This is a genomic window from Gilliamella sp. BG7 (assembly GCF_046635565.1).
Taxonomy (GTDB): domain Bacteria; phylum Pseudomonadota; class Gammaproteobacteria; order Enterobacterales; family Orbaceae; genus Gilliamella; species Gilliamella apicola_P.
Genome location: NZ_JBIDFB010000011.1, coordinates 1 through 97,178 on the forward strand (window position 1 = coordinate 1; position 97,178 = coordinate 97,178).

A 97,178-nucleotide genomic window follows, 5' to 3' on the forward strand; every position below is an offset into this window, starting at 1 on the left:
TATCATTGGCCATTTTCTGTTCTTTAATCTCTTTTTCTAACGCCATAATCCGCTGTTGCTCAGCGGTTAACTCTCGATGACTAGTTTTATTCGGGGAAAGTTGCCTAATCCATTTATCTAGGGTTGATTTACCCACACCTAGATGGTTGGCAAGTTCGCTGATAGAAAGGTGTGCATTAGATAACGCATAATCCACTGATTGTTGTTTGAATTCAATACTAAATTTTTTGACCAGATATTTGTCTCCTATGATTTTTGTTTATATCATAGAGGCGACTTATGTCCAGTTTTTTTGCGAGGATCAGTGAATTGTGTACTAAGTTTGGGGTATTTACAATGATATTCTTTTATAACATCAATTCCATCCCCCGATACCGCAAATCTGGCTTTTTAATCCACGCTTGAGCATCAATAATTGCCAATTCTCGAGCCTCTTTTTGTTTGGTGACCTCTAGCACGTGATTAGCGGCATTGGCGGCTAATTCAAACGCCATTAATTGGGATTGTCCATTAATTAGATGCGCTGTAAACAAGCTACAAATTAAATCACCCACACCTAATGGACGATGTGGAAAGTCATATAGTGGGCGGGCAAGATGATAGTTTTGGGTTGGCGTAGCTAACACCATTTCAAATAGGTCGGTTGTTTTGCCAGCATGCACCAAATTTTTTACTAATATAGCTTTAATAGACTGTTTTTGTAGTTTTTTTATTGCATTTAGTACATCGTTAAATGTTTTAATTTCGATATCAGAAAGTATTTGTAATTCTAATAAATTTGGTGTGATATAATCGGCTTGTTTAACCGCTTGTTTAGTGAAGAAATCAATAATACCTTGTGGCAGTGAACTACCTTTATTGATATCGCCACCCATAACAGGATCACAAACATAGATAGCATTAGGGTTATAGTATTTAATTTTGTTGACTGCTTCTAAGATTTCTTCGCCTTGTTCAGCAAGACCAATATAGCCCGAAATAATGGCGTCAATAGACTTTAAGATCCCAATTTTTTCTAGACTATTAACTATTCGTGTAATTTGTTTAGCACCAAGCACTATGCCATCATAATGAGGATAAACCGTATTACTGGATAATTGCACGGTATGGATCGGCATAACTTCAACGCCTTGTAGCTGCATGGCTAATGTCGATACCTTGTTACCGGCATAACCATAAACAACATTTGATTGAATTGATAATACTGTTTTCATATGTTTGCCTTATTATTCGTCATAGTAATGATAGCGGTTTAGGAGATAGATACAGATGATAGATATCAATGCTAAACAACAATAAAACAAGGCTAATGGTATCCAAAAAGCTTTGTAAGTATAAATAATATATGCCCCTATCATCGGAATTAGGCTACCAAAAATGGCAGCGCAACCTTGATAGCTGATAGATAACCCTGTGTAACGTATTCTGGTAGGAAAAACTCGACTTAAATAGCCCGCTATTACGCCATAAAAGCCACTGTAGCAAATTACGTTGAGCGAAATACCAATAATAAAGCTATTTTTTGTGCCTAGCTGAATGATTGGGAATAATAAAAATACCGATCCCATTGCTAAGATTGCCGAACAAATTAAAAATCGTGTTGCCGAGTATTTTTCTGAAAAATAGGCAATAAAAGGTTGCACAACAAAATGCACAATCGCAATCCAAAATAGAGCATCAACAATTATCTTGTCTTCAATACCTAGTGCAATAGTGGTATAGCCAATCATTAATGTATTAGAAAATATTCCACTAAATGACAATACATTAGCGCCAATGCTTAAAATTAATAGTGGTGTTGATTTTTTTAAAACTTCAATAATCGGTATTGAGTCTTGCTTTAAGTTTGCTTGCTTTTTGCATGATTCGATAAAGACAGGTGACTCGGTTAAGGTGACTCTAGCAATAATGCCAATAATTAATAAAATAGAACTGGCTAAAAATGGAATACGCCAGTAGCCACTATTAATAAGCTCAGCTATAGGTGAACGGATAATATAAGAAAAGACCAATAATGCTAAAATATTTCCTGCTGGGCTTCCCCACTGTGCAAAGGAAGAAAAGAAGTTTTTTAACCCTTTTGGGGCATGTTCATTGGTCATAAGCACTGCACCGCCCCATTCACCACCAACCGCAATCCCTTGTAATATGCGTAATGTAACTAATAATATTGGTGATAAAATGCCTGCTTGTTGATAAGAGGGTAATAAACCAACACAGGTGGTGGCACACCCCATTAAAACCAACGTAGTAATTAACGATTTTTTACGCCCCAAACGATCACCAATATGACCAAATAGTAACGCTCCTAAAGGACGTGATAAAAATCCCACGGCAAAGGTGGCAAAAGATCCTAAGATTTGCACAAATTGATTATCATCAGGAAAAAAAAGCTGACCAAATATTAATACTGATGCCAAGGCATAGATATAAAAATCATACCATTCAATGGTCGTACCAATAAAGGCGGCAAAAGCGACTTTTTTAGCTGATGAATTGGACATAAGTAATCTTAGGGCTATCGCGGTTGTAAGTTAATAATGAGTACGAAACTAGCACAAAACTATTAATATGACAATTTGTTATCTTCTAAGAAAAGAAAAATGCAATGGATAGATTTAGTATCTAATTTAGTGACAGAATTAACTGTCACCTTTATTATTTTCCTCTATACAGAAACACGCAATTTTATGTTCATTATAATTAATAAGCTGTGGTTGTTCTGTTGTACAACGTGAAAATGCTAAACGGCATCGAGCATTAAACGCACAACCCATAGGTGGATTTAGCGGACTTGGTAATTCACCTTCTAATTTAATTCTATCTCGTCTAAGATCAGGATTTAATCTTGGGGTTGCTGATAATAGTGCCTGAGTATATGGATGTTTAGGGTTACGATAGATTTCATCTTTTCGTCCTTGTTCAACGCAACGACCCAAATACATTACCATTACGTCATCAGCAATGTGTTCAACGACGGAAAGGTCATGAGAAATAAAAATATAAGATAAACCTAGGTCTTGCTGTAGATCCATCATCAAATTTAGCACTTGTGCCCGTACAGAAACGTCTAATGCTGAAACAGGTTCATCAGCAACTACTATTTCGGGATCAAGCATTAAACCTCTTGCGATAGCAATGCGTTGACGTTGTCCTCCTGAAAACATATGGGGATAACGGTTATAAAACTCTTCTTTTAATCCAACTTTTTGCATCATTGATAGTACTTTTGCTTTACGATCATTTGCTGTTAGATCAGTATTAATAATTAGAGGCTCTTCTAATATGGAACCGATTTTTTTGCGGGGGTTCAATGATGAGTATGGATTCTGGAAAACGATTTGAATCTTTTGGCGACGCAATTTTTGAGCTTGTTGATCATTATCCAACAAATTCTGATTTTTAAAATAAATTTCTCCAGATGTGGGTTTTTCAATCATTGTTAGTAATCTTGCTAATGAGGATTTACCACAACCTGATTCACCGACAACCGCAAGTGTTTTAGCTTTGTCTAATGTAAAAGATACACCGTCAACGGCTTTAACTTGCTTGGTTTCAGAAAAAAGTCCCGCTTTAACATGATAATATTTTGTCAAGTTTCGGGCATCAAGCAGTAATTCATTATTTTCCATGTTATTGTTCATATTGTGGTATCCCTTCGCTTGATAGTGGATAATGACATTTTACTTTTCTAGTTTCACCATAGCTAACTAGTGCTGGTTCTTGGGTATAACAATGTTCAGTAGCATAAGGACAACGAGGGTTGAGTAAACAGCCTGTTGGTCGATCATATTTTCCTGGTACAACGCCTGATAATGATGCTAATCGCTCTTTGTCTTGAGTGAACTCAGGCAGTGATCGTAATAGTGCCTGTGTGTAAGGGTGTAATGGTTTTTTAAAGATAATTTCAGCATCGCCTATTTCAACCACCTGTCCAGCATACATTACAATAATTTTTTGTGCAGCCTCAGAAACTAACGCTAAGTCATGAGTAATAAGTATTAATGCCATATTATTTTTGCGTTGTAACTCAAGTAATAACTCAATAATTTGCCCTTGAATTGTGACATCTAGTGCTGTTGTTGGTTCATCAGCAATTAAGAGTTTTGGATTGCATGCAATGGCTATTGCAATCATTACTCGTTGGCTCATTCCGCCAGATAACTGGTGCGGGTAAACCTTTAATCGATTTCCAGCATCAGGAATTCCGACTAATTTAAGCAATTCAATCGCTCTTGCTTTGAGCGCTTTTTTACTGCCACCTTGGTGGATTTTTAATGTTTCAATGATTTGGTAACCTATGGTAAAACATGGGTTTAAGCTAGTCATCGGATCTTGAAAGATCATTGCCACATCTGCACCTACAATTTTACGGCGCATTTTAGTTGAGATTTGTTGAAGATCTTTGCCATCAAAGTGTAATGCATTTGCATTGACCTTACCGGGAAAATCAATTAATCCCATTATGGCGAGTGAACTCACTGATTTTCCTGAACCTGATTCACCAACAATACCAACAACTTGCCCTTGTTCAACGTCATAACTAATGTGATCTACTGCTTTAAATCCACCAAATTGAACAGATAATTCTTTTACTTCTAATAGTGCCATGACTGTATCTCCATTACTGTTTCAATTTAGGATCAAGTGCATCACGCAAACCGTCTCCCATTAAGTTGAAAGCTAACACTGTCATTAAAATTACTAAGCCAGGAAAGGTAACAACCCACCATGCAGATTGTGCAAATTGCAATACGTCAGCAAGCATTGTTCCCCATTCTGGTGTTGGTGGTTGTGCGCCCATGCCTAAAAAACCTAATGCAGCCATGTCTAAAATTGCGTTCGAAAATCCTAATGAAGCTTGAACAATTAATGGTGCTAAACAGTTTGGCAGAATATTTATAAACATCTGCCGTAAGGCTCCCGCTCCAGCAACTCGTGAGGCGATCACATAATCTTTATTAATTTCAGCAATCGTTGCTCCGCGTGTTAAGCGGACATAATGTGGTAATGCAACAAAAGCTAATGCTATTGAAGCGTTAATAATTGATGGACCAAATATTGCAACTAATACAAGTGCAAGTAGTAAACTCGGTAATGCAAGCATGATATCCACTGCACGCATAATTACATTGTCTAAAAAACCACCTGCATAACCAGCAATTAATCCTAATGTAATCCCTAAAATTAATGAGATAATAACTACTAAGCAACCGACTAATAAGGATAAACGGGCACCATAAATGAGTCTGGATAGGATATCTCGTCCTACATCGTCAGTCCCTAAAATAAATTGCCAGCTGCCATCTTTCATCCAAACGGGTGGTGCTAGTAATGCATCTCTAAATTGTTCAGAAGGGGAATGTGGTGCAACAAAATTAGCAAAGATAGCGAGTAATGTAACAATAATAATAAAGACCAGTCCAACGACTGCGCCTTTATTTTTTGAAAAATAGAACCAGAACTCACGCATAGGCGTTAATGGTTTAGGTACGACTAAACTGGTGTCTTGCGTATTGGTTGGTTCAGTAATAACCTGTTTATTCATCTGTAAAAACACTCTTATTTATGTCTAATACGTGGGTTAATAACCCCGTACAACATATCAACTAATAAATTCACTAAAATAATTATGACCGCAACAATTAAAACGCCACTTTGTACAACGGGGTAATCTCGACGCTGTAGCGCTTCAATTAACCAACGACCAATTCCTGGCCATGAAAAGACAGTTTCGGTCAATATGGCGCCGGCAAGCATTGTACCAACTTGTAAACCGATAACGGTAACAACAGGGATCATTGCATTACGCAATGCATGAACAAGGACGATTCGCATTCTACTAACGCCTTTAGCTCGTGCGGTTCGAATATAATCTTCACTCAATACTTCTAACATAGAAGAACGAGTCATGCGGACAATTACTGCTAATGGAATAGTTCCCAACACAATTGCAGGTAAAATTAAGTGAGTAACTGCATCGATAAAATCTTCCGTTTCACCCCATAATAAAGTATCAATTAACATAAATCCGGTTAAAGGATTACTTTCATCTAAGAAAAGCATATCACTAACACGACCAGATACTGGGGTTAAATTTAAGTGTACTGAGACTAACATGATTAGCATCATCCCCCACCAAAAAATTGGCATGGAGTAACCTGTTAAAGATAGTCCTATTGCTGTGTGATCAAATATTGAACCACGTTTCACTGCGGCAAGAACACCGATTGGGATTCCAAAACTAACAGCAAACAACATTGCACAAAATCCAAGTTCAAACGTTGCTTTAAATCGGGGTACAAATTCATCCCATACTGGAATTTGGCTTTTAAAAGAGGTTCCTAAATCGCCATGAAGCATGTTTATAATATATTGAAAATATTGTTGATACAGTGGTTTATCTAAACCCAGTTGAGTCATTAATTCAGCATGGCGTTCTGGGGTTAAACCTCGCTCTCCTGCAAGGACCATAATGGGATCACCCGGAATAAGGTGAACAAAAATAAAAGTAAGCAGTGTGATACAAATAAACGTTGGAATAAGTACACCTAACCGCTTTAGAATAAATTGAAACATGTAGTAGCTCTTAAATATTGCTTTTAAACTATCGTTTATAAAATAGATAAAATTTATTTTGTTATTAAAAATATGTTTATAGTACTAAAGTTAGTAAAACCCAACGTAACGATTAACCACACGTTGGTGGTTAATCGTTAGAAATACTATTTTTCAAGCGTAACTTGGTTAAAGTCATGTAATGATAAAGGTGCCATAATATAGCCTTTAACTTCTTTGCGTAATGGCATATAAACCATTGAATGTGCAATCATCAATGCAGGTGCTTGATTATGCATTTCAACTTGTGCTTGTTTATATAGCTCAACTCTTTTTTCGTGATTTGACTCAATACGGGCTTGTTGTAATAAATCATCAAATGGTTTATAGCACCAGTGTGAATAATTTGGACCACCAGCTTTAACCGCATCACAGCTCATTAAAACAGAATAAAAGTTATCTGGATCGCCATTATCTCCAGTCCAGCCCATTAATACAGCATCATGTTCACCATCACGAATACGAGATAAATACTCTCCCCATTCATAACTCACAATTTTAGCTGTTACACCAATTTTAGCCCAATCCGCTTGAATCATTTCGGCCATACGGCGTGCATTTGGGTTATATGGGCGTTGTACTGGCATTGCCCATAAACTGATAGTAAACCCTTTCTCTAATCCCGCTGATTTTAATAATTCTTTTGCTTGCGCTGGATCATAAGGATAATCTTTTACTTCATCGTTATAACTCCACATAGATGGTGGAATAAAGTTTTTAGCTGGTTCTGCCGCACCTTGAAAAACAGCTTTTATAATCGCATCTTTGTTCACGGCCATATTTAATGCTTGACGAACTTGCAACTTATCAAGTGGTGGCTTATCCATATTGTAGGCTAAATAGCCAATATTAACCCCAGCCATTTCTTTAACAATAATATTATTGTCTGATTTCATTCTCTCAATATCTGCTACATTTGGATATGGCATCGCATGACATTCTCCTTTTTGTAATTTGGCATAACGAATTGTAGGATCTGGTGTAATTGAAAACACTAAACGATCAAGCTGGGCTTTAGGGCCAAAATAATCGGGATTTGCTTTATAAAGAATTCTTGAATCTTTTTGGTATTGAACAAAAGTAAACGGACCAGTACCAACGGGGACTAAATCAACTTTTTCGGGTGTGCCATTTTTAAGCATAGTATCAGCATATTCGGCTGATAAAATAGAAGCAAATGACATTGCTAAATCGGCTAAGAAAGGAGCTTCTGGATGGTTTAATTCAAATACGACAGTATAGTCATCAATCTTTTTAATTTCTTTGATTAAATCTGGAAATCCCATGCTTCCAAAGTATTCATATTGCCCACCAGAAACTTTGTGATAAGGATGATTCTTATCCTTTTGTCGCATAAATGTAAAAATAACATCATCAGCATTTAGGTTTCGTGTTGGTTTGAACTCTTTATTGCTATGCCATTTAACATCATCGCGTAAATGAAAAGTATAGGTTAAACCATCTTGGCCGATATCCCAAGATTTCGCTAAAGCAGGTTCAATTTCGGTAGTACCTAATTTAAATTCTACCAAACGATTATAAACAGGAACTGCACTCGCATCCATTGAAATACCACTTGTTGCTAACTGTGGATTAAATATTTCAGGTGAAGCTTCTGCACAATAAACTAACGTTCCTGCAGCATGAAGTTGTGCACTCGCAAGCATTGTTATTAGTCCTGCGCCCAACAAAAATTTACGTTTATATTTCCTTAGATTACTCATAAAACCACTCCAATTATTTAACTGTAAACCGATTTTGTAACATTTAAACACAGGTAAGAATGTCGTATTTTTAATATTTTTTAAATATAGATTTAGAAAAACACTCTAAATTTGATTTTTATATCAATTAATTTTTACTTTGTTTAAATTAGTACTTTCCTACCACTTGCACATATATGGTGCAAATTGAACCATAATTAAGATTACGACTTTTGATTGAAAATAGCTTTCAACATGAGCATAATGGTAGTTAAGTGCTATGCAACAAATAAAATTTGCAAAGATAATGCCACTTTTTATTCAAAAAAATCTATATTAAAGAAAATAATGAAAAAATACATAAATATTTTTTTGTTTAATAATTGATTTTTTGCAGTCTATTATAATTAGTGTAGATGAAACAAAAAGAAAGGCTTTAGGAGTAAACCTGCTAGAAGCAGGTCTTAGAATTTGGTGATTGGTGCCCGGACGCGGAATCGAAGATGTGGGTTTAAGCCTAGTGGTGACTAGATTTGATAAATTTAGATGAAAAATGTACCCGTATTTGTATCCTTAAATTGATCGGCTTTAAAAATGTACAATTAAGCTCAATTTTATTACCATAAAGAGATTAGCATTGTTCTTGCCTGAATTCCAGAATCAACAAACCCAAATTTAATATAAATGCATTAGCTTCATCTGTTAAGCTATGTACCAATAGCGCTCTAGAACCAACTTGTTTAGAGACTTCTTTCGAGCGTAATATAGCATCTTTTAATAATGCTGCACCTAATCCTTTTGCTTTGTTATTTTTATCAATAGCTAAACGGCCTAAAATAATAACTGGAATAGGATCTGGCATATTGCGCTTAAATCTACTCAATGTTAGTTGTCGATGCTGGATACTACCTGTTGATAAACAATAAAAGCCGATTACTTTGTTATTGTCACAAATTACAAATGTACGTGAAGCACCATTTTTTTGATTTTTTAAGGATTTTTTCTTCAACCATTCATTCAAAGACAACTCTTCACAATCAAATGATGTAAAATCATGATGTTCATTCAATAAGTGCGGAGCTTCTATTTTTCCCATGGTGACTTCTGAGACAATAAAGCTTGAATTTTTTCATTACTATCAAAAGAGGCTTCTATTGCATGATTGAAGGCATTTATCTGTTCATCGTCGATTAAAAAAAGGCGCTGATCAAGCAAAACATCTTCAGCCTTCGAGCAGGCCGCTTATCACTAATGAATTCCCCTTATAAAGCTTTAAATAAGCTTTATAAGGGGAATAACTAATCATTCAATACATTTTGAAATAGTAGAAATACAATACTCTTCAGGAACACTTTTACCATCGTAATCGCAACTAAAAATTTCACCCGTATAATAGATGTAATTACCAGAATAAAATGTACCACTTTGTTCAAGTACAATATCATGGCCATATCGTTCGTAATCAAAGTAATTAGCTAAGTTACCGAGTTCTTTTAAACTATAACAACCACTTTCAGCAATCCAGTAGAAACCTAAATCATATTCATTGCTGATGTTATATAGACATTGAAAACAATCTAGATTATCTGCTAGGTTAATTAAATCAACAATTGAATTAACGTATCCGCCAATATCAATTGCAGCTTCATAAATTTCCATTTCATCATGACTTAATTCATCAAGTTTACAGGCTAAATAATTTAGTTCATTAAGATTGCTATTTTCAGAGATATAATTTGTTATGCCATATACAGACGATTTGTAACCACTTAAAAAGAACTCTTTGTAATTAACACTATCAATGCCAATTTGTTTAAAGCATTGTTTTATTTTTTCTGGTGTTGTTGGTAGCTCTAGCCATTCGCCGATCAATTTTCCTTCGTTATATTTTTCTAAATTGGTGATAAATACTGAGATCGTACCAGAACCCACCGTAGTGGATTTTAGGCATGATGATACACTAGGTAATGTTTGCATAAACAATTCCTTAATTTTTTGATATTAATTGATATTGAGAAATGAATTAAATAGTAAGGTATTTTTTAATTTGTTTTGAACTCATAAGGCATAATAAACTCAGTGCGGATTGAATCTAAGTAATCAGCCCACCATTGAACCATTTTAGTTCGTTCGATAATGTGTTGTGCTTTATGGATATAAGCGGCTCTAACGCCATTACGTTCTTGATGACTCATCTGGCGTTCAACTGCATCTCGTGACCAGAGATTCGATTCAACTAATGCACTACAAGCCATAGTTCTAAAACCATGTCCACAAAGTTCTGTCTTGGTATCATAACCCATTATTCGAAGTGCTTTGTTAATTGTGTTTTCGCTCATTGGTTTTCTTGCAGAATGATCACCAATAAATACCAGTTCATACATTCCACTAATTTCATGTATTTGTTTTAAAACATTAATTGCTTGATCGCTTAATGGAACCAAATGTATCCGGTTTTGTATCCGAAATTGCACTTGATTTGGGGGGATTTCAGTTGAACTCGATTGAGTAGTGAATCTTAGTGAAAGTCTTATCTGAAAATGGTTTAGACATAAAAAAACCTGCTAGAAGCAGGTCTTAGAATTTGGTGATTGGTGCCCGGACGCGGAATCGAACCACGGACACGGGGATTTTCAATCCCCTGCTCTACCGACTGAGCTATCCGGGCAACAATGGATGCACATTAAACACGATTTGCGATTATCAGTCAATCCCTTTTGTAATATTTTTTAAAAATATATATTGTTTGGTTGAAAAATAGCTAATCATCTTCATATTAAAAAATAATTTCTAATAATATGTTTTTATCCTTATAGGAATTATATATGCGATTTGTTGGCTTTATTATCTTTTTTATTTATGTTTATTTTGAACTCACCTTTTTCATAGCTGTTGCCAATTCAATTGGTATTTTTCTTGCTTTAATTTGTATTATTGCAACATCTATTCTTGGTTTCTCGTTAGTTAAAACTCAGGGTTTGAAAAACCTTAGTATTATGCAACAAAAAATAGCTAACAATGAAAGCTATAAAAATGAAGTAATTAGAAGTGTAGCTTTGCTTTTTGCTGGTTTTTTCTTGCTTATTCCAGGTTTTTTAACTGATATTTTAGGTGCAATCTTATTAATACCCCATGTACAAGATCATATCGTGGAATTTATTGTTCGAAAAATACCAATAAGATCAAAATTTTCTTCATCACAAATGCACTATCAAGAGGGTGATATTATTGAAGGTGAATTCAAACAGAAGAATGATGAATAAATAATCAGTTGGACTTTTTTTTAAATTTGTTCTCTTGAAGAATTTAAAATAATCCCCATATATTGTGCACTACATTAAAAAATCATAATTCTATGATTTCTGTTAATAATTATCTTAATTAAAAAATTAGTGCTAGGAGATAACTAATGAAAATTCGTCCATTGCATGATCGTGTGATCATTAAACGTAAAGAAGTAGAATCAAAATCAGCTGGTGGTATTGTTTTAACTGGTTCGGCAGCAGGTAAATCAACTCGCGGAGAAGTTTTAGCTGTTGGTAATGGTCGCATTTTAGAAAATGGTCAAGTACAGCCGCTAGATGTTAAAGTGGGAGATATCGTAATTTTTAATGAAGGATACGGCGTTAAAACAGAAAAAATCGATAATGAAGAAGTGCTTATCTTATCTGAAAGCGATATTTTAGCGATTGTACAAGCATAACTGACAACTAATTTAATTTATATACAGAATTTAGGAGAAATACGAAGATGGCAGCTAAAGATGTGAAATTTGGTAATGACGCTCGCGCCAAAATGCTTAAAGGCGTTAATGTATTAGCCGATGCAGTTAAAGTAACATTAGGTCCAAAAGGACGTAATGTAGTATTAGATAAATCTTTTGGCGCACCAACCATTACTAAAGATGGTGTTTCTGTTGCTCGTGAAATCGAATTAGAAGATAAATTCGAAAATATGGGTGCGCAAATGGTTAAAGAGGTCGCATCTAAAGCAAATGATGCAGCAGGTGATGGTACAACTACTGCAACTGTTCTTGCTCAAGCGATTGTTAATGAAGGTTTAAAAGCTGTTGCTGCTGGTATGAATCCAATGGATTTAAAACGTGGTATTGATAAAGCAGTTGTTGCAGCTGTTGAAGAGCTTAAAAATTTATCTGCACCATGTGCTGATTCTAAAGCCATTGCTCAAGTAGGTACAATTTCAGCTAACTCTGATGAAACTGTTGGTACTTTAATTGCTCAGGCAATGGAAAAAGTAGGTAAAGAAGGTGTTATTACAGTTGAAGATGGTACTGGTTTACAAGATGAGCTTGATGTTGTTGAGGGTATGCAGTTTGATCGTGGTTACCTATCACCATACTTTATCAATAAACCTGAAACTGCAACTGTAGAATTAGATAGCCCATATATTTTATTAGCCGATAAAAAAATCTCTAACATCCGCGAATTATTACCATTGCTTGAAGCTGTAGCTAAAGCAGGTAAATCTTTATTGATTATCGCAGAAGATGTTGAAGGCGAAGCACTTGCAACATTAGTTGTGAATACTATGCGTGGCATTGTTAAAGTTGCAGCTGTTAAAGCTCCTGGCTTTGGCGATCGTCGTAAAGCAATGTTACAAGATATTGCAATCTTAACCGCGGGTACTGTAATTTCAGAAGAAATTGGTTTAGAACTTGAAAAAACAACTCTTGAAGATTTAGGTCAAGCAAAACGTGTTGTAATCAATAAAGACAACACAACTATCATTGATGGTATTGGTGAAGAGTCATTAATCAATGCTCGCGTTGAACAAATTCGTAAACAAATCGAAGAATCAACTTCTGACTATGATAAAGAAAAACTTCAAGAACGCGTTGCGAAACTTGCTGGTGGTGTTGCTGTAATTAAAGTTGGTGCGGCAACTGAAGTTGAAATGAAAGAGAAAAAAGCCCGTGTTGAAGACGCATTACATGCAACTCGTGCAGCTGTTGAAGAAGGTGTTGTAGCCGGTGGTGGTGTTGCTCTTGTTCGTGCCGCAACTACTATTTCAGAACTTAAGGGTGCAAATGAAGATCAAAACGTTGGTATCAAAGTTGCACTTCGTGCGATGGAAGCTCCATTACGTCAAATCGTTACTAACTGCGGTGAAGAAGCATCTGTTGTTGTTAATGCTGTTAAAGGTGGTAAAGGTAACTATGGTTACAATGCCGCAACTGAAGAATATGGCGATATGATTGCAATGGGTATTTTAGACCCAACTAAAGTAACTCGTAGTGCATTACAATATGCTGCATCTGTTGCTGGTCTTATGATTACAACTGAATGTATGGTAACTGATTTACCTAAAGATGATAAGGCTGACTTAGGTGCCGCTGGTGGTATGGGTGGCATGGGTGGTATGGGCGGAATGATGTAATTCTCTTCGTCAGTACGAAATAATCTTATCAATACAGACCACTCGTTTATGCGAGTGGTTTTTTTATGGATTTTTTCTTTAGTTATATTTTCTCTTTATCAAATAACTGCAAAATAAAAATATACAATTGATTAAAAATACCAATAATAATTTAAATCTTTAATCGATTAAATAAAGTATAAATAATAATTTGTTATACCAGCAAAAAGCTTGCTCTATAATCGATGATTATCATTTATTTTTTAATTCTCCAATTTTGGATGACTGTTTTACTTGTCAAAATCAGATGTTAAATAGATAATAACATTATGAAAAGATGAAATTTATCTTTTCTATAAGATCAAATTATTGATCTAAACTTTATTTTTTATTTGAAATAGAATTTAAAGTAATTAAATAATAAGTGAATATATAAATAAGCAATAAGGAAATTGATCGGGAAAAAATTCAAAAATTTGATAGATTTAAAGAATATCTTCAATCAATTTCTAAAGAGATGTCTAAACATCGTATTGAGATGACTGATACCGAAGTATTTGCTGAATTACAACGTGTGTATGCTGACTTTAATAATGACCTTAATGATTTTATCGAAAAAAATAAAACGACTTACCGAACTCACCGATGCTTTATATAACTTACGCCAAAATGGTGAAACCCGAAATGCATTAGCTCAAATTAAAGCCGATCAAGAATGGTACGAAAAAAAGTAACGCAAAAAGCAAATGTGCAAAGTGAAATTGTTAATATTGAAAAAAAATATCTGAATTAAAAAAAGAAATAGAGTTATTACAACAGGATAAAAAGTTTTTTGACCTAGGGAAAATTAAAGCTGCATCAAAAGCTAAAATTGTGACTAAATGAAGAAAAAATAGCTCAATTAAATCAACAAATAAAAAATAAAAATAAAGAATTAGATGATATTCAGATAGAAATTACAAAGCGTCACGAGCAACGCTCTGAATCAATCGATGTTGAGAAATTAAAAGAGTTACTAAATTTAACTTCAGAACAGTATACATTACGTCAAGCTGATATGGTTGAATCGGCATTAAAATTTGTGAATCAAGGTAAAGAGCGTTTTGGTGCAATTCGTAATCATCTTGAAAAAATGGTTAAACAGTTTGAAGGACTTAGTGACGATAATGGCAATATGATACAAATTTATGCCATTATGAACGAAGTGACCAAAAAAGTAGAGAAAGTCCATCGTGAACGTAGACAAGGGCTTGAGTATAAAGATGTTGGTGATAATTTGTTAGAGTCAATGAAGCTTGATGAAACACGCCGTAATTTGGATGAACACATTGATACTGTATCCACAGCAACTGTCGATACTATGCAAACCTATGGTGAATTAACAACTGAAGCTATTAAAATTCGTAATATGCAAGCAGCAACCAAAAAACAAGTTGAAAGTGCAAGAGCAATGCTACAAAATTTAGCGGAATTTGGTGATACCCAAAAAGAAGCGACTGAAATCACCCGTGCGGCACTAAAAACAATGCGAGCAAATTTGGAAGAAATTGAAAAAATGTCCAAAGATGTTCAAAGTGATACACGAGAATTTATTGCGGTGACAGGTGATGTTTTATCAGAAAAATTTGAAACCCCAAAAGGTAGCTCACATACTAGTTCACCCTTTAAACTATAACAAAGGAATGCACAATGTATTTAGTTAGAGGGCGTGAATATTTAGGGCAATACCCTAATTTTACTTTAGTAGGAAGGGAACATGATTTAGAGAGAATATCGTCTATTCTCATACGAAAATCATCAAATTCTCTTTTGTTGACAGGCCCACAGAGGTGTTTCAATGCTTACCCTTGGTTTATAGGCGGCTAAAAATAACCCAGATACACCATTTGATTTGATTGTAAAAAATTATTTTGGTTAAATGGTGATGCTCTTTTTTCTAGCGGCGATAGTACTAAGATAAATAATGAATTTCAAAGTATTTTAAAAAAGCTAATGCAAACTCCTGAGTCAGTGCTGATTATTACTGATACGGCTAATTTTTTAGAAGCAGCACATAATACAGGTAATGCTCATTTTATAAATGCTCTTAACAACGCCGATAAATCAAATAATTTTCAAGTTATCCTCGAAGTTCGTGATGAGAAACTTAGTAGTGCGCTAAAGGCTAGCACGAATATGCCTGAACTTTACACTCTTTACGATGTCAAAGAATCTACTGGGGATAATTTAAATTCCATTGTTACTACTGTTGCAAAGGAGTTATCTGCATACCACAAAATTGAAGTGGATAAAGATGCTATTGATGAAGCGATACATTTAACCTGTAAATATCGTGATAGTTTAGATTTAGGTTGGGCACAGCCTCAACGTGCTATTTCATTACTTGATCGTGCACTTGCTAGTTATCGTCAACTTACACATAAACAGCATCCAAAAATTGCTGAGTTAATGGGTAAGATCGAAAAAATTACTAGTGAAACAGAACAACATGATTTGCGACAGCAGCTTGAACAATGGCAGCAAAATTGGCAGAATTTAAAGTCTGAAATTAGCAAAACATATCAATATCAACGTGATGCTGAAACGTTACGCTTCAAACTGCAAGATGAAATCACCCAGTTACAAGAAGAAGAGGACAATAATAAAAATTCAGAATCAGTTACTATAAAGACATTTGCACAGTTAACAGCTGGAGGTTTTGACTCACTAGCAGTTTCTAAATTAAAGGAAAAAATTCGACAAATTGATGCAGAAATTGTACAAAATAATGAACAACATCAAAAATTGGTGATGCTAGCCAATAAAGATTTGCGACTAAATCGCCAAGAAGTAATTGCTGAATTTAGCAAAGTTTCAGGTATATCAGCAAACAAATTAGATGAGAATGAAATTGAAAACATGATTAATTTGGAGGCAAATTTATTATCGCGAATTTTTGGTCAAGATAACATTGTTAAACATGTCGCCAATTCGGTGAAGGTTGCTAAAGTTGACACGCTTGAAGAATCAGGCCCTGCAATGTCTTACCTATTTTTAGGCCCATCTGGTGTAGGTAGAACTGAAATGGCCAAAGCTTTAGCGGAATATGTTTACGGTGATGAAAAATCGTTGGTTCGCTTTGATATGTCAGAATATATAAAAACATGCTGTTGCAAAATTAATTGGTGCACCTCTAGGATATGAAGGATTTGAAGCAGGGGGAATTTTAACAAACTTAGTTAGAACAAAACCGGTTGGAATCTATTTATTTGATGAGATTGAAAAAGCACATCCTGATGTCTTTAATATCTTTTTACAGATCTTATCGGACCGACGATTAACCGATAATGTCGGTCGAACTGTCGATTTTTTTTGATATCATGATTATTATGACTTCAAATATTGGACAATCTTACTATTTGGATCCTAATCTTTCTGACGATGCTGCATGTGAATTAGCGACAAATGAACTGAATAATACTTATCGTTCAGAAATGCTTAATCGTTTTAATGGACGTGAAAATATTCTTCATTTTAAACGCCTACCAATGGAAGTTATTGAACGGATTATTCGTCGAGAAATTGACAAATTAAATCAATCATATAGTCATCGTGGCTACACTATCGAAATAAAAGATTCTTGTATCAGTACATTCTGTCACGATCATTATGATATCATTCGTGGTGCCCGAGGATTGCCTGGTTATATAAAAACCAATGTTAGACCATTTATTGTTAATCATATTTTGCAGAATCCTCATGATCAAGGAGTGTTTAAAGCAATTTATAATCAGCATACACACAGTTTTGATATGGAATTTTATAAAAATTAAAGAGAGATAAGATAGAGTTAGTTCTCTATAACCTTTATTAAGGAAAGTGATTGGTTTCGGGCGTTATTTAAATTTGGATAAAATATACCAATCAATAAAACGTTCGAAACCTAACAGTACAAAAAGTATTTTTATTTGAAACATTAAATAGAAAGATGTTGATAAAGAGTTATTACTCCAATAGAAATAAGTACTAACCCGCCCAAAAGCTCAGCCCGTTTACCAATTAAACAGCCAATTTTATTACCCAATAATAACCCAATAGTAACCATTAAACAGGTTGCTATCCCAATCATTGTTGCAGCAAAAAAGATATTGACGTTTGCTAATGCTAGTCCAATCCCAACAGCAAATGCATCTATACTGGTTGAAATTGCTGTGAAAATTAACATTAGAAAAGATTTTTTTGATGATGTTAATTCACGGCAATTTCCATCTGACTGTTTCTGGCTGTTATATATCATATTAATGCCTAAAAATAGCATGACAATAAATACAACCCAATGCTCCCATTGTTCAATATATTGCAACGCAATATAACCAACTAACCAACCAAGCAAGGGGGTAATAGTCTCAACAACACCAAATAGAATACCAATTTTTAATGCGCCTAAAATTGGTGTTGATTTAAGTGAAATCCCACGACAAACGGCGACAGCAAAAGCGTCGGTTGACATTGCTAGTGCTAATAATAAAATAGCCCAAAAATTCATGACATATATTCTTGCTTATAATTATTAAAAATTTATTACTATTATAATAATGGCTGATGATTTATTTATTTGTTACTGAAAATAGATAATTTGCTATTTTTTTATCACCTTTGTTTTTATAAAGTTCAGCTGTTTTTATAACGTTGTCTCGACGATTAGCATCATATTGAAAAAGTTGCTTAAACATTAAGTCAGCTGTTTTTTTATCATTATTTTGGATTGCACAATAACCATATTGTTCATAAGCATCAGCTTTCCAACGATGACGATCGAACTCAATACTCTGTTCAAATTGTTTTTTTGCTTCTTGATAACGATCTCGACCACATAAAAAAGAACCATAATGAACATGATATAATCCATTACTTGGTTGTATTAGAGTAATACGTTTGTAAATCATCTCGGCTTCGTTGTATTCACCAACATGTTGATCAAACATTGCCATGGCTAACATAACTTGGGGATTATTTGGAGAGTATTGTGCAGCTAATTTTAGATTATAATGTGCTACTTTAATATTTTCTTCTGACTCATTTGCTTTAGCAAGATATCCTAATCCAAGTCGCATCCTAGCCAAAGCGGCTTTTTCTGGATCAAATTCATTGTTGGTTTTCATTTGGCAACCCGCTAATACTATCATCAAAAAATAGCTAGATATAATTAACAATTTCTTCATCTATCTCTCCTTTTTATAAAGATTTATCCTTATGCTGTTTGCTTAATAAGGTTCTGCTTTTTATAAAGAGTTCTTTTAGTGCGGTCAACAACTTCACCAGCTAACTGGCCACAAGCAGCGTCGATATCATCCCCCCGTGTTTTACGAACTATTACGGTAAATCCATATCTCATTAATGTTTTCATAAAGCGATCAATTCGAGTATTTGAACATCTTGAATAAGGCGCACCAGGAAACGGATTCCAAGGAATTAAATTAATTTTGCTAGGTACATTTTTTAAGAATTGAGCAAGCTCATGGGCATGTTCAATGCCATCGTTAATTTGATTAAGTAATACATATTCAATAGTTACTTTTCCGTGATTTGCGTTTGAAGAAGAAAGATAACGCAAAATTGAATCACGTAGCATAGACATATTGTACTTTTGGTTAATTGGCATAATTTCACTACGAATAGTATCATTAGGGGCATGAAGCGATATCGCTAGCGCCACATCAATCATACCGGCTAGCTTATCTAAAGCGGGAACAACCCCTGATGTCGATAAAGTTACACGCCTTTTTGATAAACCATAGCCAAAATCATCTAACATAATTTCCATAGCTGGTGCAACATTAGATAAATTCAGTAGCGGCTCACCCATACCCATCATAACTACATTAGTAATGGGTCTATCTGCTAATTTTCCTGTGACTCCAATTGCATTTGAAGCACGCCATACTTGGCCAATAATTTCAGAAACGGTTAAATTACGATTAAATCCTTGCTGAGCAGTAGAACAAAATTTACACTCTAATGCGCAACCTACTTGTGATGAAACACATAATGTTGCTCGATCACGTTCAGGAATATAAACAGACTCAATAAGTTGGTTATTACCAACATCAAGTGCCCATTTTATTGTGCCATCAGAAGAACGCTGTTCTATGGCAATCTTAGGAGCTTTAATTTCTGCTAAAGTCTTTAGTTGTTCACGTAGTTTTTTATTGATATCCGTCATTTGATCGAAATTATCTATACCAAAATGATAGATCCATTTCATTACTTGATCAGCTCGAAACGGTTTTTCACCAAGTGATATAAAAAACTCTCTTAATTGTTGGCGTGTGAAGTTTAGTAAATTTATTCTTTCGTTTATAGAATTAGTTTTATTAAGATTCATTGTATTGGCAGCGTCTAAATAATTTTCAGACGCATTAGATGTAGATGTTGTTAACATAAGGCCTCGTTTTTACACATTGTGGCTATTTCATTTTTTAGGAAAAGGATTATACTGTTTTTAACTTAATCTGGCTAATAGAATATTGGCAATGTTTGAAAGATGAAAAAATCAACGATATTAAAAAAAATAGGTGGCTTGACTTTAAACTTATCTTTACTTCTATTTCCTAATTTTACCATGGCACAACAGATCACATTAAATAAATTGATTGGACAGTTTGACGAAAAAAAAGATAATGGTTTCATCGCTTTAGACTCGACTATACTACCTGTTAATAAAAAAGGAATGTATCTACAAAAAGAACCAACCGAACAACTTATAAAAGCCTACAATGACTTTCAAAAAGTTCACCCAGATATTCCTTTTATTATAGTAAGCGCAACGCGAAATTACACTTACCAAAACGGTATTTGGCAACGGAAATGGGATACTTTATCAACTAAAATAAATGATCCAGAAAAAATTGCTGAAGAAATTCTAAAATTTTCGTCAATGCCTGGCACCTCAAGACATCATTGGGGAACAGATATTGATATTACCAGTGTTTCATCAACATATTTTAAAGATGATAAAAAAGGCATCATTCTATATAAATGGCTTCAAAAAAATCTATCTAAATATGGATTTTGCCAAGCTTTTAATGAGGGACGCAAAGGTGGGTATCAACCTGAAGAATGGCACTGGTCATATAAACCTATCGCTAGCCAATATATTGACCAATATAAAACTATATTGAAAAGTGAGCCAGAAGTTATTATAAAAGCTTTAAGTTTTATAGGGCACGATAAAATCAGTCTGGAAAGCCTTGTTAAAGAGTATGTATTAACTGTTAATCCCGATTGTTATTAATATATTTTTATTATTAAAGTTTTCTCCAATAAGGCAAACATATTGTTACAACAAGACCACCACCATCACGATTAGTTGCTTGGATAGTACCGTTATGCATAATGACAGTCTTTCTAGCAATTGCTAGCCCTAGACCATAACCTTTACCTAATTGTGGAGACTGAATTCGGACAAATGGTTCAAAAATACTGGATAACTTATTTTCTTCAACACCAGGACCTCGATCTTTAACCTCAATTTGTAAATACTTACCTGTTTCTTTTAGTGAAACTTCTACGGCTTGCTCAGCTTTTGAAAAACGAATAGCATTGCGGATAATATTTTCAACAGCACGACGTATTTGTTCTGAGTTACCTTTAACAATTGGATGAGAAATAGATGATAAAGTAAAATGTACTTCAATTAACTGGTGATTAGCTTCATAATTAGCATCATTGATTACTACACTTATTAAGTCTTTTAAATCAAAATATTCATCAGTACGATTATTCATTTCAGCACGGGAATAATTTAGAATTTCTCCAATTAACTGATCTAAACGTTCTGACTCTAACTCTATTCTAGCTAAAGATGTATCAATATTTTGTTTATTTTGTTGAGCAAGTCCAATTGCTAACTGCAATCGAGCAAGAGGAGTTCTAAGTTCGTGAGAAACATCATGAAGGAGAGACTGACGATCAGAAAGCAAGATATTAAGTTGCTCAACCATCATATCAAAATCTTTTCCTAATTCACTAAGTTCGTCACGTCTAGGTTTTAGTTTATTGAATAATCTGACAGAAAGATCTCCTTGAGATACCTTGAAAAAGCCTTGCCTTAATAATCTCATTGGTCTAGTTAAATTCCATGCTAGAAAAAGACTAAAAACAAGTCCAACGCATATGCCAACTAATACAATTGGCAATGGCATGTTAAACAATGCCTTTTTAACATGATCCTCTTTATCCTCTTTAAATGAAACAGAATAAAGAGTTCCATCAGGGGCGACTGTCATACGCTGATAAGCATATGTAGGTGTTTCTAATTCATCGGTTAAAATATTAACTTGATCATTCAGAGGGGAAACTAATTTTATTGACAACAAATTTCTCTCTCGTTCGGGTAAATGTGCTATAAAATTAAGTGTTTCATCCTCACCTGCCACATGTAATAGCTGAGCGATCATATCGACTTTTGTGGGTAAATGATTGAGGAATCTTTGATTTTTATTTTCTACATAAATAGAAAACGCAATCCAAGTCAATTCGAAGGTAAGACAAAAAATGACCTCAAACATGATGAGTATTTTCCAAAATAATCGATGATTCATATCAAGCCTATTAATTCATTAACGAATACGATAACCGACAGCTCTAATCGTTTCTATTGTCACATCATTTTGTGCAACTTGATGTAATTTTTGGCGAATATTGCTAATATGAACATCAACACTACGATCGTAAAGTTCTCTTGCTCTCCCAAGCCCAATTTCAGATAATTCTTCTTTAGTTACTACACGCTCGCTATGTTTTACTAATAAAACTAATAAATTAAACTCGGTTGATGTCAGATCAATCACTTGTCCATTCCAAGTACAAAGTCGTTGTGGTAGATCTAACATTAAACCATTAAAATGGTATTTTTTATCATCAACCATTTCGACCGAACGTTCATCAAAACGTCGCAAAACTGCACGTAATCTTGCTAATAACTCACGCGGATAACATGGTTTTGGAATGTAATCATCAGCACCTAATTCCAAACCCAAAACGCGATCAATATTATCACCTTTAGCAGTTAACATAATAACAGGCATATTACATTGTTGACGGATGCTTTTAAGGACATCAATACCATTAATATCTGGTAACATAACGTCTAAAATTGTTGCACGATATTTACCTGATAGCGCTTCATCAATACCATTTTTGCCTAAATAGACACTTTTGATATTAAAACCTTCATTAGTCAAATATTCGCTAAGCATTTGTGATAATTCTATATCATCATCTATTAATAAAATATTTATCATAATCGCCATCGTTATCCAATTATAGTTATTTATATTATTGCAATAATTAAAAAAAAGTCAGGCTATTTTACTAAAATATTACATATTTTGAACTATTCCTGATGCTTTAATTTACTATTTTAATAATGTAGAAAAGAATTATGTTACTTATACTATGTAACATAAATTTTAACCTAAAAATATAAGTAATTGAGCGTTGATCATACAATCACATAATTCAAGTCTCAATAAGATATAATAAAATAATATTTATATGATTTTTAAATTTTTTATTCATATAATTTATACTTTATAAATAAAATATAGAGATAAAAAATGAAACAACAAGTGATCTGGTAAGAATAAATTTTGTGAGTTTCTAAGTTTACTTAATTTAACTTGTACAAAGACAGTATTTATACTGAATATCATCATATTATATAAATGGTTTTATTGAAAATACATTAAATTTATACCATTATCGATTCATATGTGACCAATTGGCGTATTTTTTAAAAATTATACTGGACAATTTTATTTTTTATGCGTAATATTTCGTCCTGCTTATATGGTGGCTATAGCTCAGTTGGTAGAGCCCTGGATTGTGATTCCAGTTGTCGTGGGTTCGAATCCCATTAGCCACCCCATTTTATAGAATGAAAAAATATCTAACGGCGAGTAGCGCAGCTTGGTAGCGCAACTGGTTTGGGACCAGTGGGTCGGAGGTTCGAATCCTCTCTCGCCGACCAATTTTCAATAAAAAGCCTGCTTGTTGAGTGGGCTTTTTTATTATCTTATAAACAGTTAACTGGTGCTTGAAGATTGATACAATTTATAGTGGCATTGTAAAAACCTAATTTTTATTATAAAACTAACGTAGGAAATTATGCTACTTTTTTAGGATGTTATATTCAATGGGCATCATGTTATTTAATGCCTTATGCAGCCTTTCAGTATTATAAATGGTTAGCCATTCTTCAGTTACTCTCCTTGCTTGCTCTAGATTATTAAAAAGATATAAATCTAACACTTCGATTCAATAAGTTCGGTTAAATTTTTCAATATAACCGTTTTAATATGGGCTACCAAGCCCAATATAATCAATGGTGATACCGTGTGATTTTGCCCAATTGATAAACGTTTTCCCCCGTAAATTCTGAACTATTATCGACTCGTATTTTTAACGGATACCCATAACATTCAGCCAACTTGTCCAAATAGAGAACCACTCTATCGTCAGGTAAACTGACCGCAATATTAATATCTAATGCTTCTCGATTCAAGTCATCAATAACGTTGAATCTTTTAAAACGGCGTTGATTTTTGGCTACTGTCACTCATAAAATCCATTGACCAATATTTATCCTATTTATTAGGACGCGATAACTTTTCAGGGGTTCTGAGGGGAATATGTTTTTTAGCTATATCGCTTATATAAAAGTAATCATTGAATCATCGGGTAATTTAGGTTGATAATAGTAGGCACAACTATTTAATCTCACAATAGCACAGCTCTTGTCAACTAAGTTTGATTTAGTGGCTTATAGCTCTTTTGCCCATATTTTTCGTTCCTTGGTGGTTACTACGGCTTTTTTATGATTTCTTCTTGAAGCTGCTAAGTGTTTGATATCTGAACTTTCTATACCGCCGTATTTTTCTCGCCATTTATAAAAAGTGGAGTTGCCCATGCCATATTTACGGCAAAGTTCTTTAATGCGAATAACAAATTCAGCTTCTTTTAATATCGATACGATTTGGTGCTCTGCTATTTTTTCATGTGTCAATCCTCTTTTACTTTTATCATAGAGAATTTTCTACGTCAGTTGTGTACTAAAAATGGGGTATTTACAATAATTATCACAATAATATTTGTTTATAATAATACAAACAACAGAAATAAATATCTACGTTTAGCTTACTTAAACTTTCATTCTAATCAAAAATAATATAAACGCATATAACACCACGTTATCAATTCGTTGCCTACAAAAATAATTCTTATCGGACTTGTTTTATGGCGATATTTTGTTTTAATAGATAAAAATATTTCTTTATATAACCTCTACTTATAGGAAATAAATTATGAAAAATGTTGGTTTTGTCGGATGGCGTGGAATGGTGGGTTCTGTTCTTATGCAACGTATGGTTGAAGAACATGACTTTGATTATATCAATCCTGTATTCTTTTCTACTTCTCAAGCAGGTCAAGCAGCTCCTATCTTCGGTGGTAAAACAGGTACATTACAAAGTGCAGATAATATTGATGCATTAAGAGCATTAGATATTGTTGTGACTTGCCAAGGTGGGGATTATACCTCTGAAATTTACTCTAAACTACGTGCAACTGGCTGGCAAGGTTATTGGATTGATGCAGCATCGACTTTACGTATGGCAGATGACGCAATTATCGTGCTTGATCCAGTGAACAAAGCTAATATTGATACTGCGTTAGATAAAGGCATTAAAACCTTTGTAGGTGGTAATTGTACTGTGAGTTTAATGTTAATGTCTCTTGGTGGTTTATTTGCTGAAAACCTTATTGATTGGATTTCCGTTTCAACTTATCAAGCTGCTTCGGGTGGTGGTGCTCGTCATATGCGTGAACTGCTCACCCAAATGGGGATGCTAAATGCTGAGGTGACAAAAGAGTTACAAGATCCCCATTCTTCTATTTTAGATATTGAGAGAAAAGTGACCCAAAAAATGCGTGATGGTAGTTTACCAACTGATAATTTCGGTGTGCCATTAGCAGGAAGTTTAATTCCTTGGATCGATAAGGCACTTGATAATGGCCAAAGCAAAGAGGAATGGAAAGGGCAGGCAGAAACCAATAAAATTTTAGGTACCAACCAAGTTATTCCAGTTGATGGGCTTTGTGTTCGTATTGGAGCACTACGTTGTCATAGCCAAGCTTTTACTATTAAATTAAAAAAAGATATCAGCGTCCCTGAAATTGAAAAACTGCTTGCAGCTCATAATGATTGGGTGAAAGTCGTGCCGAATGATCGTGATCTTTCGATGCGTGAACTTACCCCAGCAGCAGTAACAGGCACTTTAACAACACCTGTTGGGCGCTTACGTAAATTGAATATGGGAAAAGATTACCTTTCTGCTTTTACTGTTGGTGACCAATTATTATGGGGGGCGACTGAACCATTACGTAGAATGTTACGCATTTTAGCCTAATTAGAAATAAAATAGAAAAACCCGATAAATCGGGTTTTTTATAACAATAGATTATGGCTCTTTATTATTCAACAACGTCACTAATAGTGATCCATTAAATAAAGCTTGTTGCACTAATGCAAATGCGCCAATTGCTGAGCTATCGTTAAGGGAAGAACAAGTGATAGTCAGGTTTTTCCGTAATCCCTCTAAACTTTGAGCGTTTAATGCACTATTAACAGCAGTTAATAGTATTTCGGGCGACTTGGTAAGTTCTCCTGCTAACACAATTCGCTGTGGGTTAAAGATGTTAACCATAATTGCAACTGCTCTACCAAGATTTTCACCTGCATCCTTAACTAACTTAGTAGCTAGTTCATCGCCTTGATTAGCATACTGACAGATATGATATATATCACAGTATTCTAATGTTAACTTCGATACATAACCTTGCTCAATCATCTGTTTAGCTCGGTATTCAATTGCTTTATTTACAACTCGGTTTTCCAAGCAACCGAAGTTACCACAATGGCAACGTTCACCTAATGTATCTACTTGAATGTGCCCAACTTCACAAGCGCTTTGATTGTGGTTTGTAAGCAACTGTTGATTAACGATAACACCAGAGCCTACCCCGCGATGTACACGGATTAAAATAGAATCATCAACATGTTGTGTTGAACCAAAATAACTTTCAGCTAATGCTAGACTTTGGATATCATTTCCTAGAAAAATAGATACATTGAATTCCTTTTGTAGTATCTCGCCTAAAGCCCACTCTTTTACTTGAATATGTGGAGTGTATCGGACAATGCCATTAACTGAGTCAATCAAGCCAGGGAGTACAATAGATATTGCAACTAAATATTTTATTTTTTTGCTGTTTACCTGAATAAATTCTTTAATCAATGCAATTAAATATTCTTGAACTTGTTGTTGAGTAAAATTGATAAGTGAGCATCTTTTTGATGTAAGGCATTTAGCCCCTAAATCAAAAAGCTCTATTGTGACGTGGGATCGACTTAATTGTACGGAAATTGCTTGGTAATGTCCAAACTTAGCTTCGATTGAAACTGCAGGCCGTCCCCCCGTTGATTGTTGTGCATCAACTTCTTTAATTAATTTTTTTTTAAGAAGTTGACGGGTTATTTTGGTAATGCTTGCAGGGGCTAATTGGCTGATTTCGGCCAATTGAATACGAGAAACAGGTGCTTGCTGAACAATCAAACGGTAAATCATTGCATAATTTAGCTGTTTGATTAATTCAGCATTGCCAACTAAGTTCAGATAATTGAATTCCATATATTACTCAATGTTTTTCATTAATTAACTGATATTCTAGCGACTCACTTCTCCATTAACAACAGTTTTAATTATTGTAAAGTCACGATTAAATACAACAAGGTTCGCAATTTTACCCTCACTAATACTACCAAGATTTTTATCCACTCCGATTGCTTTGGCAGGATAAAGTGTTGCCATTCTTAATGCTTCATCTAATGCAATACCTACATATTGAACAGCATTTTTTATTGCATCAATCATAGTTAATGCTGAACCACCAAGTGTGCCATTTTCATCAATACAGCGGCCATCTTTATAATAAATGGTTTTGCCTGCAAATACGCCTGATTCTAAATTAGAACCTACAAGTAACATTGCATCAGTAACTAAAATTAAATGATTTTGTTTTATTTTGTGACTATTGCGAATATTTGCCCAACTGACATGTTGACCATCAGCAATAATGCCTACATAAACTTCAGGTTCATCATAAATTGCGCCAACTACGCCAGGTTCGCGCCCAGAAATATAAGGCATGGCATTAAATAGGTGGGTACCTAAACGAATGCCATCGTTAAATCCACGACGACAATCATCGTAGTGACCATTCGAATGCCCAACAGATACATGAATACCTGCGTTAACCAATTGTTTAATGAAATGACTTTCAACTTTTTCTGGTGCTAAAGTTATAATTTTAATCACATCAGCATTTTCGCATAGAAAATCAATCATTTTTTGCGATGGTTGGCGGATAATATTTTCGTCATGAATGCCTTTCTTTTCAGGATTGATGTAAGGACCTTCAAGGTGTAAACCTAGTGCTTGGTTAGGATGCAAGGTCAAATATTCACGCATCACTTCAACTGCCTTTATCATAAATTCATCAGTTGATGTAATTAATGTAGGCAAATAGCTAGTACAGCCAGAAATAAGATTTGTGGCCTGCATGGCTTCTAATGTTTCAACGCTCAGTGCATCAAGCGTTTCATTAAATTGCACACCACCACAACCATTAACTTGGATATCGATAAATCCAGGTGCAACAAGTGCACCTTGTAAATTTTCAATTTTGAAATCTGTAGGTAATTCGTTTTGTTTACAGACTTTTGTAATTTTATCACCATCAATAATAACAGCGTGGTTATCAAGGATCTCATAACCTGTATAAAAACGGCAATTTGTTAATGCATACATTGAATTATCCTTTATAAAACGGTCACTTTAAGATTATCAGCTTCCATTTGTTTAAAATATTTTAGTGTTTTCACTTTCAGATCATCAGTACTTGGTTCATCACAAACAATAATTGATGCAGGATGCATTTGTAGTGCAGTGACAGTCCAAAGGTGATTAACAGACCCTTCAACACCAGCTTGTAATGCTAAACTTTTATTATGACCACAAACTAATAAAATAACTTCCTGTGCATCCATTAAAGTTGCAACACCAATGGTTAACGCATGTTTTGGTACTTGATTCACATCATTATCAAAAAAGCGAGAATTAGCAATGCGTGTATCTTCAGTTAATGTTTTGATGCGTGTACGTGAACAAAGTGAAGATCCTGGTTCATTAAAAGCGATATGTCCATCTTGACCTACCCCCCCAACAAAGATATTAATTTTACCGTAAGCTTTGATCTTCGCTTCATATTGACGGCACTCTTGCTCAATATCTGGCGCATTACCATTTAATATATGGATATTGTTCTTATCAATATCAATATGATTGAAAAAGTTTTCGTACATAAATGTGTGGTAGCTTTGTGGATGCTCTTCTGGAATACCAACATATTCATCCATATTAAAGGTTACAACATGTTTAAAGCTGACGTTACCTGCTTTATATTGTTTAATTAATTGTTGATACATAACTAATGGTGAACTACCTGTTGGCAGCCCCAATAAAAATGGACGATCTGCGGTAGGCTTAAACTCATTAATTTTATTAACAATACGCTGTGCAACCCAGGCACCGACTTCTTGTGCATTTTCTAAGGGAATAAGTCTCATGTGCTGTTACCTCTTGTGATATAATTAAAAACTTTTTTCTTGAAATAAAATATGTTGTCTTTATTTTACTATATTAAACTAATTAATCAAAAAAAATGGTGATTTGAATCACAAAAAAAGAACAATTAATTTGTGAAGTAAAATAAATAATATAAAGTGGAATAATAATACTTAATTATCATCACTTAAAGATGTAAAATTTTATTACTTTTTATTATATACCCCTAATAACTATATGAGGTTAAACTTATGGGAATTTTAGCTTATATGCAACGTATTGGGCGTTCGCTTATGGTGCCAGTGGCCGTCCTACCTGCTGCTGCAATATTACTAGGGATTGGTCAGTGGATTAGTCATATGGAGTGGGTTAGTCATGTAAACTTGTTTGGACTTATGGAATGGGATGCTAGCATTGTTGCTAAATTTTTAATGACATCTGGTAGTGCGATTCTTAGTAATATGCCAATACTGTTTGCTATTGGTGTGGCTTATGGTATGTCTAAAGATAAAGATGGTGCAGCTGCACTTTCTGGTTTAGTAGGTTTTTTAATTATAACTACCTTATTATCACCGAAATCTATTGCTTTCTTTCAGGGAATAGACACAGAGGTCGTTAAAGATTGGCAAAAACTAGTGCCGCCGGCATTTAATAGCATCAACAACCAATTTATTGGTATTCTTGTTGGTATTATTTCAGCCGAGCTTTACAATCGTTTTAGTCAGGCTGAATTACATAAAGCATTAGCATTTTTTAGCGGTAAAAGGCTAGTACCTATTATCGTATCGATAGTTATGTTATTGGTTTCTGCTGTTTTATATTTTATCTGGCCATCTATTTATGATGCATTAGTCGCTTTTGGTAAATATATTAAAGATTTAGGTTCAGTGGGTGCTGGTATTTATGGGTTCTTCAATCGTCTATTAATTCCTGTTGGTTTACATCATGCTTTAAACTCAGTATTCTGGTTTGACGTGGCTGGTATCAACGATATTCCTTATTTCATAGGTGGACAAACCTCTATTAATGCGGGTAATGCCGTTGTAGGTGTTACTGGACGTTATCAGGCTGGATTTTTCCCTGTTATGATGTTTGGTCTGCCTGGTGCCGCACTAGCTATGTACCATACGGCTAAAAAAAGCAACAAAGATAAAACTGCATCAATCATGTTTGCGGCTTCTATTGCTGCATTTTTTACTGGTATTACTGAACCACTAGAATTTGCCTTTATGTTTGTTGCGCCAGTACTTTATTTTTTACATGCGGTTTTAACGGGTATCTCACTTTATATTGCAGCCGCAATGCAATGGATATGTGGATTTGGTTTTAGTGCAGGTCTGATTGATATGGTACTTCAATCAGTTAATCCCCTTGCTGTCCATTGGTATATGTTAATCTTTCAAGGTTTAGTATTCTTTGCGGTCTACTATTTAGTATTCCGTTTTGTAATTGTAAAATTCAACCTTAAAACACCGGGTCGTGAAGATGAAGTAGAAACAACCCAAAGTGAAGCGGAAAAATCAACGCAAGGAAATACAGATACAACAAAACTTGCAGAGCAATATTTAGCAGTTGTTGGAGGTAAAGAAAACCTAACCAATATTGATTCTTGTATTACACGTTTGCGTTTAGGCGTTAACGATTCGGAGCTTATTGATGAACAAGCTACTAAAGCACTTGGTGCAATGGCAGTAATAAAATTAGGCAAAACAGGGGTACAAATTGTGGTTGGTCAGCAAGCAGAAAAGATTGCAGATCAAATGAAAAAGCTAGTTAATTAAAATAAGAGTTAAATCAAATTAAACCATAATCCACTCCTATTTAAGTATAGTGAAAAAATAGAGTGGATTATTTATTTGATTTAATCATATACAAAATACTATTAGTAGTATTTATAAATAATCAGAAAAATCAAATAAAACAAATAGTCTTATTGAACGATTTTTGTTTAGGTATAATGCCTATTATTGCGGTGTAATATGTTGTATTTTAGTCTAGAATTAGAACCGAAAAATTACATCTTGAAGAGTTAATAATTGAGTTAATAACTGATTATTAATGACTTTACTAGGAATAGTATGAGGTATTTGAATTAGATTTCTCGATTTGAGTGAAGATTCACATACGTACACATCATCAATATCATAAAGCTCAAGCATATTAAAAGTTGCAATATAATCACGCATTAAAATTTTATGGGGTTGTTGTTCTGGTAATAAATGGAATACACCATCATCAATAAAAAAAACAGAAATATGGTTAATAGCTGATGTAGCCAATGCTATATCAAGAGCTTCTCGGCCTTTGGCATTTCCGTGAGGTGGTGAGCTAATAATAATTGCTAATTTTTTCATTTCAGTATCTTAAGTTAAAACTGAATAGTTCGATCTGTTGTTGCAATTGATTCACTTAGTTCTCCAAGGCCAGTTAAATGAAAATAATCCGCGAGATTATTTTTAATAACGCCACGCCTCTGAGCGGCAGCAACACAAACAGTTAAAGTTAAAGGGTATGTTTTTGCTAATTCCTGCCATGCAGAGATTAAATCAAATTCATCATTAGCGGGATCAGTATAACCGTTTCCATTATAAACACCATCAGAATAAAAAAAGACATTTTTTATAGTATGAGGAGTATGCGATAGTAAAACTTGTGCAAATTGATATGCACAATAAGCAGATTGGGTCCCATAAACAGGACCCATAACAACAAGAGTATAACTTAATGAATTAATCAAATTAGTTAGCCGATTGTTCTTGTTCTTGAGTTTGAGCTGGTTCTATCTCTTGAGTTTTATCATTTTTATCGCCATCAATACCAAGCAATTCAACTTCAAAAACTAATGTTGATGCAGGTTCGATTCCCGCTGTATCTTTTTGACCAGGAAGACTTTGGTCACCATAAGCTAAATCGGGTGGTACAACAAGTTTGATTTTACCGCCAACACCAATTAATTGAATCCCTTCAGTCCAACCTTTAATAACACCATTAAGAGGGAATGTAGCTGGTTCACTACGATCATAAGAACTATCGAATTTACGTCCATCAATTAGTGTTCCTGTATAATGAACAATGACCGTATCTTGAGCTGTTGGATGACGGTCTGAACCTTCTTGAATGATTTGATATAGTAATCCTGATTTTGTTTGTTTTACACCATCTTGTTTAGCAAATTCTGTACGGAATTTATCGCCGGATGTTGTATTTTCAGCTTTTTCTTTTTCAAAACGTGCTTTGCTTTCTTCTTGAATTCGTTTACCAAACGCATCTAATATGGTTTTAACTTCATCTTTTGAAAGTTGAGATGCATCAAGGAATGTCTCATTAAAACCACTAATTAAATATTTCTGATCTGGTTTAATTTCATTTTGTTCTAAATTAGACTTCATGTATGTTGCAAATGATGAACCTAATGCATAGGCTTCTTTTTGTGCATCAGTTGAAATTGTTATTTTATTTGATGAATTTTTATCATCACAACCAGCTAATGCTAACACAATTGCACTACTTACCAAGGTCATTTTAATCAATGATTTCATTCTACTTCTCCAATTTATAAAACTTTTTAGGTAATTATTTTAGTTATTATATATGATTTGATATAAAATAGTGTTTACAAATCATTTATTTTATATAATTTATATTAATACATTAATAATACAAGGCAAGCAATATTTCGCATATTTAAATCATTCTTGAGCGAAAGAGGTAACCTCAGTTATAATGTGAAAAATTTATAGTAAATAATGTATAAGGATAACTATTTTGACTACCGAACTTAATACCCTTGATGTTGAAGAAATTATCAGTCTGTTACCTCATCGTTATCCATTTTTAATGGTTGATCGAGTCCTTAGTTACGAAAAAGGTAAAACACTAAAAGCGATAAAAAATGTTACTGTGAATGAACCGTTCTTTCAAGGGCACTTCCCAAATAAACCTATTTTCCCAGGCGTTTTGATTTTAGAGGCAATGGCTCAAGCAACAGGAATATTGGCTTTCAAAAGTATTGAAGAGCTATCACCAGGTCAACTTTATTATTTTGCTTCCATTGATAAAGCACGTTTTAAACGCCCTGTAGTGCCAGGAGACCAACTTATGCTCGATGTTGAATATATTAAAGAGCGTCGTGGTATTGCATTATTCCATGGTGTTGCAACTGTCGATGGTAAGTTAGTTTGCGAAGCTGAAATGATGTGTGCTCGCAAATAATTGCTTGTTTTTTTAGCATTTCCCTAAAAATAGTATTAAGGAATAACTATGGCAATGGAAATACATCCAAGCTCAGTGATTGAAAAAGGAGCAAAAATTGGCGATAACGTCAAAATAGGCCCTTTTTGTTTTATTGGTGAGAATGTAGAAATTGGTGACGGAACTTTTTTAAAATCACACGTTGTCATCAATGGGCATACAAAAATCGGTAAAGATAATCAAATTTATCAATTTGTCTCGATTGGTGAGGTAAACCAAGATTTAAAATACCGTGGAGAGCCAACACGCACTGAAATTGGCGATCGCAATATGATTCGTGAAAGCGTAACTATTCACCGTGGCACTTTTCAAGGTGGTGAATTAACGCATATTGGTAGCGATAATTTATTGATGATTAATGCACATGTTGCACACGATTGTTATATTGGTGATCACTGTATTTTAGCAAATAACGCCACTTTAGGTGGGCATGTTCAATTAGATGATTATGTAATTATTGGTGGAATGACAGCCGTTCATCAATTTTGTGTCATCGGATCACATGTTATGGTCGGTGGTTGTTCAGGTGTTGCTCAGGATGTTCCACCTTATGTTATTGCACAAGGGAATCATGCAATCCCCCATGGGGTAAATTATGAAGGCTTAAAACGTAGAGGCTTTAGCAAAGATGCTTTGCGGGCGATTCGCAGTAGTTATAAAATCCTTTATCGAAATGGCTTAACGTTGGAAGAGGCAAAAGTTGAAATTGAAACCATTGCCAAACAACACCCTGAAATCCAATTATTTATTGACTTTTTTGCCCGTTCAACACGTGGCATCATCCGTTAATGGCCAATAAAACGTTAGTCATTGCATTGGTCGCTGGAGAAGCTTCGGGCGATGTTCTTGGCGCAGGGTTGATTTGCGCGCTAAAAAATTACCATTCTAATATTGAATTTATAGGTATAGCGGGTCCGAAAATGCAAGCCGAAGGCTGTAAAGCTTGGTATGAAATGGATGAGTTATCAGTGATGGGCATTGTTGAAGTCTTGGGGCGATTACGCCGAATTTTAGCAATTCGCAAAGATATTACTAGACGTTTAATTGCACTTAAGCCTGATATATTTATTGGCATTGATGCACCTGACTTTAATCTTTCTTTAGAAGGTAAGTTAAAACAAGCTGGCATTAAAACAATTCATTATGTTAGCCCATCTGTTTGGGCCTGGAAGCAAAAACGCGTTTTCAAAATTAAGCGTAATACTAATCTTATTTTAGCCTTTTTACCTTTTGAAAAAGCCTTTTATGATAAGTTTGATGTTCCTTGTCGCTTTATTGGCCATAAGATGGCAGATGATATACCTTTAACTCCAGATCAAACAGCTATGCGTCAAAAATTAGGTGTACCTCTCAATAGCCTTTGTTTATCACTATTACCGGGTAGCCGTCATGCTGAAGTGACATTATTATCAGCACCTTTTTTAAAAGCAGCAAAGCTATTACGAGAACGTTATCCTAATATACATATTCTAGTGCCTTTAGTTAATATTAAAAGGCAAAAAGAATTTGAACAAATCAAAACTCAAGTCGCACCAGAACTTAAAATACAGTTACTACATGGTCAAGCCCGTGAAGCAATGATTGCGAGTAATGCAGCAATCTTAGCATCGGGGACTGTGGCATTAGAATGTATGTTAGCTAAGTGCCCAATGGTAGTTGGCTACAAAATGAAAGCATTCACTTTTTGGTTAGCTAAAAAATTAATTAAAACACCTTATGTGTCTTTACCTAATATTTTAGCCGGTAAAGATATTGTACCTGAATTGTTGCAACAAGATTGCACACCAGAAAATATCACCAACCGTATTATCCCTTTTTTAGAGGGGGATAATTCAGAACTAAAACAGATATTTTTATCTTTGCATAATCAAATTCGTTGTAATGCTGATGAACAAGCTGCTAAAGCTGTACTAGATGTATTAAAGGAGCCACATTGTTAGAGTTTACCTATCCAGATACCACTTTAATTGCTGGTGTCGACGAAGTTGGACGAGGTCCACTTTGTGGCGATGTTGTTACCGCTGCAGTTATTTTAGATCCTAACAAGCCCATTAAAGGTTTAACTGATTCTAAAAAACTAACCGAAAAAAATCGAGAACATCTATTTGATATTATCAAACAAGATGCTTTAGCTTGGAGTATTGCGAGAGCATCTGTGGACGAAATTGATAAATTAAATATATTACATGCTTCTATGCTTGCTATGCAGCGAGCTGTGTCTAAATTACCTATTAAACCCAATTTTGTATTAGTTGACGGCAATCGTTGCCCCGATTTTGGTATACAAACACAAGCTGTAGTTAAAGGCGATTTATTAGTGTCAGAAATCAGTGCTGCGTCTATTTTAGCCAAAGTTACACGCGATCATGAAATGGTAGAGCTTGATAAATTATATCCACATTATGGGCTTGCTAAACACAAAGGTTATCCAACTAAAGCGCATTTAGCTGCAATAAAAGAACATGGTATTAATCATTTATACCGTAAAAGTTTTGCACCAGTTAAGAGTTTAGCATTATTTTAATTAACTATTGTTTATCAACCGCTGTCAGCAATGGAGAGTTAAAAATAGAAACTGGTAAAATAACCATTTCTTGATAAGGAATTTTGTTTCCATAACGTTCTTTCAATTTTTTCTTCACGGCAGGCGATGAAAAATTAAAATCTTTGATAGTTTGTAATTGACCAATTTTCAATTTAAGTACCTTATCATAAATTTTCTAGATAAACTCAGAACAATAGATATAATTATTGTCCCAACCAAACCAGATATCATAAGGTTTTCTTTCCAAACTACTTGCGACTTACTTTAATTTAGCAATTTCGTTATTGGATAAATTGTAATTTTTTAAATGTCTTATGATGTAGCTTTTTATTTTTTACCACGTGCAATCCAACTATGTAGTAGCGTATAAACTACTTTATTAGTAATTTCAAAAACATATGGATAGTTTGTAGCTTGTTTAACTACTAGACTTTGTTTTGATTGTAAGGATTGAAAATAATATCACCATTTTGATGTTTATAACTAGCAATACGAGTGAAAGCTAACTAAAGACAGCATAGGCATATAATAAAACGCATTAAGTTACCCACAAAAACTCATAACGTTGCGAATTATAAAAAAATAGTTACTTATAGAAATACTTTTATAAGTAACTATCGAAGAAAGAGAAAAATTAATCTTGATGAGTAAAGAGAGATGCAAATTTATTTTTATACATCTCTTTGCTAGTTTTAGCAAAGCAAATTGTTTTAAAAATACCCAATAAACTTGCTTGATGCATACGGTATAACAGGCGATGAATACTTAAAGCAAAAAATCCTTTAACATTCATTTCGCGTTTACCTGCAATTTTAACTACACCTTGTGCTGTATCATGCAGAGAAATAATCGTTCCATTATCAATATAATTAAATGATTTCATTGGTTTATTATTTAACATGTTAATGATATTTTCATAACATATTTTTGCCATTTGATGTGCGGCTTGTGCAGTAGCTGGCGAGGCTCGCCCGCTGTTTTGCATAGCATAAGCACAGTCACCAATAACAAAAATATTATCATCGCGCGTTGTTTGTAATGTTGGTTTAACCACCAGTTGATTCGAACGGCTTGATTCTAAACCCGCAATATCTTTTAAATAATCAGGTGCTTTTACGCCTGCAGTCCAAATCATAATATCTGCGCTAATAATATCGCCTTCCTTTGGATAAAAGCCGTCACTTTCCGCCTTGGTTATCATGGTTTTTGTTAATACATGAATACCACGTTTTTGAAGGGTATCGGTAATATTTAATGCCGTTTTTTCAGGTAAAGCAGGTAAAATACGGTCAGTTGCTTCAATAATAGATACATCAAGCAAATCAGAACACATTTTATTGCGTCCACAGTTACCAAATGTTTCAACCATATGAGGTAACTCAGAAGCTAACTCAACACCTGTTGCGCCACCACCAACAATAGCAATACGAATTTTATCTTCAATCGTCGTTTCATGTTCATCAATAATTGAACAAAAACTAGCAAATTTTGTAATCAGTGTTTCACGTAGACGAATTGCAGCGTTTTGGTCATCTAAAAAGATACAATGTTCTTTAACTCCTGGTGTGCCAAAATCGTTTGAAGTACTTCCTATTGCCACAACTAATGTATCATATGGTACAGAAATAGATTCACTATTTGAATTCTCAATAATAACATGCTTTTCTTCACGATTAAGATTAGTAAACGAGCCTTGAATAAATTGAAAATGGTGTTGTTGTCCTTGTTCAGCATAATCAATTTTATCAGCTTGCTCATTTAGAATACCGGTAGCAACTTCATGTAATAAAGGTTTCCAAATATGATAAGTATTTTTATCTATTAGTGTAACCTCGGCTTGATCATTCTTCCCTAATTTATCGCCAAGATCAGTTGCTAATTCTAATCCTCCTGCGCCACCACCAATAATAATTATTTTAACCATATTAAATACCTTAAATTTTTATTTTTTAATAGTTTACTAAATAAGTAGGTTTTTATCTATTTCTTTTGACTAATATCACTTATAAATAAAACCTATTAAAGTATTATTTTATAATTAATAAAATTTATTTTAAATAAATATAAAAAATCAGTTACCACTATAATAACTTAGTATTGATATTAATTCATTTTTAAATTAAATTGATATGCTCTGTGTAAATAAAGCAATTTTCGTATAATGGGAGAGAGTAAATTTTACATATGCTTATTTTACAAAGTATATAATAATTTTAATTCTCTATTTCTTATCTCTTTAATACCACTCTATACAAAGTTTTATGAACAAAAAAGTTTTTACTATTATTGCGTTAATCGTTATTTTAATATCAATGACGATTTTAATTCGCTCACACAATAGTCAGTTTATCCTACAAGGTGAAGTTGATGCACCGAATGTTAACGTTGCGTCTAAAGCCAAAGGTAGAGTGCAATTTATTCATGTTCATCGAGGTGATGACGTTAAACCTGGTGATATTGTTATTACTCTCGATAGCCCTGAGCTTTTAGCTCAAGTCAAAGCGGCTGAAGCTGCGCGAGACCAAGCAAAAGCTCAATTAGCACTTTCGGAGCATGGAACTCGTGAAGAAAGCATCCGTTATTATGAAGCAATTCTTAAGCAAGCAAAGGTAACATATGATAATGCTTCCAAAGAATATGAGCGTAACAAAACTATTTCGGCCAAAGGTTATGTTTCTCAATCTATCTTAGATAGCGCATTAAAAACACGCGATTCAGCTTTTCAACAAGTTCAATCAGCACAAGCTAATTTAGACCAAGCTAAAAATGGAGATCGTATTGAGCAACGTGAAATTTATGCAGCCAAATTGGAAGAAGCCGAAGAACAACTTAAACAGCTACAAATACAATATGATGATTTACAAGTTAAAGCGCAAGTAGCAGGTGAAATTGGTTCTATTCCTGCTGAAATCGGCGAATTGTTTAATGCTAACAGCCCATTGTTAACAGTGATTCAACTACCTCAAGCTTATTTTGTATTTAACTTGCGTGAAGATATTATGTCTAATATTCGCAAAGGCGATCATATTATACTTGAAGTACCAGCACTCAATCACAAAGAGATTGAAGCCGAAATTCGTTATATAGCACCGATGGGCGATTATGCAACTAAACGTGCAACAAGAGCAACAGGAGATTTTGATTTGAAAACCTTTGAAGTCAGACTCTATCCTATTGCACCTGTTGAAGGTTTACGTGCAGGTATGAGCACATTATGGAAGCTAGACAAATAATGTTAGATTTCTGGCATCGTTTTAAAGAGGCGTTTAACGCCGAAATACCACAAATTTTTAGGCGATTTACCTTTCACTGGTTAATGTGGATTATGCCACTAATTATTTTTGTATTAATTAGTAGTATTTTTTATCGAGGTGTATTATATGATTTACCAGTAGGTTATATTGATCAAGATAAGAGTACTTTATCACGCGAACTCGTGCGTAATCTTAATGCTGCAGCACATGCAGATCTTATCAATTATGATAGCCAACTTTTTGATGCTGAGCGTGATCTGCAAAAAGCAAAAATTTATGCGCTACTTTATATTCCACCTAATTTTGAAACGGATGTATTATCAGGTCGCCAACCTACACCAATGCTTTATTATAATGCGTTATATTATAGTGCTGGCTTATATTCGATCATGGATTATTCTGGGTTGATAGCAACAATCAATACCCAATATCGAACCACCATGGCTACTAGTATTGGTATGCCAGTTCCCCCTTTGGCAAAAGTTAATTTTAATTATGATGGTTTATTTAATGCTAGTGGTAACTCAATGTACTTCCAACAATTTTCCGCAGTAGTGCATTTATTGCAGCTATTTGTTGTAACCACAACAATTCACATTCTAGCACAGTTGCCAAAGCGAACTCGTCCTAGCTACCCTTTTGTTTTAGGGAAATTAGCACCTTATACAATTTGGTTTACTATGCTGCTTATTTTTGAAATTGCTATGCTCGTTTTGTTTTCTAATGCGCGTGTATCGGGTTCTCCTTTTGCCATGATGATAGTGGTATTTTTCTATGTTATTGCTGCACAAAGCATAGGTATTTTGCTATACACTTTTACTAAAACTCCTATTGATGCCTATACTTATATAGGTATTTTAGTTGGACTTGCATTAACTTATTCTGGTGTTGTTGTACCTGAACTATCCATGCCATGGATTGCTAGATTTATCTCTTCGCTTGAACCATTAACTTATGCACTAAATAAACTGTTCGATCTGTTTTTGCGTCATTCTAGTTATTTGTCGGTGTTAAAAACATGCGGAATTTTAATGATCTATCCAATTATTATTACCGTGTTAGTTAGAAAGCGTCTAGTAAGGCGTTTACATTCACAGTAAGAGGATAAATTTAGATGATTAAAATATTTTGGTCTTCATTTATAAGAATATTCTTTTATCTGTTAGGACGACCAATGTGGTTATTGCTACTATTGTCAGTATCATTAATGAGCCTTGTTTATATTAATGGAACTATCACTAATTTACCGATAGCAATTGTTGATCAAGATCATACTCCAACAAGCCGTGGTTTAATTCGCTCATTAGAAACAAGTTCTAAAATTGATACAATTATTTATGAAAGCTCTCTTCAGGCTTATGATGATATCAATAATCGTAAACTTTTTGCTGTGATCACAATTCCAAGAGATTTTGAAAAGCGCCTAATAAATGGTGAAGAAGTTACAATACCTGCATATGGTGATGCTTCAAGTCGTTTAGCTAATGGTTTAATTCAAGTTGATATAAAAGGGATATATCAGCAGATATTGACTGAATATAATATTAAAATAATGCGTAATAACGGATTTTCAGATAAACAGATCAATATTATTTTATCACCTATAAAAGGCCAAACCGAACCACTTTATAATGCAGGAATCAGTTTTGCCGCCATTACCTTTCCAGGTTTGTTAGTCATGTTGTTACAACACTCTTTTTTAATTGCTTCAACTCGTACTAATATCACCCTAAATTCGCTACCCCAAGGCAAACCGCCTAAAATTGTTGTCTTTGGCAGTTTATGTGGGTTATTACCTATCTGGTTATTTTTATCTATTGTATTATTTGGTTTATGGCCTTGGATACTTGGTTATCGGCAATTGGCTAGCATTCCCGAAATATTAATCATGACATTTCCACTATTACTTGGGGCGCTAGGTTTGAGCAAATTACTAACAGAATGTTTACGCCGTACTGAGATGATATATCTTACATTAGCATTTTTAACCACACCTGTTTTCTATCTTTCAGGAACCATTTGGCCTATTGATGCAATGCCATTATGGGTACAATGTGTTTCTTATTCTCTACCTTCAACTTGGGCAACCAATATGATTGCAGGAGTGAATCAAATGGGGTTAAGCTTATCAGATAACTGGCTAAATATATTTATGATACTTTTACTAGGAGTAATATATAGCTCGTTAGGTATTTTTATATCAGCCTTACGAGAAGGAAAAGTTAGACAGGTATTAAAAAAATAAAAAATTTTTGATATAAAAAAACACAACTAAAATTATAAAATTAGATAAAACATTGGTAGTGTAACTACACTCATCCTATTACGATAGCCAAAATTAATCTAAATAACTAGATAATTCAATCATTATTTTGACATTAAGAAATATAACTAAAAGACACTTACGCAAAACCTTTTCCAAATGCTTTCATCTCATAATAGAGCTCGGCTATTAATGAAATAATAAAAGTATATATCTGATATATTATGAGTTAAAGTCAAATATCAAATTAAAACATAAAACAACATATTCCACCACGAAATACTGATAAATTAACCTTTTTAAAAAGTATAATTTTCTTTACTTTTTAGCCGAGGCTCATTAGATCAATCCAAATTTTTGTAATGCTTTAGCAATACCATCATTATTATTAGTATCTGTAACAAATTCAGCTTTTGCTTTTAATTCATCAACTGCATTACCCATAGCAATAGGATGATCAACGGTTAGAAACATTTCAAAATCATTCATACCATCACCAAATGCATAAGTTGGCACATCAGTGAACTCTTTATTTTGTAATAACTGAGTAATACCATAACCTTTAGAGCCACCATGATTAAAAACATCAACACAGTAAGGGGTATTACGAATAAAGGTTAGCTCAGGAAAAATATCTCGATAAAGATCCTCTCCAGTTTCACAAAGTAATAAAAGCATCTGAATAGGTGATTTTAAATAAACCTTATCATCAACGGAAGGAACTGGTTGCTTAAGATAATGATAAAACTTCTCGGCTGGTTGACTATACTCTGATATACACATCATTTCATCATTATAAAAAGATAAAGGAATATTCGTTTCCTGCTTAGAATACTGATATATCCTTGTTATCACATCTTTATCAATATTATTAGTAAAAACCTTTTCGCCTTTGTACAAAACAACTTGCCCATTCATACCAATAATTGAATCAATTTTAGTTTTTTGCATTAAATCAACAACTTCACAAGGTGTTCGACCGGTTGCAATCATTGGAATAATATTATTTTGTTTTAATTTCTCTATAGCTTCAAGGGAGCTAGACAATACATCAATTTGGCTATTAAATAGTGTCCCATCTAAATCAAAAAAAACAATAGCTTCAGGTTTATGACTCATATTACAAATCCAAAATATTTTTAATAAAAGGAATAGTTAACTTTCGTTGTTGTGCTAACGTTGCTACTTCAAACTTTTCTAATAAAGAAAACAATGTACGCATATCACGATTAACACGTTTTAATAAAAATAACCCAACATCTGTTGATAGTTCAAACCCACTTAATTGCGCTCTCAATTGCAGAGCTTTAAGCTTGTCATCATCGCTAAGTTCTTTTAATTGATAAACCTGCCCCCAAGACAACCTAGAAACTAAATCAGGCAATATAAAAGAAATTTGTTTAGGTGGAGCATTTGCAGTTATCAATAACTTACTCACATTTTTTTCTGTCAAACGATTAAATAAATCGAAAATAGCCTCTTCCCAATCTCTATGACCAGCTATTGCATCAATATCATCTAAACAGACTAAATCATAATTTTCTAATCCCTGTAAAATTTCAGGTACCAAATGATAATGCTGTTTTAATGGTATATAACTAGCTAATTTATTTTGGCTTGACGCATGTAAAAGGTGAGTTCGGCCTGCAACGCTAGCCGCCCATATATAAAAGACATTAAAACCCTCTTTACCTAATAAGGTTTGCAACGAATCAAACAATAACCGATTATTACCTACATAAAAACTATCAAAAGTTTCATTATTAGATAACGGAAAAGGCAAAGGTAGCTGTGAAAGAGTAATAAAGTAACCTCACAATACAAATAAAATCATATTAAGTATAAATTTGCTTTTATAAAAATCAATCACTTTTATATAAAAAGACAAATAGATAACTGCTAATTCAAAAATAAAACAAAAAACAACAAAATGATCAAAACATTCTGTTTAAAATAAAAACAATAAAAAGTTAAAATTCAAGCAATCAAACTTAATTTTTGTGGATAAATCTGTTAAAAATTAGGATAACAAGCTGTTATGATCGCATTAACAACTTCAAAATAGAAAACACTTGTGGATAAAAAGAATAGTTAAACACAAGTTTAAACAAAAAAAGATCCGATCAATTAACAGAATAAACCGATCGATAAGATCCTATAAAATAATTATAAAAAAGAGTTATCAACAAAAAAGATCCGATCTAATAATAATAAAAACAAAAAGATCATATAAAAGATCTTATTTTATTTAAATCACGATCGAAATAGATCATTTGACGTAACCGAAAAGATGAGTAAAATCTCCAACCCTAAATAAACCAAATCTCCCGATCTAAATTAGCGATCATCTGTACACAAAATAAATATGAGGTTTTTTATGTTTTATCCAGATCTTTTTGATGTCATCATCGTTGGTGGCGGTCATGCAGGAACAGAAGCAGCAATGGCATCAGCAAGAATGGGGCGAAAAACACTATTTTTAACCCATAATATCAATACATTAGGACAAATGTCTTGTAATCCCGCCATTGGTGGAATAGGTAAAGGCCACTTGGTAAAAGAAATTGATGCAATGGGTGGTTTAATGGCAAGAGCTATTGATCATGCTGGGATCCAATTTAGAATCTTAAATAGTAGTAAAGGACCAGCAGTAAGGGCTACAAGAGCACAAGCAGATAGATCACTATATTGCAAAGTGATACGAAAAACACTTGAAAACCAAGAAAACTTAATGCTATTTCAGCAATCTGTTGAAGATGTGATCATCGAAAACGATCAGATCATAGGTGTAAAAACCCAAATGGGCGTATCCTTTAAAGCTAAAGCTGTTGTGTTAACAACAGGTACCTTTTTAGATGGGAAGATCCATATAGGACTTAATAATTATAGTGGTGGACGAACAGGAGATCCAGCCTCGATCAGTTTATCAAAATCACTTCATCAATATCCATTTAGAATGGGACGATTAAAAACCGGTACCCCACCACGAATTGATGCTAGAACAATTGATTTTTCAAAATTAGGCACACAATATGGCGATGATCCTGTTCCTGTATTCTCATTTTTAGGTAATACAAGCGAACATCCTAAACAAATTCCTTGCTATATAACAAGTACTAACGAAACAACACACGAGATCATTCGAAATAGCTTAGATCGTAGTCCTATGTACACAGGTGTAATAGAAGGAGTTGGCCCAAGATATTGTCCATCAATTGAAGACAAAATTATGCGTTTTGCGGATCGTAATTCTCATCAGATCTATTTAGAGCCTGAAGGATTAGATAGCAACGAAATATATCCAAATGGGATCTCAACAAGTTTACCATTCGATACACAATTAGCATTTGTACGCAGTATGAAAGGATTAGAAAATGCTAATATTGTCAGACCAGGTTATGCGATCGAATATGATTATTTTGATCCAAGGGATCTTAAGCCAACACTTGAAAGTAAAGTTATCAAAGGTCTATTTTTAGCAGGACAGATCAATGGTACAACTGGTTATGAAGAAGCCGCAGCTCAAGGAATGCTTGCCGGTTTAAATGCAGCACGTTTTGTATATGATCAAGATCTATGGTATCCAACCCGTGATCAAGCTTATTTAGGGGTGTTAGTTGATGATCTTTGTACTCTTGGCACTAACGAACCTTATCGCATGTTTACCTCGCGTGCAGAATATCGTTTAATGTTACGTGAAGACAATGCTGATATTCGCTTAACTGAGATTGGTCGCAAGCTAGGCATGGTTGATGATTATCGCTGGCAACGTTTTAACGAAAAATTTGAAGCTATTGAACAAGAAAGAGCAAGATTACGTGATATATGGGTACATCCTCATATTGAAAGCATTGACGAAGTAAATGCCGTGTTAAGTGCTAATTTGACTAAAGAAGCCAATGGAGAAGAGTTACTTAAGCGACCTGAAATGAGTTATAACACATTGAAATCGCTTTCATTATTTGCGCCTGGATTGTCTGACGCACAGGCTGCGGAACAGGTTGAAATTCAGGTTAAATATGATGGATATATAAAACTGCAAATAGAAGAAATTGAACGTCAAAAACGCAATGAAGAAACGCTTATTCCTGAGCATATTGATTATGCTGAAATATCGGGTTTATCGAACGAAGTTGTGGCTAAATTAAAACAACATAAACCTGTTTCAATTGGACAAGCTTCGCGTATATCAGGAATTACTCCTGCTGCGATTTCAATGTTGCTAGTTTATTTAAAAAAGAAAAATTATGTTAAAAAAGAAACTCATTAATCTAATAGATCAAACGGATCTTTTGATCTCAGAATCACAAATAGATCAATTGATCCATTATGTTGAAATGCTCAACAAATGGAATAAGACTTACAACTTAACAGCTGTACGAGATCCTAATGAAATGTTAATCAAACATATCATGGATAGTTTAGTTGTATCGCCCTATTTAACTGGCAAAACTTTTATTGATGTTGGAACCGGTCCTGGTTTACCAGGCGTTCCACTAGCAATTATTAACCCAGATAAACAATTTGATTTGGTGGATAGTTTAGGTAAGCGTATTCGATTTTTAAAACAAGTACAGTTTGAATTAAAGCTAACTAATATAAACCCAATACAAAGCCGAATAGAAGAATATAATGATAAAAAGTTTGATGGGGTTATTAGCCGAGCATTTGCTTCATTGCAAGACATGCTTAGTTGGTGTAAACATCTTCCTAATGAACAAGGAGCTTTTTATGCTCTAAAAGGAAGTGACATAGATCCTATTACAGATGGTTTTACGCTTAAACAAAATATAAAATTGATTATACCTGGGTTAGATGCTGAAAGGTGTTTAATTATTATTCAATAATTTTTGTGCTTAATTAAATGATTTTATTAAACTTTTTGCAAATTTAATTTTTTCGCTTTTTCAAATAATCTTTAATACCATCAATAATTGATTTAGATACTTGATTTTGGAACGAAGCAGTCTTTAATTTTTTTTCTTCGGTAATATTACTAATAAAGGCTGTTTCAACCAAAACCGATGGAATATCGGGTGCTTTTAACACTGCAAAACCAGCTTTTTCAAGTGATTGTTTATGTAACTTATTTATTTTTTTCATTCGATTCAAAATAGCATTACCAAGTAACACACCATTATTTAACGTTGTTTTTTGAACCAAATCTAAAATAGTATTATCTAAATATTTATCGCCACTGCGGCTAACACCGCCTATTTGATCTGCTTCATTTTGAGTTTGAGCTAAATAACTAGCAGCTGAACTACTTGCTCCACGTGTTGATAAAGCAAAAACAGATGACCCACCAACAGAACGGTTAGCAAAGGCATCAGCATGAATAGAAATAAAAAGATCAGCACGCAACGATCGTGCCTTAGCTACGCGGACTTTTAATGGAATAAAGACATCTTCATTACGAGTCATATAAACTTTAATATTTGCCTCTTTCTTAAGTAAATTATAAGTTCGACGCGCTATTTGCAAAACGATATCTTTTTCGCGTGTTCTATTATAGCCAATAGCTCCCGGATCTTCGCCACCGTGACCAGGATCGAGTACGACAATAATTGGTGCATTTTTCTTTTTATTAGTCTGGGTTTTGATCTCTGCTTGTTTTTTACTAAGATCACCGGTTTTATATTCTTCTAATAGTGCAAGTAAAGGATCATCATCACTTGTTGAAGTTGTTCTGTAAGGATAAAGATCCATCACTAAACGATGTTTAAATTCTGCAATTGGTGATAGAGTAAAAGTATTAGGATTAACATTTTGTTTTAATTCAATCATAATTCTTACAATTTTAGAATCTATTTGCAAAACTTGTATCGACTTAATATAAGGATCATGACTTAAAACTTTTGATGATATTGTTTTTAAAGTTGGATTTAAATTGAGATTATCAATGTCAATCACTATTCTATTCGGATTAAATAACGAAGCGCTTTTATAGTTGAGTTTAATATTTGATTCCAAAGTGATTCGTGTATAGGTAGATGAAGGCCAAACTCGTACAGCAACAATTTGTGCTTTGGTTGCTGCAAAACCAACTCGAGTAAAGGATAATAAACATGTAGCAATAATACCTTTAACTAATAGGCGTTTTGTTGGGCTAAATGTTTTTTTCATATATTAAATACTTTATTTATTATCAAAATTAGTCGCAAATAATAGCATAAAAAGAAAGGACTTTAAAAAAGAATGATTATCATAATTGTCTGTTATTATTGATAAATAAATTTTTTTAATTATCCACCAATTTTTATTATAAAAAAGATTGTCTTTAAATGTTAAAAATAAGCTTTGTTTTGATTTTTTTATTTTATTCTAGACCCTACAATCACAAAGGATTACAATATAGTACGCTAAAATCGCGGATTTAAACCCGTTTTCATTTTAACAATTAAATATAACTGAGTTATTGATGAGCAAAAAATTACATATCAAAACTTGGGGCTGCCAAATGAATGAGTATGACTCAACAAAAATGGCAGATCTCCTTGAATCCACCCATGGTTTAACATTAATAGATAATGCTGAAGAAGCTGATATTTTATTACTCAATACTTGCTCTATTCGAGAAAAAGCCCAAGAAAAAGTCTTTCATCAATTAGGGCGTTGGAAGAACCTTAAAAAAAATAATCCAGATATCATTATTGGTGTGGGAGGTTGTGTTGCTTCGCAAGAAGGTGCCCATATTCGTAAACGAGCGCCATTTGTGGATATTATTTTTGGACCTCAAACCTTTCACCGCTTACCAGAAATGATTGAGCAAGTTAAAAGTGGTAAAGGCAATCATGTGGTTGATGTAAGTTTTCCTGAAATTGAAAAATTTGATCGCCTACCAGAGCCTCGTAGCGAAGGCCCAACTGCGTTTGTTTCGATTATGGAAGGATGTAATAAATATTGTACTTATTGTGTAGTTCCTTATACCCGAGGTGAAGAAGTTAGTCGACCTTGTGATGATGTCATCTATGAAATAGCTCAACTTGCCGAGCAAGGTGTACGTGAAGTCAACCTATTAGGTCAAAATGTAAATGCATATCGTGGACCAACATTCGATGGTGATATTTGTTCCTTCGCAGAGTTATTACGTTTAGTTGCAGCCATTGATGGTATAGATCGCATTCGTTTTACAACTAGCCATCCAATAGAATTTACTGATGATATTATTGATGTTTATCGTGACACACCAGAACTAGTAAATTTTTTACATTTGCCAGTACAAAGTGGCTCAGATCGCGTATTAAACTTAATGAAACGTACACATACTGCGCTTGAATATAAATCAATTATTCGAAAACTACGTAAAGTACGCCCAGATATCCAAATTAGCTCTGATTTTATTGTTGGTTTCCCCGGTGAAACTCAAGAAGATTTTGAGCAAACAATGAAGCTAATTGTTGATATCAATTTTGATTTGAGTTACAGCTTTGTTTATTCAGCACGTCCAGGTACTCCTGCTGCTGAAATGGAAGATAATGTTTCTGAAGAAGATAAAAAACAACGACTTTACATACTTCAAGAACGAATTAATCAACAAGCCATGCAATTTAGCCGCCGTATGTTAAATACCGTGCAACGTATTTTGGTTGAAGGTCCATCCAAAAAAGACCTTATGGAATTAACTGGTCGAACTGAAAATAATCGAATTGTTAACTTTGAAGGCCGTCCTGAAATGATTGGTAAATTTGTTGATGTTGAAATTACCGATGTTTATCCAAATTCATTGCGCGGTAAAGTCGTTAGAACCGAAGATGAAATGAAGTTACGTGTGAGTGAATCTCCAATATCCATTATTTCACGTACACGAAAAGAAAATGATTTAGGAGTTGGGATTTATCAACCTTAAAAGAGTTAAAATAATTATTTGAGGGCTTACATTTGAATATTACAACACAAGAAACCATGCTTGAACCAGCCGATAATCAACGGCTTAATAGTCTTTGTGGTCCTTATAATGATAATATAAAAAAGCTAGAGTGTCGACTAGGTATTGAAATTAATCAACGGAGTAATTTATTTTCAATAACCGGAGATGATATTTTTGTTCGATCTGCTATTGATATTTTGCAATCTCTTTATAAACAAACCAAAAATAAAATAATTGATATTGAACCTGAGCAAATTCATTTAGCAATCAAAGAAACAGGTGTACTTGAAAAAGTAAGTGAACACTTACCTGCTTATATCAAGCACCAAGGTGGAAAGTTAGTAGCAATTAAAACTAAACGAGGCATTATCAAACCCCGAACGACGAATCAAGCACAATATATTGCTCATGTTTTGGATTACGATATTTCTTTTGGTATTGGTCCTGCTGGAACAGGTAAAACTTATTTAGCGGTAGCAGCTGCAGTTGATGCGTTGGAAAAGCAACAGATTCGTCGTATTGTACTAACTCGACCAGCAGTCGAAGCTGGTGAAAAACTTGGCTTTTTACCAGGTAATTTAAGCCAAAAAGTGGATCCTTACTTACGTCCACTTTATGATGCTTTATTTGAAATGTTAGGTTTTGAAAAAGTAGAAAAACTGATTGAAAAAAGTGTAATTGAAGTGGCGCCACTTGCCTATATGCGTGGACGAACATTAAATGATGCATTTATTATTCTTGATGAAAGCCAAAATACAACGATTGAACAAATGAAAATGTTTTTAACTCGAATTGGTTTTAATTCAAAAGCGGTAATAACAGGTGATATTACTCAAATTGATTTACCGCGTAATCAAAAATCTGGATTACGTCATGCTATAGAAGTATTAAGCCAAGTTGAAGAAATTAGTTTTAATTTTTTTAATAGTGAAGATGTCGTGCGTCATCCAGTAGTTGCAAGAATTGTTAATGCTTATGAAAAATGGGATGAACAGGAATATAAGTTGCAGCATATAGAAAAAAGTATGTAGAGGAGGAATATTATCTCTATTTCAAGTAAAAGAAAGAAAACTAGAATTCGAGATCATTCTGCAGAAGCAAGCTTGTTTTTGCGCCGAGCGCTGTTTTCTTTTATTGCAATTATTATTTTAATTATCGTGTTGATTGTAAACTTAGCTGGTTTACAGATTTTGAATTATAGTTATTACAGTACGAAATCCAATGATAATCGTATTGAAATTATTCCTATTTCACCAAATCGAGGTATGATTTATGATCGTAATGGTATGCCATTAGCGATTAACAATATTACTTATCAATTAAATATCATTCCAGATAAAACTAAAAATCTTAATAAACAATTTGACGAATTAAAAAAAATTGTTGATTTGACCGATGAAGATATTGAAACTTTTCAAAAAGAGCGACGCAATTATAAAGCCCATCGTCCAGTACCGCTAAAAGATGATTTGACCGAAAAACAAATAGCTCGTTTCGTTGTGGATCAACATCGTTTTCCGTTTGTTTCCATTGTTGGTATACAGCATCGTTATTATCCTTATGGATCATCATTGACGCATATTCTTGGCTACATTTCTAAAATTAATAGTCAAGATAAGCAGCGTTTAGCAGATGAAAATAAAACTAGCGATTATGTGGCAACTTTTAATATTGGAAAAATGGGGATAGAAAAGTATTACGAAGATGTATTACACGGAACTCCAGGTTATGAAAAAGTTGAAGTTAACAGCCGAGGTAGAATTGTACGCCAACTAAATCAACATCCACCTCAAGCGGGTGAGGATATCTATTTATCTATTAATTTAAAATTACAGCTTTATATAGAACAATTACTGGCTGGACGTAAAGCGGCTGTGGTAGCTATTGATCCTAACAATGGTGAAATTTTAGCCTTAGTTTCTAGCCCAAGTTATGATTCTAACTCTTTTGTTGGTGGCATATCGAGTACTAAATATAGCGAATTACTCAAAGATCCTAGTAAGCCACTTTTCAATCGAGCTTTACTAGGAGCTTATCCACCAGCTTCGACTGTTAAGCCTTTTATTTCCATTGCGGCCTTAAGTGAAGGAGTGATCACCCCAAAAAGCGTGGTTAATGATCCTGGTTGGTGGCAATTACCTGGTACTGAACGGCGTTATCGTGATTGGTTAAAATGGGGGCACGGTCGAGTTGATATATTAAGAGCGATTGAAGAATCAGTTGATACCTACTTTTATCAAGTTGCTTATGATATGGGGATTGACCGCTTAAATTCGTGGATGACTAAATTTGGTTATGGTCAACGAACAGGTATAGATATTTCGCCAAACGAAGAAACACGAGCTGTTATGCCTAGTCGTGAATGGAAAATAAAACGCTATAAAAAGTCTTGGTTACAGGGCGATACTATTCCAGTTGGTATCGGTCAAGGATATTGGACTGCAACGCCTATTCAAATGGCAAAAGCATTAACAACTTTGATTAATAATGGTAAAACTTATACTCCACATTTTCTATTATACAAAAAGAGCGATATTTTAAATTCAAATGAACTTCAACCCTTGGTTAAGCCTGAAAAATATTTAGAGGATAATAGTTTAGTTAATGTTAAATCAACTTATTGGAATGTAGCTAAAGAAGGTATGCGCCGTGTTATGTTTGGATCTCGAGGAACAGCACGTAAGCTTTATACTGATGCAAAATATCAAGCTGCTGGCAAATCAGGGACTGCACAAGTTTATGGTTTAAAGCAAGATGAAGTCTATAACGCTCATAAGATCCCTGAGCATTTACGTGATCACGCATTATTTATAGCTTATGCTCCTTACGATAAACCAAAAATTGCTTTAGCCATTGTTTTAGAAAATGGCGGTGGTGGTAGTTCGAACGGTGGTGCAGTCGCTCGTAAAATATTGGATTTTTATCTTCTTGGCAATAACTCAACAGAGCTAGATGAACCATCACCAAATACAGGAGCTGAAGACTAATAATGAATAGTAGTAAAAAATCTTTTTGGCAAAAAATACATATTGATCCTCTGTTTTTTTTATTTATTACTTTATTACTTGGTTATAGTCTTTATATACTGTGGAGTGCAAGTGGACAAAATATTGATATGATGCAAAAGCGAGTAATACAAATTTTACTTGGCTTTGCTGTAATGATTTTACTGGCTCAGTTTTCACCTAGAACCTATGAAAAATTGGCACCATATCTATATATCGCTTGTATTATTATTTTATTATTAGTTGATATTTTTGGTTATACTAGTAAAGGTGCACAGCGCTGGTTAGATTTAGGTATTTTACGATTCCAACCTTCTGAAATAGCCAAAATAGCCGTGCCATTAATGGTTGCAAAATTTATTCATCGTGATGGATGCCCACCGCCATTAAAAACAACATTACAAACACTTGGTATAATTGGAGTACCGACATTACTTGTTGCTATGCAACCGGATCTTGGCACAGCAATATTGATTATTATGTCAGGAATTTTTATTATTTTTTTAGCAGGCATTAATTGGCGCTATATTCTTATTGCATTAATTTTAATTGCTATATTTTTACCAATTATGTGGTTCTTTTTAATGCACGATTATCAGCAAAAAAGAGTATTAATGCTGATCAATCCTGAGCTTGATCCAAGCGGTGCTGGTTATCATATTATTCAATCCAAAACAGCAATTGGATCAGGCGGTATATGGGGTAAAGGCTGGCTTCAAGGCACACAATCGCAACTTGAATTTTTACCTGAGCGGCACACCGATTTTATCTTTTCAGTCATAGCTGAAGAATTTGGTTTTATTGGTTCCATTATTTTATTAATTTTATTTTTATGTTTGATTGTGCGAGGACTTATTATTGCAGCTCAAGCACAAACAACATTTGGACGAATTTTATCGGGTGGACTAATTTTAGTATTTTTTATTTATGCTTTTATTAATATTGGCATGGTTAGTGGAATCTTACCAGTAGTTGGTGTACCATTACCATTAATAAGTTATGGTGGCTCATCTTTAGTCGTATTAATGGCAAGTTTTGGCATTATAATGTCTATCCACACACATCGATATATGTTGTCTAAAAATATTTAACGGAATTGAAATAAATGAAAAAGAAATTTAAATTATCTTTTGCGTTGTTTGCGCTTGCACTTTGTTCATCAGTATCGGCTGAAATGGCTTTTCCTATCCCAGCTATTCCGCAACTAGATGCTGAATCTTATATATTAATCGATGCAAAATCGGGCGAAATTTTAGCGCAATATAACGCTGAACAACAGCGTGATCCAGCTAGTCTAACCAAAATGATGACCAGCTATGTGGTTGGTCAAGCACTACACTCAGGACGCATAAAAAATGATGATATGGTTGTAGTAAGTAAAGATGCATGGGCAACGGGTAACCCTGTTTTAAAAGGGTCATCATTGATGTTTTTAGAAGTGGGTAAAACAGTATCAGTTTCTGATCTTAATAAAGGTATTATCATCCAATCTGGTAATGATGCTTGTATTGCAATGGCAGAACATGTAGCAGGAAGCCAAGGGGCTTTTGTTAACCTAATGAATGATTATGCAAAAAAAATTGGATTAGCGCATACTCATTTTGAAACAGTTCATGGGCTTGATGCACCAGGGCAATACACAACAGCCAAAGATATGGCTTTTTTAGGGCAAGCATTGATTCGAGATTTACCTGAAGAATATTCTATTTATAAACAAAAAGAATTTACCTATACTTTATCAAAACCACAACTTAATCGAAATGGACTACTTTGGGATACCACATTAAACGTTGATGGAATTAAAACAGGGCATACCAATGCTGCTGGTTATAACTTAGTTGCTTCAGCGATTGATGGCAATACCCGATTGATTTCAGCGGTACTAGGTGGACGAACATATAAAGGCCGTGAAGAAGAGAGCAAAAAACTATTAGTATGGGGATTCCGCTTTTTTGAAACCGCAAATCCTGTAAAAGCAGATACGCCATTAGCGACAAAAACGATTTGGTATGGAGATGAAAATAAAATTCAACTAGGTGCAATTAATGGGTCTTACATCACTGTACCAAAAGGACGTTCAGCTGATGTACAAGTTGAATATAAAATTGACGATTATATTTATGCACCAATAACAAAAGGTACTGCCGTAGGTAAAATGCAGTTTCTATTAGATGGTAAAGTAATTAGCGAACAACCTCTTGTCGCTTTACAAAATGTTGAAGAAACAGGATTCTTTGGAAGTATCTGGGATTGGATAAGCTTACAATTCCATAAATTGTTTAGCTAGTTTTTACTATCATTGTTCTGTAAGTATTAGCTTACAGAACAATCTTATCCCCCTTCAAAACTAACTCTACCTATTATGTCAAATTTACAGTAAACAAATAAATTAACTGTAATAGAATAATATAAAAATAAAACTATCCGTTCAAATAAGAGCAGATGAAAAATTCAATGACTAAACTTTTCATAGCTGAAATAATCATCTTATTCATAATAACTAGCAAAAAATATCATGTAACTGTTATTTGTGTTAGATAATAATATATATTCACTCAAGAATGTTTAAAAATGTGGCGTTTAAGCTAAATAGGTATTGCTTTATTATTTTATTGCTATAATATAGCCACTTCTTTGACGCGGGGTGGAGCAGCTTGGTAGCTCGTCGGGCTCATAACCCGAAGGTCGTTGGTTCAAATCCAGCCCCCGCAACCAATTTTAGCTAGTCCGTAACAACGCCACAGTACTCCAAACATTACACTTTATCTTTATACCATCACTATTTTTATACCACCGCTATTGCGATTTTGGTACCGCTAGCAATGTTGATACTGCTTCGCTAATGCGTCTTGCTATGTAGCTATTGTTCATGGTGTATAAGTGAATGCCATCGACATCTTGCGAAACCAAATCAACAATCTGATCGATTGCATAAGCAATACCGGCATCACGAAATGCTTCTGGGTGGTGTTCGTATTTTTCCATCATTTGTTTGAATTTTTTAGGTAAATTCACCCCACACATCGATACCATACGCTCAATTTGGTTTTTATTGGTCACTGGCATGATGCCTGCTTCTATTGGAACATTAATGCCAATATCGCGAGCTTTATCTAAAAATGTATAAAAATAGTCATTATCAAAAAATAGCTGTGAAATAAGTTGATCGGTACCTGCATTGACTTTTTCTTTTAGGTGGATCAGATCTTGTTTTAGTGTTGCTGCTTCAAGGTGTCCTTCTGGGTAACATGCACCAATCACGTTAAAATCACCGTTTTCTTTAATGAATGTCACCAGTTCGCTAGCGTATCGAAAATCATCTTTAGGTTGTACATTCGGGCTGATGTCACCACGCAAAGCGAGCACATTATCAATTCCTGCACATTTAAGATCATGTAGGATTTTTTGCATTTCAGCTTTATCAAAATTGATCCCCGGCAAGTGAGCGACGCTTTCAATGCCATAAGTGTGTTTGACTGAGTGGGCAATATCAATGGTGGTTTGACCATTTAAGCTACCACCTGCACCATAAGTGACACTGATAAAATCAGGTTTAAAATAACCAAGTTCACGCAATGTACTATAAATTGTTTCTAGAGGTGAGGTTTTTTTAGGGGGAAAAACCTCAAAGGAGAATACGGTTTTTTTATTAAATAGTAGATTTGTTTTCATTTGTTTCATCCATTGGTTATGTCACTCATTTCCTTTATTGACACTTCCGCCGCCCAAATAGGCGGCGGAAACGTAAGGCTATGAACAAAGCCTGATTTGTTAATAAAAAACTCAACGACTTTGTAAAAATAGTACTTAGTTCAGTGTTTTTCTTACTTCTAAAGTGGCTTGTACTAAATGTTGTAAGCTTTCAACCACTTCTTTTTCGCCACGAGTTTTTAAACCGCAATCTGGGTTGATCCACAATTTTTGGTTATCAATCTTCGCTAGTAACTTTTCAATCGTTGCTTTGATTTCGGCTACTGGTGGTACACGTGGTGAATGGATGTCGTAAACCCCTGGTCCTACTTCAGTTTTGAAGTTGTTTGCATTAAGTACGTCAATCAACTGCAAATTAGAGCGAGAAGCCTCGAACGAAATAACATCAGCGTCCATTGCATCAATATCTTTAATAATGTCAGCAAATTCGCTATAACACATATGAGTATGAATTTGCGTATCTGCTTGCACTTTGCTATGTACCAATCTAAACGCAGGGATCGCCCAATCAAGGTATTCACTGTTCCAATCGGCTTTACGTAGTGGTAATTTTTCTTTTAATGCCGCTTCGTCAATTTGAATAATCTTAATACCCGCTGCTTCAAGATCTAATACTTCATCACCAATTGCTAATGCTATTTGGAATACCGATTCTTTTTGAGAAATATCTTCTCGTGGGAACGACCAATTTAGAATAGTCACAGGTCCTGTTAACATACCTTTAACTGGTTTGTCTGTCAGGCTTTGTGCATATTTTGAATATGCAACAGTAATCGGTTTTGAGCGTGAAATATCACCCCAAACAATTGGTGGCTTAACGCAACGAGTACCATAAGATTGCACCCATGCTTTTTCAGTAAACACAAAGCCATTTAAGCTTTCACCAAAATATTCGACCATGTCATTACGTTCAAATTCACCATGTACTAACACATCAATGCCAATTTCTTCTTGTAATTTAATACACTGCGCAATTTTTTGTTGATTAAACTCAGTATATTCGTTCAGGCAAATTTCACCTTTTTTGAATTTAGCACGATTTAAACGTACATCAGGTGTTTGTGGGAATGATCCAATAGTGGTTGTTGGTAACAGTGGCAAATTAAAGGCCTTTTTCTGCGCTGCTTCACGCACTGAAAATTCAGGTAAACGAGTAAAGTCCGAATCTTTTAATGCGGCCACTTTTTGGCGTACAGCTTGATTTGCGCCTTCACGCTCACGAGTAAATAATGTTTGGTTAGCTTTATAAGCGGCATTATTTTCAGGATTTGCATCCTTAAATAATTGACCAAGTTCAGCAAGTTCTTGTAGCTTTTCTTGTGCAAAAGCAAAATAAGCACGTTGTTGAATAGTTAATTTGGTCTCATTTTGCAATGTATAAGGAACATGCAGTAATGAACAAGAAGTATTGATTACAATATTTGCGGCTTTTTGTTTGATTTTACCAAGTAATGCTAAGGTTTTTTGGTAATTGTTTTTCCAGATATTTTTTCCATTTACCACACCAGCAAATAAGACTTTATCGGCAGGGAAACCATTGTTTTCAAGTAAAGCTAATGATTGTTTACCTTCAACAAAATCAAGACCAATACCATCAAAAGGTAAAGCGACAAGTTCTTTATAACAATCACGTACATCACCAAAATAAGTTTGTAAAACAATCTTAGTTTGTCCTTTTACCGATAAAATCGCTTGATAAAGTTCGGTAAATAAAGCGATATCGTCTTTATTTAGGTCAGTGACTAAAATAGGTTCATCAATTTGGATCCACTCAGCACCAAGTGTTGTGAATTTTTGGATGATGTCTTGATAAGCTTTAATAATATCAGCTTTAAAATCAACAAGCTGTTTTTTACCTAAATACTGCGCTAATTTAAAAAAGGTTAATGCACCAATCACAACCGGCTTGGTTTGTACACCTAACGCTTTAGCTTCTTGATATTCGTCAAAAGGTTTAGTGCCTGTTAACTTAATTTGTACTGAATCTTCAATTTCAGGTACTAAATAGTGGTAATTGGTGTTAAACCATTTTTTCATAGCGAGTGCTCGCACATCGCCTTTTTCACCCTGATAACCACGTGCCATCGCAAAATAACGGTCAAGTTCAGGTAAACCTAAATCTTGGTAACGTTTTGGAATAACATTAAGTAAACACGCTGTATCTAACACCGCATCATAGAATGAAAAATCATTAGATGAAATAAAGGCAATTTTTTGAGCCGCTTGTTGTTTTAAATGCTCAGCTCGTAGCGCTTTAGCTTCGTTTAATAATTCAGCTTGTGTTTTATTACCTTTAAAATAGGCTTCTGTTGCAAATTTAAGTTCACGAAGCTTACCAACTCGAGGATATCCAATAACAGCAGTATTCATTTTTATTTCCTTTTTATCGACTTTCTTTAGTGATAAAGAAGATAACAAAAAAAACAGATATTGAATAATTCTAGTTTTTTATTGGTTAATATAGTTTTTAACTATAACAGATAAAATAAAAAATCCCACTATAGTTAAATAGTAGGATTTAGTATTAAGTGATTTAACTTAAATTATTGACGCCACTCGCCACGAATAGGTCTTGAAAAATGAGCAAGAACGGCAATCATACAAATTTCAATTGAAACGCCCCAATAGATATGACCCAAAATTTCGCTCCATAGCTCATAGCCATTTAAATTCCATAACCAACCAACAGTACCTTCGGCATCATAAGCAGGATGACGAAAGCCAAGTAATGGAATTAAAAAACCATGCATAGAGATAGTAATAATCGTGCCATAAACTGCGCCATACCATAGTCGGATTTTGTTGCAATAATATGCACCAGCCACATAAACAAAGGCAAAAGCAAAACTGAATAACCAGTGATAAAGCGTTACCGCACCAGAAACAGTTGCTGTTTGATAAATATAATCAAGTGAATGATAATCAATTCCAAGCCAGCCAAGCCATGCATCAATATGTGCCGCTGGAGGCGAAATTTCACCCGGGACACGAGGAGGCATATTAACCTCGGATCCCCACTTAACTAAAGCACTAATAAAACCACCAATGATTGTTGTCCAAATAATGACTTGACGATTTGTTTTATTTCCAAACATACTGGGTTTTCCATAATTATAATAATAGGTGTATAAATTATACTCCTGTGTAATTTGGGATAAAAGAAGAATAAGTTGGGGGAGGTGTAAAAGTTATTGGTGATGAAATGACTTTCTTGCAATTGCACTGCCCAAGTTTTCCGTGCCTTAGTAGACTCTAGAGCTTTTTTATGATTTCCTCCTGAAGCTGAGCTTTTAAACTGAGCTGGGCAAACATCTGTTTAAGTTTACGGTTTTCGGCTTCAAGCTCCTTTAAGCGTTTGATGTCTGAAGTTTCCATTCCGCCGTATTTTTCCCGTCATTTATAGAAAGTTGAATTCTCCATGCCATATTCACGGCAAAGTTCTTTAACGGGAATACCAGCTTCAGCTTCTTTTAAAATAGCTACGATTTGATGTTCAGTCATTTTTCTCATATTTAAATCCTCTTTTACTTTTATCATAGAGAATTTTCTATTTTTTTGCTGTACTATTTTAGGGGATAGTTACAGTTTTATTTAAACGATAGAGAAAAAATGGATAAATTATTTAGATATTGTTTATTGATAGTCACTCAGTTTTTGTTAATATTTTTGCCTGTGCTTGCTGTTTATTCTTTCATTAAGGCTCGTAAACAAAATATTAAAACTAGAGATAATTTACAACATATTAGTCAACATTATTTTCTTACTTCTTTGTTTCATCGATGGAATAAAAAGAATTGTATAATGATTCATGCAATATCTTTAGGAGAAGTTGATGCAGCAATTAATTTAATTAATTCATTTGAACCAGAATCAAATGAAAATATTATATTAACAGTAACATCTATTCAGGCTTATAAAAAACTACATAAGAATAAACTGAATTTGAAAATATTATATTTTCCTTTTGATTCATTAATTCATCAAACTTTGTTTCTTAGTCACTTTCATATCAAAAAAGCAATAATTATTGAGCATGATTTTTGGCCAAACTTTCTTGCAGTAATGAATATGCTAAAGCGAGAGGTGATACTTTTAAATGGTCATATTTCAGATAAAACAATACAACGTCTTAGTAACAGGTATTATAGAGAGTTAATGTTTTCGCCAATTAAAAATGCTTATGTACAAACAGATGACCTTAGAACAAAACTGCTACATATAATGCCAGATATTAATGTGTCGGTTGTGCCTAGCTACAAACTTCCCTTAAATATTCGCGTTAATGGTGTTGAAAATATCACTTCCGAAAGGAAAGTAATAGCAATTTCTAATTTTCATCCCAATGAACTTAATACTGTTAATGTTCTTTTATCTAAATTAATTCATCTTGATTATAAAATAATACTTGTGCCCAGACATATTAATTTTTTTGATGATTTTATTCAGGTGATTAAAAAGCAATATAATAATCAAGTAGAGGTTATATCGGAATGTAACGATATTGAAAATATATTGTCAGATATTGTTTTTGTAAAAAGTTATGGGGTTTTGAATCGCATTTATTCTATGTCACACGCATCGATTGTATTTGGTTCTTTTGACTCCTCTTTAAAAGGACATAGTTTATTTGAACCACTTCTTTATGGTGCTATGGTTTATTACGGCCCCCATTTTTCTTCTCAGAAATATATGGATGAACTATTACATTCTTTTATACCAGATATACAACATGACATAAATAGTATTTTTCAGCAGATAGAAAGTCTGACGACTCAAGATAGACTTCGTATTTATAATAGTTTTGTTAAGACCGTAGAACGAGAGGCAGTTATATTAATTAATCATTTTAGGGAGATAGAAAAATGGATAAGAAGCTAGATAATTTAAGTAGTAGTTTGATTTTTGATGCTCATAAACGTTTAGGACTAAGTGTAAGAGTTCTAAGTTATGCATTGAATCCTATTGTTAAGAAAAAATATTTAGTAATAGATACAATCTGATGTTCAGTCATTTTTTTTATATTTAAATCCTCTGTGGGTTAATAAAGAGAATTTTCTACTCTTTTACTGTACTATTTTAGGGGATAGTTACAATATGATCGTTTAAAAAGAGGAATGTACATAAACCGTGTACAAAAATCGAGATACATTTCTTTGTCCTTAAAGCCCATTTAACTTTAATAATTTATTGACTATTTAAATCAAAATTCAATAAATGATAGTAATTTTGACAAACCAAATAGTAAATAACATCAAAAAGTTGCATACCTCCTAGGTGAAATAGTTTCGATTTCATATAAATAGCGCTTGTAGATATCCCCAAAACATTTCAAAAAACAAAAACACCAATCCTGTATTTATTTACAGTGTTTTTACTGCTATACTGCCAATATTATAATTAGCCTTATGTATTAATTTATTATGATAACTCAACTAACTATTAATAATTTTGCTATTGTAGACCAACTTCTTGTCGACTTTACTATTGGGATGACTGCTATTACGGGTGAAACAGGAGCTGGGAAGTCGATTGCTATTGATGCATTGGGATTATGTTTAGGAAATCGTTCTGATGCTTCATCTATTCGGCATGGGGCTGATCGTGTTGATATTTCGGCTTGTTTTGTGCTTGATGATACGCCAGCGGCTTTTAATTGGTTACGCGAAAACCAACTTGATGAGGGCAATGAGTGCATTTTACGCCGAGTGATTAATCAAGATGGGCGTTCTAAAGCGTTTATTAATGGTCGAGCTGTTCCTATTTCGCAATTAAAAGATTTGGGGCAAATGTTGATTCAAATTCATGGGCAACATGAGCATCAACGCCTGTTACGCAGTGATTATCAGCAGTTGTTGTTAAATCATTATATGAATGAATCAACACTACTTGCTCAAATGCATCAAGCCTATAGGCAATGGAAAGAGGCAACACGGGCTTACCAACAATACGAAACAACAAGGCAAGAGCGTGATGCGCATATGCAGCTTTTGCAATATCAATTAAAAGAACTTAATGAATTTTCGCCCATTGAAGGGGAGTTTCAACAAATTGATGAAGAGTACAAACGGTTATCTAATAGCGAACAGTTAATTAATCTAAGCCAGCAATCTGTCATGTTGTTAGACGAGGCAGACGACTATAACGTTAGTAATTTACTAAGCAGTGTGAAAAATAGTGTTCAAGAACTAACCTCGCTCGATCCTACGTTAAATAATGTTTATAACATGTTGGAAGAGGCATCTATTCAAATTAAAGAAGCAAGCGATGAGCTTCGTCATTATAGTGAACGTTTAGAGCTTGATCCTGCTCGAGTTATGCAACTAGAACAGCGGTTATCTAAACAAATTGCTTTGGCGCGTAAACATCATGTCTCGCCCGAAGAATTGCCAGATTTACATCAAACTTTGTTAGCTGAATTTAAACAAATTAATCTGCAAGATGAACAAAGTGAACAACTTAAAAATGATATTATTAAATACCATCAAATCGCCGTTGAAATTGCTACAAAATTGCATCAAAAAAGGTTAACGATAAGCAAAACATTAGCTAAAAAAGTGACCACTATCATGCATGACTTATCAATGCCAAATGGTCAATTTAGTATTGATGTTGCTTTTGATGAAAATCGATTAAATGAAGATGGTGCTGATCAAGTCACTTTTTTAGTTAGTACTAATGTAGGACAAAGTCCCCAACCTCTGGCTAAAGTTGCTTCGGGTGGTGAGTTGTCGCGTATTGCTTTGGCAATTCAGGTGTTAACTGCTCAAAAAATGGATACGCCAGCTCTAATCTTTGATGAAATCGATGTTGGGATCAGCGGTCCAACCGCCGCAAAAGTGGGGCAACTATTAAGGCAGCTTGGACAATCAACTCAAGTAATTACCGTTACTCATTTACCACAAGTTGCAGGACAAGCTAACCAACACTATTTTGTTAGTAAACAAACTAATGGTAAAAAAACCACTACAGATATGCAAAAATTAAACGAAAATGGGCGATTAAACGAGTTAGCGAGATTATTAGGCGGCGATAAAATTACAGACGCAACATTAGCCAATGCGAAAGAGCTACTTATTATCTAACTTAATTGTGGTAATATAACGCTTTCATTTTGGTAGGAAGGAAGCTGGCTTATGAGTCTAACAGGTAAACGTATCTTATTAGGAATTACTGGCGGCATTGCCGCTTATAAATGTCCTGACCTTGTTCGCCATTTAAAAAAATCTGGCGCGCAAGTGCATGTAGTTTTGACTGATTCTGCTAGCCATTTTGTTACCAAAATGACATTACAAGCTGTTTCTGGCAATCAGGTTTCTAGCGATCTCTTTGATCCATCGGCCGAGCTTTCTATGAGTCATATTGAACTTGCCAAATGGGCAGATTTAGTATTAATTGCGCCTGCAACCGCCAATATTATTGCTAAAATGGCAAATGGTATTGCCGATGATTTGTTATCAACAATTTGTTTAGCAACATCTTCGCCAATTGCCATTGCTCCGGCGATGAATCAACAAATGTATAAAGCCGCCGCAACTCAACATAATTTATCTGTATTAGCGTCAAGAAATACCTTAATTTTAGGTCCAGACAGTGGTTTTCAAGCCTGCGGTGATGTTGGACCAGGACGTATGCTTGAGCCACTCACTATTGTTGAAGAAATAACCCACTATTTTAAATCAACCTCAGTGCTTTCAGATATATCAATTACCATTACGGCAGGACCAACAATCGAAGAAATTGATCCAGTTCGTTATATTAGTAATTACAGTTCAGGAAAAATGGGATTTGCAATTGCAAACGCCGCTGCTCAAATGGGTGCCAATGTCACATTAATTAGTGGACCGGTTCATTTACATACGCCGAATAATGTCAACCGAATTGACGTTAAAAGCGCTAAACAGATGTACGATGAAGCAATGAATTACGCTAAAAAATCAAATATTTTTATTTCTTGTGCCGCTGTTGCCGACTATCATGCTAAAACAATTGCGACACAAAAAATTAAAAAAACGGGCGATAACGATGAACTTGTGATTGAATTAGTTAAAAATCCCGATATTGTAGCAAGTGTCGCAGCGCTAAAAACACATCGCCCTTTTGTGGTAGGATTTGCCGCTGAAACTAATGATGTTAAAACTTATGCACTAAAAAAATTAACCGCAAAAAATTTAGATTTAATTTGTGCTAATGATGTTTCTGATAAAACCATTGGCTTTAATTCCGATCAAAATGCATTAATACTGTATTGGCAAAATGGTGAGCAAACGTTACCATTAAGCAGTAAAAACCAATTAGCAACACAGCTACTTCAAACTGTTATAACACGATATAAAGCGAGTCATGATGAAAAGAAAAATTGATATAAAAGTATTAGACAAACGTTTAGGTAACGAATTTCCTCTACCTACTTATGCAACTGAAGGATCTGCAGGCATTGATTTAAGAGCAATGTTTGATAAAACAACCGAAATAAAACCAGGAGAAACTATCCTAACGCCGACTGGTTTATCAATGCATATTGCTGATCCTAGTTTAGCGGCATTAGTGTTACCGCGTTCAGGGCTTGGTTCAAAAAATGGTATTGTACTTGGTAATTTGGTAGGTTTGATTGATTCAGATTATCAAGGACAACTATTTGTTCCTGTTTGGAATCGAAGCCAAACCCCTTTTGTGATTGAAGCAGGCGATCGGATTGCTCAACTAATCATTGTTCCTGTTGTACAAGCCGAATTTAACATTGTTGATGAATTTGTTGAATCAGCACGAGGCGAAGGTGGTTTTGGACATTCGGGTAAAAAATGATCGTGAGTAGCAAAAATAGAAATCGCAAAGAAGATATCTTACAAGCATTGGCAAAAATGCTTGAATCTAATGAAGGCACTCAAAGAATAACTACGGCCAAATTAGCTGCAACAGTAGGTGTTTCTGAAGCAGCTTTATATCGACATTTTCCGAGTAAAACAAAAATGTTTGAAAGTTTAATTGTCTATATTGAAGATATCTTGTTATCCCGTATAAATGTGATCATGCATGAAGAGCCAAATACATTTACTCGGTTACAACTTATTCTTGCTTTGATATTAGGGTTTTCTGAAAAGAACCCAGGATTAACCAGAATTATGACTGGGCACGCATTAATGTTTGAACAAGAGCAGTTACAAGAACGTATTAGCCAGCTGTTTGAACGGATTGAAACTCAAATTAAGCAAGTTTTACGTGAACGAAAAATTCGTGAAGGCGTTGCTTTCATAACTGATGAACGTATTTTATCTAGTCAATTATTAGCTTTTTGTGAAGGTATGATGACACGTTATTCTCGTTCAGGTTTTAAATATCTACCAACAACTAATTTTGAGGTACGTTGGACTTTATTAACTAAACAACTGGTCTAGCCGATTTCGTACTAAAACACTTTAACAGTAATTTCTATTACCTATTAATGAGGATAATAATATGAATTTTGAAGGTTTTTTCAATTATATTCTTTTATTTATCGAAAAGTATGATGGAGTTGTATTTAGCTATATTGCTCATTTCTGCTTTGCCATTATAATTTTTGTTATTGGTAGAACTATTGCTAGATTTATTAGCAACCAATTAAAAAGAATATTATCAAATCGACACGTTGATCCAACTGTTGTTAAATTTGTCAGTGCATTAGCATACTATGCAACTATTGTAATGACATTGGTTGCCGTTTTAGGTCAATTAGGAATTCAAACAGCATCCATTGTTGCAGTGATTGGTGCCGCTGGCTTAGCTGTTGGTTTAGCGTTACAAGGTTCACTATCTAACTTTGCGGCTGGAGTTATTTTAATTATTTTTCGCCCATTTAAAGTCGGTGAAACGGTAATAATCAATAGTCAGCAAGGTATTATTGATTCTATACAAATTTTCTCAACATCTATTGTTACACCAACCAACGAACTAGTTATAATTCCTAACAGCCAAGTAGTAAGTGCTAATATTATCAACTATACTCGCTTACCAGAAAGACGTTTAGATTTGGCGGTTAATGTTGGTTATGATTCAGATATTCAAAAAGTCTATCAAGTGTTAAAGCAAGCAGTTGATAAAACGAATAATATATTAACATCCAAAGAGCCTACCATTCGATTAGATGTTTTAGATGCGTCATCGATGAATTTTAATGTTTTAGTTTGGACATTAAACGAAAATTATGGCACGGTAAAAGGTGAGCTGCTTGAAAATATCAAAAATGGATTAACTGAAAATAATATTAATATTCCATACCCAACAATGGATGTAAATCTTAACAATAAGTAGCTAATCAATTATTAAAAACTCCGTCTGTGTTTATCAACGGAGTTTTTTTATTATCTAATAACAATTAAATATCTTGATCCATATTTAACGCTGGTTTTTCGCAATCAGGGCAACCCACCACTTTGGCTGGTACACCAGCAACGGTTGTATGCTGAGGTACGGGATCTAACACAACAGAGCCAGCTCCAATTTTAGCACCTTTGCCTATTTCAATATTACCTAAAATTGTTGAATGAGCTCCAATCATCACTCCTTCACGAATTTTTGGATGGCGATCACCATTTTCTTTACCCGTTCCGCCTAATGTAACCGATTGTAAAATAGAAACATCATTTTCAATTACCACTGTTTCTCCAATAACAATACCTGTTGCGTGATCAAACATTACTCCACAGCCAATTTTTGCCGCAGGGTGAATATCAACACCAAATACAATCGCAATTTGGCTTTGTAAAAAAATAGCCAATGATTTACGGTTTTCCTTCCAAAGCCAATGTGCAATTCGATAAGCTTGCAAGGATAAAAATCCTTTGTAATAAAGAAGTGGTGTTGAATAGTAATTAGTGGCTGGATCGCGAATATAAACAGCCATGATATCACATATAGCTGACTGAATAATATTTTGGTCCGCTTGATAAGCCTGACGGGCAATTTCACGAATTTCAATAGCGGGCATAACCTGAGAAACAAGCTTATTAGCCAAAATATAGCTTAAAGCACTCCCCAGATCTTCATGATTGAGTAAAGTTGCATGGAAATAACTAGCTAACATCGGCTCGCTTTCAACTAATTCAGAAGCTTCTTGTCGAATGGTTTGCCATAACATCTCGGGTTTAACAACTACTTTTACATCGTTCACTACAAGTCCCTATACATATTATCTAAAATTGCTAATATTGTTTCGCAAACTTTCCTTAGAAGCAAGAATTGTATTGATTTAACATCAATAAAAAGAAAAATGGAAACAATATGTTTCCATTTTTATAATTATTAGGGCTAATTTAAAATTATTGTTGTTTTGCTTTTTTCTCGTCACTTAAAGTAAATATAGCTATTATTGAAGTAATCAAAACAACCCCAGCAAGCACATAAAATGTTGTCGCATATCCTGTATTATCAAATAATTTACCCACAAACCATGACAACACAATAACGCCAAGATTCGATGAAATATTAAAACCAACTAAATAAAGTGTAGCAGATAACCGAGCATCAAAATTACCTACAATATATTTAAACATCGCCAAAATAAATAATGGAATTTCAATTGCATGAAATAACTTAACGAATGATATCAGATAAATATTATCTAACGTTGCAGATAATGCAATTCGGCAAATCATAACTAGTGCAGCAACTAATAGCGATTTTTTAGCTCCCATTTTGTTAATAAAATAAGGAGCAATGATCATACAAGTTGCTTCTAAAAAGACTTGGAAGGAATTTAAATAACCATAAACTTGATAGCCATCTTCTGGTTTTTCAAAAAAACCAGTATAAAAATTAGGAAATAACTGCTGATCATAGATAGTATAAAAACTATAAGTACCAATAACAAACAACACAAACAACCAAAATTTTTGCAAACCAAACAGCGATAAGATTTCGCCCATTGTTGGTATAGTCGTTGTTTTTTCTACTAAAGCAGTATCGTTATTTTCAGTTGGTGATGCTTGATATTGTTTTGGCTTAAATACTATATTAATGGTGAAAAAGATAACCGCAACACCCGACGCCATCCAAAAGTTAATATGAGGATCAATACCAAATAAAATACCGGCAACAAACGTTGCAGCAGCATAACCAAATGATCCCCAAAAACGAGCAGGACCAAATTCAAAGCCAAATAATCGACTAATACGTTCAATAAAAGAATCAATCAAAGCACTGCCCGAAATAAAGCTAGCACTTAAAACTGGTGCACCGATACAAACACCCCAAATAAAATCATTTTTTAATAAAGGCTCATACACATAAATTAAAAAAGGACCAATAAGAACCATGATAATACTTTGGAAGGTCACTACGGCTTTACCTATTTGTAATTTATCTTGGATAATGCCATAGAAAATCATGAAAAACATGGCTGCGGCAGAATTAGCCGCATAAACAATACCTAACTGCTCACCGGATAAGTCAATTTTACTTTTTAGCCAAATTGCGTAAAAGGACCACCACAGCGACCACGCAGCATAAAAAGTAATAAGGTAACCAGACGAGAACCAATAGTTTCTATTTTTTATCATATTCATGTTTATTACTCTTATATTGTTGAAAATCGATGAAGTTTAACGTTAACATGTTAATGTTAACATTATTGTCATATTTGATACTAAATAGATAGAACCAATTGTCATAAATGTTACTTACCTCACACTTTTTATCATTTCTATTTGTGGTATCATCATGCATAGTAATGGCTGATAATCATTTTTATCTTGTTAAACAAAAGGATTTAACTATGGCTTCACTTAAGGATGTTGCAAAGCTAGCATCTGTTTCATTGATGACGGTTTCACGCGCAATAAATAACCCTGAAAAATTAAATAAAGAAACTTACAAGCGCGTTAAACAAGCTATTGAGCACCTTAATTACGTACCTGACTTATCGGCAAGGAAGATTCGTGGTGATAAGTCAGGACCAAGTGCAATTGGTGTTTTGGCATTAGAAACAGCAATGACGCCATTTTCGGTAGAATTACTACAAGCCATAGAGAAGATCGCACAAGATCATGGTTGGAATACATTTATTGTTAATTTATTTGATGATAAAGATCCCGATCATGCAATAAACACCCTGCTATCATATCGCCCTAACGGTATTATCTATACCACAATGGGATTAAGAAAAGTTGAACTTCCTGAAAAGTTATTAGATAAAAATGTTGTATTAGCCAACTGTATAAGTGATTCAAAACAACTAGCTTGCTACATTCCAAATGACTATTTGGGTCAATATCAAGCCATGCAACAAGTAATAAAGAAAGGCTATAAAAAACCATTATGCATCTATTTATCAGAAACCACATTAGCAGGAAAAACTAGACGTAAAGCTGTTGAGCAAGCGTGGTTAGATGCCGGTTACAATTTAAATGAGATTACTAGTTACCATACCTCAACTTTATCAGATGATCTTGCTCAAGAATATATGATGACGGTTGATATACTCAAACAGCATTGTAATAAAAAACCCGATTTTGATGTATTAATTTGTGGTAATGATCGAATAGCTTTTGTTGCTTATCAATATTTACTCGGTCAAGGACTTCATATTCCTTCTGATGTGGCTGTATTAGGTTACGATAACATGGTAGGTACTGGTGAACTATTTTATCCACCACTGACAACAGTGCAATTGCCTCATTATGAGATTGGAGAACAAGCAGCTTTACATATAATTAATAACAAAAACCAAAAACAGATAATACAGGTAGCATCACCTTATTTAGAAAGGAATTCATTATAACTTACTTAAATAAATTGACCGCCCAATGGCGATCAATTCAATCATCAATTACGCATAAATAGATTTTAACTGCCAGCTATCTAATTTGGTTATTTTGGCGCTACCATTTTCAGCAAATAAATTAACTACTCGCTCCGCTGGTAATTTTGGATAGATACGGCTTGAAAGGCTATATAAATCACCATTAACAAATACTTCTACAGATGAAGCATCAACATACACATGTAAAGTTAATTTTTTTCTTTTTGGTAGTGGTACACTACGATAACCGGGTAATTCAAGACCAGATAAACTACGATCAAGAACAATACGATTAGATTGTAAATCAACATATAGTAATGTTGCTTGTTTACCATTTTCAGTGGCAGCAAGTTGCAAACCAAAACGCTCAGCATCACTTTCTTTTAGATCAAACTCAACACAAAGTTCACAACAAATTGACTCAATATTGGTATTTTTAAGTTCACTATTGAGCGTTATTTCACCAAATGATTTTGGCTTTTCGCGCAATGCTTCAAGTTCCTTTATTGGGCGATTTCTGACTTTATTATATTGATCTAAAATCAACTCACGAGGAAGTGTAAATGCGCCTGCCCATTTATCTTTTTTGCTTGGCATGGCTGACTGCCACATATCCATCCAAGCAAAAATAATACGACGTCCATCAGCAGCAAGAAATGATTGCGGTGCGTAAAAATCGTGTCCAAAATCCATTTCTTGAAAAGGTTTAACTATTGAAAATTGCTGCCCAGGTTGCCAATTACCTACTATATAGCCTGATTGGAATCGATTCCGATACTGATAACCTTTTGCTTTCAACCCTTGTGGTGAAAACATCAAAACCCATTTATCACCAAGTGGAAAAAAGTCAGGACATTCAAGCATATAAACATCAGGATCGATATCACTCACTACAACATGATCCAATTGCCATTCATTTAAATCATCAGATCTAAATAGTAAAACTTGACCAACATTATTTGGCGTTCGCTGACCAACAACCATCCACCATTTACCATCTTGTTGCCACACTTTAGGATCGCGAAAGTGCATCACTCCGTCTTGAGGGGTAAGTACTGTGCCTTGCTTTTCAAAATGAATGCCATCTTTACTAGTTGCAAGACATTGGCTTTGTCGAATCTGTTCATCATAACCTTGGCCACTCAACCAAATATGACCAGTATAAATTAAGTATAACTCACCATTATTATCTACGGCCGATCCAGAAAAACAGCCTGATTTATCAAATTCTTGATCGGGAGCAATAGCTATTGGCAACCTTCGCCATGTGACTAAATCATCACTAATAACATGTCCCCAATGCATTGGTCCCCAATGTTCATCATAAGGATGATGCTGATAAAAGGCATGATATTGACCTTTAAAGTAAATCAAACCGTTAGGATCATTCATCCAACCAGCTGGTGGAGCTAAATGAAAATGTGGATAATATTGTTTATTCATTACTTTTTCTAAATTTTTAACAGCTAGATTGGCTTTATCAATAGCAGTAGACATAAAAACCCCTTTTTTATCCAATATTAGATACCTTTATTTAATAGTATCTTAATTTAATTGTTAACGTTAACTGTTAATGAAATTAGCGATAAAATATGTGATGATAGTCACATATTTTTAACGTTAACAATGAATTTTTTGTCAAATGATTTAGTCTATGGCGGACTTTAAAAAATGACTATTATAAATTCAACAACAGATTAAGTATTAATGACTTTACTAAAAAGTAAAAAGATGACATATTTCAAAAAACTCAAGTAATTTGTCTCTATACTAGATTACCGCAGTAACTAACTATAATCGAGTTAAAAAATGAATAATACTAAAGTTTGGTCCCTTGGGGATGCCGTTATTGATTTATTGCCATTTGGTGATATGAATTATAAAGCATGTGCTGGTGGCGCACCTGCAAATGTTGCAATTGGTATTGCAAAATTAGGGCTGCCTTCAGCGTTTATTGGTCGTGTTGGTAATGACCCTTTTGGTGATTTTATGGAAACCACATTCCGCCAATATAACGTTGATTGCCAAAGCATTGAAAAAGATGAACATCATCGAACAAGTACTGTGGTTGTTGATTTAGGAAAAAACGGTGAACGTAGTTTTACTTTTTTGGTTTCACCTTCAGCTGATCAATTTTTATCTCAGCAAGCAATTCCTAATTTTAACCAAGATATTTTACACTTTTGCTCTTTGGCGCTAGTTGGTCACACCTGCCGTCAAACACTTAAAATTGCGATTGAACAACTTACCGCTAAAAATGGCCTAATCAGCTTTGATGTTAACTTGCGCGAACAGATGTGGGCCAATAAAAACGAAATGCGCACCACCATTACCCAATTTTGTCATGATGCTGATATCCTCAAACTATCAGACGAAGAACTATTTTGGTTAACTCAAAGCAATGATTGGAGTGAAGCATTAAATAAACTACAACAACACTATGAAGCACCATTAAAATTAATTACCAAAGGTAAAGATGGCAGCATTGTATTATGGAAAGGTAAAACATTTTCGTTTGATTCGTACCATGTAAATAGTGTTGATACAACCGGTGCAGGCGATGCTTTTGTTGCAGGATTACTCAGCAGTATTGCATCATCAGGCATGCCTGATGATAAACTGATGTTAGAAAGCATGATGACCATTGCCAGTGCTTGTGGAGCCTTAGCTACAACCAAAAAAGGCGCATTAACTGCACTACCTGATAGTACATTTTTACAATCATTTATTAGCGATAATCCAACATTAACAGCAAAACAAATGGCATAATAAAAATAGTAAAAACTTACTAATAGGGCAGCAAGATTGAACACAATAGTTTCAAAATATAATTATGATTGACTACCCTTTACCACTCAATAACTTAACTACTCAGTAATTTAACTATTTAATAACTCAACTATTTAGTTAAATTACTGTTTATAAAATCAAATGGCATTTAACACCGACTACATTGTGATCTTGCCCATTGATCTATCATAAAAACATCATCAATTGTCGATGGCTCAGGGAAAGCCAATTGATCTAATACTTTTGATACATTTTTAGCAATATCCATAAAACCAATTTTATGTTGCAAAAATGCTTCAACCGCAACTTCATTGGCGGCATTGAGCGCCGTGGTAGCCGCTTGCCCTTGATTAAAGGCATCGATTGCCAATTTTAAACATGGATAACGACCAAAGTCAGGTTGCTTAAAGGTTAACGATGAAATTTGCGTAAAATCTAAAGGTGGTACACTTGATGGCACACGATCGGGGTAAGACATGGCATAAGCAATTGGCGTGCACATATCAGGCACACCAAGTTCAGCCACCACACTACCATCTTGATAACGCACCATGGAATGGATGATTGATTGCGGATGAATAATAATTTCCATTTCATCGGCACTGGCATTAAATAACCAACGAGCTTCAATATATTCAAGGCCTTTATTCATCATCGTTGCCGAATCGACAGATATTTTTTTGCCCATCGACCAATTAGGGTGAGCCACCGCTTGCTCGGGAGTAACGTACGCTAGTTTAGCTAAATCCCAATCGCGAAATGGTCCGCCAGATCCTGTTAACACGATTTTAGTAATACCATGCTCAGCAAGATTAGCAAAACCTAAATCATGCTGTACCACTGTTGGCAAACTTTGAAAAATAGCGTTATGTTCACTATCCACTGGTAACAACTCAGCATCATACTCTTTAACCGCTTGCATAAATAAATGCCCACAGGTTACTAACGATTCTTTATTGGCCAACAAAATACGCTTACCTTTTTTAATCGCAGCAAGCGTTGGTCTTAGCCCTGCCGCCCCCACAATAGCCGCCATCACTTGATCGACCTCGGGCAACTGCGCTAAGTCGCAAATGGCTTGTTCACCACTTAACACTTCAATATCCAATTTTAAATTAGCAAGATTTGCTTTTAACTCTGTCGCGGCTTGCGCTGTTGCCATGGCAACGTATTTAGGTTTAAAAGTCAAACATTGCTCAGTCATTTTGGCAACATTATTACCTCCTACTAAAGCATAAGCTTTAAATAGATGTGGATTTTGAGCAATAACCGCTAGCGTACTGCAACCAATTGAGCCAGTCGAACCTAAAATTGTGATGTTTTTCATATTAATAAATTAACGTTATCTTATGGTTATTAAAAAAAGTAATAAACTCATTACTCGGCGCTTTATCTGTAATAATTTGATTAAACAGAGTTAACTCACCAATAAAAGCCGGTTTAACTTGATTAAATTTAGTATGATCAGCAATTAAAATAGTTTGACCTGAACGTTGTATTGCTGCACGCTTCATATTAAGCTCATCAAAATGATAACAAGTTACGCCTTGCTTAATATCAATCCCTGCGGCCGAAATAAATGCTTTATTTGGGCAAATCGAATTTAATTCACTATGCTGACCAATAGCACTAAAAATCGCATTATTCGCCTGATAATGACCACCACATAAAATTGTCTTACAATTGGGTTTATTTTGTAATGCTAAAAATGCGTTTAATGAATAACAGATCGCAGTAAAAGTTATTTCATCATCAATGGCATCAATAATAAAAGGAATAGTGGTACCACAATCAAAAAAAACGGTATCGTTTTCTACAATGTATTTACTAGCTATATTGGCAATATATTGTTTTTCATAAACCTGTTTATCTTGTTGGTCTGACAAAAAATACGGGGTAATTTGATGACGAGCATCACTAACAACATAGCCACCCAAAACACTTAGGGAACAGCCAACATTGCTCAAATCTCGGCGAATAGTCATTTCTGAAACAGCCAACAACTTAGCGGCTTGTTTTAAATGAATCTTATCTGTTTTTTTTAAAAGTTGAATAAGATCATTCACTCTTTTTTGTGATTGTGTTTCCATGCTGATCCCATAAATCAATAATAACAAGCTACATAAGTAGCTTATTAATTGATATCATTGATTAATAATCACTGGTCGAAGTTGCATCGCCTGAAACAATCGCAATACCAGCACTAGCCCCTAAACGCGAAGCCCCCGCTTGAACCATTTTTTCAGCCGTTTGACGATCACGAATACCGCCCGATGCCTTAACGCCCATCGCATTACCAACGGTATCACGCATCAACTTAACATCCTCAACCGTTGCGCCAGATACACTAAACCCTGTTGAGGTTTTAACAAAAGCAACGCCGATTTGCTTGCATATTTCGCAGACTTTAACAATTTCGTCTTTAGTTAATAAACAGGTTTCTAAAATCACTTTTAATGGCACAGCGCCACAAGCGTTAAATACCGCCTCAATATCTTGTTTAACCGCATCCCAATCATTGCTTTTTAACCAACCCACATTAACAACCATATCGATTTCTTGCGCACCTGCTTTAACCGCCATTTCGGTTTCAAAGGCTTTAGCGCTAGTTAGCATTGCACCTAAAGGAAAGCCAACTACAGAACACACTTTTACATCGCTACCTTTCAGTAAACTAGCCACTAAAGGAACATAGCCTGAATTTACACAAACTGAATAAAAATGGTATTGTTTAGCTTCTTCACAAAGTTTAGTGATTTGGTCTTTTGTTGCGTTCATTGCCAGTAAAGTATGATCGATATACTTTGCATAATTCATAGTAATGTCCTTAAGTTTTTTAGTTTTGATGTCTAATATAATGAATTTATTAGTTGTAAATGTTATTTTAATAACAGATATAGGGTGATAATGTTATTATAGTAACATTATGGGGGATTGTAAAAAATAGTACAGATAAAAATAGGCGGATATTGAGTTTTGTTTTTCTGTAAATGTTAACAAAAAAAACTTAGATAAAATCAATAAATTTTTCTGAGTATTTTTTAATATGTTTGAATGATTAACCTTGGAGTGTACATCTGTTTATTAAGTTTTATTTAACATCCTACTAAATCTTCTAATGCCGATGAGCTTTCTCAGTAAAACTTAAGCAATTTATGGTAAAACATCTGAAGTTTTTATATTATGTTAATAATGAGATATAAACATCCTCATTTTTTACACAAAATCTTTTAAATATAAAAAAAGAAGAGTTGTTAAACAAGAATGATGGGAAAGGAAAATGATAGATATTAAAATTTTACGTTATTTTCTTGCTCTTGCTAAAGAAGAAAGTATTACCTCTGCCGCTAACTATTTACATCTAACTCAACCCACCTTATCTCGTCAGTTGATTGAACTTGAACAAACACTTGGCAAAACCCTATTTATTCGCGGTAGTAGGCGAATTACCTTGACCGATGAAGGAATACGATTACGTAAACGTGCGGAGGAAATACTGGAACTTGTGCATAAAACAGTAGAAGAATTTCAAGCACCAAACGAAAGTATTTGTGGTGATATTTATATTGGTTGTGGTGAAACCGATGCAATGAAGTTAGTGGTAAATGTTATCAAATCAATGCAAGAAGTTTACCCTCGCATCCGCATTCATATTTATAGTGGTAATGCAAATGATGTCACCGAACGTATTGATAAGGGATTACTTGATTTTGGTGTGTTAATTGAGCCAACTCATCTAACAAAATATGAATCATTGTGCCTTCCTCAACAAGATACATGGGGGGTATTAATGAGAAAAGATTGCGCGCTGGCAAACCTTGAGGTTATTTCTCCATCTGATTTATGGTCATTACCACTGATTGTATCCCAACAAAAATATGTTAGTGATAGCATTGAAAAATGGTTTAAACGGAACTACGAAAAACTAAATATTATTGCAACATATAACTTAATATTTAATGCAGCGTTAATGGTTGAACAACATATCGGATATGCCTTGTGTTTAGATAAACTCATTAATACAGCAGGCGATAATTCGCTTTGTTTTAAACCCTTATATCCAAAATTAAAAGTAGATGTAAATATTGTTTGGAAAAAATATCATGTATTTTCTAAAGCTGCTGAACTGCTCTTAAAACAGCTAAAAGAACATTTTTGATATTCATCTATCATTTTATAATGATGAGTAAAAGAAAGGAAGCATCATAAATTCATACTCCCTTTGCGGTCGGATAACATTTCATTAAAAATTAATGGTTATTTTAAATACGTTTTAAAAAAGATTGTTAATTTATCAAAAGGGATTAAATCGATTCGATCATAAAGATCAACATGCCCGGCTCCTTTCACATAATAGAGTTCCTTGGGTTCTATCGCACGGTTATAAGCATCTTCACTGAACTCTTTAGAATGAGCCTGATCACCTGTGATAAATAATATTGGTCGTGGTGAAATGGTTTCAATATCGTTAAATGGATAGAAGTTCATAAATTTTACATTACTAGTTAATGTTGGGTGAGTCGTTAGTTCTGGCGTTGAACTTACAGGTGTATATTCACCACGAGGCGTACGATAAAAATCATAAAATTCATGAGCAATAGGACCATCTTCAGGTCTAAGTTGGCCCTTATTAACCGTGCCACTTGTATATAATGTCTGACCGCCGGTAAATTCAACATAACGTTGTTCTGACGCCTGTTTTATGATCTGTTTTCGCTGTTCAAGTGTTAACGAATGGTGAAGTGCATTGCGATTGGCTGAACCCATATCGTACATACTAACCGTCGCAATGGCTTTTAAACGAGGATCAATTTTAGCGGCACTAATAACAAAACTACCACTACCACAAACACCAATTACGCCAATATTGTTACGATCCACAAAAGTTTGAGTACCTAAATAATCAACTGCAGCGCTGAAATCTTCTGCATACATATCGGGTAATACAACATTACGAGGCTGCCCCTCACTTTCGCCCCAAAAAGATAGGTCAATGGCTAATGCAATAAAGCCTTGTTCAGCCATTTTAGTAGCATATAAATTCGCACTTTGTTCTTTAACTGCGCCCATTGGATGTCCAACAATAATTGCTGGATATTTGTTTTTGGCATCAAGCGTTTTAGGCATAAATAAATTTCCAACCACACTCATTTTATATTGATTTAGAAAACTAACTTTTTGCATAGTGACATTATTACTTTGATAAAAATTATTTGCATTGCTAGACATATCGGCTCCCATTACTGATGGTGATAAAAATAACCCTAAAAAACTTAAAAAAACGATTAAAGCAGTACTATCTTTGAAATAAAATAAAACCTTTTTCATTGATGTGATCCTTTTAATAAGTAACTTTTATTTAATATTATCAATAAATTGAAAAAAGATTACTATGCAATAGGATGTCCTGTTACACGAGTAAATAATTGAAAACTGAGTTGAATTAATATCAAGGCAAATAAAAAAATAAGTGCAGCACTAAAAAATATGCCTAGTATCCCTTTATGATCAAAGATGAGACCTCCCATTGCTGCTGCTAACCCAATGGAAAATTGAATCGAAGCAACAGATAATCCTCCCATCATTTCGGCTTTATCAGCAAGTGTACGTATAATCCAAGTAGACCAACCTACTGGAATAAAACCAAACACCAATCCCCAAGCAATAACTAGTAGCATATTGAATGTTATATTTTTATGGCTGAACATTAAAGTAATAGCAAGCATCAATAAAATAAAATGAACTGCTATCATCGTTATTTTAAATTGTTTTCCCATAACAAAACCCGCAATAACGGTGCCAATGCAGTTAGCTATTCCAAATAGAAGTAAAATCGTGGATATGGAATTTGTTTGCAAGGCAAGATTATGCTCTAAAAATGGTCTTAAATAAGTAAAAAAAACATGATATCCACCATAACTAAATATTGTTGCTACTATTCCTACCGTTATCCAGCATTGCTTTAAGAGAAAAAGCATGCTTTTAAAACTATTACCTTGCTGTGCAGGTAAAGTAGGTAACGTAATAAATTGCCAAATAAAAGCAATCACACCTAGTAATGTCGATAGTAAAAAGATCTTTCGCCAACCAATAAGATCACCTAGATAGCTTGCTAATGGTAGTGAAATAATTGTTGCTACTGAAACGCCAGCATAGATAATACTTAATGCTCGAGGCAGATCTTTTATCGGTACAAGTTGTAGTGTTACTGCTGATGCTAGAGACCAAAAACCACCAACACATATCCCCAATATGCTTCTTCCTATTAATAAAATAATATAATTAGGTGTAAATGCGACTAATATATTGACTATCACCAATAACATCGAGAGAATTAATAGTACCAAGCGTCTATTTATTTTTAGTGGTGCTAGTATCAAGCTTGCAATAACTGCAAAAATACCAACTGCGGTAACTGTTTGCCCTGCCATTCCTTCAGTAATATGCAAAGTTTGTGCAATAGGTGTTAACAAACTGATAGGAATAAATTCAGCTGAAATAAGACTAGTTACCCCCATAAATAATGAAAAAACAGCAGACCAATGGGAGGTTTTTTCTTCTGTGTGATAGGATAATGGTGTTTTCATTACATAAAGTACCTTTTATTTAACTAGTTCAAATGGCAAGTTTAAAAAAGTATAGGTAATTTAATTAACCATGTAAAATACTTATATTTTATAGATAAACATGCTTTAAAAGCATGGTTTGTTGTTTTATATAATAATTTTTTGCCAGTTATTGATAAGAAAATTAGACTGTTTTTTTAGGAAAAGCGCTCTGTTTGGTAAAGCAGAGCACTTGTTAAGAAAAGGGAGGGAAAATTAGAATTCCATTAGTTCTTTTTCTTTATCGGCAAGCACTGTATCTAATTTTTTAATTGCGGCGTCTGTCGCTTTTTGGATTAAATCTTGTGCTTTACGTTCATCATCTTCAGATATTTCTTTATCTTTTAGTAATGTTTTGATTTGGTCGTTGGCATCACGGCGAATATTACGGATCGATACTCGGCCTTGTTCTGCTTCGTTACGAACAATTTTGGTTAAGTCTCGACGGCGTTCTTCGGTTAATGGTGGAAGTGGTACGCGAATAACAGTACCTGCTGATGCTGGGTTAAGTCCTAAATCTGATGTTAAGATTGCTTTTTCAATTAGTGGTGTAAGTGATTTGTCAAATACAGTAATCGCTAGCGTTCTTGCATCTTCAGCAACGATGTTAGCTAGTTGGCGTAATGGTGTTGGACTACCATAATATTCAACCATAATACCATCTAATAAGCTTGGTGATGCGCGCCCCGTTCTTACTTTAGAAATATGATTTTGAAACGCATCAATACTTTTTTCCATGCGCGTTTGCGCTTCTTTTTGAATCTCGTTTAACATAATAAAAGCCTTATTTAAAATAAAGATGATTAACTGGTTACATTTGCTTTGTTATTAATTAATGTTCCTTCTTGTTCGCCTAATATAACACGACGCAACGCTCCAGGTTTATTCATATTAAAGACACAAATTGGTAGATTATGATCCCTTGCTAATGTGAATGCTGCTAAATCCATTACTTTAAGCTCATCTGTAAGCACTTTTTCATAGCTTAGTGTTTTATAAAGTGTTGCTGTTGGATCTTTAACAGGATCGGCAGAGAAAACACCATCTACTTTGGTCGCTTTTAAAACAACATCTGCACCAATTTCAATACCTCGTAAGCATGCTGCTGAATCGGTTGTGAAAAAAGGATTACCTGTTCCTGCAGAAAGGATAACGACTTTACCATGACGAAGCAAGCTAATTGCTTCGGTCCAACGATAGTCATCGCATACGCCATTTAATGGAATGGCTGACATTAAGCGAGCGTTTACTTCTATTCGGTGCAATGCATCTCGCATCGCAAGTCCATTCATGACAGTTGCAAGCATGCCCATGTGATCACCAACTACTCGGTTCATTCCCGCTTTAGCAAGCCCTGCGCCACGAAATAGATTACCACCCCCAATAACAACAGCAACTTCAACATTCATTTCAATAAGCTCTTTTATTTCTTGAGCCATACGATCAAGAACGGTTGCATCAATACCAAAACCTTCGTCACCTTGTAGTGCTTCACCACTGAGTTTAAGAAGAATACGTTTATAAAAAGGGGTTACCATATGATGTCTCACTGTTTCGTTATTTAATAAAATAAGGAGCTATGGCTCCTATCTAGCAGTAATTTTAAAATATTTTGTAGATAAACAAAACCGCCTTAACGGCGGTTTTATAAAACAATTAAGATTGTTTCGATATTGCTGCAACTTCTGCTGCGAAGTCGACTTCGACTTTTTCAATACCTTCACCCACTTCAAAACGAATGAATGAAGCAACTGCTGCGCTCTTTTCTTTTAATAAATCGCCAACAGTTTTTGAAGGTTCCATTACAAATGGTTGACCAGTTAGTGATACTTCACCAGTGAATTTACGCATACGACCTTCAACCATTTTTTCAGCTATTTCACGCGGTTTACCTGATTGCATTGCGATATCAATTTGGATGTTACGTTCATGTTCAACTACATCAGCAGGTACGTCACTTGGATCAACGTACTCCGGTTTGCTTGCAGCAATGTGCATTGCAATATGTTTAACTAATTCATCGTCAGCACCGTTTGCAGCAACTAATACACCAATACGAGCACCGTGTTGGTAATTACCTACTACGTCACCAGCAATTTCAGCAACACGACGAATACCGATGTTTTCACCAATTTTAGCAACTAAAGCTGTGCGCTCTTCTTCAAATTTAGCTTGTAGTGCAGCGATATCGCTAATGCGCTCTGTTAATGCCGCCTCTGCAACTTTATCACTAAATGCTAAGAATCCTGCATCTTTGGCAACAAAGTCTGTTTCGCAGTTTACTTCTAAGATTACACCAAATTTTTTATCAGCAGAGATTTTAGAAATAATAACACCTTCAGCCGCAACACGACCTGCCTTTTTAGCTGCTTTTGCTTGACCTGATTTACGCATGTTGTCAATTGCAAGTTCGATATCACCGTTTGCTTCAACTAATGCTTTTTTACATTCCATCATACCTGCGCCAGTTCTTTCGCGCAGTTCTTTTACCATAGAAGCGGTAACTTCAGCCATTTTTTAATCCTCTATTTAACCATTGTGATGATTTTCATTAGAATGGGTCGATATTATTATCGACCCTGAAAATATTTGAGTTTATTACTCTGCTGCTGGTGCTTCTTCTACGAAGCTTTCTTCAGATACTGGAGATTGGTTTTGTTCACGACCAGAACGTACTGCTTCAGCAACTGCATTTGCATATAATTGAATTGCACGAATCGCATCATCATTACCTGGAACAATGTAATCAATACCATCAGGATCTGAGTTAGTATCAACAATAGCAATGACTGGAATACCTAAATTGTTAGCTTCTTTGATAGCGATATGTTCGTGGTCTGCACCAATAACAAAGATCACATCGGGTAAGCCACCCATATTTTTAATTCCACCCAAACTATTTTCTAATTTAGCCATTTCACGAGCACGCATTAGTGCTTCTTTTTTGGTTAATTTATCGAATGTACCATCACTAGCTTGTGTTTCTAAATCTTTTAGACGTTTGATTGATTGACGTACTGTTTTCCAGTTAGTCAACATACCACCTAACCAACGGTGATTAACGTAGTATTGTCCACAGCTTTCAGCAGCTTGTTTAATTGCTTCGCTAGCTGCACGTTTTGTACCAACAAATAAAATTTTACCTTTACGAGCGGCAATCTTGTTTAATTCAGCTAATGCTTCGTTGAACAGTGGTACTGTTTTTTCAAGATTGATAATATGAACTTTATTGCGTGCACCAAAAATAAATGGTTTCATTTTTGGGTTCCAATAACGAGTTTGGTGTCCAAAGTGTACACCCGCTTGTAACATATCGCGCATTGATACTGTAGTCATGATTTCCTCATTTTGACGTTGGGGTTATGCCTCCACATATCCGCTCTATCCGACCTATACATAAAGTAAAAGGCACCCCGGAAAAGTGTAATGATATGTGTGTGTTATAACGTTAATTAATCATTAAATTTAATGCTTTTATCCATCATTACTTTTGCAAAAAATAATGTGATATGTAGCGCGCGTTTTATACCATAAATAGTATAAGATTGCTAGCTTTATTTGTAGGTTGTTAACTATGTTAACCATTGTTAATGGTTTGTAGGTTAGTTTGATTAAATATTTATTATTTAATAGGTAAATATTAACGTAAAAAGAATTAAAAGGTTAAATAAAATTAATAATTATAATGGATATGTAGAATAATCAGAAAATATTATAAAATTCAGAAAATTATTTTAATCAATAAGTATAAATTAGCAGGTGTTTTTCAACAGATTAGACGACTGATCATAAAACGTTTAACCAAATCGGTGACGGTTATTTTTCTTTATAATTTAGTCGCCAAAACTCTTAGTAATAATGTATTTTTATTTATTAGCAATTAATGGTGTTTGAATCCTACATTGTTGTTACTAAAGTAGTTACCATTTTTATAAATTTTTGATTATTTTAATAAAATTATCATTTCAGATGTTATTCTTTCTTTTTCGCGACCATTTTTTAAGCAATCAAGTTCTTGAATGATTTAAGCATGAGCTGTTTTATTTAATTTCATTCGGTAGGTAAAAAATATTCCTAAAACAGCCATTTTACATACTCCAAAAATTATGACTGAGTTAATTACTGTGACCGCACTTTCGGTTGTACGGTATTTATACCTGATACAAAATCTGAGAATTTAAGAACAATACCTAAAATGAATACAATAGTTGCACGTATTAATTTTCCCTCCATTGTTATGGCCCCAGCATAAATACCTTCACGGCGTCTTCCGGTTAATACTTCGTCGATATCAGCCAAAAAGGTATATACACGCCAAGGGATATAGTAAATTCTACCTGTTTCTAACCCAAACCAAATGGTTATACCAATAACGAACGAAGTAACATTAGGCATATTAAAGTAATATACGCCTATATAACCAATTACTGACAATATTACGATTAATATTGCAATTACAAAGAGTTGTTTAAAGCCACATTTTACGCACTATGCCATAAAAAATGCGGTTGTAATTAACGGGGATATACTACTTAGACTGTTTATTTCTGATACATCAGTGAGTTGAACAAATCTGCAGAAAAAATTTCAGAGATTATTAGTTTTAACAAGTAAATAAGGTTATTTGATTAGATACTTTATTGATAAATAACCCCCAAACATACAGCTTGGCTTGCGCCAGTTACCTCTGGAATATTTGATGGAATATTGTTGATTCGGCAATAAGCAAGCCAAGCAAAGGCTATTGCCTCCATATCGTCCCCATTTATACCTTTTGTATCGGTTGTTAATACTGACCATGATGGTAATAATGCTGATAATCTTTGCATAATAAGTGGATTTTTAGCACCTCCGCCACAGGCTAAAAGCTCGCAAGGTAATTTTTTTAATATAGATAATTTGTTGATCTCATTTGCAATTGATAAAGAGGTTAATTCAACGAGCGTTGCTTGAATATCTTCTGCTTTAAAATCCGTCCCTATTAATTTTTTATGTAACCATGGTAAATTAAATAACTCTCTCCCTGTACTTTTAGGTGCTGGTATTTTGAAATAATCTTCATCAAATAATTTATTCAATAAGTCTTGATTAACTTTTCCTGTTTTTGCCCACAGTCCATTTTTATCATAGCTTTTACCTAGGTTTTGATTTATCCAGCAATCAAGCAGTACGTTTCCTGGACCTGTATCGTAACCAATAACAGTATGGTTAGGAATTAATACTGAAATGTTACTAATTCCTCCTATATTCAATACTACACGATTAATTTGTGGATCTTGTAGCACCGCTTTATGAAAAGCGGGTACCAGTGGTGCTCCTTGCCCGCCATAAGCCATATCTTTTCGACGAAAATCAGCTATGGTGGTTATGCTTGTTTTTGCTGCGATAATATTGGCATCGGCAATTTGTAAGGTGAATGGATTTTTACCGTTTGGTGCATGGTAAATAGTTTGTCCGTGGCAACCAATTGCTTTTATTTGTTGTTTATCAATTTTATTGTCTTTTAAAAATTGATTAATACTATCGGCAAATAATTCACCAAGTTGATGGTCTAATTCACCCAAATTTTGTAATGTGGTTTGCTTTGTTTCACATAATGTTAATAGTTGCTGTTTTAAGTTGGTGGGCATTGGGTAGCAACTACTAGCTATTGATGTGACATTTTTTGCGGTAATATTAACTATAGCAATATCAATTCCATCCATGCTGGTTCCCGACATCACACCAATATATAAATTTTGCATATATCTATCCTTGTCGAATAATGTTACCTGTTTGAATATCTCTGATTTGAGATGGCTGTAATCTATTACCTGTTTCGCCTGCTAAAATCGGAAAATTTTGGCCAAATTGTTTGGCTACTTCGATGGCTGTTTTACAAGGAGAATAACTCGATAAATTAGCACTGGTTGAAACTATCGGTTTGCCATAAAGATCACATAGTTTACGAGCTAAAGGGTGATTGGTGACTCGTACTGCTACAGTGTTGAATTTGCCGGTCAAAAAATAAGGTGTTTTTTTATTTTTAGGAAAAATCCAAGTAATAGGACCGGGCCAGTTAGTAAATGCTAACCGTTTTTGTTCATTGGTAATAGCTAATTCATCTATATAGGGGATCAATTGTTGGTAATGGCTGGCAATTAAAATTAAGCCTTTATCTACTGAACGCTGTTTTAGTTGTAACAATTTTAATACGGCTGATTCACAATCAGGATCACACCCTAGACCGAAAACGGCCTCGGTAGGGTAAGCAATCACTTCACCATTTTTTAAATAATTATTGATTTCCGATAGCGTTAATAAATTAGCCATAAATTTGAATACGAGCTGAGTACAATTGAGATTTATATTAAACTTAGGTTTTAAGTTTTGCAAATTTGCATGATTCATGCTTTTTATAAAACTGGGTAGTTTTAGCATTATGCCTATGGTCATTCCCAGTTTATTTGTGGAAAATGGTTAGTTGTAAGTTCAACAACTTGTTGCATATTGATAATTTTAAGCCTTGAATCAATAATTTTGCTTATTCCTCGGGCTTCTATATCGCTGTTGATGACGTAACAGTGTTTAGTTTTTTTTATAATATCATTTAATAATGGATTATTTTGTATAGCCAGAATAACGCCATTTTGCCAGAACAATACAACATCTTGATCTGATATTAATTGTAGATTTATGGCTGATTGGTTTGCTGTTGATATAGTATGTAGCATTATTTTCACTTTTTATACTGAAACGTAGGGTTACCTGAAACTTTTTTACAAAATCAAGCTCATTTTAGTTAATACATCTTTGATGTTATTAGTATATAATAAGAACTATTTATTGAGCAAAGAATTCATCATGAAACCAGTTATTTTAAGCAATGAGCAACAAACGATTTTGTTTGGTAGTAAACTTGCCAAACTATGTTTAAACTATTTGTCCAAGCATGATGATACAATTGTTATCTATTTAATTGGCGATCTTGGTGCAGGTAAAACAACTTTTAGTCGTGGTTTTTTGCAACAATTAGGTCATGTAGGTAACGTAAAAAGTCCAACTTATACATTAGTTGAACCCTACCAATTTGCTAATTTTTTAGTTTATCATTTTGATTTATATAGGCTTTGTGATCCAGAAGAGTTAGAGTTTATGGGGATTCGTGAATATTTTTCTTCACGATCAATTTGTTTGATTGAGTGGCCACAGCAAGCAAATGGGATTTTGCCAAGTGCTGATCTTGAAGTTAATTTGACTTATTTGGCGCTTGAACGTACTGCTTGCGTTCAGGCTATAAGCGAAAAAGGTCACGAGATTATTAATCTATCATAATTGAAATAAACAATATAAAGACAATGAAAAAACTATTCACTTTTTTTATCTTATTAATACTTTGTAGTTCTGCCTATGCAGCTAAAGTTGTGATTGCCGTTGATGCGGGGCATGGTGGTAAAGATTCCGGCGCAATAGGGAAAAATAAGTTATATGAAAAAACAGTTACTCTTTCTATTGCTAAAAAACTTACCAAGTTACTAAATAAAGATCCTAATTTTAAAGGGGTATTAACTCGTAGCAGTGATAATTTTATTTCTGTTTCGCAACGTTCTGAAATAGCTAGAAAAAATAAAGCTAATTTGTTAGTTTCCATTCACGCTGATGCTGCGCCAAATCGGAATGCAACTGGTGCCTCGATCTGGGTATTGTCAACTAAGCGAGCTGACACAGAACTTGGTCGTTGGCTTGAACAAGATGAAAAACAGTCACAATTACTTGGTGGAGCGGGTGATGCGCTTAGTGATGATCATGATCCTCATTTAAGTCAAGCTGTATTAGATCTCCAATTTTCTTATTCTCAACGAGTGGGGTATGAGTTAGCAAAACAAGTATTAAAAGAAATGAAAGGGATAACAAAGCTACATAAATCTGCTCCAGAACATGCAAGCTTAGGGGTATTACGTTCACCAGATATTCCATCAATTTTAGTTGAAGTTGGTTTTATCTCTAACGAAGGTGAAGAACGCTTACTAAGTAGTAATGCTCATCAAAATAAGATTGCTAAAGCTATCTATCAAGGTATAAAAAATTACGTTAAACAAAATCCAAAGTTTGGAGAACAGCATTAATGGCAATTCATATTCTTTCTCCTCAATTAGCAAATCAAATTGCTGCTGGTGAGGTGGTAGAACGACCAGCGTCAGTCATTAAAGAGTTGGTTGAAAATAGCCTTGATGCGGGCAGTAGTCAAATTGATATTGATCTTGAGCAAGGCGGCTGTAAATTAATTCGTATTAGAGATAATGGTTGCGGTATTGCTAAAGATGAATTAGCACTGGCGCTTGCTCGTCATGCGACAAGTAAAATCAGCAAGTTAGATGATTTAGATTCTATTATTAGCCTTGGATTTCGTGGTGAGGCGCTGGCGAGTATAAGTTCAGTTGCAAGATTGACATTAACTTCACGCACAGCAGAACAAACTGAAGCTTGGCAAGTTTATGCTGAAGGGCGAGATATGGAACCGGTGATTAAACCTGCTGCACATCCTGTTGGCTCGACTGTTGAAGTACTTGATTTGTTTTACAATACTCCTGCAAGACGCCGTTTTTTAAAAACAGAAAAAACCGAATTTATGCATATTGAGGAATTTGTTCGGCGTATTGCGCTTGCACGTCCTGATGTTACTTTTAATTTGCAGCATAATGGTAAACTTGTTAAGCAGTACCGTTCATCTACCCTTGAAAAAAGGGTAGAATTGGTATGTGGACGAGTATTTATGCAAAAAGCAGTCAAATTAGATTGGCAACATGATGATTTGTTCATTCAAGGTTGGGTAACAAGTAGTGAAGTTAGTAATTTGCAATATTTTTATGTTAATGGTCGAGTTATCAAAGATAAATTACTTAATCATGCATTGCGACAAGCCTATATAAGACGTGCGAATGAACAGCAAAGTTATGTGGTGTTTTTACAAATTGATCCAAAACAAGTTGATGTTAATGTTCACCCTGCTAAACATGAAGTCCGTTTTCATGGGGCAAGATTGGTTCATGATTTCGTTTATCAAGCTATAGTTATGGCTCTTGAATCGGATTTATCTGCAATAGATGAAAAAGTAACAATAACACCTAATCGGCAAGCAGCTGGAGAAAATATCTTTAATCAACAGACGATTTCTAAGCCTTATCAAGCTAGTAACCAATTACCTCAAAAACCTAGTAATTATGCTAAAGAAAATGCGTTGTATGGTCAGTTAGTTTGCGTTGACTCTCCTTCTCAAAATATTGCACAACTTGAGCCTAAAAAGCCATTTTTATCGGTAGAAGAAAATGAAATAACTGAACCACAAAAAGCGGTTATTGAATCATTATTTCCTAAACGATATTCACCATTGCAATCACTACAACAGCAGATTGACAATTCATCATTAGTGACATTTGGACGGGTGTTAACTATTATTCAACCTGATATTGCATTGCTTGAAAAAAATGAAGATAATCAACAAAAATTAATGTTGATGAAGTTGCCTATTGCTCAGCAAAAAGTCGTTGCGATTAAATTATTGTCACAAGATTCTGAAAAATTGCTTATCCCATTAACAATTTCAGTTAATAATAAAGAGCAGCAAGTTCTTTCTTCTTATCAGCCGCAGCTAAATTTTTTAGGTTTTGATTTTTATGTTGATAAAGCAAAGTTGTATTTGCAAAATGTTCCTAAAATGTTGCGCACTATCAATTGGCAACAATTATTGCCGGCTTTAATTGCTTTTATTTCTGAGTCAAAAAATGAAGTTTTAGATCCAACACAAATAGCGGCTTGGCTAGCTAATCAATATGATGATAGTGTTACGATGAACTGGAGTGTAGTAAAAGCCATTCAGTTACTAGCTCAATTAGAACAAGTGGATATTAATCTGTTACAACAAGATTCATTTTTATACCCAATTGACATGCAATCTTTAACTCAATCGATTTATCATGAATAAACCAAAAATTATTTCGTTAATGGGGCCAACAGCATCTGGTAAAACAGCATTTGCTATGGCGCTTTATGATCGTTATCCTATTGATATTATTAGTGTCGATTCAGCTCTAATTTATCGTGGTATGGACATTGGTACTGCAAAACCGACTAAAGAAGAGCAACAAAAGTATCCACATAAATTGATTGATATTTGTGATCCTGCAAAAAGTTATTCGGCAGCTAATTTTAGACATGATGCTATTGTGGAAATTGAAAAAACACTAAAAAAAGGACGAATTCCATTGTTGGTTGGTGGGACAATGCTCTATTTTAAGGCTTTAATTGAAGGACTTTCACCGCTTCCTGCTGCTAATAGAGAAATTCGTGAGCAAATAGAGGAAAAAGCCAATAAATTAGGTTGGCAAGCGATTTACGAAGATCTAAAAAAAGTCGATCCAATTTCAGCTGAACGAATTCATCCTAACGATCCTCAGCGGCTTAATCGTGCTTTAGAGGTTTATTTAATTTCAGGAAAAAGTCTAACTGAACTTATACAAGAAAGTGGCCAAGTATTACCATACGATGTTATGCAATTTGCTATTATGCCGCAAGATAGGTCGCAATTACATGAACGTATTGAACAACGCTTTTTACAAATGTTGGATCAAGGATTTGAAAATGAAGTTAGAGCACTTATGCAGCGATCGGATTTACATTTAAATTTACCTTCTATGCGTTGTGTTGGATATCGTCAAATGTGGGAGTATTTAAATGGCAATACAAGTTATGATGAAATGGTTTTTAAAGGAATTTGCGCTACTCGTCAATTAGCTAAACGACAAATAACATGGCTTCGTGGTTGGAAGCAACCTATAACATGGTTAAACAATGATAATATGGATACAATTTTCCGAAACGTATTCTAAGCGATAATTTTTATAGTGGTCTAATAATATACAATTATAAGTTCTTTAGTAGTTAAAATTATGTGTATTATTGTCAGTATTTAGTATTTTGTTTACCTTTTTAGTTTAAATTTATTAAAAATTTAGTTATTTGTGCATTAATTATAGTTGATTGGTTCAAGAGAATCGCTTTTTGTGTTATTTTGGTAGATACTAAAGATGTATCTGAAAATAGTATGTAAAAATACATTAATTATTTATAAATGTATTTATTTTATCTTAATATAATTATTTTTTTAAAGGATAAACTCATGTCAAAAGGGCAGTCATTACAAGATCCTTATTTAAATTTGCTTCGTCGAGAGCACATTCCTGTCTCAATCTATTTAGTTAATGGTATTAAGTTACAAGGGCAAATTGAATCATTTGATCAATTTGTGATTTTGTTAAAAAATACTGTAAGCCAAATGGTATATAAACATGCCATCTCGACAGTCGTACCATCTAGACCTATTTCTGGATTGGTATCTCAAGCCGAAGAGGAAAGCGAAAGCTGAATTTCAGTGGAGAATCTGATTGTTTGAGAGATATAAAGGCGGTGAATCTGCCTTATTAGTCCATGTATTTTTCCCTCAAGAGAGCAATATCGAGGATCTTAAAGAGTTTGAAATTTTGGTTTCTTCGGCTCAAATAGATATTCTCGATATTGTAACAACCTCAAGAAAAGCACCTCAAACCAAATATTTTGTAGGTGAAGGTAAGGCTCAAGAAATAGCAGAAAAAGTTAAACAGCTCAATGCTTCTGTTATTTTAGTAAATCATTCATTAACTCCCTCCCAAGAACGTAATCTAGAGCAATTGTGCAAATGTCGTGTTGTTGATAGAACCGGATTGATTCTTGATATTTTTGCTCAAAGAGCCAGAACACATGAAGGTAAATTACAGGTCGAGTTAGCACAGTTAAAACATCTTTCGACTCGTTTAGTTAGAGGTTGGACGCATTTAGAACGTCAAAAAGGTGGGATAGGTTTACGTGGTCCAGGTGAAACTCAATTAGAAACTGATAGAAGGTTGATTCGTCAACGGATTCAATTAATTTTATCAAGACTTGCTAAAGTTGAAAAACAGCGAAATCAAAATCGTCAATCACGAAATAAAGCAGATCTATCAACAGTCTCTTTTGTTGGCTACACGAATGCAGGTAAATCAACATTATTTAATGCGTTAACAAATGCTGATGTATATGCTGCTAATCAGTTATTTGCTACACTCGATCCAACACTTCGTCGAATTATTGTTGATGATGTAGGTGAAGTTGTTTTAGCTGACACGGTTGGTTTTATTCGCCATTTGCCACATGATTTAATCGCGGCTTTTAAAGCAACGTTATTAGAAACTCAACAAGCTGCATTGTTATTACATGTTGTTGATGCAGCAGATCCTAATTTATTAGATAATATGCATGCTGTTGATGAAGTTTTGCACGAAATTGATGCGCACGAACTTCCAACATTACTTGTTATGAATAAAATCGACTTGATAGAAGGCAAACAACCAAGTATTGATAGAGATGAAAACGGTATACCAATTCGTGTTTGGATTTCAGCGCAAAATAGTTTAGGATTAGATCAATTATTTATCGCTTTAAAAGAAAGGCTAGCTAAGCAAATACAAGTTTGCCACTTAAACTTACCTGCTTATTTAGCAAGATTAAGAAGTCGTTTATATCAGTTAAATGCGGTAGAAAATGAATTTATTAATGAGGATGGTAGTTTTCATCTAGATGTGAGAATTCCCTCTATAGAATGGAATCGCCTCTGTAAACAAGAACCAGATCTGTTATACTTGATCAATAAGCAAAATAACAACTAATTATCAAATGGAGCATATACAATATGGCGTGGAATCAGCCCGGCAATAACGGACAAGATAACGACCCATGGGGGAATAATAAAAAAAAGCCAACTAATCATTCATCTGATGGTTTATTTGATAAAGTTAAAAAATTATTAAAAAAAAATAATTTCGGTAATAATAATGGTTCCTCTGGAATTAAATTGCCGATGAGTACAACTAAAATTATCATATCTATAATTGCTTTACTTGTTCTAGTTTGGGCAGGAAGTGGATTTTATACCATTAACCAAAATCAACGTGGTGTAATTACTCGCTTCGGTCAAGTTCAATCTGAAATCATTCAACCAGGACTAAATTGGAAGCCAACTTTAATCGATAAAGTGTATATTGTTGATACACAGGGTATTCGAAATTTTAACGAAAAGGGACTTATTGTTACAGCTGGTGAAAATTTGGTTTTTGTTGATATAAATGTGCAATATAGTGTCAGCGATCCTTTAAAATATTTATTTAATGTCACTAATGTAGAAGATAGTTTGCGCCAAGCTGCCGATAGCGCCCTTAGAACGGTAGTGGCAAGTTCAAATATTGATGCAATAATCTCTGATGAACGTTCAGCTCTAGAACGTAGCACTAAAGATGAGTTAGTCAATATCATTAGTCCCTATGATATGGGTATTAATGTTATTAATTTGAATTTTCAAGTTGCTCGTCTACCAGATGAAGTGAAAGGCGCTTACAATGATACGCTTCATGTTCAAGACGATAGTGAGCGAGAAATTAAACAAGCTGAAGCTGATAAGGTGAAGAAAATTCAGCAGGCAGAAGAACGTTCAGCAGGAATTTTAGCTGATGCTAATGCTTATAAGGTTAGAGTAGAACTTGAAGCTGCTGGTGATGTGGCTAGTTTTGAAAAAATCTTACCACAATATAAAGTAGCACCAGAAATTACTAAAGAACATTTATATATTGAAACTATGGAAAGAGTATTAACCAAAACCAATAAGATTATAGTGAATGATAAAAGTGGAAATTTGATGGTGTTACCGTTAGAAGCACTATTAAAAAATAAGAGTGAAAAAAATTCTCAAATAATGACGTTATCAAACCAAAATAGTGAATATAATTCTAATATGCTGAGCTCGTCTGAAACAGTAAAAGAGCAGCCTCAACCAATACCGGAATTATTAAAAGAAAATAACAAAAACACTAATACCACTAATAACACCATTAAAGTTGGCGAGACTACGCGGACTCCACGGTTTATGGGAAGATAAGGAGAAAAGCATGCGCAAATTATTGATTCCTATAGTATTGATTTTGATTGGTGTATTTTTTTCTAGCGCTTATGTTATTGAAGAAGGTACTCGTGGAATAGTTTTACGGTTTAATAAAATTATAGGATTATCTGAACCTGGATTACATTTTAAATTTCCAGGAATGGATAATGTAAAAATTGTTGATGCTAAAATCAAAACAACAAATAGTTCTAATAATGTCGGTCAAGAACAAGAATATAGAACACGTGAAAATAAAGATTTAGTTGTTGATTATTTCGTACAATGGAAGATTGTTGATTTTGATCGATACTATGAAACTATTGCTGGTGGTAATAGTATTGATAACTTGCTGATTGCTCGATTAAATGGCTGTTTGAGAGCAGAAATTGAAAAATTAAATATCATTGATATTGTTAATGATCCAAATAATAGCTCTCATAATTCTATAGTGACGCGTGTAAAGAACGCTTTAAATAGTACATCTCAGGAATTGGTTAAAAGTGATTCGATTGAAAAGCACGTTAATAGAGATGAAAAAGCTTTAGAGGATAATCAAGCGAGTATGAGGTCGTTCGGTATTGAAATTATTGATGTCCGCTTAAAGAAAGTTAATTTTCCTCAAGAAATGTTTAATTCTATTTATAGCAAAATGAAAACAGACCGAAAAAATGTTGTCCAAAATCAACATGTTCAAGGTATTAAAAGAGTTGATGAAATACGAGCAGAGACTATTCTAGAAGTAACCAAAATATTGTCTGAAGCTGAAAGTCAGTCTCGCTCTATCCGTGGTGAGGGTGATGCAAATGCAATCAAACTTTATGTCGATGCTTTTGGTAAAGATATAGAGTTTTTTAGCTTTATACGTAGGCTAAAAACTTATGAAAGAAGCTTTATAGGAAATGATGTTATAGTTATTAGTCCTGAAAGCGAATTTTTTAAATATATGAAATTAAAATCTAATAATTAGCTGAATGAGTAAATAGTTTATGAGTAATAATGTTGTTGTGCTAGGTACACAATGGGGTGATGAAGGCAAAGGTAAAGTTGTTGATTTGCTCACGGAAAAAGCAAAGTATGTTGTTCGTTATCAAGGCGGGCATAATGCAGGTCATACATTAGTTATTAATGGTGAAAAAACAGTATTACACTTAATTCCATCAGGAATTTTACGTAATGATGTTATTAGCATTATTGCTAATGGTGTAGTGCTTTGTCCTGATGCTTTGATGAAAGAGATGAAAGAGTTAGAAAATAGTGGTATTCCTGTTAGGGAAAGACTCCTTATCTCTGAATCATGTCCTCTAATTTTGCCTTACCATATTGCATTAGATCAAGCTCGAGAAAAAGCTCGTGGCAATAAAGCTATTGGAACAACAGGGCGTGGTATTGGTCCTGCTTATGAGGATAAAGTTGCTCGCCGTGGACTTCGAGTTGGTGATTTACGTGATCGTCAAGCTTTTTCTGAAAAACTAAAAGATGTGATGGAATATCATAATTTCCAATTAGTCAATTATTATAAAACCGAAGCTGTAGATTATCAAAAAGTTTTAGATGCTACATTAGCTATAGCTGATATTTTAGTTGCTATGATTGCCGATATTCCTGCGCTTTTAGAAGATGCACGAAGAAAAGGCGAAAGAATTATGTTCGAAGGTGCACAAGGAACATTACTTGATATCGATCATGGTACTTATCCTTTTGTAACTTCTTCTAATACTACTGCTGGTGGTGTGGCAACGGGATCTGGTTTTGGTCCGCGTTATGTTGGCTATGTGTTAGGTATTGTTAAAGCTTACTCTACGCGAGTTGGTGCAGGTCCATTCCCTACCGAGCTATTTGACGAAGTTGGTGAATATCTTTGCAAACAAGGTAATGAATTTGGTGCAACAACTGGTCGTCGTCGTCGCACTGGATGGCTTGATGCAGTTGCTGTGCGTAAAGCGGTACAACTTAATTCTGTTTCAGGATTTTGTTTAACTAAACTTGATGTGTTAGATGGGCTTAAAGAAGTAAAAATTTGTGTCGGATACCAATTACCAAATGGTGATGTCATTAAAAATGCTCCAGCTGCTGCTGAAGAGTGGAGCTTAGTTAAACCTGTTTATGAAATTATGCCAGGTTGGAGTGAATCAACTTTTGGTATTAAAAGCTATGATGCACTGCCACAAGCAGCAAAAGCTTATATCAAAAGAATTGAAGAGTTAACCGAAACACCAATTGATATTATTTCAACAGGTCCGGATCGCAATGAAACCATGATTTTACGTGATCCTTATCAAGCTTAATATTGATTAAAAAATCGGGATAATTTTCCCGATTTTTTATTTTTTGAGATATAACGATTAACGTGTATGAGGAAATTATGGCTAAATTAGGTACTCCTTTATCACCGACTGCAACTAAAGTATTACTTTGTGGTGCAGGAGAGCTAGCTAAAGAAGTGGCGATTGAATTACAACGTTTTGGCTGTGAAGTTATTGCAGTTGATCGCTATGCTAATGCGTCAGCAATGCAAGTAGCTCATCGGTATCATACTATTAATATGCTTGATGGGGATGCTCTAAGAAAAGTCATTGAAATGGAAAATCCCGATTATATTGTTCCAGAAATTGAAGCTATTGCCACATCTACACTAGTTGAGTTGGAAAAAGAAGGATTTACTGTTATTCCAACTGCAAAAGCAACGCAATTAACAATGAATCGTGAGGGGATTCGTCGTCTTGCTGCAGAAGAATTAAAACTACCCACTTCACCTTATCGTTTCGCCGAAAACGAATTTGAATATGAACAAATGGTAAAAGAGATAGGTTTTCCATGTTTGGTTAAGCCAGTTATGAGCTCTTCGGGTAAAGGTCAATCTTTATTGCGTAGTGAAGCAGATATTAAATCTTCATGGATATATGCTCAAGAGGGAGGGCGCTCTGGTGGGGGTAAAGTAATCATAGAAGGTTTTATTGATTTTGATTACGAGATTACTTTGCTGACTGTTCGGCATATTAACGGAGTTTCATTCTGCGAACCAATTGGCCATCGTCAAGAAAAAGGTGATTATCGAGAATCTTGGCAACCTCAGCAGATGCCTGAAAAAGCATTGAAACAAGCGAAAAATATTGCAGCTAAAATAACAGAAGCATTAGGTGGACGAGGGGTATTTGGTGTTGAATTATTTGTTAAAGGGGAGCAAGTATGGTTTAGTGAAGTATCTCCTCGCCCCCATGATACCGGTATGGTGACATTAATTTCACAAAACTTATCTGAGTTTGCATTACATACAAGAGCAATATTAGGATTGCCAATTCCAGTTATAGAACAATATGGTGCTTGTGCATCATCTGCTTTATTAATAGAAGGTAATTCAAAACAAATAACTTTTGCTAATATTGATAAAGCATTAAGCGAACCGCAAACTGATTTACGTTTATTTGGTAAACCAGAAGTAAAAGGAACAAGAAGAATGGGTGTTGCGTTAGCTAGAGCATCGACAGTTAAAGAGGCTACTAATAAAGCAATTAATGTGATAAAACAACTAAAAATAACCCTATAACGCCTAAATTTGTGTAAAAAGCAACCAATCAATACAAAAAAATAAAAAATTCTAAAAATAGGGGTTGACGTTCACAAGTGAAGTGAGTAGTATACGCAACCCTTGAGACAGCGAACTAAGTCAACGAAAAGTTGATGGGGAATATAAGCTGTCAGCTCTTTAA

Annotated in this window: 88 protein-coding genes, 4 tRNA genes and 6 pseudogenes; 46 read left to right on the plus strand and 52 right to left on the minus strand. The window is 34.3% G+C overall.

Features of this window, described 5'->3' with window-relative positions:
* From ACGH49_RS08000 to ACGH49_RS08060, 13 genes and pseudogenes are all read right to left on the minus strand, one after another.
* On the minus strand, positions 1–235 hold a 235-nt coding region (locus ACGH49_RS08000; protein WP_411589005.1), incomplete at its 3' end, for a transposase.
* A 112-nt stretch (positions 236–347) separates the two neighbouring features.
* Positions 348–1,214 carry a pyridoxal kinase PdxY gene (pdxY, locus tag ACGH49_RS08005; protein ID WP_411588957.1) on the minus strand — a complete coding sequence of 289 codons (867 nt, stop codon included), beginning with the start codon at positions 1,212–1,214 and terminating at the stop codon, positions 348–350.
* A gap of 12 nt (positions 1,215–1,226) precedes the next feature.
* Positions 1,227–2,504, minus strand: a complete 1,278-nt coding sequence (locus tag ACGH49_RS08010) for an MFS transporter (protein WP_174799285.1) — start codon at positions 2,502–2,504, stop codon at positions 1,227–1,229.
* Between the two features lie 138 nt (positions 2,505–2,642).
* A complete protein-coding gene (locus tag ACGH49_RS08015; protein ID WP_411588958.1) occupies positions 2,643–3,644 on the minus strand; it encodes a peptide ABC transporter ATP-binding protein in 1,002 nt (333 codons plus the stop codon).
* Entirely contained in the window at positions 3,634–4,611 is a 978-nt protein-coding gene (dppD, locus tag ACGH49_RS08020; RefSeq protein ID WP_411588959.1) for a dipeptide ABC transporter ATP-binding protein, read from the minus strand. The genes ACGH49_RS08015 and dppD overlap by 11 nt, the downstream gene beginning before the upstream one ends.
* Positions 4,612–4,624: 13 nt before the next feature.
* Positions 4,625–5,548: a dipeptide ABC transporter permease DppC gene (gene dppC / locus ACGH49_RS08025; RefSeq protein ID WP_085165856.1), complete on the minus strand. Its 924-nt coding sequence runs from the start codon at positions 5,546–5,548 to the stop codon at positions 4,625–4,627.
* A gap of 14 nt (positions 5,549–5,562) precedes the next feature.
* Positions 5,563–6,579 carry a dipeptide ABC transporter permease DppB gene (dppB, locus tag ACGH49_RS08030; RefSeq protein WP_034914661.1) on the minus strand — a complete coding sequence of 339 codons (1,017 nt, stop codon included), beginning with the start codon at positions 6,577–6,579 and terminating at the stop codon, positions 5,563–5,565.
* Positions 6,580–6,725: 146 nt separating this feature from the next.
* Positions 6,726–8,342, minus strand: a complete 1,617-nt coding sequence (locus ACGH49_RS08035) for an ABC transporter substrate-binding protein (RefSeq protein ID WP_411588960.1) — start codon at positions 8,340–8,342, stop codon at positions 6,726–6,728.
* 596 nt (positions 8,343–8,938) lie between these two features.
* Positions 8,939–9,408, minus strand: a pseudogene (locus ACGH49_RS08040) (GNAT family N-acetyltransferase).
* Positions 9,405–9,551 (minus strand): annotated as a pseudogene (locus ACGH49_RS08045) (DUF1778 domain-containing protein); the annotation flags it as partial. The pseudogenes ACGH49_RS08040 and ACGH49_RS08045, both read right to left, overlap by 4 nt.
* 72 nt (positions 9,552–9,623) lie before the next feature.
* Entirely contained in the window at positions 9,624–10,298 is a 675-nt protein-coding gene (locus ACGH49_RS08050; RefSeq protein WP_411588961.1) for an antirestriction protein ArdA, read from the minus strand.
* A gap of 65 nt (positions 10,299–10,363) precedes the next feature.
* Positions 10,364–10,768, minus strand: a pseudogene (locus tag ACGH49_RS08055) (tyrosine-type recombinase/integrase); the annotation flags it as partial.
* A gap of 145 nt (positions 10,769–10,913) precedes the next feature.
* Positions 10,914–10,989, minus strand: a tRNA-Phe gene (locus ACGH49_RS08060).
* Positions 10,990–11,146: 157 nt separating this feature from the next.
* On the opposite strand from ACGH49_RS08060, the gene ACGH49_RS08065 reads away from it, so the two are divergent.
* The 7 genes and pseudogenes from ACGH49_RS08065 (at position 11,147) to ACGH49_RS08095 (ending at position 17,509) form a co-directional block, all read left to right on the plus strand.
* Entirely contained in the window at positions 11,147–11,584 is a 438-nt protein-coding gene (locus ACGH49_RS08065) for an FxsA family protein (protein WP_411588962.1), read from the plus strand.
* A gap of 146 nt (positions 11,585–11,730) precedes the next feature.
* Positions 11,731–12,024, plus strand: coding sequence for a co-chaperone GroES (locus ACGH49_RS08070; RefSeq protein WP_034915350.1), 294 nt, complete (start codon positions 11,731–11,733; stop codon positions 12,022–12,024).
* A gap of 47 nt (positions 12,025–12,071) precedes the next feature.
* Entirely contained in the window at positions 12,072–13,718 is a 1,647-nt protein-coding gene (gene groL, locus ACGH49_RS08075; RefSeq protein WP_065607100.1) for a chaperonin GroEL, read from the plus strand.
* 496 nt (positions 13,719–14,214) lie between these two features.
* Entirely contained in the window at positions 14,215–14,355 is a 141-nt protein-coding gene (locus ACGH49_RS08080) for a hypothetical protein (protein WP_411588964.1), read from the plus strand.
* Positions 14,356–14,754: 399 nt separating this feature from the next.
* Positions 14,755–15,372 (plus strand): hypothetical protein, encoded by a 618-nt coding sequence (locus ACGH49_RS08085; protein ID WP_411588965.1) that lies wholly within the window; start codon positions 14,755–14,757, stop codon positions 15,370–15,372.
* Positions 15,373–15,872: 500 nt separating this feature from the next.
* Positions 15,873–17,052, plus strand: a pseudogene (locus ACGH49_RS08090) (AAA family ATPase).
* Positions 17,024–17,509 (plus strand): ATP-dependent Clp protease ATP-binding subunit, encoded by a 486-nt coding sequence (locus tag ACGH49_RS08095; protein WP_065607094.1) that lies wholly within the window; start codon positions 17,024–17,026, stop codon positions 17,507–17,509. The pseudogene ACGH49_RS08090 and the gene ACGH49_RS08095 overlap by 29 nt, the downstream one beginning before the upstream one ends.
* Before the next feature lie 143 nt (positions 17,510–17,652).
* Here the strand turns inward: ACGH49_RS08095 and ACGH49_RS08100 are convergent, their stop codons facing one another.
* From ACGH49_RS08100 to ACGH49_RS08110, 3 genes are all read right to left on the minus strand, one after another.
* Entirely contained in the window at positions 17,653–18,222 is a 570-nt protein-coding gene (locus ACGH49_RS08100) for a manganese efflux pump MntP family protein (RefSeq protein WP_065607092.1), read from the minus strand.
* 61 nt (positions 18,223–18,283) lie between these two features.
* Entirely contained in the window at positions 18,284–18,898 is a 615-nt protein-coding gene (locus ACGH49_RS08105; protein ID WP_411588966.1) for a hypothetical protein, read from the minus strand.
* A 29-nt stretch (positions 18,899–18,927) separates the two neighbouring features.
* On the minus strand, positions 18,928–20,061 hold the full coding sequence (locus tag ACGH49_RS08110; RefSeq protein ID WP_304363218.1) for a bifunctional tRNA (adenosine(37)-C2)-methyltransferase TrmG/ribosomal RNA large subunit methyltransferase RlmN: 1,134 nt from the start codon (positions 20,059–20,061) through the stop codon (positions 18,928–18,930).
* Between the two features lie 159 nt (positions 20,062–20,220).
* Between ACGH49_RS08110 and ACGH49_RS08115 the strand changes: the two genes are divergently transcribed.
* Positions 20,221–20,970 (plus strand): M15 family metallopeptidase, encoded by a 750-nt coding sequence (locus ACGH49_RS08115; protein WP_411588967.1) that lies wholly within the window; start codon positions 20,221–20,223, stop codon positions 20,968–20,970.
* A gap of 13 nt (positions 20,971–20,983) precedes the next feature.
* Here ACGH49_RS08115 and ACGH49_RS08120 read toward each other — a convergent pair whose 3' ends face one another.
* Together ACGH49_RS08120 and ACGH49_RS08125 are read right to left on the minus strand one after the other, a co-directional pair.
* Positions 20,984–22,246 (minus strand): ATP-binding protein, encoded by a 1,263-nt coding sequence (locus ACGH49_RS08120; RefSeq protein ID WP_218058615.1) that lies wholly within the window; start codon positions 22,244–22,246, stop codon positions 20,984–20,986.
* Positions 22,247–22,297: 51 nt separating this feature from the next.
* Complete coding sequence (locus ACGH49_RS08125; RefSeq protein WP_411589006.1) at positions 22,298–22,978, minus strand: response regulator transcription factor; 681 nt, start codon at positions 22,976–22,978, stop codon at positions 22,298–22,300.
* Positions 22,979–23,531: 553 nt separating this feature from the next.
* On the opposite strand from ACGH49_RS08125, the gene ACGH49_RS08130 reads away from it, so the two are divergent.
* A tRNA-His gene (locus tag ACGH49_RS08130) sits at positions 23,532–23,607 on the plus strand.
* Between the two features lie 25 nt (positions 23,608–23,632).
* Positions 23,633–23,709: transfer RNA gene (locus ACGH49_RS08135), tRNA-Pro, on the plus strand.
* 140 nt (positions 23,710–23,849) lie between these two features.
* Here the strand turns inward: ACGH49_RS08135 and ACGH49_RS08140 are convergent.
* From ACGH49_RS08140 to ACGH49_RS08150, 3 genes are all read right to left on the minus strand, one after another.
* A complete protein-coding gene (locus ACGH49_RS08140) occupies positions 23,850–23,990 on the minus strand; it encodes an integrase core domain-containing protein (protein WP_411588968.1) in 141 nt (46 codons plus the stop codon).
* A 70-nt stretch (positions 23,991–24,060) separates the two neighbouring features.
* Positions 24,061–24,297, minus strand: a complete 237-nt coding sequence (locus ACGH49_RS08145) for a hypothetical protein (RefSeq protein ID WP_411588969.1) — start codon at positions 24,295–24,297, stop codon at positions 24,061–24,063.
* 204 nt (positions 24,298–24,501) lie between these two features.
* Entirely contained in the window at positions 24,502–24,744 is a 243-nt protein-coding gene (locus tag ACGH49_RS08150) for a transposase (protein WP_065607082.1), read from the minus strand.
* A 298-nt stretch (positions 24,745–25,042) separates the two neighbouring features.
* Between ACGH49_RS08150 and asd the strand changes: the two genes are divergently transcribed.
* The gene (gene asd, locus ACGH49_RS08155; protein WP_411588970.1) at positions 25,043–26,146 is read left to right on the plus strand and encodes an aspartate-semialdehyde dehydrogenase; all 1,104 of its coding nucleotides are present in this window, start codon (positions 25,043–25,045) and stop codon (positions 26,144–26,146) included.
* Between the two features lie 51 nt (positions 26,147–26,197).
* Here the strand turns inward: asd and ACGH49_RS08160 are convergent, their stop codons facing one another.
* The 3 genes from ACGH49_RS08160 to nagB are packed head-to-tail and all read right to left on the minus strand — an operon-like array spanning position 26,198 to position 29,424.
* On the minus strand, positions 26,198–27,427 hold the full coding sequence (locus tag ACGH49_RS08160; protein WP_411588971.1) for an ROK family protein: 1,230 nt from the start codon (positions 27,425–27,427) through the stop codon (positions 26,198–26,200).
* A 36-nt stretch (positions 27,428–27,463) separates the two neighbouring features.
* Complete coding sequence (gene nagA, locus ACGH49_RS08165; RefSeq protein ID WP_411588972.1) at positions 27,464–28,606, minus strand: N-acetylglucosamine-6-phosphate deacetylase; 1,143 nt, start codon at positions 28,604–28,606, stop codon at positions 27,464–27,466.
* Positions 28,607–28,617: 11 nt separating this feature from the next.
* Entirely contained in the window at positions 28,618–29,424 is an 807-nt protein-coding gene (nagB, locus tag ACGH49_RS08170) for a glucosamine-6-phosphate deaminase (RefSeq protein ID WP_065607074.1), read from the minus strand.
* A gap of 249 nt (positions 29,425–29,673) precedes the next feature.
* Between nagB and nagE the strand changes: the two genes are divergently transcribed.
* A complete protein-coding gene (gene nagE / locus ACGH49_RS08175; RefSeq protein ID WP_065607072.1) occupies positions 29,674–31,203 on the plus strand; it encodes an N-acetylglucosamine-specific PTS transporter subunit IIBC in 1,530 nt (509 codons plus the stop codon).
* 219 nt (positions 31,204–31,422) lie between these two features.
* Here the strand turns inward: nagE and tusC are convergent, their stop codons facing one another.
* From tusC to fkpA, 3 genes are read right to left on the minus strand one after another with little or no spacing between them, the layout of a single operon-like run.
* A complete protein-coding gene (gene tusC, locus ACGH49_RS08180; protein ID WP_065607070.1) occupies positions 31,423–31,776 on the minus strand; it encodes a sulfurtransferase complex subunit TusC in 354 nt (117 codons plus the stop codon).
* Between the two features lie 14 nt (positions 31,777–31,790).
* Complete coding sequence (gene tusD / locus ACGH49_RS08185; protein ID WP_081298026.1) at positions 31,791–32,156, minus strand: sulfurtransferase complex subunit TusD; 366 nt, start codon at positions 32,154–32,156, stop codon at positions 31,791–31,793.
* Positions 32,157–32,160: 4 nt separating this feature from the next.
* Positions 32,161–32,961, minus strand: coding sequence for an FKBP-type peptidyl-prolyl cis-trans isomerase (gene fkpA / locus ACGH49_RS08190; RefSeq protein WP_411588973.1), 801 nt, complete (start codon positions 32,959–32,961; stop codon positions 32,161–32,163).
* A 226-nt stretch (positions 32,962–33,187) separates the two neighbouring features.
* Between fkpA and fabZ the strand changes: the two genes are divergently transcribed.
* From fabZ to rnhB, 4 genes are read left to right on the plus strand one after another with little or no spacing between them, the layout of a single operon-like run.
* Entirely contained in the window at positions 33,188–33,634 is a 447-nt protein-coding gene (fabZ, locus tag ACGH49_RS08195; protein ID WP_034910827.1) for a 3-hydroxyacyl-ACP dehydratase FabZ, read from the plus strand.
* A 48-nt stretch (positions 33,635–33,682) separates the two neighbouring features.
* Positions 33,683–34,462 (plus strand): acyl-ACP--UDP-N-acetylglucosamine O-acyltransferase, encoded by a 780-nt coding sequence (gene lpxA / locus ACGH49_RS08200; RefSeq protein ID WP_411588974.1) that lies wholly within the window; start codon positions 33,683–33,685, stop codon positions 34,460–34,462.
* A complete protein-coding gene (gene lpxB / locus ACGH49_RS08205) occupies positions 34,462–35,613 on the plus strand; it encodes a lipid-A-disaccharide synthase (RefSeq protein ID WP_411588975.1) in 1,152 nt (383 codons plus the stop codon). The genes lpxA and lpxB overlap by 1 nt, the downstream gene beginning before the upstream one ends.
* Entirely contained in the window at positions 35,607–36,197 is a 591-nt protein-coding gene (gene rnhB, locus ACGH49_RS08210) for a ribonuclease HII (protein WP_411588976.1), read from the plus strand. Before lpxB ends, rnhB begins: the two co-directional genes overlap by 7 nt.
* A gap of 4 nt (positions 36,198–36,201) precedes the next feature.
* Here rnhB and ACGH49_RS08215 read toward each other — a convergent pair whose 3' ends face one another.
* Both ACGH49_RS08215 and ACGH49_RS08220 read right to left on the minus strand, forming a co-directional pair.
* Positions 36,202–36,369 carry a hypothetical protein gene (locus ACGH49_RS08215; RefSeq protein WP_411588977.1) on the minus strand — a complete coding sequence of 56 codons (168 nt, stop codon included), beginning with the start codon at positions 36,367–36,369 and terminating at the stop codon, positions 36,202–36,204.
* Positions 36,370–36,852: 483 nt separating this feature from the next.
* The gene (locus ACGH49_RS08220) at positions 36,853–38,142 is read right to left on the minus strand and encodes an NAD(P)/FAD-dependent oxidoreductase (protein ID WP_411588978.1); all 1,290 of its coding nucleotides are present in this window, start codon (positions 38,140–38,142) and stop codon (positions 36,853–36,855) included.
* A 337-nt stretch (positions 38,143–38,479) separates the two neighbouring features.
* Between ACGH49_RS08220 and ACGH49_RS08225 the strand changes: the two genes are divergently transcribed.
* From ACGH49_RS08225 to ACGH49_RS08235, 3 genes are read left to right on the plus strand one after another with little or no spacing between them, the layout of a single operon-like run.
* Entirely contained in the window at positions 38,480–39,451 is a 972-nt protein-coding gene (locus tag ACGH49_RS08225; protein ID WP_411588979.1) for an HlyD family secretion protein, read from the plus strand.
* Positions 39,451–40,572 carry an ABC transporter permease gene (locus tag ACGH49_RS08230; protein ID WP_411588980.1) on the plus strand — a complete coding sequence of 374 codons (1,122 nt, stop codon included), beginning with the start codon at positions 39,451–39,453 and terminating at the stop codon, positions 40,570–40,572. Before ACGH49_RS08225 ends, ACGH49_RS08230 begins: the two co-directional genes overlap by 1 nt.
* A gap of 17 nt (positions 40,573–40,589) precedes the next feature.
* Positions 40,590–41,717 carry an ABC transporter permease gene (locus ACGH49_RS08235; RefSeq protein ID WP_065607125.1) on the plus strand — a complete coding sequence of 376 codons (1,128 nt, stop codon included), beginning with the start codon at positions 40,590–40,592 and terminating at the stop codon, positions 41,715–41,717.
* Between the two features lie 357 nt (positions 41,718–42,074).
* Here the strand turns inward: ACGH49_RS08235 and ACGH49_RS08240 are convergent, their stop codons facing one another.
* Complete coding sequence (locus ACGH49_RS08240) at positions 42,075–42,854, minus strand: Cof-type HAD-IIB family hydrolase (RefSeq protein WP_411588981.1); 780 nt, start codon at positions 42,852–42,854, stop codon at positions 42,075–42,077.
* Position 42,855: 1 nt separating this feature from the next.
* Entirely contained in the window at positions 42,856–43,539 is a 684-nt protein-coding gene (gene hda / locus ACGH49_RS08245; RefSeq protein ID WP_080702332.1) for a DnaA inactivator Hda, read from the minus strand.
* 573 nt (positions 43,540–44,112) lie between these two features.
* On the opposite strand from hda, the gene mnmG reads away from it, so the two are divergent.
* Both mnmG and rsmG read left to right on the plus strand, forming a co-directional pair.
* On the plus strand, positions 44,113–46,005 hold the full coding sequence (mnmG, locus tag ACGH49_RS08250; protein ID WP_411588982.1) for a tRNA uridine-5-carboxymethylaminomethyl(34) synthesis enzyme MnmG: 1,893 nt from the start codon (positions 44,113–44,115) through the stop codon (positions 46,003–46,005).
* Positions 45,983–46,582: a 16S rRNA (guanine(527)-N(7))-methyltransferase RsmG gene (gene rsmG, locus ACGH49_RS08255; protein ID WP_411588983.1), complete on the plus strand. Its 600-nt coding sequence runs from the start codon at positions 45,983–45,985 to the stop codon at positions 46,580–46,582. Before mnmG ends, rsmG begins: the two co-directional genes overlap by 23 nt.
* Before the next feature lie 43 nt (positions 46,583–46,625).
* Here the strand turns inward: rsmG and ACGH49_RS08260 are convergent, their stop codons facing one another.
* Positions 46,626–47,861, minus strand: coding sequence for an N-acetylmuramoyl-L-alanine amidase (locus ACGH49_RS08260; protein ID WP_411588984.1), 1,236 nt, complete (start codon positions 47,859–47,861; stop codon positions 46,626–46,628).
* Positions 47,862–48,156: 295 nt separating this feature from the next.
* On the opposite strand from ACGH49_RS08260, the gene miaB reads away from it, so the two are divergent.
* The 6 genes from miaB (at position 48,157) to ACGH49_RS08290 (ending at position 55,325) form a co-directional block, all read left to right on the plus strand.
* Positions 48,157–49,584, plus strand: coding sequence for a tRNA (N6-isopentenyl adenosine(37)-C2)-methylthiotransferase MiaB (miaB, locus tag ACGH49_RS08265; protein WP_411588985.1), 1,428 nt, complete (start codon positions 48,157–48,159; stop codon positions 49,582–49,584).
* Between the two features lie 32 nt (positions 49,585–49,616).
* Entirely contained in the window at positions 49,617–50,636 is a 1,020-nt protein-coding gene (locus tag ACGH49_RS08270) for a PhoH family protein (RefSeq protein ID WP_411588986.1), read from the plus strand.
* Positions 50,637–50,654: 18 nt separating this feature from the next.
* Positions 50,655–52,592 carry a penicillin-binding protein 2 gene (mrdA, locus tag ACGH49_RS08275; protein ID WP_411589007.1) on the plus strand — a complete coding sequence of 646 codons (1,938 nt, stop codon included), beginning with the start codon at positions 50,655–50,657 and terminating at the stop codon, positions 52,590–52,592.
* Positions 52,593–52,594: 2 nt separating this feature from the next.
* Positions 52,595–53,701 (plus strand): peptidoglycan glycosyltransferase MrdB, encoded by a 1,107-nt coding sequence (gene mrdB, locus ACGH49_RS08280; protein WP_065607048.1) that lies wholly within the window; start codon positions 52,595–52,597, stop codon positions 53,699–53,701.
* A gap of 14 nt (positions 53,702–53,715) precedes the next feature.
* Entirely contained in the window at positions 53,716–54,897 is a 1,182-nt protein-coding gene (locus ACGH49_RS08285) for a serine hydrolase (protein WP_411588987.1), read from the plus strand.
* A 351-nt stretch (positions 54,898–55,248) separates the two neighbouring features.
* Positions 55,249–55,325 (plus strand) — tRNA-Met (locus ACGH49_RS08290).
* A gap of 81 nt (positions 55,326–55,406) precedes the next feature.
* Here the strand turns inward: ACGH49_RS08290 and metF are convergent.
* From metF to ACGH49_RS08310, 4 genes and pseudogenes are all read right to left on the minus strand, one after another.
* Positions 55,407–56,282, minus strand: a complete 876-nt coding sequence (gene metF / locus ACGH49_RS08295; RefSeq protein ID WP_411588988.1) for a methylenetetrahydrofolate reductase [NAD(P)H] — start codon at positions 56,280–56,282, stop codon at positions 55,407–55,409.
* A gap of 135 nt (positions 56,283–56,417) precedes the next feature.
* Positions 56,418–58,691, minus strand: a complete 2,274-nt coding sequence (metE, locus tag ACGH49_RS08300) for a 5-methyltetrahydropteroyltriglutamate--homocysteine S-methyltransferase (protein WP_297225944.1) — start codon at positions 58,689–58,691, stop codon at positions 56,418–56,420.
* A gap of 173 nt (positions 58,692–58,864) precedes the next feature.
* The gene (locus ACGH49_RS08305) at positions 58,865–59,416 is read right to left on the minus strand and encodes a YagU family protein (RefSeq protein WP_411588989.1); all 552 of its coding nucleotides are present in this window, start codon (positions 59,414–59,416) and stop codon (positions 58,865–58,867) included.
* A gap of 160 nt (positions 59,417–59,576) precedes the next feature.
* A pseudogene (locus tag ACGH49_RS08310) lies at positions 59,577–59,831 on the minus strand (transposase); the annotation flags it as partial.
* A 99-nt stretch (positions 59,832–59,930) separates the two neighbouring features.
* Between ACGH49_RS08310 and ACGH49_RS08315 the strand changes: the two are divergent.
* The 6 genes from ACGH49_RS08315 to ACGH49_RS08340 all read left to right on the plus strand — a co-directional run bounded on the left by ACGH49_RS08315 (position 59,931) and on the right by ACGH49_RS08340 (position 66,608).
* Positions 59,931–61,199, plus strand: a complete 1,269-nt coding sequence (locus ACGH49_RS08315; RefSeq protein ID WP_296317497.1) for a 3-deoxy-D-manno-octulosonic acid transferase — start codon at positions 59,931–59,933, stop codon at positions 61,197–61,199.
* A 542-nt stretch (positions 61,200–61,741) separates the two neighbouring features.
* The gene (gene recN / locus ACGH49_RS08320; protein ID WP_411588990.1) at positions 61,742–63,403 is read left to right on the plus strand and encodes a DNA repair protein RecN; all 1,662 of its coding nucleotides are present in this window, start codon (positions 61,742–61,744) and stop codon (positions 63,401–63,403) included.
* 51 nt (positions 63,404–63,454) lie between these two features.
* Positions 63,455–64,681 (plus strand): bifunctional phosphopantothenoylcysteine decarboxylase/phosphopantothenate--cysteine ligase CoaBC, encoded by a 1,227-nt coding sequence (gene coaBC / locus ACGH49_RS08325; protein ID WP_411588991.1) that lies wholly within the window; start codon positions 63,455–63,457, stop codon positions 64,679–64,681.
* The gene (dut, locus tag ACGH49_RS08330; RefSeq protein ID WP_034909576.1) at positions 64,665–65,123 is read left to right on the plus strand and encodes a dUTP diphosphatase; all 459 of its coding nucleotides are present in this window, start codon (positions 64,665–64,667) and stop codon (positions 65,121–65,123) included. Before coaBC ends, dut begins: the two co-directional genes overlap by 17 nt.
* Complete coding sequence (gene slmA, locus ACGH49_RS08335) at positions 65,120–65,713, plus strand: nucleoid occlusion factor SlmA (protein ID WP_065607031.1); 594 nt, start codon at positions 65,120–65,122, stop codon at positions 65,711–65,713. Before dut ends, slmA begins: the two co-directional genes overlap by 4 nt.
* A gap of 61 nt (positions 65,714–65,774) precedes the next feature.
* The gene (locus ACGH49_RS08340) at positions 65,775–66,608 is read left to right on the plus strand and encodes a mechanosensitive ion channel domain-containing protein (RefSeq protein ID WP_296210607.1); all 834 of its coding nucleotides are present in this window, start codon (positions 65,775–65,777) and stop codon (positions 66,606–66,608) included.
* 64 nt (positions 66,609–66,672) lie between these two features.
* Here ACGH49_RS08340 and cysE read toward each other — a convergent pair whose 3' ends face one another.
* Together cysE and ACGH49_RS08350 are read right to left on the minus strand one after the other, a co-directional pair.
* Positions 66,673–67,434, minus strand: coding sequence for a serine O-acetyltransferase (gene cysE, locus ACGH49_RS08345; RefSeq protein WP_075524262.1), 762 nt, complete (start codon positions 67,432–67,434; stop codon positions 66,673–66,675).
* A 181-nt stretch (positions 67,435–67,615) separates the two neighbouring features.
* Complete coding sequence (locus ACGH49_RS08350; RefSeq protein ID WP_065590214.1) at positions 67,616–68,860, minus strand: oligosaccharide MFS transporter; 1,245 nt, start codon at positions 68,858–68,860, stop codon at positions 67,616–67,618.
* A 209-nt stretch (positions 68,861–69,069) separates the two neighbouring features.
* Here ACGH49_RS08350 and ACGH49_RS08355 point away from each other — a divergent pair, with 209 nt between their 5' ends.
* Positions 69,070–70,074: a LacI family DNA-binding transcriptional regulator gene (locus ACGH49_RS08355; RefSeq protein ID WP_411588992.1), complete on the plus strand. Its 1,005-nt coding sequence runs from the start codon at positions 69,070–69,072 to the stop codon at positions 70,072–70,074.
* A 48-nt stretch (positions 70,075–70,122) separates the two neighbouring features.
* On the opposite strand, the gene ACGH49_RS08360 is transcribed toward ACGH49_RS08355, so the two are convergent.
* Positions 70,123–71,592 (minus strand): glycoside hydrolase family 32 protein, encoded by a 1,470-nt coding sequence (locus tag ACGH49_RS08360; RefSeq protein ID WP_411588993.1) that lies wholly within the window; start codon positions 71,590–71,592, stop codon positions 70,123–70,125.
* Between the two features lie 312 nt (positions 71,593–71,904).
* Between ACGH49_RS08360 and ACGH49_RS08365 the strand changes: the two genes are divergently transcribed.
* Positions 71,905–72,864: an aminoimidazole riboside kinase gene (locus ACGH49_RS08365; RefSeq protein ID WP_411588995.1), complete on the plus strand. Its 960-nt coding sequence runs from the start codon at positions 71,905–71,907 to the stop codon at positions 72,862–72,864.
* A 169-nt stretch (positions 72,865–73,033) separates the two neighbouring features.
* Here the strand turns inward: ACGH49_RS08365 and ispC are convergent, their stop codons facing one another.
* From ispC to deoC, 3 genes are all read right to left on the minus strand, one after another.
* Positions 73,034–74,212, minus strand: coding sequence for a 1-deoxy-D-xylulose-5-phosphate reductoisomerase (ispC, locus tag ACGH49_RS08370; protein ID WP_411588996.1), 1,179 nt, complete (start codon positions 74,210–74,212; stop codon positions 73,034–73,036).
* A 1-nt stretch (position 74,213) separates the two neighbouring features.
* The gene (gene deoR, locus ACGH49_RS08375; protein ID WP_091119607.1) at positions 74,214–74,975 is read right to left on the minus strand and encodes a DNA-binding transcriptional repressor DeoR; all 762 of its coding nucleotides are present in this window, start codon (positions 74,973–74,975) and stop codon (positions 74,214–74,216) included.
* Between the two features lie 61 nt (positions 74,976–75,036).
* Positions 75,037–75,708 carry a deoxyribose-phosphate aldolase gene (gene deoC, locus ACGH49_RS08380; RefSeq protein ID WP_411589008.1) on the minus strand — a complete coding sequence of 224 codons (672 nt, stop codon included), beginning with the start codon at positions 75,706–75,708 and terminating at the stop codon, positions 75,037–75,039.
* Positions 75,709–76,168: 460 nt separating this feature from the next.
* On the opposite strand from deoC, the gene ACGH49_RS08385 reads away from it, so the two are divergent.
* Positions 76,169–77,044 (plus strand): LysR family transcriptional regulator, encoded by an 876-nt coding sequence (locus ACGH49_RS08385; protein WP_065568931.1) that lies wholly within the window; start codon positions 76,169–76,171, stop codon positions 77,042–77,044.
* 98 nt (positions 77,045–77,142) lie between these two features.
* Here ACGH49_RS08385 and ACGH49_RS08390 read toward each other — a convergent pair whose 3' ends face one another.
* The 10 genes from ACGH49_RS08390 to tusB all read right to left on the minus strand — a co-directional run bounded on the left by ACGH49_RS08390 (position 77,143) and on the right by tusB (position 86,203).
* On the minus strand, positions 77,143–78,213 hold the full coding sequence (locus tag ACGH49_RS08390) for an alpha/beta hydrolase (protein WP_296209342.1): 1,071 nt from the start codon (positions 78,211–78,213) through the stop codon (positions 77,143–77,145).
* Positions 78,214–78,275: 62 nt separating this feature from the next.
* A complete protein-coding gene (locus ACGH49_RS08395) occupies positions 78,276–79,472 on the minus strand; it encodes an MFS transporter (protein WP_411588997.1) in 1,197 nt (398 codons plus the stop codon).
* 234 nt (positions 79,473–79,706) lie between these two features.
* Positions 79,707–80,264, minus strand: a complete 558-nt coding sequence (gene frr / locus ACGH49_RS08400; protein WP_034911979.1) for a ribosome recycling factor — start codon at positions 80,262–80,264, stop codon at positions 79,707–79,709.
* A 29-nt stretch (positions 80,265–80,293) separates the two neighbouring features.
* Positions 80,294–81,028, minus strand: a complete 735-nt coding sequence (gene pyrH, locus ACGH49_RS08405) for a UMP kinase (RefSeq protein WP_065607120.1) — start codon at positions 81,026–81,028, stop codon at positions 80,294–80,296.
* A gap of 118 nt (positions 81,029–81,146) precedes the next feature.
* A complete protein-coding gene (tsf, locus tag ACGH49_RS08410) occupies positions 81,147–82,004 on the minus strand; it encodes a translation elongation factor Ts (RefSeq protein ID WP_411588998.1) in 858 nt (285 codons plus the stop codon).
* Between the two features lie 84 nt (positions 82,005–82,088).
* Positions 82,089–82,826 carry a 30S ribosomal protein S2 gene (rpsB, locus tag ACGH49_RS08415; RefSeq protein WP_065560530.1) on the minus strand — a complete coding sequence of 246 codons (738 nt, stop codon included), beginning with the start codon at positions 82,824–82,826 and terminating at the stop codon, positions 82,089–82,091.
* A 783-nt stretch (positions 82,827–83,609) separates the two neighbouring features.
* Complete coding sequence (locus tag ACGH49_RS08420) at positions 83,610–83,924, minus strand: MFS transporter (RefSeq protein WP_218058610.1); 315 nt, start codon at positions 83,922–83,924, stop codon at positions 83,610–83,612.
* Positions 83,925–84,127: 203 nt separating this feature from the next.
* Complete coding sequence (locus ACGH49_RS08425) at positions 84,128–85,234, minus strand: anhydro-N-acetylmuramic acid kinase (RefSeq protein ID WP_411588999.1); 1,107 nt, start codon at positions 85,232–85,234, stop codon at positions 84,128–84,130.
* Positions 85,235–85,238: 4 nt separating this feature from the next.
* Positions 85,239–85,802: a Sua5/YciO/YrdC/YwlC family protein gene (locus ACGH49_RS08430; RefSeq protein ID WP_411589000.1), complete on the minus strand. Its 564-nt coding sequence runs from the start codon at positions 85,800–85,802 to the stop codon at positions 85,239–85,241.
* A 119-nt stretch (positions 85,803–85,921) separates the two neighbouring features.
* A complete protein-coding gene (gene tusB, locus ACGH49_RS08435) occupies positions 85,922–86,203 on the minus strand; it encodes a sulfurtransferase complex subunit TusB (protein WP_065607005.1) in 282 nt (93 codons plus the stop codon).
* Positions 86,204–86,330: 127 nt separating this feature from the next.
* Here tusB and tsaE point away from each other — a divergent pair, with 127 nt between their 5' ends.
* The 10 genes and pseudogenes from tsaE (at position 86,331) to purT (ending at position 97,015) form a co-directional block, all read left to right on the plus strand.
* Complete coding sequence (gene tsaE / locus ACGH49_RS08440) at positions 86,331–86,804, plus strand: tRNA (adenosine(37)-N6)-threonylcarbamoyltransferase complex ATPase subunit type 1 TsaE (protein ID WP_065607116.1); 474 nt, start codon at positions 86,331–86,333, stop codon at positions 86,802–86,804.
* A gap of 65 nt (positions 86,805–86,869) precedes the next feature.
* A pseudogene (locus ACGH49_RS08445) lies at positions 86,870–87,574 on the plus strand (N-acetylmuramoyl-L-alanine amidase); the annotation flags it as partial.
* 20 nt (positions 87,575–87,594) lie between these two features.
* Positions 87,595–89,451, plus strand: coding sequence for a DNA mismatch repair endonuclease MutL (gene mutL / locus ACGH49_RS08450; RefSeq protein WP_411589001.1), 1,857 nt, complete (start codon positions 87,595–87,597; stop codon positions 89,449–89,451).
* The gene (gene miaA, locus ACGH49_RS08455; RefSeq protein ID WP_065606999.1) at positions 89,444–90,355 is read left to right on the plus strand and encodes a tRNA (adenosine(37)-N6)-dimethylallyltransferase MiaA; all 912 of its coding nucleotides are present in this window, start codon (positions 89,444–89,446) and stop codon (positions 90,353–90,355) included. Before mutL ends, miaA begins: the two co-directional genes overlap by 8 nt.
* A gap of 290 nt (positions 90,356–90,645) precedes the next feature.
* Positions 90,646–90,891 carry an RNA chaperone Hfq gene (gene hfq, locus ACGH49_RS08460; RefSeq protein ID WP_034911910.1) on the plus strand — a complete coding sequence of 82 codons (246 nt, stop codon included), beginning with the start codon at positions 90,646–90,648 and terminating at the stop codon, positions 90,889–90,891.
* A gap of 19 nt (positions 90,892–90,910) precedes the next feature.
* Positions 90,911–92,206, plus strand: coding sequence for a ribosome rescue GTPase HflX (gene hflX, locus ACGH49_RS08465; protein WP_065606997.1), 1,296 nt, complete (start codon positions 90,911–90,913; stop codon positions 92,204–92,206).
* Between the two features lie 23 nt (positions 92,207–92,229).
* Complete coding sequence (gene hflK / locus ACGH49_RS08470; RefSeq protein WP_411589002.1) at positions 92,230–93,468, plus strand: FtsH protease activity modulator HflK; 1,239 nt, start codon at positions 92,230–92,232, stop codon at positions 93,466–93,468.
* A 10-nt stretch (positions 93,469–93,478) separates the two neighbouring features.
* Positions 93,479–94,438 (plus strand): protease modulator HflC, encoded by a 960-nt coding sequence (gene hflC, locus ACGH49_RS08475; RefSeq protein WP_065606993.1) that lies wholly within the window; start codon positions 93,479–93,481, stop codon positions 94,436–94,438.
* Between the two features lie 19 nt (positions 94,439–94,457).
* A complete protein-coding gene (locus tag ACGH49_RS08480) occupies positions 94,458–95,756 on the plus strand; it encodes an adenylosuccinate synthase (RefSeq protein WP_411589003.1) in 1,299 nt (432 codons plus the stop codon).
* A gap of 77 nt (positions 95,757–95,833) precedes the next feature.
* A complete protein-coding gene (gene purT / locus ACGH49_RS08485; protein ID WP_411589004.1) occupies positions 95,834–97,015 on the plus strand; it encodes a formate-dependent phosphoribosylglycinamide formyltransferase in 1,182 nt (393 codons plus the stop codon).
* The last annotated feature ends 163 nt before the right edge of the window (positions 97,016–97,178 follow it).

Excerpts from the sequence above, each read along its gene's own strand:
- pdxY (WP_411588957.1), bottom strand. The coding sequence starts at position 1,214 with ATGAAAACAGTATTATCAATTCAATCAAATGTTGTTTATGGTTATGCC.
- ACGH49_RS08010 (WP_174799285.1), bottom strand. The coding sequence starts at position 2,504 with ATGTCCAATTCATCAGCTAAAAAAGTCGCTTTTGCCGCCTTTATTGGT.
- ACGH49_RS08015 (WP_411588958.1), bottom strand. The coding sequence starts at position 3,644 with ATGAACAATAACATGGAAAATAATGAATTACTGCTTGATGCCCGAAAC.
- dppD (WP_411588959.1), bottom strand. The coding sequence starts at position 4,611 with ATGGCACTATTAGAAGTAAAAGAATTATCTGTTCAATTTGGTGGATTT.
- dppC (WP_085165856.1), bottom strand. The coding sequence starts at position 5,548 with ATGAATAAACAGGTTATTACTGAACCAACCAATACGCAAGACACCAGT.
- dppB (WP_034914661.1), bottom strand. The coding sequence starts at position 6,579 with ATGTTTCAATTTATTCTAAAGCGGTTAGGTGTACTTATTCCAACGTTT.
- ACGH49_RS08035 (WP_411588960.1), bottom strand. The coding sequence starts at position 8,342 with ATGAGTAATCTAAGGAAATATAAACGTAAATTTTTGTTGGGCGCAGGA.
- ACGH49_RS08050 (WP_411588961.1), bottom strand. The coding sequence starts at position 10,298 with ATGCAAACATTACCTAGTGTATCATCATGCCTAAAATCCACTACGGTG.
- ACGH49_RS08065 (WP_411588962.1), top strand. The coding sequence starts at position 11,147 with ATGCGATTTGTTGGCTTTATTATCTTTTTTATTTATGTTTATTTTGAA.
- ACGH49_RS08070 (WP_034915350.1), top strand. The coding sequence starts at position 11,731 with ATGAAAATTCGTCCATTGCATGATCGTGTGATCATTAAACGTAAAGAA.
- groL (WP_065607100.1), top strand. The coding sequence starts at position 12,072 with ATGGCAGCTAAAGATGTGAAATTTGGTAATGACGCTCGCGCCAAAATG.
- ACGH49_RS08080 (WP_411588964.1), top strand. The coding sequence starts at position 14,215 with ATGTCTAAACATCGTATTGAGATGACTGATACCGAAGTATTTGCTGAA.
- ACGH49_RS08085 (WP_411588965.1), top strand. The coding sequence starts at position 14,755 with ATGGTTGAATCGGCATTAAAATTTGTGAATCAAGGTAAAGAGCGTTTT.
- ACGH49_RS08095 (WP_065607094.1), top strand. The coding sequence starts at position 17,024 with ATGTCGGTCGAACTGTCGATTTTTTTTGATATCATGATTATTATGACT.
- ACGH49_RS08100 (WP_065607092.1), bottom strand. The coding sequence starts at position 18,222 with ATGAATTTTTGGGCTATTTTATTATTAGCACTAGCAATGTCAACCGAC.
- ACGH49_RS08105 (WP_411588966.1), bottom strand. The coding sequence starts at position 18,898 with ATGAAGAAATTGTTAATTATATCTAGCTATTTTTTGATGATAGTATTA.
- ACGH49_RS08110 (WP_304363218.1), bottom strand. The coding sequence starts at position 20,061 with ATGAATCTTAATAAAACTAATTCTATAAACGAAAGAATAAATTTACTA.
- ACGH49_RS08115 (WP_411588967.1), top strand. The coding sequence starts at position 20,221 with ATGAAAAAATCAACGATATTAAAAAAAATAGGTGGCTTGACTTTAAAC.
- ACGH49_RS08120 (WP_218058615.1), bottom strand. The coding sequence starts at position 22,246 with ATGTTTGAGGTCATTTTTTGTCTTACCTTCGAATTGACTTGGATTGCG.
- asd (WP_411588970.1), top strand. The coding sequence starts at position 25,043 with ATGAAAAATGTTGGTTTTGTCGGATGGCGTGGAATGGTGGGTTCTGTT.
- ACGH49_RS08160 (WP_411588971.1), bottom strand. The coding sequence starts at position 27,427 with ATGGAATTCAATTATCTGAACTTAGTTGGCAATGCTGAATTAATCAAA.
- nagA (WP_411588972.1), bottom strand. The coding sequence starts at position 28,606 with ATGTATGCATTAACAAATTGCCGTTTTTATACAGGTTATGAGATCCTT.
- nagB (WP_065607074.1), bottom strand. The coding sequence starts at position 29,424 with ATGAGACTTATTCCCTTAGAAAATGCACAAGAAGTCGGTGCCTGGGTT.
- nagE (WP_065607072.1), top strand. The coding sequence starts at position 29,674 with ATGGGAATTTTAGCTTATATGCAACGTATTGGGCGTTCGCTTATGGTG.
- tusC (WP_065607070.1), bottom strand. The coding sequence starts at position 31,776 with ATGAAAAAATTAGCAATTATTATTAGCTCACCACCTCACGGAAATGCC.
- fkpA (WP_411588973.1), bottom strand. The coding sequence starts at position 32,961 with ATGAAATCATTGATTAAAATGACCTTGGTAAGTAGTGCAATTGTGTTA.
- lpxA (WP_411588974.1), top strand. The coding sequence starts at position 33,683 with ATGGCAATGGAAATACATCCAAGCTCAGTGATTGAAAAAGGAGCAAAA.
- lpxB (WP_411588975.1), top strand. The coding sequence starts at position 34,462 with ATGGCCAATAAAACGTTAGTCATTGCATTGGTCGCTGGAGAAGCTTCG.
- ACGH49_RS08220 (WP_411588978.1), bottom strand. The coding sequence starts at position 38,142 with ATGGTTAAAATAATTATTATTGGTGGTGGCGCAGGAGGATTAGAATTA.
- ACGH49_RS08225 (WP_411588979.1), top strand. The coding sequence starts at position 38,480 with ATGAACAAAAAAGTTTTTACTATTATTGCGTTAATCGTTATTTTAATA.
- ACGH49_RS08230 (WP_411588980.1), top strand. The coding sequence starts at position 39,451 with ATGTTAGATTTCTGGCATCGTTTTAAAGAGGCGTTTAACGCCGAAATA.
- ACGH49_RS08240 (WP_411588981.1), bottom strand. The coding sequence starts at position 42,854 with ATGAGTCATAAACCTGAAGCTATTGTTTTTTTTGATTTAGATGGGACA.
- mnmG (WP_411588982.1), top strand. The coding sequence starts at position 44,113 with ATGTTTTATCCAGATCTTTTTGATGTCATCATCGTTGGTGGCGGTCAT.
- rsmG (WP_411588983.1), top strand. The coding sequence starts at position 45,983 with ATGTTAAAAAAGAAACTCATTAATCTAATAGATCAAACGGATCTTTTG.
- ACGH49_RS08260 (WP_411588984.1), bottom strand. The coding sequence starts at position 47,861 with ATGAAAAAAACATTTAGCCCAACAAAACGCCTATTAGTTAAAGGTATT.
- miaB (WP_411588985.1), top strand. The coding sequence starts at position 48,157 with ATGAGCAAAAAATTACATATCAAAACTTGGGGCTGCCAAATGAATGAG.
- mrdB (WP_065607048.1), top strand. The coding sequence starts at position 52,595 with ATGAATAGTAGTAAAAAATCTTTTTGGCAAAAAATACATATTGATCCT.
- ACGH49_RS08285 (WP_411588987.1), top strand. The coding sequence starts at position 53,716 with ATGAAAAAGAAATTTAAATTATCTTTTGCGTTGTTTGCGCTTGCACTT.
- metF (WP_411588988.1), bottom strand. The coding sequence starts at position 56,282 with ATGAAAACAAATCTACTATTTAATAAAAAAACCGTATTCTCCTTTGAG.
- metE (WP_297225944.1), bottom strand. The coding sequence starts at position 58,691 with ATGAATACTGCTGTTATTGGATATCCTCGAGTTGGTAAGCTTCGTGAA.
- ACGH49_RS08305 (WP_411588989.1), bottom strand. The coding sequence starts at position 59,416 with ATGTTTGGAAATAAAACAAATCGTCAAGTCATTATTTGGACAACAATC.
- ACGH49_RS08315 (WP_296317497.1), top strand. The coding sequence starts at position 59,931 with ATGGATAAATTATTTAGATATTGTTTATTGATAGTCACTCAGTTTTTG.
- recN (WP_411588990.1), top strand. The coding sequence starts at position 61,742 with ATGATAACTCAACTAACTATTAATAATTTTGCTATTGTAGACCAACTT.
- coaBC (WP_411588991.1), top strand. The coding sequence starts at position 63,455 with ATGAGTCTAACAGGTAAACGTATCTTATTAGGAATTACTGGCGGCATT.
- dut (WP_034909576.1), top strand. The coding sequence starts at position 64,665 with ATGAAAAGAAAAATTGATATAAAAGTATTAGACAAACGTTTAGGTAAC.
- slmA (WP_065607031.1), top strand. The coding sequence starts at position 65,120 with ATGATCGTGAGTAGCAAAAATAGAAATCGCAAAGAAGATATCTTACAA.
- ACGH49_RS08340 (WP_296210607.1), top strand. The coding sequence starts at position 65,775 with ATGAATTTTGAAGGTTTTTTCAATTATATTCTTTTATTTATCGAAAAG.
- cysE (WP_075524262.1), bottom strand. The coding sequence starts at position 67,434 with ATGTTATGGCAAACCATTCGACAAGAAGCTTCTGAATTAGTTGAAAGC.
- ACGH49_RS08350 (WP_065590214.1), bottom strand. The coding sequence starts at position 68,860 with ATGAATATGATAAAAAATAGAAACTATTGGTTCTCGTCTGGTTACCTT.
- ACGH49_RS08355 (WP_411588992.1), top strand. The coding sequence starts at position 69,070 with ATGGCTTCACTTAAGGATGTTGCAAAGCTAGCATCTGTTTCATTGATG.
- ACGH49_RS08360 (WP_411588993.1), bottom strand. The coding sequence starts at position 71,592 with ATGTCTACTGCTATTGATAAAGCCAATCTAGCTGTTAAAAATTTAGAA.
- ACGH49_RS08365 (WP_411588995.1), top strand. The coding sequence starts at position 71,905 with ATGAATAATACTAAAGTTTGGTCCCTTGGGGATGCCGTTATTGATTTA.
- ispC (WP_411588996.1), bottom strand. The coding sequence starts at position 74,212 with ATGAAAAACATCACAATTTTAGGTTCGACTGGCTCAATTGGTTGCAGT.
- deoR (WP_091119607.1), bottom strand. The coding sequence starts at position 74,975 with ATGGAAACACAATCACAAAAAAGAGTGAATGATCTTATTCAACTTTTA.
- ACGH49_RS08390 (WP_296209342.1), bottom strand. The coding sequence starts at position 78,213 with ATGAAAAAGGTTTTATTTTATTTCAAAGATAGTACTGCTTTAATCGTT.
- ACGH49_RS08395 (WP_411588997.1), bottom strand. The coding sequence starts at position 79,472 with ATGAAAACACCATTATCCTATCACACAGAAGAAAAAACCTCCCATTGG.
- frr (WP_034911979.1), bottom strand. The coding sequence starts at position 80,264 with ATGTTAAACGAGATTCAAAAAGAAGCGCAAACGCGCATGGAAAAAAGT.
- pyrH (WP_065607120.1), bottom strand. The coding sequence starts at position 81,028 with ATGGTAACCCCTTTTTATAAACGTATTCTTCTTAAACTCAGTGGTGAA.
- tsf (WP_411588998.1), bottom strand. The coding sequence starts at position 82,004 with ATGGCTGAAGTTACCGCTTCTATGGTAAAAGAACTGCGCGAAAGAACT.
- rpsB (WP_065560530.1), bottom strand. The coding sequence starts at position 82,826 with ATGACTACAGTATCAATGCGCGATATGTTACAAGCGGGTGTACACTTT.
- ACGH49_RS08425 (WP_411588999.1), bottom strand. The coding sequence starts at position 85,234 with ATGCAAAATTTATATATTGGTGTGATGTCGGGAACCAGCATGGATGGA.
- ACGH49_RS08430 (WP_411589000.1), bottom strand. The coding sequence starts at position 85,802 with ATGGCTAATTTATTAACGCTATCGGAAATCAATAATTATTTAAAAAAT.
- tusB (WP_065607005.1), bottom strand. The coding sequence starts at position 86,203 with ATGCTACATACTATATCAACAGCAAACCAATCAGCCATAAATCTACAA.
- mutL (WP_411589001.1), top strand. The coding sequence starts at position 87,595 with ATGGCAATTCATATTCTTTCTCCTCAATTAGCAAATCAAATTGCTGCT.
- miaA (WP_065606999.1), top strand. The coding sequence starts at position 89,444 with ATGAATAAACCAAAAATTATTTCGTTAATGGGGCCAACAGCATCTGGT.
- hfq (WP_034911910.1), top strand. The coding sequence starts at position 90,646 with ATGTCAAAAGGGCAGTCATTACAAGATCCTTATTTAAATTTGCTTCGT.
- hflK (WP_411589002.1), top strand. The coding sequence starts at position 92,230 with ATGGCGTGGAATCAGCCCGGCAATAACGGACAAGATAACGACCCATGG.
- hflC (WP_065606993.1), top strand. The coding sequence starts at position 93,479 with ATGCGCAAATTATTGATTCCTATAGTATTGATTTTGATTGGTGTATTT.
- ACGH49_RS08480 (WP_411589003.1), top strand. The coding sequence starts at position 94,458 with ATGAGTAATAATGTTGTTGTGCTAGGTACACAATGGGGTGATGAAGGC.
- purT (WP_411589004.1), top strand. The coding sequence starts at position 95,834 with ATGGCTAAATTAGGTACTCCTTTATCACCGACTGCAACTAAAGTATTA.